At 59.6% G+C, this 115,017-nt stretch carries 97 protein-coding genes and 1 pseudogene (2 of these 98 running past the window's edge); 48 read left to right on the plus strand and 50 right to left on the minus strand.

Translation table 11 applies throughout. The annotated features are described in order from the left end of the window. The 3 genes in view from AC1RME_RS24935 to mfd are tightly spaced (at most 11 nt apart) and all read right to left on the minus strand, a layout consistent with a single transcriptional unit that may run on beyond the window. A protein-coding gene (locus AC1RME_RS24935; protein ID WP_096822087.1) for a DEAD/DEAH box helicase crosses the window boundary here: on the minus strand, window positions 1–854 show its 5' end (the start). The gene continues 1,837 nt to the left of window position 1, outside the view; the window shows 854 of its 2,691 coding nt (coding positions 1–854); its start codon is at window positions 852–854; its stop codon lies beyond the left edge, outside the window. A gap of 11 nt (window positions 855–865) precedes the next feature. Further along, on the minus strand, window positions 866–1,432 hold the full coding sequence (locus tag AC1RME_RS24940; RefSeq protein ID WP_096822086.1) for a CsiV family protein: 567 nt from the start codon (window positions 1,430–1,432) through the stop codon (window positions 866–868). 10 nt (window positions 1,433–1,442) lie between these two features. Next, window positions 1,443–4,892, minus strand: a complete 3,450-nt coding sequence (mfd, locus tag AC1RME_RS24945; RefSeq protein ID WP_096822085.1) for a transcription-repair coupling factor — start codon at window positions 4,890–4,892, stop codon at window positions 1,443–1,445. Between the two features lie 354 nt (window positions 4,893–5,246). Here mfd and AC1RME_RS24950 point away from each other — a divergent pair, with 354 nt between their 5' ends. Then, complete coding sequence (locus AC1RME_RS24950; protein WP_096822084.1) at window positions 5,247–6,710, plus strand: glyceraldehyde-3-phosphate dehydrogenase; 1,464 nt, start codon at window positions 5,247–5,249, stop codon at window positions 6,708–6,710. Between the two features lie 65 nt (window positions 6,711–6,775). Here AC1RME_RS24950 and AC1RME_RS24955 read toward each other — a convergent pair whose 3' ends face one another. Further along, window positions 6,776–8,068 (minus strand): MFS transporter, encoded by a 1,293-nt coding sequence (locus AC1RME_RS24955; RefSeq protein WP_096822083.1) that lies wholly within the window; start codon window positions 8,066–8,068, stop codon window positions 6,776–6,778. A gap of 75 nt (window positions 8,069–8,143) precedes the next feature. Between AC1RME_RS24955 and AC1RME_RS24960 the strand changes: the two genes are divergently transcribed. Continuing rightward, a complete protein-coding gene (locus AC1RME_RS24960) occupies window positions 8,144–9,193 on the plus strand; it encodes an FAD:protein FMN transferase (RefSeq protein WP_096822082.1) in 1,050 nt (349 codons plus the stop codon). A 197-nt stretch (window positions 9,194–9,390) separates the two neighbouring features. Then, window positions 9,391–10,785, plus strand: coding sequence for a Si-specific NAD(P)(+) transhydrogenase (sthA, locus tag AC1RME_RS24965; protein ID WP_007984277.1), 1,395 nt, complete (start codon window positions 9,391–9,393; stop codon window positions 10,783–10,785). A 42-nt stretch (window positions 10,786–10,827) separates the two neighbouring features. On the opposite strand, the gene AC1RME_RS24970 is transcribed toward sthA, so the two are convergent. Then, entirely contained in the window at window positions 10,828–11,550 is a 723-nt protein-coding gene (locus AC1RME_RS24970; RefSeq protein WP_096822081.1) for a glycerophosphodiester phosphodiesterase, read from the minus strand. 13 nt (window positions 11,551–11,563) lie between these two features. After that, window positions 11,564–12,145 carry a PilZ domain-containing protein gene (locus AC1RME_RS24975; protein WP_096822080.1) on the minus strand — a complete coding sequence of 194 codons (582 nt, stop codon included), beginning with the start codon at window positions 12,143–12,145 and terminating at the stop codon, window positions 11,564–11,566. A 94-nt stretch (window positions 12,146–12,239) separates the two neighbouring features. On the opposite strand from AC1RME_RS24975, the gene AC1RME_RS24980 reads away from it, so the two are divergent. The 3 genes from AC1RME_RS24980 to AC1RME_RS24990 all read left to right on the plus strand — a co-directional run bounded on the left by AC1RME_RS24980 (window position 12,240) and on the right by AC1RME_RS24990 (window position 15,489). Further along, a complete protein-coding gene (locus AC1RME_RS24980; protein ID WP_096822079.1) occupies window positions 12,240–13,490 on the plus strand; it encodes a lipoprotein-releasing ABC transporter permease subunit in 1,251 nt (416 codons plus the stop codon). 7 nt (window positions 13,491–13,497) lie between these two features. Further along, complete coding sequence (gene lolD, locus AC1RME_RS24985; protein ID WP_169844077.1) at window positions 13,498–14,181, plus strand: lipoprotein-releasing ABC transporter ATP-binding protein LolD; 684 nt, start codon at window positions 13,498–13,500, stop codon at window positions 14,179–14,181. A gap of 63 nt (window positions 14,182–14,244) precedes the next feature. Further along, window positions 14,245–15,489, plus strand: coding sequence for a lipoprotein-releasing ABC transporter permease subunit (locus AC1RME_RS24990; protein ID WP_096822078.1), 1,245 nt, complete (start codon window positions 14,245–14,247; stop codon window positions 15,487–15,489). A gap of 30 nt (window positions 15,490–15,519) precedes the next feature. Here AC1RME_RS24990 and AC1RME_RS24995 read toward each other — a convergent pair whose 3' ends face one another. Both AC1RME_RS24995 and AC1RME_RS25000 read right to left on the minus strand, forming a co-directional pair. Beyond that, window positions 15,520–16,860: a heavy metal sensor histidine kinase gene (locus tag AC1RME_RS24995; protein WP_493091881.1), complete on the minus strand. Its 1,341-nt coding sequence runs from the start codon at window positions 16,858–16,860 to the stop codon at window positions 15,520–15,522. After that, entirely contained in the window at window positions 16,860–17,540 is a 681-nt protein-coding gene (locus AC1RME_RS25000) for a heavy metal response regulator transcription factor (protein ID WP_096822076.1), read from the minus strand. The genes AC1RME_RS24995 and AC1RME_RS25000 overlap by 1 nt, the downstream gene beginning before the upstream one ends. Before the next feature lie 159 nt (window positions 17,541–17,699). Between AC1RME_RS25000 and copI the strand changes: the two genes are divergently transcribed. Next, window positions 17,700–18,233, plus strand: a complete 534-nt coding sequence (copI, locus tag AC1RME_RS25005; RefSeq protein ID WP_096822075.1) for a copper-resistant cuproprotein CopI — start codon at window positions 17,700–17,702, stop codon at window positions 18,231–18,233. A gap of 61 nt (window positions 18,234–18,294) precedes the next feature. Further along, window positions 18,295–19,125: an NADPH-dependent 7-cyano-7-deazaguanine reductase QueF gene (queF, locus tag AC1RME_RS25010; protein ID WP_096822074.1), complete on the plus strand. Its 831-nt coding sequence runs from the start codon at window positions 18,295–18,297 to the stop codon at window positions 19,123–19,125. A 68-nt stretch (window positions 19,126–19,193) separates the two neighbouring features. Here queF and AC1RME_RS25015 read toward each other — a convergent pair whose 3' ends face one another. After that, entirely contained in the window at window positions 19,194–19,457 is a 264-nt protein-coding gene (locus tag AC1RME_RS25015) for a DUF4404 family protein (RefSeq protein ID WP_096822073.1), read from the minus strand. A gap of 108 nt (window positions 19,458–19,565) precedes the next feature. Next, on the minus strand, window positions 19,566–20,186 hold the full coding sequence (pcrP, locus tag AC1RME_RS25020) for an HAD superfamily inactivated hydrolase PcrP (protein WP_096822072.1): 621 nt from the start codon (window positions 20,184–20,186) through the stop codon (window positions 19,566–19,568). Between the two features lie 184 nt (window positions 20,187–20,370). Here pcrP and AC1RME_RS25025 point away from each other — a divergent pair, with 184 nt between their 5' ends. From AC1RME_RS25025 to rssC, 3 genes are all read left to right on the plus strand, one after another. Beyond that, window positions 20,371–21,060: an MlaA family lipoprotein gene (locus AC1RME_RS25025; protein ID WP_096822071.1), complete on the plus strand. Its 690-nt coding sequence runs from the start codon at window positions 20,371–20,373 to the stop codon at window positions 21,058–21,060. 322 nt (window positions 21,061–21,382) lie between these two features. After that, on the plus strand, window positions 21,383–22,564 hold the full coding sequence (gene rssB / locus AC1RME_RS25030; RefSeq protein ID WP_096822070.1) for a two-component system response regulator RssB: 1,182 nt from the start codon (window positions 21,383–21,385) through the stop codon (window positions 22,562–22,564). Then, on the plus strand, window positions 22,564–23,046 hold the full coding sequence (rssC, locus tag AC1RME_RS25035; protein ID WP_042560140.1) for an anti-sigma factor antagonist RssC: 483 nt from the start codon (window positions 22,564–22,566) through the stop codon (window positions 23,044–23,046). Before rssB ends, rssC begins: the two co-directional genes overlap by 1 nt. A gap of 72 nt (window positions 23,047–23,118) precedes the next feature. On the opposite strand, the gene tal is transcribed toward rssC, so the two are convergent. Then, on the minus strand, window positions 23,119–24,045 hold the full coding sequence (gene tal / locus AC1RME_RS25040) for a transaldolase (RefSeq protein WP_096822069.1): 927 nt from the start codon (window positions 24,043–24,045) through the stop codon (window positions 23,119–23,121). Window positions 24,046–24,247: 202 nt separating this feature from the next. Next, a complete protein-coding gene (locus AC1RME_RS25045) occupies window positions 24,248–25,213 on the minus strand; it encodes a cellulase family glycosylhydrolase (RefSeq protein WP_096822068.1) in 966 nt (321 codons plus the stop codon). Between the two features lie 303 nt (window positions 25,214–25,516). Here AC1RME_RS25045 and AC1RME_RS25050 point away from each other — a divergent pair, with 303 nt between their 5' ends. From AC1RME_RS25050 to AC1RME_RS25085, 8 genes are read left to right on the plus strand one after another with little or no spacing between them, the layout of a single operon-like run. Beyond that, window positions 25,517–25,957 carry a low molecular weight protein-tyrosine-phosphatase gene (locus AC1RME_RS25050; protein WP_096822067.1) on the plus strand — a complete coding sequence of 147 codons (441 nt, stop codon included), beginning with the start codon at window positions 25,517–25,519 and terminating at the stop codon, window positions 25,955–25,957. Between the two features lie 38 nt (window positions 25,958–25,995). Then, entirely contained in the window at window positions 25,996–28,224 is a 2,229-nt protein-coding gene (locus tag AC1RME_RS25055) for a polysaccharide biosynthesis tyrosine autokinase (protein WP_493091882.1), read from the plus strand. Window positions 28,225–28,265: 41 nt separating this feature from the next. Next, window positions 28,266–29,348, plus strand: a complete 1,083-nt coding sequence (locus AC1RME_RS25060) for a glycosyltransferase (RefSeq protein ID WP_493091884.1) — start codon at window positions 28,266–28,268, stop codon at window positions 29,346–29,348. A 14-nt stretch (window positions 29,349–29,362) separates the two neighbouring features. Next, on the plus strand, window positions 29,363–30,475 hold the full coding sequence (locus AC1RME_RS25065; protein ID WP_096822064.1) for a polysaccharide pyruvyl transferase family protein: 1,113 nt from the start codon (window positions 29,363–29,365) through the stop codon (window positions 30,473–30,475). Beyond that, on the plus strand, window positions 30,472–31,704 hold the full coding sequence (locus tag AC1RME_RS25070; RefSeq protein WP_493091885.1) for an MATE family efflux transporter: 1,233 nt from the start codon (window positions 30,472–30,474) through the stop codon (window positions 31,702–31,704). The genes AC1RME_RS25065 and AC1RME_RS25070 overlap by 4 nt, the downstream gene beginning before the upstream one ends. Next, window positions 31,695–32,798, plus strand: a complete 1,104-nt coding sequence (locus AC1RME_RS25075; RefSeq protein WP_102621831.1) for a hypothetical protein — start codon at window positions 31,695–31,697, stop codon at window positions 32,796–32,798. Before AC1RME_RS25070 ends, AC1RME_RS25075 begins: the two co-directional genes overlap by 10 nt. Window positions 32,799–32,810: 12 nt before the next feature. After that, on the plus strand, window positions 32,811–33,863 hold the full coding sequence (locus AC1RME_RS25080) for an acyltransferase family protein (RefSeq protein WP_493091886.1): 1,053 nt from the start codon (window positions 32,811–32,813) through the stop codon (window positions 33,861–33,863). Beyond that, window positions 33,863–34,999 carry an SGNH/GDSL hydrolase family protein gene (locus AC1RME_RS25085; protein WP_493091888.1) on the plus strand — a complete coding sequence of 379 codons (1,137 nt, stop codon included), beginning with the start codon at window positions 33,863–33,865 and terminating at the stop codon, window positions 34,997–34,999. Before AC1RME_RS25080 ends, AC1RME_RS25085 begins: the two co-directional genes overlap by 1 nt. A 4-nt stretch (window positions 35,000–35,003) precedes the next feature. On the opposite strand, the gene AC1RME_RS25090 is transcribed toward AC1RME_RS25085, so the two are convergent. Both AC1RME_RS25090 and galU read right to left on the minus strand, forming a co-directional pair. Further along, window positions 35,004–35,414 (minus strand): phosphohexomutase domain-containing protein, encoded by a 411-nt coding sequence (locus tag AC1RME_RS25090; RefSeq protein ID WP_273539485.1) that lies wholly within the window; start codon window positions 35,412–35,414, stop codon window positions 35,004–35,006. A 31-nt stretch (window positions 35,415–35,445) separates the two neighbouring features. Beyond that, a complete protein-coding gene (gene galU, locus AC1RME_RS25095) occupies window positions 35,446–36,279 on the minus strand; it encodes a UTP--glucose-1-phosphate uridylyltransferase GalU (RefSeq protein WP_085733509.1) in 834 nt (277 codons plus the stop codon). 381 nt (window positions 36,280–36,660) lie between these two features. Here galU and galE point away from each other — a divergent pair, with 381 nt between their 5' ends. From galE to AC1RME_RS25125, 6 genes are all read left to right on the plus strand, one after another. Then, entirely contained in the window at window positions 36,661–37,677 is a 1,017-nt protein-coding gene (gene galE, locus AC1RME_RS25100; protein WP_493091889.1) for a UDP-glucose 4-epimerase GalE, read from the plus strand. Window positions 37,678–37,903: 226 nt separating this feature from the next. Next, entirely contained in the window at window positions 37,904–38,140 is a 237-nt protein-coding gene (locus AC1RME_RS25105) for a hypothetical protein (protein WP_003226528.1), read from the plus strand. A gap of 89 nt (window positions 38,141–38,229) precedes the next feature. Then, the gene (locus AC1RME_RS25110; RefSeq protein ID WP_141401799.1) at window positions 38,230–39,345 is read left to right on the plus strand and encodes a polysaccharide export protein; all 1,116 of its coding nucleotides are present in this window, start codon (window positions 38,230–38,232) and stop codon (window positions 39,343–39,345) included. 12 nt (window positions 39,346–39,357) lie between these two features. Then, window positions 39,358–40,023 carry a YjbF family lipoprotein gene (locus AC1RME_RS25115; RefSeq protein ID WP_493073300.1) on the plus strand — a complete coding sequence of 222 codons (666 nt, stop codon included), beginning with the start codon at window positions 39,358–39,360 and terminating at the stop codon, window positions 40,021–40,023. Next, a complete protein-coding gene (locus AC1RME_RS25120; RefSeq protein ID WP_493073299.1) occupies window positions 40,020–40,784 on the plus strand; it encodes a capsule biosynthesis GfcC family protein in 765 nt (254 codons plus the stop codon). The genes AC1RME_RS25115 and AC1RME_RS25120 overlap by 4 nt, the downstream gene beginning before the upstream one ends. Beyond that, window positions 40,781–42,859 carry a YjbH domain-containing protein gene (locus tag AC1RME_RS25125; protein WP_096822055.1) on the plus strand — a complete coding sequence of 693 codons (2,079 nt, stop codon included), beginning with the start codon at window positions 40,781–40,783 and terminating at the stop codon, window positions 42,857–42,859. Before AC1RME_RS25120 ends, AC1RME_RS25125 begins: the two co-directional genes overlap by 4 nt. Before the next feature lie 289 nt (window positions 42,860–43,148). On the opposite strand, the gene AC1RME_RS25130 is transcribed toward AC1RME_RS25125, so the two are convergent. The 3 genes from AC1RME_RS25130 to AC1RME_RS25140 all read right to left on the minus strand — a co-directional run bounded on the left by AC1RME_RS25130 (window position 43,149) and on the right by AC1RME_RS25140 (window position 46,600). Continuing rightward, on the minus strand, window positions 43,149–44,543 hold the full coding sequence (locus tag AC1RME_RS25130) for an undecaprenyl-phosphate glucose phosphotransferase (RefSeq protein WP_096822054.1): 1,395 nt from the start codon (window positions 44,541–44,543) through the stop codon (window positions 43,149–43,151). A gap of 383 nt (window positions 44,544–44,926) precedes the next feature. Continuing rightward, on the minus strand, window positions 44,927–45,568 hold the full coding sequence (locus AC1RME_RS25135; protein WP_096822053.1) for a winged helix-turn-helix domain-containing protein: 642 nt from the start codon (window positions 45,566–45,568) through the stop codon (window positions 44,927–44,929). Between the two features lie 291 nt (window positions 45,569–45,859). Beyond that, entirely contained in the window at window positions 45,860–46,600 is a 741-nt protein-coding gene (locus tag AC1RME_RS25140; RefSeq protein WP_096822052.1) for a winged helix-turn-helix domain-containing protein, read from the minus strand. A 505-nt stretch (window positions 46,601–47,105) separates the two neighbouring features. Here AC1RME_RS25140 and AC1RME_RS25145 point away from each other — a divergent pair. Beyond that, complete coding sequence (locus AC1RME_RS25145) at window positions 47,106–47,936, plus strand: undecaprenyl-diphosphate phosphatase (RefSeq protein WP_493073296.1); 831 nt, start codon at window positions 47,106–47,108, stop codon at window positions 47,934–47,936. Here AC1RME_RS25145 and AC1RME_RS25150 read toward each other — a convergent pair whose 3' ends face one another. Next, entirely contained in the window at window positions 47,937–48,365 is a 429-nt protein-coding gene (locus AC1RME_RS25150; protein WP_255261959.1) for a DUF2388 domain-containing protein, read from the minus strand. It lies immediately after the preceding gene. Between the two features lie 27 nt (window positions 48,366–48,392). Further along, a complete protein-coding gene (gene dusA, locus AC1RME_RS25155) occupies window positions 48,393–49,412 on the minus strand; it encodes a tRNA dihydrouridine(20/20a) synthase DusA (protein ID WP_096822049.1) in 1,020 nt (339 codons plus the stop codon). Between the two features lie 102 nt (window positions 49,413–49,514). Between dusA and AC1RME_RS25160 the strand changes: the two genes are divergently transcribed. After that, window positions 49,515–50,678 carry a tyrosine-type recombinase/integrase gene (locus AC1RME_RS25160; RefSeq protein ID WP_493091890.1) on the plus strand — a complete coding sequence of 388 codons (1,164 nt, stop codon included), beginning with the start codon at window positions 49,515–49,517 and terminating at the stop codon, window positions 50,676–50,678. A 73-nt stretch (window positions 50,679–50,751) separates the two neighbouring features. Here AC1RME_RS25160 and AC1RME_RS25165 read toward each other — a convergent pair whose 3' ends face one another. Together AC1RME_RS25165 and AC1RME_RS25170 are read right to left on the minus strand one after the other, a co-directional pair. Further along, complete coding sequence (locus AC1RME_RS25165; protein ID WP_096822047.1) at window positions 50,752–52,842, minus strand: Z1 domain-containing protein; 2,091 nt, start codon at window positions 52,840–52,842, stop codon at window positions 50,752–50,754. A gap of 150 nt (window positions 52,843–52,992) precedes the next feature. Beyond that, a complete protein-coding gene (locus tag AC1RME_RS25170; protein ID WP_096822046.1) occupies window positions 52,993–53,280 on the minus strand; it encodes a pyocin activator PrtN family protein in 288 nt (95 codons plus the stop codon). Window positions 53,281–54,330: 1,050 nt separating this feature from the next. On the opposite strand from AC1RME_RS25170, the pseudogene AC1RME_RS25175 reads away from it, so the two are divergent. After that, window positions 54,331–54,930: pseudogene (locus AC1RME_RS25175) on the plus strand (phage late control D family protein); the annotation flags it as partial. Between the two features lie 39 nt (window positions 54,931–54,969). Continuing rightward, window positions 54,970–55,533 (plus strand): glycoside hydrolase family 19 protein, encoded by a 564-nt coding sequence (locus AC1RME_RS25180; RefSeq protein ID WP_096822045.1) that lies wholly within the window; start codon window positions 54,970–54,972, stop codon window positions 55,531–55,533. A gap of 195 nt (window positions 55,534–55,728) precedes the next feature. Here AC1RME_RS25180 and AC1RME_RS25185 read toward each other — a convergent pair whose 3' ends face one another. Genes AC1RME_RS25185 through AC1RME_RS25200 form a run of 4 tightly spaced genes read right to left on the minus strand, consistent with a single transcriptional unit; the run spans window position 55,729 to window position 60,770 of the window. After that, window positions 55,729–57,462 carry a DUF2357 domain-containing protein gene (locus AC1RME_RS25185; RefSeq protein WP_096822044.1) on the minus strand — a complete coding sequence of 578 codons (1,734 nt, stop codon included), beginning with the start codon at window positions 57,460–57,462 and terminating at the stop codon, window positions 55,729–55,731. Continuing rightward, entirely contained in the window at window positions 57,462–58,904 is a 1,443-nt protein-coding gene (locus AC1RME_RS25190) for an McrB family protein (protein WP_096822043.1), read from the minus strand. The genes AC1RME_RS25185 and AC1RME_RS25190 overlap by 1 nt, the downstream gene beginning before the upstream one ends. Window positions 58,905–58,921: 17 nt before the next feature. After that, on the minus strand, window positions 58,922–60,301 hold the full coding sequence (locus AC1RME_RS25195; protein WP_096822042.1) for a DNA cytosine methyltransferase: 1,380 nt from the start codon (window positions 60,299–60,301) through the stop codon (window positions 58,922–58,924). Between the two features lie 37 nt (window positions 60,302–60,338). Next, window positions 60,339–60,770 carry a very short patch repair endonuclease gene (locus AC1RME_RS25200; protein WP_493091892.1) on the minus strand — a complete coding sequence of 144 codons (432 nt, stop codon included), beginning with the start codon at window positions 60,768–60,770 and terminating at the stop codon, window positions 60,339–60,341. Between the two features lie 837 nt (window positions 60,771–61,607). On the opposite strand from AC1RME_RS25200, the gene AC1RME_RS25205 reads away from it, so the two are divergent. Beyond that, complete coding sequence (locus tag AC1RME_RS25205) at window positions 61,608–61,970, plus strand: DUF6124 family protein (protein ID WP_096822040.1); 363 nt, start codon at window positions 61,608–61,610, stop codon at window positions 61,968–61,970. A 211-nt stretch (window positions 61,971–62,181) separates the two neighbouring features. Beyond that, window positions 62,182–62,397: a hypothetical protein gene (locus AC1RME_RS25210; protein WP_096822039.1), complete on the plus strand. Its 216-nt coding sequence runs from the start codon at window positions 62,182–62,184 to the stop codon at window positions 62,395–62,397. Window positions 62,398–62,439: 42 nt separating this feature from the next. Here the strand turns inward: AC1RME_RS25210 and pseH are convergent, their stop codons facing one another. From pseH to AC1RME_RS25245, 7 genes are all read right to left on the minus strand, one after another. Further along, a complete protein-coding gene (gene pseH, locus AC1RME_RS25215) occupies window positions 62,440–62,991 on the minus strand; it encodes a UDP-4-amino-4,6-dideoxy-N-acetyl-beta-L-altrosamine N-acetyltransferase (RefSeq protein ID WP_096822038.1) in 552 nt (183 codons plus the stop codon). A 245-nt stretch (window positions 62,992–63,236) separates the two neighbouring features. After that, on the minus strand, window positions 63,237–64,022 hold the full coding sequence (locus AC1RME_RS25220; RefSeq protein ID WP_493066525.1) for a transporter substrate-binding domain-containing protein: 786 nt from the start codon (window positions 64,020–64,022) through the stop codon (window positions 63,237–63,239). Window positions 64,023–64,081: 59 nt separating this feature from the next. Further along, window positions 64,082–64,945, minus strand: a complete 864-nt coding sequence (gene copD / locus AC1RME_RS25225; protein ID WP_493091893.1) for a copper homeostasis membrane protein CopD — start codon at window positions 64,943–64,945, stop codon at window positions 64,082–64,084. Window positions 64,946–64,948: 3 nt separating this feature from the next. Then, window positions 64,949–65,323, minus strand: coding sequence for a copper homeostasis periplasmic binding protein CopC (gene copC / locus AC1RME_RS25230; RefSeq protein WP_493073231.1), 375 nt, complete (start codon window positions 65,321–65,323; stop codon window positions 64,949–64,951). A 54-nt stretch (window positions 65,324–65,377) separates the two neighbouring features. Then, on the minus strand, window positions 65,378–66,235 hold the full coding sequence (locus tag AC1RME_RS25235) for a copper resistance protein B (RefSeq protein WP_493091894.1): 858 nt from the start codon (window positions 66,233–66,235) through the stop codon (window positions 65,378–65,380). 11 nt (window positions 66,236–66,246) lie between these two features. After that, entirely contained in the window at window positions 66,247–67,950 is a 1,704-nt protein-coding gene (locus AC1RME_RS25240; protein WP_493091895.1) for a copper resistance system multicopper oxidase, read from the minus strand. A gap of 84 nt (window positions 67,951–68,034) precedes the next feature. Beyond that, complete coding sequence (locus AC1RME_RS25245) at window positions 68,035–68,682, minus strand: FMN-dependent NADH-azoreductase (protein WP_493091896.1); 648 nt, start codon at window positions 68,680–68,682, stop codon at window positions 68,035–68,037. 101 nt (window positions 68,683–68,783) lie between these two features. Here AC1RME_RS25245 and AC1RME_RS25250 point away from each other — a divergent pair, with 101 nt between their 5' ends. Next, window positions 68,784–69,638: a LysR substrate-binding domain-containing protein gene (locus AC1RME_RS25250; protein ID WP_493091897.1), complete on the plus strand. Its 855-nt coding sequence runs from the start codon at window positions 68,784–68,786 to the stop codon at window positions 69,636–69,638. Window positions 69,639–69,644: 6 nt separating this feature from the next. Here AC1RME_RS25250 and AC1RME_RS25255 read toward each other — a convergent pair whose 3' ends face one another. Continuing rightward, window positions 69,645–70,127, minus strand: coding sequence for a hypothetical protein (locus tag AC1RME_RS25255; RefSeq protein ID WP_096822030.1), 483 nt, complete (start codon window positions 70,125–70,127; stop codon window positions 69,645–69,647). A gap of 169 nt (window positions 70,128–70,296) precedes the next feature. Here AC1RME_RS25255 and AC1RME_RS25260 point away from each other — a divergent pair, with 169 nt between their 5' ends. The 3 genes from AC1RME_RS25260 to AC1RME_RS25270 all read left to right on the plus strand — a co-directional run bounded on the left by AC1RME_RS25260 (window position 70,297) and on the right by AC1RME_RS25270 (window position 73,332). Beyond that, complete coding sequence (locus AC1RME_RS25260; protein ID WP_096822029.1) at window positions 70,297–70,962, plus strand: ribonuclease T2; 666 nt, start codon at window positions 70,297–70,299, stop codon at window positions 70,960–70,962. A 152-nt stretch (window positions 70,963–71,114) separates the two neighbouring features. Further along, window positions 71,115–71,576, plus strand: a complete 462-nt coding sequence (locus tag AC1RME_RS25265; RefSeq protein ID WP_192558536.1) for a hypothetical protein — start codon at window positions 71,115–71,117, stop codon at window positions 71,574–71,576. A gap of 184 nt (window positions 71,577–71,760) precedes the next feature. After that, a complete protein-coding gene (locus tag AC1RME_RS25270; protein ID WP_096822027.1) occupies window positions 71,761–73,332 on the plus strand; it encodes a sensor domain-containing diguanylate cyclase in 1,572 nt (523 codons plus the stop codon). Between the two features lie 70 nt (window positions 73,333–73,402). On the opposite strand, the gene AC1RME_RS25275 is transcribed toward AC1RME_RS25270, so the two are convergent. From AC1RME_RS25275 to AC1RME_RS25285, 3 genes are all read right to left on the minus strand, one after another. Next, window positions 73,403–75,832, minus strand: coding sequence for a TonB-dependent siderophore receptor (locus AC1RME_RS25275; protein WP_493091899.1), 2,430 nt, complete (start codon window positions 75,830–75,832; stop codon window positions 73,403–73,405). A gap of 99 nt (window positions 75,833–75,931) precedes the next feature. Then, window positions 75,932–76,891 (minus strand): FecR domain-containing protein, encoded by a 960-nt coding sequence (locus AC1RME_RS25280; RefSeq protein ID WP_493091900.1) that lies wholly within the window; start codon window positions 76,889–76,891, stop codon window positions 75,932–75,934. Continuing rightward, on the minus strand, window positions 76,891–77,397 hold the full coding sequence (locus AC1RME_RS25285; protein WP_192558533.1) for a sigma-70 family RNA polymerase sigma factor: 507 nt from the start codon (window positions 77,395–77,397) through the stop codon (window positions 76,891–76,893). The genes AC1RME_RS25280 and AC1RME_RS25285 overlap by 1 nt, the downstream gene beginning before the upstream one ends. A 252-nt stretch (window positions 77,398–77,649) precedes the next feature. Here AC1RME_RS25285 and AC1RME_RS25290 point away from each other — a divergent pair, with 252 nt between their 5' ends. After that, window positions 77,650–78,090 (plus strand): carboxymuconolactone decarboxylase family protein, encoded by a 441-nt coding sequence (locus tag AC1RME_RS25290; RefSeq protein ID WP_096822023.1) that lies wholly within the window; start codon window positions 77,650–77,652, stop codon window positions 78,088–78,090. Window positions 78,091–78,094: 4 nt separating this feature from the next. Here the strand turns inward: AC1RME_RS25290 and AC1RME_RS25295 are convergent, their stop codons facing one another. The 3 genes from AC1RME_RS25295 to AC1RME_RS25305 form a co-directional block, all read right to left on the minus strand. Further along, complete coding sequence (locus AC1RME_RS25295; RefSeq protein ID WP_096822022.1) at window positions 78,095–79,687, minus strand: DHA2 family efflux MFS transporter permease subunit; 1,593 nt, start codon at window positions 79,685–79,687, stop codon at window positions 78,095–78,097. After that, window positions 79,684–80,805, minus strand: a complete 1,122-nt coding sequence (locus tag AC1RME_RS25300) for an HlyD family secretion protein (protein ID WP_493091901.1) — start codon at window positions 80,803–80,805, stop codon at window positions 79,684–79,686. The genes AC1RME_RS25295 and AC1RME_RS25300 overlap by 4 nt, the downstream gene beginning before the upstream one ends. A 109-nt stretch (window positions 80,806–80,914) precedes the next feature. Next, window positions 80,915–81,679: an AraC family transcriptional regulator gene (locus AC1RME_RS25305; RefSeq protein ID WP_493091902.1), complete on the minus strand. Its 765-nt coding sequence runs from the start codon at window positions 81,677–81,679 to the stop codon at window positions 80,915–80,917. 97 nt (window positions 81,680–81,776) lie between these two features. Between AC1RME_RS25305 and AC1RME_RS25310 the strand changes: the two genes are divergently transcribed. From AC1RME_RS25310 to AC1RME_RS25320, 3 genes are all read left to right on the plus strand, one after another. Next, window positions 81,777–82,910: an MFS transporter gene (locus AC1RME_RS25310; protein WP_493091903.1), complete on the plus strand. Its 1,134-nt coding sequence runs from the start codon at window positions 81,777–81,779 to the stop codon at window positions 82,908–82,910. A 105-nt stretch (window positions 82,911–83,015) separates the two neighbouring features. Beyond that, the gene (locus AC1RME_RS25315; RefSeq protein WP_493091905.1) at window positions 83,016–84,743 is read left to right on the plus strand and encodes a ShlB/FhaC/HecB family hemolysin secretion/activation protein; all 1,728 of its coding nucleotides are present in this window, start codon (window positions 83,016–83,018) and stop codon (window positions 84,741–84,743) included. Window positions 84,744–84,837: 94 nt separating this feature from the next. Beyond that, window positions 84,838–89,307 (plus strand): hemagglutinin repeat-containing protein, encoded by a 4,470-nt coding sequence (locus AC1RME_RS25320; protein WP_493091906.1) that lies wholly within the window; start codon window positions 84,838–84,840, stop codon window positions 89,305–89,307. 60 nt (window positions 89,308–89,367) lie between these two features. Here the strand turns inward: AC1RME_RS25320 and AC1RME_RS25325 are convergent, their stop codons facing one another. Beyond that, complete coding sequence (locus tag AC1RME_RS25325) at window positions 89,368–93,246, minus strand: amino acid adenylation domain-containing protein (RefSeq protein WP_493091907.1); 3,879 nt, start codon at window positions 93,244–93,246, stop codon at window positions 89,368–89,370. Between the two features lie 377 nt (window positions 93,247–93,623). Between AC1RME_RS25325 and AC1RME_RS25330 the strand changes: the two genes are divergently transcribed. Further along, on the plus strand, window positions 93,624–94,352 hold the full coding sequence (locus AC1RME_RS25330) for a class II aldolase and adducin N-terminal domain-containing protein (protein WP_493091908.1): 729 nt from the start codon (window positions 93,624–93,626) through the stop codon (window positions 94,350–94,352). A gap of 1 nt (window position 94,353) precedes the next feature. Here the strand turns inward: AC1RME_RS25330 and AC1RME_RS25335 are convergent, their stop codons facing one another. The 3 genes from AC1RME_RS25335 to AC1RME_RS25345 are packed head-to-tail and all read right to left on the minus strand — an operon-like array spanning window position 94,354 to window position 98,272. Beyond that, window positions 94,354–95,388, minus strand: a complete 1,035-nt coding sequence (locus tag AC1RME_RS25335) for a GlxA family transcriptional regulator (RefSeq protein WP_493091909.1) — start codon at window positions 95,386–95,388, stop codon at window positions 94,354–94,356. A gap of 13 nt (window positions 95,389–95,401) precedes the next feature. Continuing rightward, window positions 95,402–97,063, minus strand: coding sequence for a choline dehydrogenase (locus AC1RME_RS25340; protein ID WP_493091910.1), 1,662 nt, complete (start codon window positions 97,061–97,063; stop codon window positions 95,402–95,404). A 39-nt stretch (window positions 97,064–97,102) separates the two neighbouring features. Beyond that, the gene (locus AC1RME_RS25345) at window positions 97,103–98,272 is read right to left on the minus strand and encodes an aromatic ring-hydroxylating oxygenase subunit alpha (protein WP_493091912.1); all 1,170 of its coding nucleotides are present in this window, start codon (window positions 98,270–98,272) and stop codon (window positions 97,103–97,105) included. A 200-nt stretch (window positions 98,273–98,472) separates the two neighbouring features. On the opposite strand from AC1RME_RS25345, the gene AC1RME_RS25350 reads away from it, so the two are divergent. Continuing rightward, window positions 98,473–99,228, plus strand: a complete 756-nt coding sequence (locus tag AC1RME_RS25350; protein ID WP_493091914.1) for a class I SAM-dependent methyltransferase — start codon at window positions 98,473–98,475, stop codon at window positions 99,226–99,228. On the opposite strand, the gene AC1RME_RS25355 is transcribed toward AC1RME_RS25350, so the two are convergent. After that, complete coding sequence (locus AC1RME_RS25355; protein ID WP_493091915.1) at window positions 99,183–101,975, minus strand: EAL domain-containing protein; 2,793 nt, start codon at window positions 101,973–101,975, stop codon at window positions 99,183–99,185. The two genes, AC1RME_RS25350 and AC1RME_RS25355, sit on opposite strands and share 46 nt — an antisense overlap. A gap of 610 nt (window positions 101,976–102,585) precedes the next feature. Between AC1RME_RS25355 and AC1RME_RS25360 the strand changes: the two genes are divergently transcribed. From AC1RME_RS25360 to AC1RME_RS25370, 3 genes are all read left to right on the plus strand, one after another. Further along, window positions 102,586–103,086, plus strand: coding sequence for a sigma-70 family RNA polymerase sigma factor (locus tag AC1RME_RS25360; protein WP_045121794.1), 501 nt, complete (start codon window positions 102,586–102,588; stop codon window positions 103,084–103,086). Window positions 103,087–103,126: 40 nt separating this feature from the next. Continuing rightward, entirely contained in the window at window positions 103,127–104,110 is a 984-nt protein-coding gene (locus AC1RME_RS25365) for a FecR family protein (protein ID WP_493091916.1), read from the plus strand. Window positions 104,111–104,208: 98 nt separating this feature from the next. After that, window positions 104,209–106,632, plus strand: a complete 2,424-nt coding sequence (locus AC1RME_RS25370) for a TonB-dependent siderophore receptor (protein ID WP_493091917.1) — start codon at window positions 104,209–104,211, stop codon at window positions 106,630–106,632. 42 nt (window positions 106,633–106,674) lie between these two features. Here AC1RME_RS25370 and AC1RME_RS25375 read toward each other — a convergent pair whose 3' ends face one another. Beyond that, window positions 106,675–107,826, minus strand: coding sequence for an MFS transporter (locus tag AC1RME_RS25375; RefSeq protein WP_493091918.1), 1,152 nt, complete (start codon window positions 107,824–107,826; stop codon window positions 106,675–106,677). 136 nt (window positions 107,827–107,962) lie between these two features. Between AC1RME_RS25375 and AC1RME_RS25380 the strand changes: the two genes are divergently transcribed. Next, window positions 107,963–108,955: a diaminopimelate epimerase gene (locus tag AC1RME_RS25380; RefSeq protein ID WP_493091920.1), complete on the plus strand. Its 993-nt coding sequence runs from the start codon at window positions 107,963–107,965 to the stop codon at window positions 108,953–108,955. 143 nt (window positions 108,956–109,098) lie between these two features. On the opposite strand, the gene codA is transcribed toward AC1RME_RS25380, so the two are convergent. From codA to AC1RME_RS25405, 5 genes are all read right to left on the minus strand, one after another. Next, on the minus strand, window positions 109,099–110,340 hold the full coding sequence (gene codA / locus AC1RME_RS25385) for a cytosine deaminase (RefSeq protein WP_102622360.1): 1,242 nt from the start codon (window positions 110,338–110,340) through the stop codon (window positions 109,099–109,101). A 13-nt stretch (window positions 110,341–110,353) separates the two neighbouring features. Beyond that, window positions 110,354–111,625 (minus strand): cytosine permease, encoded by a 1,272-nt coding sequence (codB, locus tag AC1RME_RS25390; RefSeq protein WP_493073187.1) that lies wholly within the window; start codon window positions 111,623–111,625, stop codon window positions 110,354–110,356. Between the two features lie 175 nt (window positions 111,626–111,800). Beyond that, the gene (locus AC1RME_RS25395; RefSeq protein WP_493091921.1) at window positions 111,801–112,613 is read right to left on the minus strand and encodes an alpha/beta fold hydrolase; all 813 of its coding nucleotides are present in this window, start codon (window positions 112,611–112,613) and stop codon (window positions 111,801–111,803) included. Window positions 112,614–112,697: 84 nt separating this feature from the next. Beyond that, the gene (gene queD / locus AC1RME_RS25400) at window positions 112,698–113,054 is read right to left on the minus strand and encodes a 6-carboxytetrahydropterin synthase QueD (protein WP_007955941.1); all 357 of its coding nucleotides are present in this window, start codon (window positions 113,052–113,054) and stop codon (window positions 112,698–112,700) included. 86 nt (window positions 113,055–113,140) lie between these two features. Then, window positions 113,141–114,220: a hypothetical protein gene (locus AC1RME_RS25405; RefSeq protein WP_096822003.1), complete on the minus strand. Its 1,080-nt coding sequence runs from the start codon at window positions 114,218–114,220 to the stop codon at window positions 113,141–113,143. A 149-nt stretch (window positions 114,221–114,369) separates the two neighbouring features. On the opposite strand from AC1RME_RS25405, the gene AC1RME_RS25410 reads away from it, so the two are divergent. The 3 genes in view from AC1RME_RS25410 to AC1RME_RS25420 are tightly spaced (at most 3 nt apart) and all read left to right on the plus strand, a layout consistent with a single transcriptional unit that may run on beyond the window. Then, a complete protein-coding gene (locus AC1RME_RS25410; RefSeq protein WP_096822002.1) occupies window positions 114,370–114,681 on the plus strand; it encodes a PepSY domain-containing protein in 312 nt (103 codons plus the stop codon). Continuing rightward, window positions 114,681–115,007, plus strand: coding sequence for a PepSY domain-containing protein (locus tag AC1RME_RS25415; RefSeq protein WP_096822001.1), 327 nt, complete (start codon window positions 114,681–114,683; stop codon window positions 115,005–115,007). The genes AC1RME_RS25410 and AC1RME_RS25415 overlap by 1 nt, the downstream gene beginning before the upstream one ends. 3 nt (window positions 115,008–115,010) lie before the next feature. After that, on the plus strand, window positions 115,011–115,017 hold the 5' portion of the coding sequence (locus tag AC1RME_RS25420) for a response regulator transcription factor (protein ID WP_096822000.1). Its footprint extends 662 nt past the window's final position; only the first 7 of its 669 coding nucleotides appear in the window; the start codon lies at window positions 115,011–115,013; the stop codon falls past the right edge of the window.

A 115,017-nucleotide genomic window follows, 5' to 3' on the forward strand; every position in this document is an offset into this window, starting at 1 on the left:
TCGCGTTCCGGGGTCTGCTCGACCGTGGCATACCAGTCATCGACGGCTGTCAGGTCGAAGCCGAATTCATCATCGACCAGCAATTCCCAGCCTTGGGTGCGCAGCTTCGGCAGGTCGTTCAGGGTAAACGTCAGCCAGGCGCTGTCATTGACCATTTCATAGAGTTCGCCCGCGCTTTCCGGCAGGGCTTTGCTCTGCCGGGTGGCGATGCGAAAGCCGAGAATTCGCAGTTGCTCGCGGTAGCTTTGCTCGACGTCAGGATGGCGTTTGACCCGCAGGGTCTGTGCTTCCTGGCGAATCAGGATGTCGCTGTTTTTCTGGCCGCTGACGTATTCGTCGAGGTAGCTGAAAGACAGCGCGGCACGATGCTGGATGTAGCGCTGCATCTTGCCGTTGCGCGGCTCGAACGCGCTGAACTCGACACTGGCCAGCCACAGGCGCGGCACCGGTTGCACGTTGTCCACCAGTACTTGCGGCGGCGCCTTGGGGCTGCGGTTTTCCAGCACGGCCTGGAGTTTTTCCAGCAGTTCGGCGTCTTTGGCGGCGGCGGGGTATTCGAGGGTTTCCTGCACTTGTAGCAAGACCGCCGCACAGTGCTTGCAGTTGCTGTGAACCGGGCAGGTGCACGTGGCGTCGACCATCAGCAGTGTGCCTTTGGCCGACTCGCGCAGATGAATCGTCTGACGATAAATGTTGCCGCCAGAGCCTTCGCAACTGGCGGTAATGGTCGCATCGCCGACCTGCACGATCCGCACCCGGTTTTCCAGCGCGTAGCGGCGGCCACGCTCCAGGCTTTGTTCCTTGAATCGGCTGACCCAGGAGGAGGCCAGCGGTTTACTCAGAGGCGGGGACATAAGGACTTCAATCAGTCCGGTACGACTTCAGGCGCTTCCCGAGGCGCAGGCGCCGTCAGTGAAGTGATCTTGATCAGCAGGGCCAGGTGGCCGTTGTCCAGGTAGTTGAGCTGGCCGTTTTTGGTGTGGCTTTCCTGTTTCAGGCGTTCGCTGGCGGTGACCATGCCGTTGGCGTCGATCTGGTTGACCCAGAAGTCGGCGTTCACGTCGGTGAAGCGCCCGAGCTTCATTTCGATCGTGCCCTCGATGGGGAACTGGCCGAACTGCTCCTGACCTTCGCTGACCGCGACCTTCGCCGGCGTCTCGCCCAGTGTCTGCTGCCAGGCTTTGTGCATCAGCACGCTGTACTCGCCGCTGGCGGTGAGTTTGGTGGCGACGTCGTTCAGCGCTGTGGTGCGCTTGCTGTCATCACCCAGGCGTTGGGCGCCTGCGGCCCAGTCTTCGGGGGCGGCACGGCTGACGATGGCCGGCACGGCGTTCTGGCGCACCAGAATCATTTCGACCTGATACAGGTCATCGGCAAACACCGAGGGTGCTACCAGAGTCAGTAGCAAAGTCAGAGAGCGAAACAGGCGCATGCGGCGTCCTTCAAGCAGTTTTCGGGATGAGGCGCTCGAACAGCGCCTCCACAGTATTAAAGCGCTCTTCCGGGCGCTCCATCGGCACCTGGAACTTGAACATGGTGGCGCCTTCGAATTTGTAGCGTTTTGGCTGACTCTGGATCAGTTTGATCAGGGTCATCGGATCGACCGGCGTCTGTGCCGCGAACTCGATGCGTCCGCCTTGCGGGCCACCATCGACTTTCTTGATGCCCAACTGTTCGGCCTGCAATTTCAGCGCCGTGATGCGCACCAGGTTCTTGGTCGGTTCCGGCAGCAGGCCGAAGCGGTCGATCATCTCCACTTGCAGATCCTTCAGGCCTTCCTCATCGGTGGCCGAAGCGATGCGTTTGTAGAGGATCAAGCGTGCATGCACGTCCGGCAGGTAATCTTCCGGGATCAGCGCCGGCACCCGCAGGTTGACTTCCGGGCCGCCGCCGAGCGGTTGATCGAGGTTCGGCTGTTCGCCCTTGCGGATCGACTTCACCGCGCGCTCGAGCATTTCCATGTACAGCGTGAAGCCGACCGCCTGAATCTGCCCGCTCTGTCCGTCGCCCAGCAGTTCGCCGGCGCCACGGATTTCCAGGTCGTTGGTGGCCAGTACGAAGCCCGCGCCCAGATCCTGAGTATTGGCAATCGCCTCCAGACGTTTTTCCGCATCACCGGTGATCTGCTGGCGTGGCGGTGTCAGCAGGTAGGCGTAAGCCTGGTGGTGACTGCGGCCAACACGGCCGCGCAACTGGTGCAGCTGCGCCAGGCCGAACTTGTCGGCGCGCTCGATGATGATGGTGTTGGCGCTCGGCACGTCGATGCCGGTCTCGATGATGGTCGAGGCGATCAGCACGTTGAAGCGCTTGTGGTAGAAGTCGCTCATCACCTGCTCGAGTTCGCGTTCACGCATCTGTCCGTGGCCGATGCCGATTCGCGCTTCCGGCACCAGTTCGGCCAGTTCGGCGGCGCATTTCTCGATGGTCTTCACGTCGTTGTGCAGGTAATAGACCTGACCACCGCGCAGCAGCTCACGCAGCAAGGCCTCTTTGACCGTGCTCTTGTTCTGCTCCATGACGAAAGTGCGCACCGACAGGCGTCGCGCCGGCGGCGTGGCGATGATCGACAGATCGCGCATGCCCGACACCGCCATGTTCAGCGTGCGCGGAATCGGCGTGGCGGTCAGCGTGAGGATATCGACTTCGCTGCGCAGGGCCTTGAGCTGTTCCTTCTGACGGACACCGAAGCGGTGTTCTTCGTCGATGATCACCAGCCCGAGGTTTTTGATCTTGACGTCATCCTGCAGCAGCTTGTGGGTGCCGATGACGATGTCGATGTTGCCTTCGGCCAGTTCGGCCACCGCGGCGTTCACTTCCTTGGCCGATTTGAAGCGGCTCATCACTTCCACGGTCACCGGCCAGTCGGCGAAGCGGTCGCGGAAGCTGTTGTAGTGCTGCTGGGCGAGCAGGGTGGTCGGCACCAGGATCGCCACTTGCTTGCCGCCGTGCACGGCGATGAACGCGGCGCGCATGGCCACTTCGGTCTTGCCGAAACCGACGTCGCCGCAGACAAGTCGATCCATCGGTTTCGGCGCGAGCATGTCTTCGCGCACGGCTTCGATGGTGGATTGTTGGTCCGGGGTTTCCTCAAATGGGAAGCCGGCGCTGAAGGTCGCGTAATCGGCTTTCGGATCGGCAAACGCGTAACCCTCGCGGGCAGCACGACGGGCATAGATGTCGAGCAGTTCGGCAGCCACGTCGCGGACTTGCTCGGCAGCCTTGCGCTTGGCCTTCTGCCAGGTCTCGGAGCCGAGGCGGTGCAGCGGCGCCAGTGCATCATCGCTGCCGGTGTAACGGGCGATCAAATGCAGGTTGGCCACCGGCACGTAAAGCTTGGCGTTCTCGGCGTATTCGAGGGTCAGGAATTCCGCGGCCTGATTGTCGATTTCCAGAATCGTCAGGCCCAGGTAGCGACCGACACCGTGGTCGATGTGCACCACCGGCGCACCTTCGCGCAGCTCGGTGAGGTTCTTGATCACCGCGTCGTTGTTGGCGTCGGCTCGTTTTTCGCGACGACGACGCTGCATCACGCGTTGGCCGAACAGCGGGCTTTCCGCGACCAGTGCCAGCGCCGGGTCGTCCAGCATCAGTCCTTCGTCGAGCGGGGCAATGGTGATCGCCAGGCGATCCTTGCTCGCGACAAAGTCCGGCCAGCTGTCGACGGTTTTCGGTCGCAGCTTCAAGCGTTCCAGCAATTCCAGCAGCACTTCGCGACGGCCGGCGGATTCGGCGGTGAACAGCACGCGCCCCGGGAATTCGTCGAGGAAGGCGGAAAGCGCGGCCAGCGGTTGCGTGGCCTTGGCTTCGATCGCCAGATTCGGCAAGGCCTGCGCCGGGAAGCGCTCACGGCCGGCACCGGTTTCCACGTCCTGCTGACTGGCGACCACTCGCGGCCAGTTCTTCAGGCGGGCGAAACAGTCTTCCACCGGCAGGAACAGTTCGGCCGGCGGCAATAAAGGACGCGATGGATCGACGCGGCGTTCTTCATACCGATTGCGCACGTCGTTCCAGAAGTTTTCCGCCGCTTGCTCGATGCCCGGCAGCGAGAACACCTGGGTGTCCTGGGGCAGGTAGTCGAACAGGGTCGAGGTCTCTTCGAAGAACAACGGCAGGTAGTACTCGATACCGGCCGGCGTAATGCCGCTGCTCAGATCCTGGAAGATCGGGCAGCGTCGGAAATCGACGTCGAAGCGCTCGCGAAAGCGCGCCTTGAAGCGGGTGACCGCGTCCTTCTGCAGCGGGAATTCCTTGGCCGGCAGCAGCTTGACCGAATCGACCTTGTCGATGGAGCGCTGGTTTTCCGGGTCGAAGGTGCGCAAGGTTTCGATTTCGTCGTCGAACAGATCGATGCGATACGGCAGTTTGCTGCCCATCGGGAACAGGTCGATCAGTGCACCGCGTACGGTGAATTCGCCGTGTTCGTAAACCGTGTCGACGTAGCGATAGCCGCTGGCTTCGAGCCGCGAGCGCATTTGTTCGACGTCGAGCTTCTGTCCGACATCCAGCACCAGGCTGCTGCCCAGCAGGAACTTGGTCGGTGCCAGGCGATGCAGGGCCGTGGTGATCGGCACCACCAGCACGCCATGTTCCAGTTCCGGCAGTCTATAAAGGCTGGCGATGCGCTGGGAGATGATGTCCTGGTGCGGCGAGAACAGGTCGTAGGGCAGGGTTTCCCAGTCGGGAAAATGCAGAACGGGCAAATCCGGGGCGAAGAAGCTCAGCTCCTGCTCCAGCCGTTCGGCACTCTGGCTGTCGGCGGTCAGTAGCAACGTGAAGCGCTTGGCAGCGCTGGCAGCCTCGGCAATGGCCAGGCTCAGGGCGGCACCGGGCAGATTGCCCCAATGCTGTTTACCTGCCGCGGCAGGGAGAAGCGGTAGACGCAGAACAGGCACGGAAGGTTGAGCTCCAGGCGTTGCGACAAAGTCGGTAATTGTAGCGGCGTCCGGTGCCGCCTGTCAGTTGCAGACTGCGTCTATCTGCGCTGTTTCAGCGAAATGTAGTGGTAACCATAAAAACGAGCACTTTTTTGACGATTATGTAGTGCCGAAAGTGGGCGGTGTTACGGAGGGTTACAGACATCGTCTAACAGTCGTCGAAAAACTGACTGCGCTGAAAGCCCCGGTTTTACTGGGCTGGCGGAGAGCGTTATTTTTTTGGACGGAATTTTGTTACCGTTTGCGCGACAAGCGCGCATTGCTACGAGAGCTTCTCGGCGGCATAATGTAGCCCCTTTTTTCTGCCCCTACATGTGGAAGGTTCCCGTGACTCAGAAGCCCGACCAGTGTCTTGGTGAATGGATCGACCGTGAAGCACTCGCAGAAGCGATGATTCCGCTTATCGGTCAGCTCTACCGCAATAACAACGTGGTGAGCTCGATCTATGGCCGCAGCCTGATCAACCAGTCTGTCATCGCGATTCTCAAAGCTCACCGCTTTGCTCGCCATCGTTCTTCCGACGATAGCGAACTCTCCGTCCACGAAACATTCCCTCTGCTGAAGGCCATGAGCGAGCTCAAGCTCGGCGCGGCTTCGGTAGACCTGGGCAAGTTGGCGTTCAAATTCCGCAACGAAGGCAACGGCCGTACCGCCGAGCAATTCGTTCGTGAAGAAATGGCTGACGTGGTTGGCCAGCAGAACGCTTCGGCCCGCAAAGGCACTGACGTTGTGCTTTACGGCTTCGGTCGTATCGGCCGTCTGCTGGCGCGCATCCTGATCGAAAAAACCGGTGGCGGCGACGGCCTGCGTCTGCGTGCCATCGTGGTGCGCAAAGGCGCCGAAAACGACCTGACCAAACGCGCCAGCCTGCTGCGTCGCGATTCGGTACACGGTTCGTTCAACGGCACCATCACCATCGACGAAGAAAACAACACCATCACCGCCAACGGCAACCTGATCCAGGTTATCTACGCGAAAAACCCTACCGAAGTGGACTACACCCAGTACGGCATCAAAGATGCTCTGCTGGTGGACAACACCGGTGTATGGCGTGATGCCGATGGCCTGGGTCAGCACTTGCAGTGCCCGGGTATCGACCGCGTTGTTCTGACCGCGCCTGGCAAAGGCAAGCTGAAGAACATCGTTCACGGTATCAACCACAGCGAAATCACTGCTGACGACAAGATCGTGTCCGCTGCTTCCTGCACCACCAATGCCATCGTGCCGGTGCTGAAGGCTGTGAATGACAAGTTCGGCATCGTCAACGGCCACGTCGAAACCGTTCACTCGTACACCAACGACCAGAACCTGATCGACAACTTCCACAAGGGCGATCGCCGTGGTCGTAGCGCCGCGCTGAACATGGTAATCACCGAGACCGGTGCTGCCACCGCTGCTGCCAAGGCCCTGCCTGAGCTGGCCGGCAAGCTGACCGGCAACGCGATCCGTGTTCCGACGCCAAACGTGTCGATGGCCATTCTCAACCTGAACCTTGAGAAAGCTGCTACCCGTGAAGAGATGAACGAGTACCTGCGCTACATGGCGCTGCACTCCGATCTGCACAAGCAAATTGACTTCGTCAATTCCCAGGAAGTGGTTTCGACCGACTTCGTTGGTTCGCGCCACGCCGGTGTTGTCGACGCTGAAGCGACCATCACCCAGGATAACCGCGTTGTTCTGTACGTCTGGTACGACAACGAGTTCGGTTACAGCTGCCAGGTGATCCGCGTGATGGAAGACATGGCCGGTGTAAACCCGCCAGCCTTCCCGCGCTAAGCCTTAGCTGCAAATGAAAACGCCCCGACTTTGGTCGGGGCGTTTTTGTTTGTGCGCGACTCAGGTCAGTTAGGGATGGCGGCTTGTGCCGTGCGCAGTTCGTGCTTGTTGCCATGGAACAGCACCAGCGTCGCGATCAATCCCAGCACCGCTGCACCGCTGAGCCAGATCCCCGGTGCCGCCTTGTTGTCCAGCACATGAATCAGGTAAGTGCAGGCGGCTGGCGTGAATCCACCGAAGGTTGCGGTCGCCAGGCTGTAGGCCAGTGAGAAGCCGGTCGTACGAACTTCTACCGGCATGATTTCGGTCAGCGCTACCACCATCGCGCCGTTGTACGAGCCGTACAGGAACGACAGCCACAATTCGACGATCAGCAAATGGCTGAAGCTCGGGTTCGCCACCAGCCACGACAGCGCCGGGTAGGCGGTCAGGATTGCCAGAATCGTCGCCGCCAGCAGCAGGGGTTTGCGACCGATCTTGTCAGAAAGCGCGCCCATCACCGGCAGCCAGAAGAAGTTCGACAGTCCGATGCACACCGTCACCAGCAACGCATCGAAGTCCGACAGGTGCAGTTCCGCCTTGCCGAAGGTCGGGGTGTAGGCGGTGATCAGGTAGAACGACACGGTGGTCATCACCACCAGCGCCATGCCGGCGATGACAATGCCGAAGTTCTGACCGATCGAACGAACGATTTCCTGCAGGGTAGGGCGATGTTTACGTGCCTGGAATTCCGGCGTTTCCTCTAGGGAACGACGAATGACGAAGATCACCGGAACAATCATGCAGCCGATCAGGAACGGCACACGCCAGCCCCAGTCGCCCATCTGTTCCGGGCTCAGCCAGTGGTTGAGGCCGACGCCGAGCAGACCGGCGAATACCACCGCCGCTTGCTGGCTGGCGGACTGCCAACTGACGAAGAAACCCTTGCGGCCAGGCGTGGCGATCTCTGACAGGTACACCGACACACCGCCCAGTTCCACGCCGGCCGAGAAGCCCTGGAGTAATCGGCCGAACAGCACGATCAGCGGCGCGGCAACGCCAAGGGTGGCGTAGCCCGGCACGCAGGCGATCAGCACCGTACCGGCCGCCATCAGCGCGAGGGTGATGATCAGGCCTTTGCGACGGCCGTGACGGTCAATGTAGGCACCGAGGAAAATCGCCCCCAATGGACGCATCAGGAAGCCTGCGCCGAACGTTGCCAGTGCGAGCATCAGGGAGGCGAAGGCGCTGTCGGTGGGGAAGAAGGTCTTGGAGATGGCCACGGCGTAGAAGCCATAGACCATGAAGTCGAACATTTCGAGAAAATTGCCGCTGACAACGCGAAAAATCGCTTTGCCTTTGCCCGTGGTGGAGGACATGTTCAGGTACTCACTTTTTTGATTTTGTATGAAAGCGTTGCATCCGTTTGGGAGCTAGCGGGCTCTGTGGTCATAATGGCGGGCTCGGTTTTGCTCGGAGATGAAGAATTGTTAACTGGACGATGGGTAGTTTTCGTGATTCTTCTCGGTGTTTTGTCTGGCTGCGGCTCCGGCGACTCGATGGAGAGCTTCGGCGGCCCGACCATGGGCAGCACTTATTCGATCAAGTACGTGCGCCGCGCCAATCTGCCTGCCCCTCAGGATGTCCGCGTCGAAGTCGAGAAGATCCTCGCCGACGTCGACCAGCAGATGTCTACCTACCGCGCGGACTCTGACATTTCGCGCTTCAACGCATTGCCCGCCGATCGCTGTCAGACCATGCCGGCGCCGATCCTCGAATTGGTCAGGGTTGGTGAGCAGCTGTCGCAACAAAGCGAAGGTTCCTACGACCTGACGGTGGAGCCACTGCTCAATCTCTGGGGATTCGGTCCGCAGGGGCGTGAGGAAAAAGTCCCGAGCGAGGCGGCGCTAGCTGAAGTGCAGAAACGGGTGGGCTACCGGCATCTGCGTGTCGATGGCGACCAGTTATGCAAGGACGCGGCGGTCGAAGTCGATTTCAACAGCATCGCTGCCGGGTATGCGGTCGACACCATTGCCGCGCGGCTCGATGCCATGGGCATTCATGATTACCTCGCCGAAGCCACGGGCGAGCTCAAGGCGTCCGGCAAGAAACTCGATGGCTCGCCATGGCGCATCGCATTGGAAGAACCCCGTGACGATCAGCAGGTGGCGGAGCGCGTCATCAACGTCGATGGCTATGGCCTCTCCACGTCCGGCGACTACCGCAACTATTTTCAGCAGGATGGCCGGCGCTATTCCCACACCTTCGATGCCCGCACCGGGGCGCCGGTCCTACACGATCTGGCGTCGGTCACGGTAATTCATCCTTCAGCGTTGATGGCCGATGGACTATCGACACTGTTGCTGATTCTCGGGCCGGAAAGGGCCTGGGACTATGCCGAAAAACACGACATTGGTGCATTCTTTGTGATTCGTGCCGATACAGGTTTCGTCACCCGCACCAGTCAGGCTTTCGAGCGGCTCAGTGGCGCAAAAGTTGACTGAAGACAGTACGAAAACTGGCGTTGTAGTGCAGGCAAAAGTAGCCTACGACGCGACCAAGGGTTAATGTGCGCGGCGTTGACGCTTCTATAGACTGTGTCCGGGTTTTCTACTGGCCCCCAATTGTTCCTTCGCGCCGCCGTTCGGCGTGATTTAGCCGCCGGTGCTGCTGGCACCGCGGCCTGTTCTGAGGAGTACGCATGGCTGTCTACAACTACGACGTGGTGGTATTGGGTTCCGGCCCGGCGGGAGAAGGCGCGGCAATGAACGCCGCCAAAGCAGGGCGCAAGGTGGCGATGGTCGACAGCCGTCGTCAGGTCGGCGGTAACTGCACCCACCTGGGCACCATCCCGTCCAAGGCCTTGCGTCACTCGGTGCGGCAGATCATGCAGTTCAACACCAACCCGATGTTCCGTGCGATCGGTGAGCCGCGCTGGTTCTCCTTCCCGGACGTGTTGAAAAGCGCCGAGAAAGTCATCTCCAAACAAGTCGCTTCGCGTACCGGCTACTATGCCCGTAACCGCGTCGACGTGTTCTTCGGCACCGGCAGCTTCGCCGACGAGCAGACCATCGAAGTGGTCTGCGCCAACGGCGTGGTCGAGAAACTGGTGGCCAAGCACATCATCATCGCCACTGGCTCGCGCCCTTATCGCCCGGCGGACATCGATTTCCACCACCCGCGTATCTACGATAGCGACACCATCCTCAGCCTCGGCCACACCCCGCGCAAACTGATCGTTTACGGCGCCGGCGTGATCGGTTGCGAATACGCGTCGATCTTCAGCGGTCTGGGTGTACTGGTCGAGCTGGTGGACAACCGTGGTCAGTTGCTGAGCTTCCTCGACTCGGAAATTTCCCAGGCGTTGAGCTACCACTTCAGCAACAACAACATCACCGTGCGCCACAACGAAGACTACGACCGCGTCGAAGGCGTGGACAACGGCGTGATCCTGCACCTGAAGTCCGGCAAGAAGATCAAGGCCGATGCCTTGCTCTGGTGCAACGGCCGGACCGGCAACACCGATCAGTTGGGTCTGGAAAACATCGGCGTCAAGGTCAACAGTCGTGGCCAGATCGAAGTGGATGAGGCCTACCGCACCTGTGTGCCGAACATCTACGGTGCCGGTGACGTGATCGGCTGGCCGAGCCTGGCCAGTGCCGCCCACGACCAGGGTCGCTCGGCGGCCGGCAGCATCGTCGACAATGGCAGCTGGCGCTTCGTGAATGACGTGCCGACCGGCATCTACACCATTCCGGAGATCAGCTCGATCGGCAAGAACGAGCAGGAACTGACCCAGGCCAAAGTGCCGTACGAAGTGGGCAAGGCGTTCTTCAAGAGCATGGCGCGTGCGCAGATCGCCGGCGAGCCGCAAGGCATGCTGAAGATCCTGTTCCACCGTGAAACCCTGGAAGTGCTGGGCGTTCACTGCTTCGGTTATCAGGCATCGGAGATCGTGCACATCGGTCAGGCGATCATGAACCAGCCGGGTGAGCTGAATACCCTGAAGTACTTCGTCAACACCACGTTCAACTACCCGACCATGGCCGAAGCCTATCGGGTAGCGGCGTACGACGGCCTCAACCGGCTTTTTTGACGGGCTCCGGCCGGTGGCCTGAGCCGGCCGGGGAGACCGATTTCAGCTATTCCCAAGGGTGGCAGTGGCCAAACCGGGAAAGTCTGTAATCAGGCTGTCAACGCCGAAGTCGGCGAGTCTGCGCATCAGCGCAGGCTCGTTGACGGTCCACACCGACACGTGCAGCCCCTGACGCTGCGCCTTCTGCAGGCGTTCCGGCGTACACAGCGTCCAGTTCAACGCGAGAATCTCGCAGCCATAACTCTGAGCGACCTTCAACGGGTCGAGCCAGGCGTATTCGGCCACCAGGCCGCGCGATACGTCGGGCACCAGATCCAGTGCAGCTTTCAATACTTCCCTTGAACTCGAGGTGATCGTCACCTTGTCGAGCAGCCCGTGCCTGACCGCCATTTCACGGATGGCCAGCACGGTGGTCGCGGCGCGGGTGCGCGAAGCGCTTTTGACTTCGAGCTGCCAGTGATCGAAATCACATTGCTCGAACAGTGCTTCCAGCGTCGGAATCGGACACGGCTTGATCCAGCCCGGGCCACCCTTGCGGGCGTCGTAGGTCACCAGATCGGCAGCAGAGTGCTCGACCACCTTGCCACGGCGCTCGGTGGTGCGCTTGAGGGTCGGGTCGTGGATGACCATCAGCTCACCGTCCTTGGACAGGTGCAGGTCCAGTTCGCAACGGCGTACGCCGTGCTTGAGACATTCCTGAAAACTGGTCAGGGTGTTTTCCGGTGCTTCGCCCTTGGCGCCGCGGTGGCCGTAGATAAGGGTCACGGTTCTTCCTTAATTAAATGCCTGATTCGTTCTGTTCGCGGGCCAGACGTCGTTCCTGTGCCTGCTTTTGCAAGATATAGCGGGCGAGCAACTGGCGCTGGGCATCGGTCAAGTGTTCGAACTCGGTGCCGATGTCGTAGCCGTCGCCCTTGCGGTCGCAATGGGTCACCCGGGCGCGCAGCAACAGGCCAAGCGCCTGGGGCATCAGCACCAGTTTGACCGACAGGTGGGCGCCGGTGGCGATCGGGGTCGGGTACTGAAAGTCGATGCCGCCCTCGGAGATGATCACTGGCTGCGGCTCGCCGATGTGGCCGAGCACGGTCAGGGCGACCACCTGGCTGAGCAGGTCAATGCGTTTGTTCTGGGATTTCAGGAACGCGGCGATGGCGCGGTCACGTTCACTGATCTGGCGCAGCAGGTGCTGCGACTCGAATTCGCTCAGGTGCAGTTCGCTGAGCAGATTGAACAGCGGGGAAGCATCCTGCAACACTTCCTGGCCTGCGGCTTCGGGAGCGGACAGGGGCCTAATTTCCAGTGCGATCGTGTCCTCGATACGGTAGTATTCGCGGCGATCTTCTTCATCTAATGTCGACATGGCGAACCCATGGTAGCGGCGGTGGTCTGAGTGTAAAGCTGGTTATCGACCCCCGCCACAAGGACGTTCCTTTTCCCTCCGAACAAGCCCCGACATGTTCAGACCTCTCTTCGTATTTATCGGCACGCGTTATACCCGTGCAAAGCGTCGCAATCATTTTGTGTCATTCATTTCCCTGACTTCGATGATCGGGCTCGCCCTTGGCGTGGTCGTGATGATCGTGGTGTTGTCGGTGATGAACGGCTTCGATCATGAGATGCGCACCCGCGTGCTGGGCATGGTGCCCCACGCGACCATCGAGTCCGGTGAAGCCATCAGCGACTGGCCGAGCCTGGCCGCCAAGGTCAAGCAGAACCCGCAGGTGGCGGCCGTCGCGCCGTTCACCCAGATGCAGGGGCTGCTGACCAACAACGGCCAGGTGTCCAAGGTGTTGCTCAATGCCATCGATCCGGCGCTGGAGCGCAACGTCTCGATCATCGACAACTTCATGAAGCAGGGCAAACTCGACGACCTGACGCCGGGCAGCTTCGGCATCGTGATCGGCGACAAGGCCGCGACCAAGCTCGGCGTGGGCATCGGTGACAAGATCACCTTCGTCGCACCGGAGGTCAGCGTGACGCCGGCCGGGATGTTCCCGCGCATGAAGCGCTTCACCGTGGTCGGCATCTTCCATGTCGGCGCCGGTGAACTGGACGGTTACCTGGGCGTGACCAACCTGCAGGATCTGGCGAAGATGCACCGCTGGAAGCCTGATCAGGTGCAGGGCCTGCGTCTGAAGTTCGACGACTTGTTCCAGGCACCGCGTGAAGCGTGGAACATCGCCCAACGCCTCGGCGAAGACCATTACTACGCCCGCGACTGGACCCGCACCCACGGCAATCTGTATCAGGCGATCCGCATGGAAAAAGCCATGATCGGCCTGCTGTTGCTGCTGATCGTCGCGGTTGCCGCGTTCAACATCATTTCCACGCTGGTGATGGTGGTGAACGACAAGAAGGGCGACATCGCCATTCTGCGCACACTGGGCGCCACGCCGGGCACAATCATGCGCACGTTCATGGTGCAAGGCACGGTGATCGGTGTGGTCGGTACGGCCATCGGCGCCGTGGTCGGGATCTTTGCCGCGCTCAACGTCAGCGCAGCGATTTCGGCCCTCGAAGGCGTGATCGGGCATAAATTCCTCAACGCCGACGTGTATTTCATTGATTACCTGCCGTCGCAGGTGCAGAGCCAGGATGTGATCATGGTCTGCGCCGCTGCGTTGGTCCTGAGTTTCCTCGCCACCCTGTATCCAGCCTGGCGTGCCGCGCGCACCCAGCCGGCGGAGGCGCTACGTTATGAGTGAGTCGGGCATGAGTGAAAAAGCAATCTTGAGCTGCCGCAACCTGGGCAAATCCTACGAGGAAGGCCCGGAATCGGTAGAAGTACTGGCCGGTCTGCAACTGGAGTTGCATCCGGGTGAGCGTGTAGCGATTGTCGGTACCTCGGGTTCGGGCAAAAGTACCTTGCTCAACCTGCTGGGTGGCCTCGACACGCCGACCAAGGGCAGCGTCTGGCTCGACGGCGAAGAACTCTCGGCTCTCAGCGAGAAGAAGCGCGGCCTGCTGCGTAACCGCTCGCTGGGCTTCGTTTATCAGTTTCACCACTTGCTGCCGGAATTCACCGCGCTGGAAAACGTCTGCATGCCGCTGCTGATCGGCAAGACGCCGATCCCGGAAGCGCGTCAGCGCGCCACCGCGTTGCTGGAGCGAGTCGGTCTGGGCCATCGTCTGGAGCACAAACCGGCCGAACTGTCCGGCGGTGAGCGTCAGCGTGTGGCGATTGCCCGTGCACTGGTCAACAAACCTGGCCTGGTGATGCTCGACGAGCCAACCGGCAACCTCGACTCCCACACCGCCCAAGGCATCCAGGATCTGATGCTGGAACTCAGCACGTCGATGCGCACGGCGTTCCTGGTGGTGACTCACGACATGAACCTGGCTCGCCAGATGGACCGCGTCCTGCATTTGCAGGAAGGTTGCCTGACCCCCATCTGACGGCTTGAAACCCGATGCCTGAAAAGGCCTCGGGTCTTTTATTTTTATACGGTGCCCCAGCGAATGTTCAGACCGTTATCGATCTTTATCGGCACGCGCTATACCCGCGCCAAGCGCCGCAATCGCTTTGTTTCGTTCATTTCGATGACCTCGATGATCGGCCTCGCCCTCGGCGTGCTGGCGATGATTGTGGTGTTGTCGGTGATGAACGGCTTCCAGCGCGAAATGAGCTCGCGCATCCTCGGCATGGTGCCCCACGCGACCATCGTTGGCGTCAAGCCGATCGATGACTGGCAACCGGTGGCTGCCGCTGCCCTGAAGAATCCCGAAGTGACCGCCGCCGTGCCGTTCACTGAAATGGAAGGCATGCTGTCCTACAAGGGCATGATGCAGCCGATCCAGATCAGCGGTGTCGACCCGGCCCAGGAAGGCAAGGTGTCGATCGTTGCGCAGCACATCGTGCAGGGCCGTCTCGACGCCTTGAAACCGGGCGAATTCGGCGTAGTGCTGGGGGAGATCACCGCCCGCCGCTTCCGCCTGAACGTCGGCGACAAGATCACCCTGATCGTGCCGGAAGTCAGTACCGCGCCGGGCGGCATTACCCCGCGCATGCAGCGTTTGAACGTGGTCGGTGTGTTCAAGGTCGGCGCCGAGCTGGACGGTTCCATGGGCCTGATCCACGTCGCCGATGCCGCGCAGATGCAGCACTGGGAACCGAATCAGGTGCAGAGCGTGCGCCTGGCGGTGAAAGACCTGTACGCCGCGCCGAAGGTCTCGTCGGACATCGCCACCGGCCTTGGCACTGACTTCAAGGCTGACGACTGGACCCACACCCAGGGCAGCCTGTTCAGTGCGATGAAGATGGAAAAAACCATGATCGGCCTGTTGCTGCTGATGATCGTCGCGGTGGCGGCGTTCAATATCATCGCGACCCTGATCATGGTGGTGAACGACAAGGGCGCGGACATCGCGATCCTGCGCACCATCGGCGCCACGCCACGGCAGATCATGGCGATCTTCATGGTGCAGGGCACGGTGATCGGGATTGTCGGCACCATCATTGGTGGTGTGCTCGGCGTGATTGCGGCGCTGAACGTCTCTGAATTGGTGGGCTGGATCGAGCGAGTCTCCGGTCAGCACATCTTCAGTTCCGACGTTTACTTCGTCAGCAACCTGCCATCGGAATTGCAGGGTGGCGACGTGCTGCTGATCTGCTCGGCGGGCTTCATCCTCAGCTTCCTGGCCACCGTTTACCCGGCCTGGCGAGCGGCGAAGATCGAGCCGGCGCACGCGTTGCGCTATTCGTAAGTTCCCCCGTTGAGGCCGGCATTGCCGGCCTCAATCGTCTTTCGGCAACTCAATCACAAACCGCGTCCACCCCAAAGCTGATTCGCAATGAATCTGCCCGCCATGGGCCCGGATGATCGACTGAGTAATCGCCAGCCCCAGCCCCGCATGCTCCGAGCTGCCGTCCTGGCGCGCCGGGTCCGCCCGGTAGAAACGGTCAAACAAGCGCGGCAACAAATCCGAAGAAATGCCTTCGCCACTGTTTTCCACAGTCACCCTCAAGGACTTCGCCTGCTCGGCCACCCGCACGCGTACTTCGCCGGCCGCCGGTGTGAAGCGCAACGCGTTATCCAGCAGATTCGACAGGGCTCGGCGCAACATCGCGCGATCACCCTCGAACCGCCCCTGACCATCACGACTCAGGTTGACCTGAGCGTCCTCGGCCAACGGTGCGAAAAACTCCAGTAACGCATCGGCTTCTTCTGCCAGTTCCAGCGGTTCGCGCTTGGGAACCAGCAATCCGTGGTCAGCCTTGGCCAGATAAAGCATGTCGTTGACCAGTTGTGCCATCCATTGCAGCTCTTCGAGGTTGCTGTGCAGGGCCTCGCGATAATCCTCGAGTGGGCGAGGGCGGGTGAGGGTGACCTGCGTGTGGGTCAGCAGGTTCGACAATGGGGTGCGCAGTTCATGGGCGATGTCGGCGGAGAACGCCGAGAGACGCTGAAAGGAGTCGTCGAGGCGTCCGAGCATGGCGTTGAAGCTGTGGGCCAATTCCGTGAGTTCCGCAGGCATCTGCGCTTCCGGCAGTCGGGCATTGAGCGATTGCGCCGAAATCCCGCGCGCGACGGCACTCATGCGTCGCAGTGGGCGCAATCCGCTGCGCGCTGCCCAGGCGCCGAGCAGTGCGGTCGCCAGTGCCGAAAGACCGACGGTCAGCCAGATCAGATGCTGCATGCGTTGCAGGAAGTGCTGGTGGTGGGTGATGTCCAGCAGCAGGGTCAACTGTGGCGAATCGGTTTGTTCCGGGTAGAGCGGAGCGTTGAGCAGGCGATAATCCGTGCCGTTGTCGTTGATGGTGGCCAGGCCGGACTGCTTCGGCAGGTTCGCCGGCATTTGCAGGGAGCGGCCGAACCAGCGTTGCCCCTCAGGGCTGCTGATGCGCAGGGTAACATCGCCCTGTTGGCTCAATTCAGCAGTGATATGCGCGGCGTCACCATCACCCAGCAGTGTCTGACGCACATTGATCAGCTTGCCTTCGAGCAGTTGCTGATCGAGCTCGATGAAATGCGCCTCACTGGCCCGATTGAAAACCACGCCCGCCACCAGCGACACCGTCGCGGTACAGGCGGCGAAGAGCAACGCCAGCCGACTGCCGAGTGACAGGCGGCGCATCAGTCGGCACGCTCTTCAAGGACATAACCCATGCCACGCACGGTGTGAATCAGCTTGTCGGGGAAGTCGTCATCGATCTTCAGGCGCAGCCGACGAATCGCCACTTCGATCACGTTGGTGTCGCTGTCGAAATTCATGTCCCAGACCTGGGAGGCGATCAGGGATTTAGGCAGCACTTCACCCTGGCGGCGCAGAAGCATTTCCAGCAGCGCGAACTCTTTTGCGGTGAGATCGATGCGTTGACCGCTGCGCTCGACGCGGCGGCGAATCAGGTCAAGACGCAGGTCGGCCAGTTGCAGGCAGGTTTCCTGCGGAATGGCGCTGCCGCGTCGCAACAGGCTGCGCACCCGGGCCAGCAGTTCGGAGAAGGCGAACGGCTTGACCAGATAATCGTCGGCGCCGAGTTCCAGGCCATGAACCCGGTCTTCCACGGTGTCTTTGGCGGTCAGAAACAGGATCGGGGTTTCGAGCCCGGCACCGCGCACCGCTTGCAGAATCTGCCAGCCGTTGCGACCGGGCAGCATCACATCGAGGATCAACAAGGCATAGTCACCGCTCAAGGCCAGTTGCTGTCCGGTGGTGCCGTCGGCCACCAACTCGGTGTTGAAGCCGGCCTCGGTCAGGCCCTGGCGCAGGTAGTGGCCGGTTTTCGGTTGGTCTTCGACGATCAGCAGTTTCATGGGGTGTGGAGCTCAAATAGACAGAACAAGGGCGTTATACCGTGGGCGGTGGTTATGCAGACCAACCTGACAAAGTTGTAATCTGGCTGTCAGGTAGCTGCCAGCGCGGGCGGGCTAAAGTTTCCCACAGGCTGAACCTTATCTAGTTGGAGTATGACTATGTTTTTGCGCAACCCTCTGGCCGTCGCCGCCTGTCTGCTGGCGTTGAGCTCATCCGTCTGGGCCGACCCTGCGCACACCTATGACTTCGGCCAACCCGCCCCGGCCGCCAAGGCCAGCCGCAGCATTGAAGTGGTGATGGGCGACATGACGTTCGATCCGAAGGCCATCGAGATCAAGGCCGGTGAGACCATTCGCTTTGTCTTGGTGAATAAAGGCCAGTTACTGCATGAATTCAACCTCGGCGACGCGGCGATGCATGCCAAGCATCAGCAGGAAATGCTGCAGATGCAGCAAAGCGGCATGCTGACGCCGACCGGCATGAAAGAAATGTCCCACGACATGGCGGGCATGGATCATGCCTCGATGGGGCACGTCATGAAGCATGACGACCCTAACAGCGTACTGGTCGAACCGGGTAAGACCGCCGAGCTGACCTGGACCTTCAGCAAAGCCGTGAACCTGGAGTTTGCCTGCAACATTCCCGGGCATTACCAGGCCGGAATGGTCGGCAAACTGACTGTCAGTCAGTAAGCACTCAAAGGCGGGAGCAAAGGCTGATAGAATCCGCTGATTCTTCAGTCAGGTTTCCGCCATGCATCCCGCAGCCGAACATTCGCCGCTGGGCAAGTCCAGCGAATACATCGCCACTTACACACCGTCCCTGCTGTTTCCGATCCCGCGCACCGCGAAGTGGGCCGAGCTGGGCCTGACCGCCGAGACCCTGCCGTATAAAGGCGTGGATTTCTGGAACTGCTTCGAACTGTCGTGGTTGCTGCCGTCGGGCAAACCGGTGGTGGCGATCGGCGAATTCAGCATTCCGGCGGACTCGCCGAACATCATCGAATCCAAGTCGTTCAAGCTGTACCTGAACTCGTTGAACCAGACGCCGTTCGCCGACGTCGCGAGCCTGGAAGCGACGCTGGTCAAGGACTTGTCCGCCGCTGCCGGCAAGCCCGTGGGCGTGCGGGTTCGCAGCCTGAAAGACGTTGAAGCCGAAGGCGTCGTCGCGCTGCCGGGCGTGTGCATCGACGATCTGGATATCAGTGTCAGCAACTACGAACATCCGCGTCCTGAACTGCTGCGTTGCGATGATTCGCGGGTGGTGGAGGAGAGCGTGCACAGCCATCTGCTCAAGTCCAATTGCCCGGTGACCAGCCAGCCGGACTGGGGCAGTGTAGTCGTGGAGTACCGGGGGGCGGCGCTGGATCACGCCAGCCTGCTGGAATACATCGTCAGCTTCCGCCAGCATTCGGACTTCCACGAGCAATGCGTTGAGCGGATTTTCCTCGACCTGCAGCGTTTGCTGAAGCCGGAAAAACTGACGGTGTTCGCACGTTACGTGCGCCGGGGCGGGCTGGATATCAATCCGTACCGCAGCACTGAAAGCGTGCAGTTGCCGAACCATCGTCTGGTTCGTCAGTAACCTGCAAAGCGGACATGAAAAAGCCCTGCCATTGCTGGCAGGGCTTTTTGCATTTCAGGGGAGGGCGATCAGATGCCCATGCTGCCCAGCGCATTGACGATATTGCGCAGGGTGCCCGCAATAGCAGGGTGTTCGAGCTCGAAGCGATCAACTGCCAGATTCACGCCATCGGCGATGCTGGCGTCCTGCGTCGCGCTCTCCAGTTTGATTTGGGATTCGATCTGCGCCATAAGCTCACGAAGATGTTCGCGCTCTTCTTCTGTAAGCGGCGGATTCTGATCCAGTTGCTCGCGCAGGGTGTTGAGCTGTTCTTGCAGTTCGCGGGCGGGCATGGTGTTTTCCTTTTATCGAGAGGCACTGGCATAGACCGCAGCCGTGCGCCAAAGGTCTATGGCTCTCCTTAAGACTAATCCACTCTCGATGAACCTGCATGATCCCGGTCAGGGCTTTTCGCCTTTGAGGCGGCGCAGGCTGATGTCTGCCAGGCAGGTATCGAGATCGCCCAGGTGATCGATCACCGAGTGCACGCCCAGGCCGAACAATTGCACAGTGGCCTTGCCGCGCAGTTGTTCGCGTTCTTTCTGACTGAGGGCTTGCCATTCGCTCGGGGCCAGGCCGCAGAGTGAGCCACAGGAGGCCAGGCCAATGGTCCACAGCCCGGCATTCAAGCCCGATTGCAGCAAGCGCGGTTCACCGCTGACCAGCACGCAGCCGTCCAGGCGATCGACATTCAACGCCATCAAGGCTTGCCAGCAGGCATTCGGCGCCGGCCATGGATTGTTTGTTGCGGGATGTTGCGAGGGTTTGATCCAGCCCGGCAATCCGGATGCCAGCACCTGGGTGAGGGCAGGGGGCAAGTCATCGAGCCAGGCGCAGGGGATCAGTTGGCGCTGCAGGCTGCGCAGGCTGTCGAGCGCGCCTGGCGTGGCGTCGGCATGCTCTGTGCCGGGGCTGGCGTGATGACGGGCGCGGGCGCCGAAGTCCACCAGGCAACCGCTGAGCCCGAACAGCACGGCCGTCAGGTTGGGGGCGGACAGGGGCAAGGCTTCGGCTTGAGGCATGGAAAACGTCCCTGAAATAGAAGTCAGGCTAAGCATCGCCGGTGACAGTTGGATGACAAGCGCATGACGCACCGTCCTACAGAGGTGTTCATGCTGGAATGCCTAAAACCTTGTTTCCGTCTTATACTGCACCTCTTATAACCGTGGCCCGCTTGCCGCGTATGTACAATCCAAGGAGTTTTCTATGCGCTGGAGCAACCCTCTCGCTCAGCTTTGTGTATGTGCCAGCGTGATGCTGGTGCCGTTCGCCGCTAACGCTGCAACGGAAGAAGACCCTTGGGAAAGCGTCAACCGTCCGATCTTCCAGTTCAACGATTTCGTCGACACCTACGCGCTGAAACCTCTGGCGCAGGGCTATGAATATGTAACGCCGCAATTCCTGGAAGACGGCATCCACAACATGTTCCGCAACGTCGGTGACATCACCAACCTGGCGAACAACATTCTGCAGGCCAAACCGGCCGCTGCCGGTGTCGACACCGCGCGCCTGATCTTCAACACCACCTTCGGCCTGCTCGGCTTCTTCGACGTCGGCACCAAGATGGGCCTGCATCGCAGCGACGAAGACTTCGGCCAGACTCTCGGCTACTGGGGCGTCAGCAGCGGTCCGTACGTGATGCTGCCGTTGCTGGGCCCGAGCACTCTGCGTGACGCGCCGTCCAAGTACGTCGACACCTACACCGCACCGTACCGCTATATGAACGACATCCCGGCGCGTAACACCATCTACGGCCTGAACATCGTCGACACCCGCGCCAGCCTGCTGTCCAGCGAGAAGCTGATCAGCGGCGACAAGTACACCTTCATCCGCAATGCCTACCTGCAGAACCGCGAGTTCAAGGTCAAGGACGGTCACGTCGAAGACGATTTTTGATCTCGATTGATCGACATGAAGGGGCGACCGCAAGGTCGCCTTTTTTGTGGGCGCGTCCAATGATTGGGTTACGGTTGAAGCCGTTCTTATAACTGCGAGTGATTTGACAAACAAAGTCTCCAAGCGACCATCGGCGCATGCTTGAAACGCCTCTCGGATGGGAGTACCGTCTGCGCCTTAGAAGGGCACCTCTGGTGCAACCGTGTACAGGGCGAACGCTCTGAAACGGTGCAGCAGAGAGGCTAGAAAGCGAATCCAGTAGTCTGCGCCGGGCCGTTGCCCCGCCTGCTACGCCAACCTAATTCTGGCGCCGTTTGCCCACATGCCAAAAACCAGTGCCACGCTGCTGATAATCGATGATGACGAAGTAGTGCGCGCGAGCCTCGCGGCCTATTTGGAAGACAGTGGTTTCAGCGTCTTGCAGGCCAGTAACGGTCAGCAGGGTCTTCAGGTATTCGAGCAAGACAAGCCCGACTTGGTCATCTGCGATCTGCGCATGCCGCAGATGGGCGGTCTCGAACTCATCCGTCAGGTCACCGAGCGGTCACCACAGACTCCTGTGATCGTGGTTTCGGGTGCCGGCGTGATGAACGACGCGGTCGAGGCCCTGCGCCTGGGTGCGGCGGATTACCTGATCAAGCCTCTCGAAGATCTGGCCGTGCTCGAGCACTCCGTGCGCCGGGCCCTGGATCGTGCGCGCCTGCTGCTGGAAAACCAGCGCTACCGCGAGAAGCTGGAAAAGGCCAACCGTGAGCTCGAAGCCAGCCTGAACCTGCTCCAGGAAGACCAGAACGCCGGTCGCCAGGTGCAGATGAACATGCTGCCGGTCAGCCCGTGGACCATCGACGAATTCAAGTTCGCCCACCAGATCATTCCGTCGCTGTACCTGTCGGGTGATTTTGTCGACTATTTCCGGGTGGACGAGCGTCGGGTCGCGTTCTACCTGGCGGACGTCTCGGGCCATGGCGCCTCTTCGGCCTTCGTCACCGTCCTGCTGAAGTTCATGACCACGCGCCTGCTGTTCGAGTCCAAGCGCAACGGCACCTTGCCGGAATTCAAGCCTTCGGAAGTCCTTGGTCATATCAACCGGGGGCTGATCAGTTGTAAGCTGGGTAAACACGTCACAATGGTCGGTGGAGTCATCGACGAGGAGACCGGTTTGTTGACCTATAGCATCGGCGGCCATCTGCCGTTGCCTGTGTTGTACACGCCTGACAGTGTTCGCTACCTCGAGGGGCGCGGTCTGCCCGTGGGGCTTTTCAATGAAGCCACCTACGAAGATCACGTGCTCGAGCTGCCACCGACGTTCAGCCTGACGCTGATGTCTGATGGCATTCTGGATCTTTTGCCAGAACCCACACTCAAAGAGAAAGAAGCTGCCTTGCCCCAACGGGTCAAGTCGGCGGGCGGCAGCCTGGATGGCCTGCGGCAGGTTTTTGGATTGGCCACGCTAGGGGAGATGCCGGATGATATCGCCTTGTTGGTGTTGAGCAGGAATCTTTAATGAGTACCGGTAGAATCCAGTTCGCCGAACAGGACGGCACCTTCGTCCTGAAGTTCGTCGGTGAAGTTCGCCTGACCCTGTGTTCGGCGTTGGATGCGACTATTGAGAAGATCTTCACCGCGCTGAATTTCAACGCGATCGTGATCGATCTGACCGAAACCCGCAGCATCGACAGCACCACGCTGGGCCTGCTGGCCAAGCTGTCGATCCTGTCGCGGCAGAAGGTCGGCCTGCTGCCGACCGTGGTCACCACCCACGACGACATCACCCGTCTGCTGCAATCGATGGGTTTCGAGCAGGTGTTCAATATCGTCAACCATCCCGTGCCTTGCCCGGAATGTCTCGATGACCTGCCGGATCAGGATCAGTCGGAGGAAGTCGTGCGGATCAAGGTGCTTGAAGCGCACAAGATCCTCATGGGCCTGAACGACTCCAATCGCGAAGCCTTCCATGATCTGGTGAATGCCCTCGAAAGGCATTGATTCACCCGCCATCAGGCACAAAAAAGGGCGAACCTGTGAGGGTTCGCCCTTTTTGCGTTTGCCGTCAGCCCATTACAGCTTGGCTTGCAGCAGCGCCTCGAGTTTTTCCTGGTCGCGGGCAAACTGACGAATGCCTTCGGCCAGCTTCTCGGTGGCCATCGCGTCTTCGTTGGACAACCAGCGGAATTGCGATTCATTGAGGCTCAGGCGTGCTTCGCCAGCGTGACCTGGAGCCAGTTTGCGCTCCAGTTTGCCGGTGTCTGCCGCCAGTTTGTCGATCAGGTCCGGGCTGATGGTCAGGCGGTCGCAGCCAGCCAGTTGCTCGATCTGATTGAGGTTGCGGAAGCTCGCGCCCATGACCACGGTCTTGTAGTCATTGGCCTTGTAGTAGTTGTAGATGCGCGTGACGGACTGCACGCCCGGATCATCGGCGCCGGTGTAGTCGTTGCCGTTGGCCTTCTTGTACCAGTCGTAGATGCGGCCCACGAACGGCGAAATCAGGAACACGCCGGCATCGGCGCATGCAGCGGCCTGAGCGAAGGAGAACAGCAGGGTCAGGTTGGTCTGGATGCCTTCCTTCTCCAGCACTTCGGCGGCGCGGATGCCTTCCCAGGTCGAGGCGATCTTGATCAGCACGCGGTCACGGCCGATGCCGGCCTTGTCGTACAGCTCGATCAGACGGTGCGCACGCTTGAGCATCGCGTCCTTGTCGAACGACAGACGTGCATCCACTTCAGTGGAAATGCGGCCCGGAATCACTTTGAGGATTTCCTGACCCACCGCGACGCCAAAGCGGTCGCTGGCCAGGCCGACATCGCCCTTGCAGTCGCGAACAGCGGCGTTCAGCAGCTCGGCATAGGCCGGAATGGCCGCGGCCTTGAGGAGCAGGGAAGGGTTGGTGGTGGCGTCGACCGGTTTGACCCGGGCAATCGCTTCGAAGTCGCCGGTGTCGGCAACCACGGTGGTGAATTGTTTGAGTTGTTCCAGCTTGGAAGTCATGAGCGTGCTCTGTCCTATGGGTCTGACGACATTACCCGAGCGCTGACGGCCACTCAAGGGCATGTGGATGTATCGATTGCCCCGTGGGCAACAACCTGAAAACGGCTGTTTGAATGATCGGGGCGCGATGTCGATAAATACGATGCCAAAACCGGCCACAGGTTCAAGGCATCTGACCGTCAGTACTCTGTGGGCCAGCTGATTACATAGGATTGAGCTCGGCTTTAACCGTGACTTCCGCAGGTTTTGGCTGGCCGTCGGCGTTCAGCATGCCGAAGTTCCTTTCCCGGTCATTGCTGCCCGACGCGGTGTCTTTCCATTCGTAAATCGACGTCAGCGGGATGTTGAGCCTTTTCATATCGGTGACGAACGCGCCGATTTTGCTGGCCTGCCCTGCATTCCCGCCATTGGAGGCGAGTGACGACACGCCCCATTCACTGATGACGCCCGGTAGATGGAATTTCTGCTGGATGAACGTCTGTGCGTTGCTGATCTGCGTCGTGGTCATGCCGTACGGGTGATAGGAAATCGCACTCAGGCATTTGGGGTAGGCACTGACGATGCTGTTCAGTGCCGCCGTTGATGCAGAGCTGTCACTCGGTGGGCGGGCGAAGCCGAAGCCGATCAGGGGTGTCGACGGTGGATTTCCCTGCAGCGTTTTACACACAGCGGTCATGAAGGGCGCGAACGTGGTGCTGAAATTGCCGGTTGGCCAGTAGGTGTCCAGATCCGGCTCATTCCATATCTCGATGGCGACCAGTTGCGGGCCATATTCTTTCTCCAGGGTCGTCACCGCGCGGGCGAACGTCTCACCGGCCGAGGTGAAATCGCGGTTGTTGCCGGGTGCAGAGGTCAGCGCCTGGGTCGAACGTACGGTCAGCAGCACCGGCAGGCCGGCTGCCCGGGCGGTCGCAAAGGCATCGTTGACCTGTTTTTGATAGCCGGGGTCACCCAGGCTGTCCGTCCAGACACCAAAACGCACGAAACCCAGGCCGGCCGCTTTGATCTTTGCAGCGTCGGTGGGGGAAAAGGTCTGGATCTTCACCTGCACGCCAATGGTCTTGTTGGCGGGCAGTTCAGGGAACAGTTCAGTGGCGTGAACCTGGCTGGTGACACCGAGCACCGACAGGGTCAGGGCGGCAAGCCGTTTGAGGTGTGTTGATTTCATTTCTGTGTTCCTTGTTAGAAATGACACTGGCCATTGGTTATCACATCGCACGTTTTTAGAGCGTCGCAACGGTACAAAGTGCACCGATGTTATTTTTTGTCGGAAAACTTCGGTCGGGAAAATACCCTGAAAATCACAGTTATTTTTAGTCCGGTAATTCTGGTTGGGTGACTTTTAGACCCCGTGGTACTTAATGCACCGGTACTAACAGGCGAATCTATTTCCGAATGCAGGAAAGTCCGGTGGGTTTATTTCAATCCACACGGCATGTTGGCCGATTGACATTACACGGGAATGTAAACCTTGTTCAGAAAGATCCTTGTCGTCTGCGTGGGCAATATTTGCCGAAGTCCGACAGCTGAACTGTTGCTGCGTAACGCGCTGGCGCCCTCGACGATCACGGTCACCTCCGCAGGCCTGTCTGCACGGGTTGGCGAGTCCATGGAGAGAACGGCCCGTCAGGTGCTGGAAGACCGTGGACAGAGCGCCGAAGGGTTCAAGGCGCGGCAACTGACAGCAGACATCGTCAATGAATCAGACCTGATTCTGGTCATGGAAAAAGAACATGTAAAACAAGTACTGAAGATTGCCTCTCACGCCAGAGGCAAAGTGTTTCTTCTCGGCAAGTGGCAGAACGAGCGAGAAATACAGGATCCGTATCGTCAAGGGCAGGCCGCTTTTATTCATGCCCATGCATTGATTGAAGATGCTGTTGGCTCATGGGCACAACGCCTCGGGCATTGATGAATATTCTTCAGAACAGTGAATGGTAAGAAAGACTTATGCAGTTACCGTCAGTAGTCGGCACCCGTGACAACGATCAAGACAGTATTGATCTTCTCGGCATATTTGGCAGTTTGATCGATCAGAAATGGTTGATCGGCGCCTTCACCGGCGCGTTCATGATGACTGGCGTTGCCTACGCGATTCTGGCCACGCCGGTGTATCTGGCCAACGCGCTGGTACAGGTCGAACCGAAGAAGAACGACATGCTCGGTTTTTCCGATCTCAACAGCATGCTGGGCGGGCAATCGCCGTCCGTGACCGAGATCGGGATCATCAAATCCCGTGCAGTGATCGGCAAGACGGTCGACGATCTGCGCCTGGACATCGATGTCACCCCGAATACTTTTCCGGTGATCGGCGGCTTTCTCTCCCGTCGTTATCGCGGTGAGACCGAATTCAGCGTCGCACCGCCGCGTTTCGGCCTGAACAGCTACGCCTGGGGCGGTGAGCGCCTGGAGTTTTCCCGGCTCGATCTGCCCAAGGAGCTGCTGGGCAAGAAACTCAGCCTGATCGCCGGCGAGCAGCATCGCTTCCAGCTATTCGATGACAACGACAACCTGTTGGCAGAAGGCGTTGCCGGCGAAGCCTTCGCGCAGGACGGCGTAGAAGGGCAGATCACACAACTGTTGGCCAACCCCGGTACCCGTTTCGAAGTGGTGCGCTACCCACGAATCGTGACCATCCAGGGTTATCAGGACGCGCTGGATATTTCCGAGCAGGGCAAGGAGTCGGGGATCATCCGTCTGGCCCTGGCCAGCAGCGACGCCGCTGAAGCGGTGAAGATCCTCAACAAGATCGCGTCGCTGTACGTCGATCAGAACGTACGCCGCACCTCGGCCGAAGCGGCGCAGAGCCTGGCCTTCCTGCAAAGTCAGTTGCCGCAGGTCAAACGCGATCTGGCCAAGGCCAGCGATGCGCTCAACGCCTACCAGACTCGCGGCAAGACCGTGAATATCTCCCTGGAAACCCAATCGGTGCTCGGCCAGTCCGTCGCCCTCGAAACGCGGATTTCCGAGCTGAAACTGCAACAGGCGGAGATGGATCGCAAGTTCACCAAACAGCATCCGGCCTATCGTGCGTTGATGACCCAGATTGGTGAGTTGACCCAGCAACAGCGGTCGCTGGAAGGCAAGGTCCAGGACCTGCCAGCCACACAACAGGAACTGCTCAACCTGACCCGCGATGTCGAAGTCGCTTCGCAGATCTACACCCAGTTGCTGAACAAATCCCAGGAGCTGGACATCATCCGCGCCGGCGCCGTGGGTAACGTGCGTCTGGTGGATACGGCAGACGTCGACCTGACCAGCCCGGTCAAACCGAAGAAAGCCCTGATCGTGTTGATCGCGACCTTCCTCGGCGCTTTCGTCGGCGTGGCCCTGGTGCTGTTGCGCAAGTCGCTGAGCAAGGGCCTGGAAGGGCCGGAAGCCATCGAGCAGCTCGGTCTGCCGGTCTACGCGTCGATTCCCTACAGCGCCCTGCAACAGGAAGAGGACACCAAGAAAGTCCGCGCCAAGGTCACGGTGGATACACCGGCGTATCTGTTGGCCCTGCGCAATCCGACGGACCTGTCCATCGAGTCGATCCGCAGCCTGCGCACCTGCCTGCATTTCGCGGCGCTGGATTCGACCAACAACCGCATCATGATTTCCGGCCCGAGCCCGCAGGTCGGCAAGACCTTTGTGTCTTCCAACCTTGCGGCAGTCATGGCGCAGAGCGGACAGCGGGTGGTGCTGATCGATGCCGACATGCGCAAGGGGCATCTGCACAAGTCGCTGAACACGCCGATCACCAACGGCTTGTCGGACCTGCTGGTCAAACGCTGCACCCTCGAGCAGGCAATCAACAAGGTCGAAGTCGACAACCTGCACTTCATCAGCCGTGGTCAGGTGCCGCCCAATCCATCCGAGCTGTTGATGCACGCCAATTTCCGCGAACTGTTGGCGCAACTCAGCGAGCGTTATGACGTGGTGATCATCGACACACCGCCGCTGCTGGCGGTGACGGATGCGGCGATTGTCGGTCGTGAGGCAGGCATCAGCCTGATCGTCGCGCGCTTCGGGGTGAACCCGGCCAAAGAGATCGAACTGACGATTCGCCGCTTCGCCCAGAACGGCATCGAGTTGAAAGGCGCGGTGTTCAACGGCGTCGAGAAGCGTGCGGCCAGTTACTACGGCAACGGCAGCTACGGCTATTACAACTACGAATACGCGTCCGACAAGTCCTGAAAATCAGTGATTGTCCTTACCGGCAAGAAAGTGGGTGGGTTGTGAAAAAAATACTGCACGTGGCTGAAACGATAAAAGGTGGCGTCGCGACGGTGATCCGCACGATTTCCGCGTCTCCGGAAGAGGAGAGCGCCAACTACGAGCTGGTGTATCTGGTGCCGCAGGATCAGGAAAAGGAACTGCACGGCATCGCGCCGCAGCAGATCCGTACTTTCGATCGAACCGGGCGCAATGTGCCTTCGCTGCTGCGTTTTGCCTGGCGCCTGACGCAAGTGATGCTCAAGGAAAAACCCGATGTCGTGCATCTGCACAGTACGTTTTCCGGGGTGATCGGCCGTTGCGTGTGCGTGCTTTTGCGGCCGTGGCGCAAACCGAAAATCGTCTATTGCCCGCATGCCTTTTCGTTCCTGATGGAAAGCTCGCCGATCAAGCAGAAAGTCTATGCGTGGATCGAGCGGGTGTTGCAGAAGGTCACCGACACGATCATCTGCGTCAGCCAGTACGAGATGGACAAAGCCGCAGCGTTCGGCATCGAGCGCAAGCGCATGCGGCTGATCTACAACGGCATTCATCCCAAGGATGACGCGCGCAAAACCGAGGATCCGCAGCCGATTCATCTGCTCTTCGTCGGTCGGCTCGACTATCAGAAAGGCTTCGACGTGCTGCTCAAGGCCTATGCCAAGGCCGGGCGCAACGATCTGAAACTGACGGTGGTCGGCAGTGCGGTCAACGAGGCAACGGTCGAGTGCCCGCCAATGGACGGCGTTCAATACCTGCCGTGGGTCACGCCGGCCGAAGTCAACGCGCTGTATCAGCAGGCCGATGCGCTGATCGTCCCGAGTCGCTGGGAAGGCTTTGCCATGGTGCCGCTGGAAGGCATGGCGCTGGGCCTGCCGGTGATCGCCAGCGACTGCACCTCGCTGCCGGAACTGGTCACTCACGGGGTGTCCGGCTACGTGTTCCCCACCGGTGATCACCACGCGTTGGCCGATCGCCTGAAGCAGATCCAGAAACCCGCGTTGTCGGTCCTTGGCCTCGAAGGTCGACGCATCGTCCGCGAGCGCTTCAGCGCCGCGTTGATGATCCGCCAGACCTACGACGTGTATTCCGCTCCCTCTTATTAAGTAGAACTACGCTCATGAACGTAACGATTTTGCATGGCTACAGTGCCTCCAATTCCGGCGATGGTCTGCTGGTCGATCTGGCCATCGCGCTGGTGCAGCGCAATTTTGGCGAGGACACCGCGATCAGTGTCGTGGCCTCCGATCCGGACTCTTTCAAATACCTGCCGCACCCGCGCTTCGATGCGCCGGTCATGGCGGCCAAGGGCCTGGGCCGGGTCAAGCAAGCGGTTTTCCTCAATCAGTCCTATGCCGGGCTCGCGGATCTGTTGAAGAAAACCGATCTGATCGTCGGCGTCGGTGGCGGCTACATGCGTTCCAAAAGCGCCTTCGAACACATCAAGCTGAAACTGGGCCACGCCAAGCAACTGGAAACCGCGATCCTCAGCAAAGTGCCGTCGGTGTACCTGCCGCAAAGCATCGGGCCGTTCCACGGTGAGAGCGACAAGATCGTCGGCCACTACGCCAGCGCCGATGCGGTGTTCGTGCGCGATAACCGTTCCTCGGCGCTGTTCGATGCCTGCGAAAATGTGTACCGCGCACCGGATCTCGCGGTGCAGGCCCTGGCCGGCAAAATCCTTCAGCAACCCAAGTTCACCCGCTGCGCCTCCACGCCGGCCACAGTGTGCGTAGTGCTGCGCAAACCACCGGCATGGAGCAAGGAAAAGAAGCTCGCCTACGTAGCCAATCTGAAGGTGCTTCTGCAGCGTTTGAAGAACAAAAGCAAAGTGGTCTGCGCGGTGCAGAGCGCTGTGCGCGGTAATGATGACGGCGCGTTCTATCGCGAACTGGGCATCACCGAAGACCTGCTGCCATTGAAGGCCACGCTGGCCAAATACCAACCGGACCTGGTGATTTCCGTACGCCTGCACGGCGCCATCGAATCGCTGCTCTCGGGCGTGCCGGCGTATCACATCAGCTACGAGCGCAAAGGCTTCGGCGCCTATCAGGACATGGGCGTCGAGGACTGGGTGATCAACGGCGGCGACATCAATGTCGACACCATCATCGACACGGTTTTTGCGCCGAACGCGCTGTCGAACTTCGGCAAACGCCTGACCGACACCTGCCGTGAAATCGAGGCGAAAACCGTGGCCATGGACGACATCATCAAGGGCGTCATTCGATGATATTCCGCTTGTTGCTGCGCGGCGGAGCACTGGGCGCGAAGTTCTTGCTGGTGCTCGCCATCACCCATTACCTCGGTTACGAGGCGCTGGGTTTCTACGGCGTGGTGGTCGCGGCGTCGTTGATCGCGTCGAAGTTCTACAGCGTCGGTTTCAGCTCCGAGATCAATCGGTTGATCAGTGTCGGCGGCAGCTCGAAGCGGGTCGTCGACAAGGTTCTGCTGCTGTACCTGGCCGTGGGGTTGCTGTTGTCGGTGGTGACCGTGCTGATCTATTCGCTGTTCCAGCAGGTTGAGGCGACGACGGCATTGATCGCCTGTGTGACGCTGGTGCTGCTGACCGAGCACCTGTCGTTCGAGATCAACTCGTTTGTGTTTTCTGCGCAGAAGGCTACGGCGGGTGCGCTGCTGTTTTTCATCAAAACGGGTCTTTGGGCACTGCTGGCCGTGGGCGGAATGATGCTCGGCTGGGTGTCCGGGATCGCCAGCGTGTTGTGGCTGTGGGTCATCGCCAACGTGTTGGTGATCTTCACCGGTTATCTGATCGTGGTGAACGTCCATCGTGGGCGCGAAGAAGGGACGCTGGCGACGGCGACCGTTTGGAAAGCCGGGTTGCCGTTTTACCTGGGCACCGGTCTGATCGCGTTGAGTCAGTATGCCGAGCGCTTTCTGATCATCGACCTGGAACCCTACGCCAGCCTCGGTAAATACGTGTACGCCTGGTCGGCGGCCAACACCTTGCAGGCGTTGTCCTACGCGGTGGTGGCGGTGGTTGGCATTCCGGTGCTCGCCAAGCGTTATCAGGCGGATCAACAACCGTTCACGGTCACCCAGCTGTTCGTGAACAAGTGGGTCATGCGCTCGCTGGTGGTGTCGGCCGGGGTGGCGGTGTTGATTTACCTGTTCTTCAACATCGTGCTCGATTACGTCGCAACGGCGGTGCCGCGTCCGGACAACGGGATCCTCGGCGTACTGATCTTTTCCTTCGCCCTGCGCGCCATTGGCGACATCGTCTGGGGTGGCTTGATCGCGTCGAAAAACAGCCGGGTATCCCTCGCCAGTTCGGCCATTTGCCTGCTGATTTCGGTGCCGGTCAGCTACCTGCTGATCAAGCATTATTCGATCTACGGCGCGGCCTGGGGCAACGTCTTCGGGATCATCGTGCAACTCGGCGTGATTGCGCTGCTGACCCGTGCCACGCGCGCGAAAAAGGCTGTCGTGTCATGGGCCTGAAACTGCCGTGCATCGAGTTTCGCGGCAAGAAACTCGACTCGTCGCTGTCGTTCCTGATCCTGTTCACCGGCCTGTTTCTGTCGGTGGCCATGCCGTTGCTGATCCCCCGCGATCCCGGCCCGGATGCGATGACTTTGTGGTCGTCTTATGCCCGGGCCGACAACTGCAATTTCTGGAACCCGTTCTCGCCGGATCGCTCGTCCTACGAGTGTTCGGCGTTCCTGTTGCGGCCCACCGGGATCAACCTGACCAACGCCTGGGCCTACGGGATGTTCTGCAATTTCTTCCTTACGGCGATTCCCGTGGTGGTGTTCCGGCGCATGCCGCTGGCGATCTTCGGCACGCTATGCCTGTGGGGCATCGTCCGCTCGTTTTTCCTGGAAAACCTGACCAAGGAAATCATCGTGTCGGTGGCGGTGCTGAGCATTCTGTTCAGCTCGCTGACGCGCAAATACCGCGGCGGATTTTTCCTGTCGGCGGTGATCTACGGCGTGCTGATCCGGCCCTACTGGATTCTGTTTTCGCTGTCCTGGGTCGGCGTCTGCATGATGAAGAAGTACGTGTCGCGCATGACCTTCTTCCTGATGCTGTTCCTGTTCTATCTGGCGGTGGCCATGGCGATTCAGTTGGCGCTGGGCTTTCCGGTGTCGTCGATTCGCGCCAGCAACAACGAACTGCGCACGGCGGGCGAGGAGGGTTCCAAGTCGCTGATCGTCTCGTGGCTCAGTGGTAGCGACTTCGTCTCGCAGGCCCTGGATTCGATGATCATCTTCTTCCGGTTGTCGTTCCCCGTGGAGCTGATCCTGCTGTCCGGGCCGGGTCAGGTGATCTTCGTGGCGTTGATGATCATGACCGCTTTGCTGCTGTTCAAAGTCATCACCTCGACCGATTACAAAGGCGCGCCGATCCAGACCAAGCCCAAGGAACTGATCGCGATTCCTCTGGCGTTTCTGCTGGTTCAAGGCTTGTTCGAACCGGACTTCGGCTCGTTCGCCCGACACTTTTCGATGGTGGTGCCGGTGCTGTTCGTGGGCCTGGGGTTGATGTTGCGGGCGAACAAACCGGTGCAGGTCGAGTCAAGAATTCTGAATTGAGGCGGGTGTTTTATGTCGAGCAAGAAAAAGTCGCTGGAGATCGAAACCCTGCGCGGCCTCGCGTGCCTGTTGCTGGTGCTCTATCACGTGATCGGCCCGTTGGGCGGCGGTTTGAAGATCGATATCGGCTCGCCGTTCCGGGTGATCGCCGATTCGATGGTGTACGTGCGCATGCCGCTGTTCACCTTTATCTCGGGTTACATCTATTCCATCTACAAGATTCGCGGCAATGACTTTTCGGCGTTCTTCACCGGCAAGGTGCGGCGGCTGATCGTGCCGCTGTTTTGCGTGGGTGTGCCGTTTTCCGTGTTGCAGGCGGTGGGACCGGGCGTGAACAAGGACGTCGGCGTGATCGATGCGTTGTTGTCGTTCTTTGTGCCGATCAACCACTTCTGGTTCTTGCAGGCGGTGTTCATCATCTTCATGTTTGTCGGCCTGCTGGAATGGCGTGGCTTGCTGCGTTCGGCGACGCGTTTGTACCTGCTGTTCGCATTCTCCGCCGCCGTGTTTCTGCTGCCGCCGTTCAAGTTCGATGCGTTCGGCATCAATGGGGCGACTTATCTGTTGCCGTTCTTCGTGGCGGGGATGATCGGGCAGGAGAACGTCAGCGCGCTGAAGCAGCGATTCAAAGTGCTCGGCCCGTTGGTGTTCGTGCTGATTTCCCTGACGCTGTTGTACATCGCGGCGCTGGATCGCGAGCTGATCATCGACCGTCGCAGCCTGATCGGCCTGACGGTGGGTTGCGTGTCTTGCTTTGCGTTGCTGTCGAGTGACATGCGCTCGAAGGCGCTGACCTGGCTCGGTGGTTACTCTTACGCGATTTTCCTGTTTCATGTGCTGTTCGCCGCGACATCGCGTTCGGTGCTCGGACGCCTGGGCATCAAGGACGAAAGCGTTCTAGTGTTCTGCGGTGTGGTTTGCGGGTTGCTCGGGCCGGTGTTGCTGTCGACGATCTTCAGTCGGTTCAACTTCACTTCGGTGCTGTTTCTGGGCGAGCGTGCGGCGGCGAAAATACCGGCGGGGAACGTCTCCCCGGCGCAAGTCTCGGCTAAAGGAAGTGTTTGATGGTTGCAGTGGATGATGCCGCGCCGGTCGCGGCATCGGTGGTCGAAGTCGGCGACGCTCGCCAGCGGTTTGCCCAGTGGCGCGAAGGCAAGGCCGGGAAGGTTCTGTCGGTCTCGGTGATCGGTGACAGCTACAGCGCCGGGCAGGATTTCTATCTGAACAAACTGGTGCAGCGGCTGGTCGGGGAAGTCGGTTTTGCCGGCCCCGGTTATGTCGGTTTCAACCATGGCGCGGCGCTGGGCGGCAGCCACTTCAAATACACCCGCAGCAGCGAAAAGTACTTCGGCGGTGACTGGCAGGTGTCGAGCCTCGGCCAGGCCAGCCCCGACAGCCGCACCGTAACCGGAAGGCCCGGTGCATGGCTGCAAGTCGATGCTCACCCGAGTGAAACGATAAACACCGCCGTCACCCAGGCAAAACTGCTCTATCTCGGCAACGGCGAACCCAATGAAATCCGCTATCGTTGGGCGCCCTCGCAATCCTGGCAGCCGTTGAAACTGACCGGTGCCGGTGTTCAGGAAGTCCCGTTGTCAGGCATCTCCGCCGCGACGGATTGGGCGTTCAGGCTGGAAGTGGTGAAGGGCGCGCCAACGCTGTTCGGTCTGTGGATGAGCAACGATCAGGCCGGTTTGCGGGTGTCGAAACTGGCGGCGTCGGGTGCGGCCTCTGCCGACTTTTATCATGGCGACGGTCAATGGCAGGCGCAGTGGAAGGCGGTGGTCTCGAAGATCCCCGCGGACATCTACCTGATCATGCTCGGTGGTAACGATCAGGGTTTCGGGGTGAAACCGGAGCAGTACCTGAAAAACGTTCAGGGCCTGGTCGGGATGGTCCGCGAGATTCAGCCAACAGCGAGCGTCAACCTGATCATGCGCCAGGACACCACGCGCTCCAGTGCCTATCCGATGTCGGCGTATGCGCAGGTGTTGGAGCCCTGGGCTCGTGAGCAGCATCTGGGCTACGCCAATCTGCAATGCGCGTTCGGTACGGACGTCAAACGTTACGCGGCGGCGATGATCGGCCCGGACAAGATACATCCGGTGCCGGCCACGGGCGGGAAGGTGATTGCCGATTACTTCTATCGGATGATCGTCGGCGGCAACCACGGGGCTTCCTGCGGCGCCGCCTCGGAATAAGGGCTCAGCCCTTGTCGAAGTTGTCCACGTGACCCAGAAGCTCTGCGGTCTTTTGCGGCATCAACTGCGTCACGCAGCGGGTTTCCACAGTGATGATGATCGCCGGGTCGTTGCAGCAGATGCGCACCCGGAATCGCCAGTCGCTGAAAATCACTTTCAGGCCGTCGCGGTCATCGACCTCCAGCGCCTGTTCACCGTAGATCCGTTTCAGATGGGCGAGCAGGGGATAGGGATCGCGCAGCGGCCGGCGAATGTCCCCGGATGAAGGAAACATGCCGATCCGCTCCACCAGCAGGATGGTCCCGAGCCAGGATTCGTTGGCGCTGGGCAACGGCTGATGACGAGACAACCAGCTCATCACCCCGAGGTTGTCCACCTCCCGTTCAATGTCTGTCGAATGTTGTGCGATGTTCATGATTGCCTCGTCGGATGTGCGCGGGGGCGGTTTAACGGCCCTTGAGGTAGACGTTCTCGTAGCAGAAGTTGGTCGCCTGCAGGTAACCCTCGGCGTCGCCGCAGTCAAAGCGCAGGCCCTTGAATTTGTAGGCCAGCACGCAACCGTTCTGCGCCTGTTTCATCAGGGCATCGGTGATCTGGATTTCCCCGCCCTTGCCCGGCTCGGTGTCGGCGATCAGGTCGAAGATGTCGGGCGTCAGGATGTAGCGGCCGATGATCGCCAGGTTCGATGGGGCGTCCTGTGGCGCGGGTTTTTCCACCATGTGATTGACCCGGTAGATACCGTCGGAAATCGCCTCGCCGGCGATCACGCCGTACTTGTGAGTCTGATCGCGCGGGACTTCCTGGATGGCCACGATCGAGCAGCGGAATTTCTTGTAGAGCTGGATCATCTGCGTGAGCACGCCGTCACCTTCGAGGTTCAGGCACAGGTCGTCGGCCAGGACCACGGCGAAGGGTTCGTCACCGATCAACGGACGACCGCTGAGAATCGCGTGACCCAGGCCTTTCATTTCCACCTGGCGGGTGTAGGAGAAGGTGCAGGTGTCGATCAACTCGCGAGTGCCGGCCAGAAACTTCTCTTTCTCGGTGCCGCGAATCTGGTGTTCGAGTTCGTAGCTGATGTCGAAGTGGTCTTCCAGCGCGCGCTTGCCCCGTCCGGTGACGATTGCCATGTGCTGCAGGCCGGCGTCCCGTGCTTCTTCAACGGCGTATTCGATCAACGGCTTGTTGACGATCGGCAGCATCTCTTTGGGCATGGCTTTGGTGGCCGGCAAGAAACGCGTGCCATAGCCGGCAGCGGGGAACAAACATTTACGAATCATAGAAGTTTCCTGGACATTCATGGCATACAGCCATCGGTTACATTGCAATAAAGAAAAGTTGCAAGTTGATGAAGCTGTACTTTAATACCTGAGTCAGGTTGTAAGTGGCAATGTTAGCTTAGTGTAAAGCGGGGTAATGTTATTAGATGTCGGCTTGATAAATAACAGTTATTTTTAGTCGGTATCTGTCGATAGTGGTGAAAGTGCGAGAGTGCTAATAAGTACCGGGCAATACAGTTTGGCCTTTAAGAATATTTTTGGTCAGCGATGGAACTGTTTTTGTTTTGGATTGTTGTCGCCTTGTTTGTGTGAAGCAAGACACACATTAAACAAATGGGGCTTGACACGCTAGTTGACACTTTCCCCACTATGGACCGCGCTATGAAGATTCTGGTAACGGGTGGCGCCGGGTATATCGGCTCGCACACCACACTTGCATTGCTTGAAGCAGGTTATGAAGTTGTTGTTCTGGATAATCTTTGCAACAGCAGCGATGCGGCACTGCATGCAGTGGAAGGCATTTGCGGCAAAAGTGCAGTGATGGTCCGCGGCGATGTGTGCGACCGGGCGTTGCTGGACCGGATATTCCAGCAGCATTCGATCGACGCCGTCCTGCATTTCGCCGGCCTCAAGGCGGTCGGCGAGAGCGTGCGCAAGCCGCTCGAGTATTACGAAACCAACGTCAGCGGCAGCATTACGCTGTGCCAGGCGATGGCAGCGGCAGGGGTGTTCCGGCTGGTGTTCAGCTCCTCGGCCACGGTGTACGGCGAGCCTGAGCAGATGCCGATCCGCGAGGATTTCCCTACGGGCATCCCGACCAATCCCTACGGCCAATCCAAGCTGATTGTCGAAAATGTGCTGCGCGACCTGAGCCTGGCCGAGCCGCGCTGGAGTATCGCGCTGCTGCGTTACTTCAACCCGATCGGCGCCCACGACAGTGGCCACATGGGCGAAGACCCGAGCGGCATCCCCAATAACCTGCTGCCTTACATCAGCCAGGTCGCGGTCGGAAGCCTGCAGGAGTTGTCGGTCTTCGGTGACGATTACCCCACGGCAGACGGCACCGGCGTGCGCGATTACATCCACGTCGTCGACCTGGCGGACGGTCACCTGAAGGCCTTGCAGGCCATCGACGGGCGCACCGGCATTCATACCTGGAACCTCGGCACCGGCGATGGTTACAGCGTGATGCAAGTGCTGCGAGCCTTCGAACAGGCGTGCGGCAAGCCGGTGCCATTTCGGGTGATGCCACGGCGTTCGGGCGATATTGCCGAGAGTTGGGCTGACGCTTCCAAAGCGGAAAAGGAACTGGGCTGGAAAGCCACACGCAACTTGCAGGACATGGTTACCGACACTTGGCGCTGGCAGTCGAATCATCCCAAGGGTTACCTGGAATGATGGCCATTTAGTCCAATGTTATTTTCGGTCAGGTTGTTAGATATCGTCGGGAAATTACACTGGCAATGCCTTTTGCAAGTCCGTAGATATAACCTGCCGTTCGACTTTATCAGTTGAGTCTGACTGTGAAAGAACAGCGGATCTTGTTCGCGCTTTTTGCGACTTGAACTCTACCACCTCTAACGAAACACCCGGTGTAACGGTGCAATGTTAGAAAGGAGTTGATATGAAAAAAGTGATGGCGATTGCCTTGTTGACGATGTTGAGCAACTGGGCATCCGCAGCTGAAGCGCCGCTTACTGCGGTGACCAATGTATCGGGCAGTGTCGCGGCTTCTACAGCGCCTGCTGCCAGTACTGCAATGGTCGCCAGTGCCGTAGCGGCGTCCAACAGTGGTGGAAGTGCCAACGGCGGTACAACGGGTACCACCGGTACCACCGGTACAACCGGCACGCACAACTAACTGAAGTAACTGTTGGTGCAGTACAAGGTCGCCCGACGAAAGTCGGGTGACTTTGTTTTGGATTCGCCCTTGAATAGCGTAGTGCCATTATGACTCGTAGTTTTTCTCTTTTAATGCTGGCAAGTCTCGCTCTGCAAGGTTGCATGTTTTCCCCCGGTCAACACTTGAGCACCTTTGGCATCACCCGCCAGGGCGCCAGTGAAAGCAGCCGGGTCGAGTTGATTCCGATCACGCCCAAGCTGATCTCCATGAACCGGGCCACGCAGAAGCGTGAGTCAGTGCCCACGGAGTTGCTGGCGACGCCTGCCGAATACCGCATCGGCAACAACGACGTGCTGTACATCACGGTCTGGGATCATCCCGAGCTGACCGCGCCGTCGGGCGCGCAGCAGCAGATCGACGCCAACGGTCGCCTGGTGCGCTCCGACGGTACGCTGTATTACCCGTATATCAAGGAAGTCCAGGCCGCCGGCCGGACCATCCAGCAACTGCGCGACGACATCGAACAACGGCTGTCGGCATTCATCGCCGAGCCGCAAGTGGATGTTGCCGTGCTGCGCTTCGCCAGTCAGAAGGTCGTGGTCACCGGCGCCGTCGCCAAGGCCGGCCCGCAAGCGATTTCCACCAACCCGCTGAGTGTGGTCGAAGCCCTCGGTTCGGCGGGCATCGACACCAACAATGCCGACTTGTCCGGGCTGTTGCTGACGCGCAACGGACGGGTCTATCCGCTGAATCTGGATAACCTCAACCAGCAGGATTCCGAGTTGCAGAACGTCTACCTTCAGGGTGGCGACAAACTGTATCTGCCGTACAACGACAACAAGCGCATCTACGTGATGGGTGAGGTCAACCAGCCGCGCGCCCTGAGCTTCAAGACCGCGACCATGAACCTGTCCGACGTGCTCGGCTCGGTCGGTGGCCTGAGCCAGACCACCGCCAACGGCAACGCCGTGTACGTCATTCGCGGGGTGGAAAACCTCGATGTCGAGCCGGCGAAAATCTATCAACTGGAAGCCGAATCTCCCACCGCCATGGTCCTCGCCACACACTTCGAAGTGCGCCCGCAGGACGTCGTTTATGTAGGGCCTGCCAACGTGACTCGCTGGAACCGTCTGATCAGCCAGTTGGTGCCGTCGGCATCGATTGTCGGAACGGGTGCTTCCGCTGCGAAGAACTGGAGCGAATTCACCAACAACAGCAAATAAGGCCGGCCGACTGTGAATACGTTGAAAGTTGGCGTCTGCCTGATGGCGGCCTTGTTGCTGTGTGGCTGCAACCCGTTGATGGTCGCGTCGGTGACCAACCTCAAGTCGGCGGTAGTCGGCCCGGATGATATCGACGTGACGCCGGCCCAGGTGGCCGAGGTCAACTACCCGCAACTCAAACTGACCACGCCTTCCGGCTCCGGGGTATTGGCACTGGTGCGCGAGCGTGAAGACCTGCAGTTCTGGGTCGCCTCCGGCAAACAGGTTCTGCTGCTGCGCGACGGTCTCGCCGTGCGCACCATCGGCCTCGGTGCGGAAGGCGATCTGGACGGCACGCGGCTGTCCGATGCGTCGCCGTTCAAGCGCGGTCTGCACAACGTTGCCGATGGCGACACCAGTCAGCGCTGGATCGATCTTTACAAGGGCCAGGAAGTCGGGCTGATCGTCAACAGCCGCTTCACCCGAAAATCCATGGAAACCCTGAAGATTCTCAACAAGGAATACGCCGTGCTGCGTGTCGATGAGCGTATCGACGTCCCGGCCATCGGCCTGCGGGCGACCAACCGTTACTGGGTCGATCCGGTTGACGGTTTCATTGTGCAGAGTGAGCAGCAACTGACCTCGCAACTGCGAGTGAAGATCGTGCAGCTGACCCCTGATCGCAGGCACGTGCCATGAAGTGCTTGAGGGTTCTGTCGGCGAGTTTGATGTTGCTCGCCGGCGCAAGCCAGGCAGCGGTGACCGTCAGCGGCGACGTCGCCAACCCGGGGCCGGTCGAGTTGCCGGCAGGTGGACGATTGACCGATGTGATCAGCGTCGCCGTACCGAATGCCGAAGGTTATTGGCTGGCGGGGGAGTTGCTGCGTCAGTCCCTGCTGGAGCAGCAGACCCGGCTCAAGGTCGGCGTGCTGTTCGACCTGGACGTGTTGCAACGCATGGCCGATTTGTTCGATCGACCGAGCCGCAAAGCCCTGGCGGTGCGCATGGCCGAGGACGTGCGGCAGATGCCGGTCACCGGGCGCCAGATCGCGGATCTGGACCCGGTGGCGCTGGAAGTCGGGTTCGCCCGCAACATCCGTCTGGACGACGGCGATCGGCTGATCTACCCGCAGCGGGTCGATGAAGTGCAAGTACTCGGCGCCGTCGCCGGAACCTGCCGGCTGCCTTATCAGCCGTTGCTCGAGGCCCGTGAATACCTCAGCAGCTGCGTGCTGCTGGAGGACGATGCCGACGCCGATTACCTGTGGCTGATCCAGCCCAACGGCGTTTCGCGGCGCGTCGGCATTGCCCATTGGAATCGTGAGAGCGGGCAGTTTCCCGTTGCCGGCAGCAAGATTCTGGTGCCCTTGAAAAACGATGATCTTGATCCGCCTATCCCTGAACTGAATCAGCAGTTGGCCGAATTTATTGCCACGCAGTTGGCTGAGGTGGTTCGTTGAATTTGCGTTTTGCAGCTGTGTTGTTATTGCCGTGCGGCCTGGCCCATGCCGAGCCGCGCATTACCCAGGGCGATTTTGGTGGCACCGGTCTGTTGCAGACGCCCACCGCGCGCATGGCCCCGGCCGGCGAGTTGAGCGTCAACGCCAACCGCACCGAGCCTTACAGCCGCTACAGCGTTTCGTTGCAGCCGCTGGACTGGCTCGAAGGCTCGTTTCGCTACACCGCCATCACCAACCGCCCTTACGGCCCGGAGTCGATGAGCGGCAACCAGAGCTATAAGGACAAGGCGGTCGACGTCAAAGTCCGGCTCTGGGAAGAAACCCATTGGGCGCCCGATATCGCATTGGGCTTCCGAGACGTCGGCGGTACGGGTTTGTTCGCCAGTGAATTCCTGGTGGCCAACAAGCGCTTCGACAACCTGGATTTCAGCGCCGGCATTGCCTGGGGTTACATCGGCAATCGCGGAGATGTCGACAACCCGTTGGGCTATCTCGACGATCGCTTCAAGACCCGGCCGGCGATGGAAGGCACCGGTGACGTCAATGCCGGCTCGTATTTTCGCGGCCAGCCATCGTTCTTCGGCGGTGTGAGTTACCAGACGCCATGGGATCGCCTGAGCCTGAAACTCGAATACGAAGGCAACGACTACAAGCACGAACCGAAGGACAACGTGATCAAGCAGGACTCGCCGATCAACCTTGGCGCGGTGTTCAAAGTGACCGACTCCCTCGACGTGAGCGCGGCGTGGGAACGCGGTAATACGGCCATGTTCGGCGTCACGTTCCACACCAATTTCGTCAGCCGCAAAGCCCCGGCGAAGACCTTCGATCCGCCGCCGGAACCGTTGCCAGTGAAAGCACCGACCACGGCGCCGGATCAGGTCGACTGGGCCAACGTATCGCAACGCTTGCAGCAGAACGCGGGCTATCAGGTCGAGCGCATCACTCAGCGAGACTCCGAGCTGATCGTGTACGGCGAGCAGCAGCGTTATTTTCATTCGGCCAAGGCTGTCGGCCGTGCGAGCCGGATTCTGGACAACAGCGTCAACGACGACATCAACTGGTTCACCGTGGTCAACAAGCGCTATGACCTGCCGCTGGAAGAAACCAGCGTGCCGCGCCAGACCTTCCGCGAAGTGATCAACAACGAGGAGCCGCTGCAAACGTTGCACCGCACCACCGAGGTCAACCCGGCGATGCCGCACAACGAGAAGACGCTCTACACCCAGGCGCCGCAGCACTTCAGTTATGGCGCCGGTCTGGGCTTCAAGCAGAACGTCGGCGGCCCGGATGGTTTGCTCTATCAATTCAGTGCCGACCTCGACGCCGAGTTCCGCTTCAACCGCAACACCTGGTGGAGCGGCATGCTCAGCCAGAACCTGGCGAACAACTTCGACAAGTTCAAATACGACGCACCCAGCGGTCTGCCGCGTGTGCGTACGGATTTGCGCCAGTACCTGACGACCTCCGAAACCACCATGCCGTTATTTCAGGTCAGCCACGCCGAGCAACTGGACAAAGATCTGTATGGCATGGTCTACGGCGGTTATCTGGAATCGATGTTCGCGGGTGTCGGCGGCGAGGTGCTGTTCCGTCCGACCGGGGAGCGCTGGGCGATCGGTGCGGACCTGAACTACGTGCGTCAGCGCGAATTCGACCAGGGTTTCGACCTGCGTGATTATTCGGTGCTGACCGGCCATATCACCGGTTACACCGACTTGCCTTACGAAACGCTCGCGGCGGTCAGCGTCGGGCGCTATCTGGCGGGCGACTTTGGCGGCACGCTGGATATCTCGCGAGAGTTTTCCAACGGTGTGCGCTTCGGTGCCTGGGCGACCATCACCACCGCCGGCAGTACGGAATACGGCGAAGGTAGTTTCGACAAGGGCATTTACCTGTCCATTCCGTTCGACGAGATGATGAGCATGTCGACCATGCGCCGGGCCAACCTGGTCTGGGCGCCGCTGACCCGTGACGGTGGTGCGAGGCTCAATCGCAGCTTCCAGCTGCACTCGATGACCGATAGCCGTGAGGACGACATGTTCTATCGCAACTTTGGGAAGATTACTGAGTAAGTCCGGGAGACCGGAAAGCCAAAATGGGAGCCCTTCGGCTCCCGTTTTTGTTTGTGGTGGATGCCTTTGTTGATCCTTCCACCGTTGCCACAGGTTATTGGGTAATGCCTGATCTTCAGCATTGCCCGGAACCTTGTGGGAGCGAGCCTGCTCGCGATTGGCGTCAGTCCGGTCGGCATCAATTCAACTGCCCCAGCGTGCTCGCAAGCTGCCCGCCAACCCCCAAGTCCCGCCCACAAAAAAGGGGACTTTCGTCCCCTTGCGGTGTTGCTTTCTGCAGCTCTGCGTCTCAGTAAATATCCTTCGACAACAGGGTAAACGGCGTCTTCACCAGGATCTTCACGTCCAGCCACAGCGACCAGTTGTTGATGTACTTGAGGTCGATCTCGACACGCTTTTCCATTTTGTCGAGGGTGTCGGTCTCACCCCGGCAGCCGCTGATCTGCGCCAGGCCAGTGATGCCCGGTTTGATTCGATGGCGCGCCATGTAGGCGAGGATTTTCCCCGAGTAGTAGTTGTTGTGCGCCACGGCGTGCGGGCGAGGGCCAACCAGTGCCATGTGGCCTTGCAGCACGTTGAACAGTTGCGGCAGTTCGTCCAGCGAAGTGCGGCGGATGAAGCGCCCGACGGCGGTGATGCGCGAATCGTTGCGGCTGGCCTGTTTGACGTCGCGGTCATCGTGGACGCGCATCGAGCGGAACTTCCAGACCTGAATCACCTTGCCGTTCCAGCCATGGCGATCCTGCTTGAAGAACACCGGGCCCGGCGAGCTGAGCTTCACCGCCAGCGAGATAAGCAGCAGCACCGGGCTCAACAGGATGATCGCCAGCAGCGCGACGCTTTTCTCCATCAGGCTCTTGCTCAGGGCAGCGGTAGGGCGGCTGGTCAGCGGGCTTTCATTGAGGTAAATCGCCGGCAGGCCGTCCACGACTTTTACCGAGTGATTGAGCAGCGTCAGGCTGTTCAGATCCGGCACCCAGACCACGTCCACGTTGGCATCCAGCAGATCGACATACATCGCTTCGATCTTCGCCGCTTCGGACAGCGACAGCGTGATGTACAGGCGACGGATGTCGTGACGTTTGATCAGTTCCAGCAGGTTTTCCTGATCGCCGACGATGCGCGGAGCGTCTGCGTCCAGAGCGGGCAGGGTGCCGTTGCTGACCAGGCCTACCAACGGCAGGTTTTCGTGTTCGCTGAGCTTTTTCGCCAGGCCCAGGGCCAGTTCGCCCGTCCCTACAATCAGGGTCTTGTGCTCGCTTTTGCGCGAGCGCTGGTAGTACTTGGAGAACGCATGCAGCGGTGCATACAGCAACGCTTGTCCGAGGAAGCCGTACACCGCCCAGTCAAGGATCACCTGGCGCGAAAACAGCTCATCGGCCTTGCAGATGAACGCGATGAACGTCAGCCCGGCCATCGTCATCGACCAGCCCATGAACAGCCGTCCCAGACCGGTCAGGTAGTTGTCTCGCTTTCGGTAAGCGCCGCTGAAGGTATAAGCCGGAACCGAGGCCAACACCGCCAGCATGGTGCACATCCGGTAATAGAACTCGACCGTTCCCGTGTGCTGCTCAGCCAATATAAATAACAGTGAAACAATAAAGCACTGTGCCAGTGCCCATTGGCCCCAGAAGGTAAGTCCCTTGAGGCCCGTGTTTCGGTTGATACGTAGAGTGAGATCCATATGCGATATCCCCAAAAGACTTCCATTCAGGTTTCGACAGTTGAAATCCGAGTTGTTAAGCAGATTTGTTTTTGTTTTAGGTGCCCATGTTCTGAGGTAACAACATCGGTATGCCGAACTGTCGTCAATCAATAGACTAAGTTATTGGGGAAGAAGCTGTCTGACGAGTTCTAACAAGATGGCAATGTGCCAATCATTTGAATTGAAGAATATCAAACGTTAGAAAAGGTCGAAGGGCGGAGGGTTAATAATCCCTGTTGTGTTTGCTATCGTAGGAAGGGTGAGGAGGGAGGCATTACTGACAAAGGAGGGTTAAACCAAGCAAAGTGCTTTTTTATTTTTGTAATTGCACTTGCTTCTGTTCATTGATGGGAAGGCTGTGCTTAGGCAATAACTTCCTGGATCAGGCAATAACCGCGATTACGGACAGCGCGAAACAGTCGCTCACCGTTACTGGCACTTTTGAATTTGTCTTGAAGACGGCTCAGGCACATCTCCAGACCGCGATATTGTTCCGGTTCCCGACCGATGCTGAGAATCAGATCGTCGCGACTGACAACGCGTTCTTCATGGTGCAGCATTTTCCTGACCAGTGCGGTTTCGAGGCCGGTGAGACTGATCTCTATATCCTCCCGGACGAGTACGCCTTGATCGTTATCAAGATGCCAGGCTTCTGTGACCGGCCGGGAAGTGTCATTGACGTCCGACGTTATGGCCTGGGTGTTCTGGAATGAATGAGTAGATTGTGCAGCCAGCCATTCGGACTCGAGGGTGGCCAATATTCGCTGGGTATCATGTTCAATACTGCGAGCGACGCTTTTCCTTGTGCCGCGTGGGTAAGTGAACTCCATCAGCGTGGGAGTGGAAGAGGGCGAAGCAACACCTTCAACAAACATCTGTGCCTGAGACGTACCAAACGAATTGAAACGCTCACTGGAGAGAATGCTCTCGAGTTCGCGCTGCGACGCGGAATTGTTCGTCACGACAACAAAATATTTTCTTGGGAGGGTTGTACTGGTTTCCATGTCTCTCTCCTGAAATAACGCACCAAATATGGCTAAAAGGTATTCGGCAGACGAGTAATAACGCGCTCGGAAATAATCGACAGGCAGGGTCTGGGCCCAATTATGGCCGCGATAAGTTCCACTTGGTCTGCTTTTAGAGTAATGATTTATTGTTATGTTTAAGTGTTGCAGCGCTCATTCAATTGACAGCTTTTTATTGGATAGATATTGCGGATAAAGCGGTGAGACGTTGGATTTTCATAGCGTTGCATCAGACGTTCCCTCGTATGCTGCAAATGATGATTTCCTGACTCAGGCGGTCGAGATCAACCCCCTCATCAGGCGGTAGCCATACCCGCGAATGCTCTGTATGGCGTTCGTACCGTACACGTCCTTGATTTTCCCACGCAAGCGGCTGATGGATTTTTCCAGTGCCCGGGGATCGTAGAAATTGCTGTTGAGCCCCATGATGCTGGCGATTTCATCATGGCTGAGTATGTGATTACTGGTCTGCGCAAACGCTTCCAGAATCTTCATTTCGGCAAAGGAAATGTCCAGTTTCTTGCTGGTGTCCGACAGGCAAATACGGGTCGGGTCCAGCACCAGGTCTATATCCCTGAGCCATTCTTCACTGCTGAAGAACTCACCGAACAACTCGGCGCCTTCGTCGGCAAGCGTATTGAGCTTGATACAGAAGTCCGCCCCCGCAAGATGGTATTTGATCTTGCTGTAGGCGCCTCGCCCTGTAATGACCGCGCAAATGATCGGCTTCAAGTTGTCGGCACGCAGGTTTTCCACCCGCGCCAGATTGTCTTCGAGTGCCTGGGGAGTGTCGATGATGATGAAGATGGCTCGATATGAGCCGTGATATTCATTTTGCTGATATGAACTAGTGAAGGAGTTGGCCTCTAGAACCAGATCGGTCTGCACATGCTGCGCGATCAACGCTCTAAAATGTTCAGCCACAGCACGGGTACGGGCCAGAGTGAGAACGCCTGGCTCGTTGTTTGTCCGGTGTGGGCTGCTAGTCGCCAAGTTCCCTGTAAGCATGATGCGTTGACTCGAAAAAGTGCTGACATCGGGATGTTAAAGCACCGGTTCTCATCTGTGACTGACAATTGGTAACATTTACGCGGTTTTTAGACGTGGCTCCCGAGTTTTCTAACAATAGTTAAGCATTTCAAGCTTTTAGTTGATTTTCTCGGGGCTGTGAACTAACGAAGCGAAGGCCGTTAGATGGTGGCGATGTGCAATGGTGCCACTATTTTGTAACTATGGCGACCTGTTTTATGTCCTATGGCCACTATTGATCGTGACTTGAAACTGGAGAATGTGAGGTGGGTCACATTTTAGGGCGTGAGGGCTTTTTTTGCTACTAAGAGAACAAGTTCACAGACGGACGATTATTAACATGGCTTGAGTGTGTCTTTTGATAAGACATATTCTCCGTCACCGAGTCGGGCAATGGGTCTGGATCTACCAATTGTTTAACTTCAGATACCCAATGCCTGAATGCAGTTGACCGGGCGCTCTTTACGAGCGTTCTGACGGAGGATTAATGGATTTACTGACCTTGTTCAAGGTGTTGATTTTAGGTGCGGTAGAAGGTCTCACCGAGTTCTTGCCCATCTCCAGTACGGGCCACCAGATTATCGTTGCCGACTTGCTCGATTTTGGTGGCGAACGCGCCATGGCGTTCAACATCATTATTCAACTGGGTGCCATTCTTGCCGTCGTCTGGGAGTTTCGCCCGAAGATCTTCGAAATCGTCAAAGGCCTGCCGACCCAGCGCAATGCGCAACGATTCACGCTTAATTTGATGATCGCATTCTTCCCGGCGGTCGTCCTGGGCGTGTTATTCGCCGATGCCATTCATCATTACTTGTTTAACCCGATCACCGTCGCTGTCGCACTGGTGGTGGGCGGTATCGTGATGTTGTGGGCCGAACGTCGGGATCATGTGGTGAGCGTCGAGCACGTCGACGACATGGCCTGGTCCGACGCGTTGAAGATCGGTTTCGTACAGTGCCTGGCGATGATTCCGGGTACTTCGCGCTCCGGCTCCACCATCATCGGCGGCTTGCTGTTCGGCCTGTCGCGTAAGGCCGCCACGGAGTTCTCGTTCTTCCTGGCGATGCCAACCATGGTCGGCGCGGCGGTGTACTCAGGCTACAAGTACCGGGAACTGTTCCAGGCGGGCGACTTGCCTGTGTTCGCCCTGGGCTTCGTCACCGCGTTCGTGTTCGCGATGATCGCTGTACGCGGCTTGCTCAAGTTCATTGCGAACCACAGCTACGCCGCGTTTGCCTGGTACCGGATCGCGTTTGGCTTGCTGATCCTGGCGACGTGGGTGTTTGGCTGGGTGAACTGGACGGAAGCGACTGCCTGATCACTGACTGCTGATCAGCGCCGCGACGGCGAGGTCGCTCAACTCCGTATCAGGCGATTCCTGACGAAAACGCTGCAAGGCTGACGTGAAATACGCAGCCTTCAGCATGCCGTCGCTGGCGAGGTAGAGTCGCGCGTCTTCCAGCTCCTCGGCGGAGTAAACGCGTTTATGGCTTTCGGTGGTTTCTTGCGAGGCCGTAAAGGGCGTGAGCAGCAAAGAGACAAGCGTGAAACCAGACAGCTTGGTCACCTCCCATGGCGTATCGGTGTTACCCAGACACAGCCCGTCGCAGTGGGCCTGAACATTGGAAGTGATGCAAAACAAGGCAAGGAGGGTGCAGCGCTTGAAGCCAGGGAAATTCAATGTGGGCATAAACAAAAGACATCCTGTCAGTACATCAAAAGAATTACAGCCGCGGGCAACGGTCATTCGTTGCCCGCACATTCAACGCCTCGATCAACGACCCGCCAGCAACTCCGCCGCCTGATCCAGCAACGCCAACGGATCCTTGGCCTTGTGGATATCCACCGACAACAACTGCCGAAACTTGCGCGCCCCCGGGAAACCGGTGCCCAGGCCCAGCACATGGCGCGTGATGTGATGCATCGCCCCGCCGGTCGCCAGATGCTCGGCAATATAAGGCCGCAGCTGCGCCAACGCCTCGGCGCGAGTGATCACCGGCGCTGAACTGCCGAACAACTGCTGATCCACCTCGGCCAGCAGATACGGATTGTGATAAGCCTCACGGCCCAGCATCACACCGTCAAAGGTCTGCAAATGCTCATGGCAGGCCTCCATCGTCTTGATCCCGCCGTTCAGAATGAACTCAAGCTCCGGAAAATCCGCCTTCAACCGCGCCGCCACGTCATAACGCAGCGGCGGAATGTCACGGTTCTCCTTCGGCGACAACCCCTCCAGAATCGCGATCCGCGCATGCACCGTAAAACTCGTGCACCCGGCATCCCGCACCGTACCGACGAAATCACACAGCTCCTCATAACTGTCCCGCCCGTTGATCCCGATCCGATGCTTCACCGTCACCGGAATCGACACCGCATCACGCATCGCCTTCACACAATCCGCCACCAACTGCGGATGCCCCATCAGGCACGCACCGATCATATTGTTCTGCACCCGATCACTCGGGCAGCCAACGTTCAGATTCACCTCGTCATAACCGTGCTCCTGCGCCATACGTGCGCAGGCGGCCAGGTCCAGCGGAACACTACCGCCCAGTTGCAGAGCCAACGGATGCTCGGCTTCGTTGTGACGAAGGAAGCGTTCGTGATCGCCGTTGAGCAGAGCGCCGGTGGTGACCATCTCGGTGTAGAGCAGGGCGTTTTTCGACAGCAGGCGTAGGAAGTACCGGCAATGGCGGTCAGTCCAATCCATCATCGGCGCGACGCTGAAGCGGCGCGAAGGCTCTTGGCGGGCTGGGCTAGCGTTTACGGGCGTTTTGGGTTTTTCAAAATTCATTGATACTGATCTTTTATACAGCGGTTTTTACCCATTTTCCCTTGTTTTTCGAAGTCGGTTGCTAAAATGTAGCAAGCGAGATCAGCAATGTAGCAACTGGAAATGGGCACGATTACATCACGCAAGCGCAAGGACAACTCGACGGCCTACACGGCGCAGATACGGATCAATCGGGACGGGAAGACAGTTTATCAGGAAAGCCAGACCTTCGACCGCAAGCAGGTCGCCCAGGCTTGGATTAAGCGCCGCGAGACGGAGCTGGCCGAGCCGGGTGGTATCGAGCGTGCGAACCGCAAGGGCGTGACGATCAAGAAGATGATCGAGCAGTACCTGGACGAGTACGAAAAGATCCGCCCGCTGGGCAAAACCAAAAGTGCGACCCTGAAGGCGATCAAGGACACCTGGTTGGGCGAGCTCGACGACTCGGCACTGACCAGCCAGAAGCTGGTGGAGTTCGCGCAATGGCGAATGAGCAAGGCGGGCGGTGGAGTCCAGGCGCAGACGGTGGGCAACGATCTGTCGCACCTGGGCGCGGTGCTGTCGGTAGCGCGGCCGGCCTGGGGCTATGAGGTCGATCCGCTGGCGATGCCGGACGCACGCAAAGTGTTGCGTAAGCTCGGTATGGTGAGCAAGAGCAAGGAGCGCAACCGTCGGCCTACGCTGGAAGAGCTGGACAAGCTGATGGTGCATTTCTTCGAGATTCAGACTCGCCGCAAAGCCCAGATCGACATGCCGAAGATCATCGCCTTCGCGATCTTCTCGACGCGCCGGCAAGAGGAGATCACGCGGATTCGTTGGGAGGACCTGGATGAGTCCCGGCAGGTGGTCCTGGTGCGGGTCATGAAAAACCCCGGGCAAAAGATCGGCAACAACGTGTGGTGCCATCTACCGGATGAGGCCTGGGCAATCATCCAGACCATGCCGAAAAAGGAAAAGGAAAAGGAAAAGGAAAAGGAAAAGGAAAAGGAAAAGGAAAAGGAAAAGGAAAAGGAAATCTTCCCCTATAACGGCAGGTCAGCGTCCTTTACGCGGGCCTGCCCGCTACTGGTCATTGAGGATCTGCATTTCCATGACTTGCGGCATGAAGGGGTGAGTCGGTTGTTCGAGATGGACTGGGACATTCCCCGAGTGTCTAGCGTTTCAGGGCACAGGGATTGGAATTCTCTGCGCAGATACACACATCTCCGAGGGAGGGGAGAGATTTACAGCGATTGGAGGTGGCTCAATCGTGTGAAGGGCGGCCTCTTAGCTTCGAGCGATAATTGATAATTGGATATTTAATCCAATCGCTTTCGGTTTGTATTGAAGGGGTAGCGGGTAAACCCGCTACCCCTGGTCGTCATGAGGCGTAGAGACAAGTACTAGTATCGGTCGGTGCCACCAGAACTGGCCACCAAAATGGCATGTTTCCCTTCCAGTCAGGACCTTCCTGTCTCAAAAATACTAATGCTGGTTCTGTTCTGGTTTTTGCCAGCAAGTCCCTGAACGGACCAGCACCAACTATAGATTCGCCGGTTTTGTCTTTCGATTTAAAGCTAATCTTCCGTTTTGTAGCAACCAGGATTTTTACTTTGCCACCCGAATTTTTACTGTAATACCTTGCCAGGCCGCTCATTGCATCCCACTGAAATTTGCTTGCTGGATCAAGGGTAATCGCTTTTTGAGCCGTCGAGATAAGGGCTAACGCGTCTTCAACGGATATCTCAGAAAAAGCGGCTATATCTTTATATTGATCAAGTGCGTGATCTAGTTTGGCTAAAGCTGCAGTTGCAGTAGTACCGTTTTTTGTATCAAAACCTTGAGGGAGCAAATAACCGGCGGGCCGAACCGAAATCACTTCGCTCATCGCAACCTTGCTTGGAGAGCAAGGGGTGATTCCAGATTTAGAATTGTTTTCGATAAAAATGACAGACGAATGCTCACCTTTTTCATCAAACGCATCGCGTAGCGCGGTGTCGGAGTGATGAATCATTTTCAATCGCGTAAAGACCGATAGCGATGTGTAGAATCTAGTGACTGCTAGATCTTTTTCAGGTCGGGCTCCGTACATTCGTGAATGCTGAAGTACAGTGTCTGCCTGCATTCTCTTTGGATTTCTTCCGTAAAAAAAAGAAATAAGAGAAGGGATGGTAATTCCTCGATCCAGCAAGCTTCCGCCGATAAAAATGTTCGCATGAACTCGAAGGTGTAATTCCGCGGTAGCTGGATCCAGTAATGAGGCTACCTGTGAGTCTGAGTTAACAACTTGCACTAAATGATGGCCGTCCGCGAGCAATTTCTTTAGTTCGTTATACGTTGTTGCGCTGTCGATCGTCTCGCCGCTTTGCCACTGAACGGACTCAGCTAGATCCTCTAAGCACAGCTTATATAATTCTTTGAATTCCACAGTGTCAGACACGGCAGCGGATTCGAAGGCTGTGATTATATTGTTTACGTTTTTCTCTTGTAAGTCGTGAGCGGTACGCTGGGTGTCGTTGTGAATGATCATCGAGTACTTGGACTGTTTTTCATTTTTTTTCTTTTGCTGCTGGCGTCGAATGGTTGTTCCCAGCAAGAAGGAAAGAACGGCGCGTCTTAATGTACTGATGCTTTCGGTGGTCCAGATGTCCTTAACTTCTACAGATTTCGCGTGTTTCGGTCGTAGGGCATTTTGTTCGGATTCAGGAACTTCAATAAATAATTTGCTCCTGTAGTCATTGATGCCGTGATCGCCAAAATAATGGTCGCCTCCCACGTAAGCTGAGTGAATTGGGAGTAATTCGGTGAATTGCGGCTTTTTGGCGAGATACACAAACGGGTCATATGACTCTGGTTGAAGATACAGGGCGTAAGGTGTGGCGGTAACTTGAAGGAACGAAATTTTTGGGACCAGTCGCCTCAGATTATCTAACTGCAACGCAATTGCGCCCTGCTCTAGGTCCGGTTGTCCTTTCTTTTTTGCAAAGCGCACACTTGCCATGTCCGCTTCATCATCAACAAGTAATACTTTCTCATCCAGTAGTGTTGAGTGTTTGTTGAAAAATGTTATTACGCGTTCAAGGTTTTTTATTTCTTTTTTTGCAACAATAATTATTTTTTTCTTAAGGTCTGGCCTGGTTAATTTGGAGAAATTCATGATGTCAAATATGATGATTTGTTCATCATCAATGAAGGCTTTGAAGTCGCTGCTGATTCGGCTTACTGTCTGTTGCGCAAGCGTTTTTGTGCCCTTTGTAAGCACCAGTGCAATTTGATAGTCATGATCGAATGCTCTGGCAATGATTCCAAGAAATCCACCAGTCTTACCGGATTGGATCTTACCTAGGAGCATCCCTGGCTGATCCATAGACGTTCCGCTCGCGGCGAGTTTTGTGACTACATTATGAATGCAATCAGTGAGAGGCTTGCTATCCTTGCGTTCTGCGCTTAGGCGACCGTAAAAACTTTGCATTGATACTCCATCCCTATATTGGAATCAGGAAGCTCGATTGCTTCGTGTCCTTGATTAGTCGAGGGGTGAATCGATCCTAAGGGATCCAATCACCCCAATACAACCCAGGGATGGCATATTGCCCATGCGAGCGGGTACGCCTTGCGTGTGTCACACGGTCGACGCGAAATTCTGCCTCCTGTTCCTCAACTGATCGTTTTCCTTTGTTGCTTTGGCACGCTGCCGATCAATGTAGTCGGCAAGGTCTTTCAGATGGATCCCTAGTGACGTTTTTTGGCTTTCAGCTCCCATTCGGATGATGGGAATGTCAATTTCGCCTGATAGGCACTTATGTTTGAACTTCTCTACGGTTAGGTGCATGTAGTCTGCGCAGACACGCTGCAAAGGAATGACCGCCTGCCCTTCATACTGAGCCATCAATAAATAAACAGTGTTCATGCTTCGTTTTCCTTGATGCCTTCGGCTGGACCATCGACCAACCCAGCTCGGTAGCCCGTCCGATAGGGAAGGTAGCAGCAAATGATGAAGCCGGTCAGTGCGCAGATCTGAGTTGAAATCATGTGGTGTGCTCCAGGTTGTTATTGTTAGCCGGTGGTGGCGGCCGTTTAGGGTTGCTGGTTCTGCTGGGTTGAATCGGTCTATTTCCTTGCCTGCTCCTCGTCCGCCGAGTAGGCCCTGATGTCGATCCATGACGCCAGGTGGCGGATGCGCACCGGCGATCTGTTTGCCGACATGCAGGTCAACGCAGCACTCTCGGCCTACCTGCAGAACAAGGCGCTGTACAGCCAGTTGAAAAACGACTCGCGTGAAGCGTCGGGCATCCTCGACAAAAACCTTGCCGAGCGGCGGGAGTCGTCGCAGAAATGGGCGGAAACGACGCAGGCGATGAACGATGCCCTGCGCAGTGCCGGCGATGTCCTGCGGCCGGTGACGGAGACGGTGGCCGAGGGACTGACCAAAGTCACTAAGGGCATCACCGCGTTGTCGGACAGTTCACCCGGTGTGGTCGCCGGTGGGCTTCTGGCGCTGAAGACGTTGGTCAGCACGTACAAGATTGGCAAAGGGCTGTTCAACCTGGCACGCGGGACGCTGGGCAAGGGCAAGGGCAAGGGCAAGGGCAAGGGCAAGGGCAAGGGCAAGGGCAAGGGCAAGGCCGATGAGGTGCAGAAAGTCTTCATCACCAACTCGACAGCAGGTGATCGTGTCGCTCCAGAGGCAGAGCTCAAGGGCAAGGTCGGGAAGGCCCTGTCCCTGGTTGAAACCGGACTGAAGGCCGTGGCAGCGGTCAAGGGCGTGTCGGAAGGTGGCGACACAACGGATGGGCAGGCAGATAAAAAAGTCGGCGTTTTGGACCTGCTGGCGACGGGCCTCAAGGTGGCATCGCTCGCCAAAGAGGCCGCCGTCGATGGTGATCTGCAAGCCGGTCTGGAAGACGGGAGCGTCAGGAAAGTGTACGTGGTGAACGCGGCCGCCATGGGCGGCGGTCCCTTCGACACCCGTCTGGCCAAGCAATACGACTGCACCGCGAAGGTGGCCGAAGGCAAGCTGCTGCTAATGCCTCGCCAAGGCGGGCAGAGCGCAAGCGGCAAGTCTTTCGGTGCGATTACCGTCTCGCGCAATGATGTCAGTCGTTGGCAGTTTCACTTGGGGGATCGCAACGCGCACAAGGCCGTGGCGACCAAGCATCAGGACAAGAAGAACGGCAAGCTGGTGGTGGTCTCGTTGGATAACGACGACGTGCCCGACGGTCTGCCGGCGGTGCACACCGACCGGCACATCTATCCCAACAAAACCGCCGCCCAAGCCGCGGCTAAAGCTCGCTTGGCGGCGTTCAACCGCTCGGGTGCCGGTGTGCGTCTGGAAATGTCCGGGCGCACGGACATCTTCGCCGAGCGACCGATCAACGCCCAAGGCTTCAAGGACGGGCTTGACGGTGAGTACCTGACCGATTCGGTCGAACAGGTGTACACCCAGTCGGGCTGGTCGACCACGGTCGAGTGCAACGGCGGCAAGTAGGGTAAAGCCAAGGTCAAAGGCAAGCAGATCAAGCAAACAAAGAGTTTGAAGGTGGTGCAGCTCAATCAATAGGTGGCCAACGACAACACTGAAAAAACAGGAGCAATGCGAATGCCGATAACCGAGCAGCAACTTCAACGCATCATGCCGAACGCCCGCTGCCAAGCGGGCGTTTTTGTTTCTGCTTTAAACGCCGCCATGGCCCACCGGCAGATCATCACACCGAAACGCCAGACGGCGTTCCTCGCGCAGGTAGGCCACGAATCCGGCCAGCTGCAGTACGTGCGTGAGCTGGGCGGCGCGCAGTACCTGGCCAAATACGACACCGGTAATCTGGCGGTAAAACTGGGCAACACCCCGGAAGCCGATGGTGATGGCCAGCGCTATCGCGGTCGCGGCCTGATCCAGATCGCCGGTCACAGCAATTACCTACGGTGCAGCTTGGCGTTGTTCGGCGACGAACGTTTGCTGAACACGCCGGAACTGCTGGAACTACCGCAATGGGCAGCCGAGTCGGCCGCATGGTTCTGGTGGGTGCGCGACCTAAATGCGCTCGCGGATCGGGACGAATTTGAAGCGATCACCCGCAAGATCAATGGCGGCCTGAATGGTCTGGCAGATCGATTGCAGCTGTGGGAGCGGGCGAGGGCGGTGTTATGCGTTTCGTCGACCTGATACCTGCGCCGCTAAGGCTTTTCGCCGTGGGAGCGGGGTTGGTCATCGTCGCCTGTGGTTTTGCCGCAGTGGCTTGGCAAGCCCAATTCATGAACTGGGAGCCGTTTGCTTTAGGCGGCTTGTTCTGAGAGTGCCCCTTAATACTTCCGTCAACATCGTGCGAATTTTTATTTTTTACTGCAGTGTGGGCCAATGTTATCGATCTCCTAATAGAAGCTCAGAATCAATAATTGCCGAAAGCTTGGCTTTCATCAGGGAGGTCGATTGTGGCAAAAATGGAAGTCCGCCAATTTCTACTTGAGGAATGCTTTTGTAGAATTTATGCGATTGGTAGCTTTCTTCATCTGGCAGTGGAAACAGCACAATAGCGCCTTGTACGACACCAGTTATGTAGTCGTTGGGGCGCATCGGATGCGGGATAGCAATGGCATCCCGATATCGGTGCATGGTGTTAATGTCATCGACAGTAGGGCCGGGGCCACCGTATTGGTTGACGTACTCTTTATCGAATTGCATTCGGTATTTTGCATCAAATATATAAAAACGTTTATCACTGGTGATTTGAATTACATTGTCAGGTTTTTGCGCGATTGTAGGCAATCTACCAAACAGTCTGTTGTAGACGATATAGATTTTCTGATTTGTCGGGCGATGTAAAAATCGCATTGCAGTGGTGACACCCTTCGCCAACGTGATTGTGGTTCTGAAACGATTCACTTTGACGACGGTTTGTTCCTCTAAATCAAATCGCTCGCACAGCAGTTCGACAATTTTCAAAAAGCACCAGTATTCATAAAGCAATGCGGTGTCTTTTACTCCGATTGGAACTATGTTTCCGGTAAATGAGAGCCCGCTATTTAATAGTCTGGCTATCTTATCGATGCGCGAATACACCGGATGCTTGTGGAGGACCATTGAGCTTGGCTGTAACAATGTCGCCTCGCCGACGGCCGCAAGGAATGGTGCCTTCAATGCTGCCTCTAAACGGCGCTCCATGGCCTTCAGTTCGGCGCGAATTGAATCAAAAAAGCGCATCTCAGAATCTTTTTCGCCATCCTCGTCGTCAGTTTGACGTATGCGAGAAAGGGCTCGGACATTTCGATAAGTCGCTTTCAACAACCCTTTGTAATAGCGATTTTCAGGGGTATCGAAGGTAGTCGCACTCACCTCTTCATCAATTTTCCGCGGCAGCGCGACATTCAGCCCAGGAATTGCGGCTCCCCCATTATCTCGTCGTAATGCCCGGGAGATCGTTTGACGAGAAAGCTTGCGCGCTTGCTCCGTTTTTTTCTTAACCGATTTTCGGGTCAAGCCGCTATGTGGCTTTCTAGCCACCGCATTAGTCAACTTAATGAACTCTTCAAAATGCCCTTTAAGCAAGGCAAACCATTCCACCAGCGTGGGTCTGTGGCTTCGATCTGGGGCCGCTAGGCTGTAACTCTTGGCGTTGGCCGTCATAGCTAGGTTGCGAAGGGTCTTGGATACGTCGTCACGCATCAAGAGGTAGTCTGTTCGGTAGTCAATCTTCCGAGAAAAAACTTCCAGGCGCAGGGTTACAGCACCGTCTGGAGTGTCTACGCGGATGTCTGCAAAACCGACATTATTTCGGAAATTGATAACGTGATGCTCAGAGCTCGGGCGGATACGTCGAGCCTCTGCGCCAGAAGGTAGCACAACACTTACATCCGACGACTTTTCTAGATGGATGTCGTAGGCGACTTGCTCGAAGAACAGCGGCTCGATTAATTGACTTGAAGTTGTGGGCACCAACTGCTGCGACGTGCGCTCCAGTGTTCGCAAACAGGAGAACGGGCCAGTTATTGCGATAGAAAATTGTGGCACCACAGCAATGAAAGGCGGCAGCTCAGGAAGCTTGCCAACAATTTCCAGCTTCCATCCCAAGCCCTCTGCTTCTAGGAGTAGTGGCATCAAGTACCCCAGTAATGAGTCGCACCGTCAACGTCGAGCAGGCTAGCCATGCGCTCCGATTTTTCTTGGCTCCGAGTGAATGGCCCAACGAAGGTGAGCGGTTGCCCGTCGCCATCACTCGTCCGCTGATTCTTGAGCCAATCTGTAAGGGCCGACAGCGCATCTGCCAATTGCTCGCCACTGCCAGAAATTTTTGGCAGGACTTTCTGAAGTAGGCAGAAGTCCAGCGCGGCATCGGCGCTCACAATATCCTCTAAGCCGAGCTGCTTCCAAAAATGCAAGTACAGCAGCACGGCGTCGCGAGTGCGATAGCCGAACTTAATGCCGGCCGGAGAGAGAATGTTCTGAATTTCCTGAAGCAAACCGGCCACTTCATCAAACAGCGCTTGACTGTTTTGATAGGCTTCCTGAATCGAGAGAGGGTTTCTGGCGTCAACGATCAGATCAGCAAGCTTCGAAAAATCCTCCTCGCCAGTTGCAGTGTAATTTGCGAAGGAAGTTAAGTCGGGATCGTCGAATTCAATTGTGAACGCGCGGTCAAGCACCTTGGGGCTGAACGAGTGGGTCGTTTCGTCCATGTTGGCAGTCCCGATGACGCGTAGGTTATGGGGTAAGCCGAGATTTGCTAGGTGACTGAATTTGTTTGGCGGTTCTGTCGGGACCTTTGGCAGTTCTATCGGCAATAAGTCTGTAACGATTGATGCGCCTTCCCGCCGCCGGGTTTCCGCAATGCTGAGGAAATCGCTGAAGTAGTGCTCAACCGGCGCGAGGTTCATCTCGTCAAGCAAGGCGATGGTAAGGGTTGATGGGTTTTCTTTGGCTTTTACCAAGCTGGGAATGAGGGCTCCCTCAATGAACTCGGTGGGAGAAAGGGTTGGCACATATCCGAATAAATCGCTGTTATCGGACCATTGCGGCTGAACTGGGACTAGTTTGAACTCGGATCCTGCGTGTTTTGCGAATTGTCGTGGCAGCAAACTCTTGCCTGTGCCGGAGATGCCGGACAGGATCACCAACGGGCTCACCATCATCGCCAGGTAAAAGTTGGCGAGTTCCGCAACCGAAAATGCATAGCCTTCCGACTCGATCTTTGATTGGAGACGAATCAGTAAATCACTGGCCCGAGTCAAATTGGCGAGCGGAAGCGGTGTCTCTGGCGGCATACGGCTTACAAGGCTGGGACCAAATCGATACTCCGCTGTCGAGCTACCGTTACGCGCTTCAGACAGGGCTTTAGCCATAGCGCCAGTTTTTTCCAATAGCCCTTCCTTCATCAGTCGCTTCGGCTGATGTGGGCGAGCAGTGCTTGGGATTTGAACGCCTGCAGGCGTATTTTGCCAAATCACATCAGCGGGAAATTTAAAGTCGGGACCATGGTCGGCGAACATTTTTCTTACGGCTTCGCGCGCCAGCTCTGTAACTTGGTCATTGGTAAGAGACATTTAGGACCCTTTTGTTTTTAGGCGTTGACGATTTTTTCTTGTGCTTGCTTTCGAAGTCCCGCACGGTGTGCGTCGAGCTGAGTTGCCAAGTGTTTTGCAATGGCTTGTGCCAAGCCCGGCGGGACAGCCTCGCCGATCATGTCCATGCCGACTCCCATGCGAGCGCTGTCCAAGTGCTCATTGTCGGAAGTGATGAAGCGGAAATCGTCATCGAAGGATTGAAGCCGAGCAGCTTCGCGCATGGTGATGCCACGGAGCGCTTCCGGATGAGAAAAGCGGCCGGAGCCAAGGAAGTTTGCGTTGGCCGTAATGGTTAGCGCCGGCGCATCCCACGCCAATCGAGTGTATGCGCTCCAGTAATAATCCTTGTAGAAGACAGGATTAAGCTGGCCGGACTTTTCTAGCAGATCGCGAGCAACCTCGCTGGCAACCCCTTGTTCACTCGCGAGTTTCGCAATGGCGATTTCATAGTCAGCGCGCATGCGTTTGCTCTCGGCGTCCCATGTCTGCCCAGGGCGCATTTCCCTGATGATATCCAGTATCGCCTGCTTGTAGGAGCGGGTGACGTGGTTATAGGGAAAGGTGGACGACGTACGCATGGCCGCGGCATATGCGCTCGGAGGGCCAGCATAAAGATCCAGCCCCATGCCACCGATCTCATCCGCTTTGTCAGACGGTGATGGTAGGTCGCGGATAGCATCGCCGACAGTTACCCACGGCAAGCGGCCCTGTGCCAGCAAATGCGGTTTGGAAGGGTCGGCGTGTGTCGCGGGGGGCAGAGATGCGGCGCCAATGGAGCTGGCGATGAAAATGGCGCGCTCGCGCAATTGGGGAACGCCATAATCGGCAGCATTCAGTACTGCGACTTCCACCTTGTAGCCAAGGTCTTTTTCCAGCATTTCAATGACAATTTCGGAGAGCTTGCCCAGTCTGCCTTCAAAGCCGTGGTTTAGCATCTGCGGAACGTTTTCAATGACCAGAAACTTTGGGCGCAGCGCTTCGGCAACTTCCAGGTAACGCAAGACGAGGTCGTTGCGCGGGTCATGGGCCAGTTTACTGTAACCGCTGAATTTAACGATTTTTCCCTTTTCTCGGTGCTCGACTCGCCGCATTTGGGAGAAACCTTGGCAAGGCGGGCCGCCAATCATGCAGTCTAAATCACCCGGTTGAACACCTCGCTCCTTCATGGCCTTATGGATTTGCGAAATCTCTAGCGTGCGAATGTCTTCGCGAATGGTGACGGGGGGAACGTCATCGTTTCGGTGATTGTAGGCGAAGGTTCTAAGCGCCTCAGCCTTCACGTCGTTGCCAAGCACAACATTGAATCGACCCGAGCGGGTAAAGCCGCGAGACGTGCCCCCGCAACCACAAAAGAACTCGGCAAGCGTGTATTTCATTTAATGCAGTCTCATCCCAAGAAGGCTTCGGGCCTTTTCAATCATTCAGAAACGCTCTTAGCCTAGCGGTAAGAACGTCCATATTTTTCAGCTCGCACTCCCACACGACGAGGGCTTGCCAACCCATCGTATAAAGCCTTTCCACGTTCTCCTGGTCGCGCTCCAGGGTCCTAGCAAACTTCGGCAACCAGTATTCGGTTCTGCTCGATGGCGTCGTCGCTTTGCTGCAGCCGGCGTGTCGATGCCAAAAGCAGCCATGGACGAAAATCGCTTTTTTCTGCGAACGGAACACCAAATCAGGTCTGCCGGGAAGGTCCTTAGCATGAAGCCGATAGCGAAACTTCAAGGAAAACAATAGTTTCCGTACGAATAGCTCTGGTTTGGTGTCCTTGGAGCGAACGAGCGACATTTGTCTGCTCCGCTCTTCTATGGAAATGCGGTCCATGCGACATTCTAACAGGCGGTCCATTTCGGTGCTGGTGCAAAGGGCGGACGGCTGTTCGCGTCACAGATCGCGCTTGAGCGTCTTCGGTGAGAGCAATTTAGCTCAGCTACCGCCAGTGGGCTACAGCGGTCACATCCGGCAAATTTCTTTGTAAAGGATTTTTAGTCAAGTGCCTGGCGAGTTGAGTGTGCCGTGCTGGGCAGTCGATGTTGCCACTTCAATCGCACTCTCGGACTGAGCATGCAATGGAGCAATGCTCGGTTCCCTACCAGAGTGCCATTCTGGTATGTCCCGTATTGGACGGACTCTGTCGCTAAACGAGAAACGGGGAAAACCTGCTCTATTGTCTTTGCTAAAAAATTGCTATAGCAAGGAATATTTATTTCCTATCGATATGAAAATAACGATAGTTTACGATAATCGATTCGATCCATCATTGGTCAGTATGAAACGCCGACGTAGAGACGGTGCCTTGCAAGCCAAAAAACTAGGACTGTTTAAACCTAAATTCTCACTAGTTTAAATTATTCATTCTTTCGTCATCCAAACCCTACACATCCTTGCGCCACCCCCTACACCTAAGACAGAATCCGCCGGCTTGTGCGTCTAGGACGCGGGTCTTATCGTTTCTGGGTCACTGAAATCCAGTGATCGGGTTTGGTAGCCCGGATTCCGTCAGATGCACAGGACTACTGTCTTGCGGGGGCTTTCATCGTCTCCGTTCTATGGTGGTCATGCGCAGGGCGTCTTCGGATGCGCCGGTGTTCCTGACGGCCGGTCTACCAACCTGCGTATGGCCTCCGCCTTTCGTTTGGTAGCGAAGGTGATGGCTCCTAACTTTTAACTGTCGGGAGTTTCACTATGTTCAAACCAACACCCAACCCACCAGAAACCGATCCAGTCTCCCCCTACAAATTCCCAGATTCCAGAACCCTCAACGAAGCCGCCGAACGCGCCCTCGACCATTACCTCACTCCGCAGCAACGCATCATGGGCAGTCACCACAAGCACGACCCCATGTTCCTGGCCAACTCGGCTTACGACAGTGAATCGCTATTGGCCAACGCCAGCGAGTCCCTCAGCTCCATCGCCGAAATGCTCAACAACTTTGCCGCCATCCTGGAACCCGGCCACCGCAAAACCGCGCTGGGTATCGCGCAAGTGGTGATGGTCGCGGGGCTCGCTGTGAATCAGGCGTTGGATAACGTCGAAATCAAGACGTAATCGACAGCCCTTCCGTGGCGAAAACGTTGGTTGTTGCCACGGAAGGGCAGTCAGAGTTCCCGGGTAAGGGGCCGGTCTGGGCATCCCATGGACGGCCCGCCTGAACCCAAGCTGTCAAACACGAAAGTTTCATCTTCCCACCCCAAGCAAGCGCCTACGATGCAGGCATAAGGTCGTGCTATTTCGCGTTTGATCCCAAGGGAGCCCCACCATGCGTGCCAATGTCGTCAAAGTGCTGTTGATCGCTGCAGCTGTCTCGGTATTGAGTGCCTGTTCGGGCTCCGGTGGGTTGACCACCACCAGTTGTTTTTCTTCGGATTGCCAGTCGCCGGAAGGGCGCGCCAGCGCCAATACGCTGAAGTTCGGCGGCACCGGTATTGGTGCCAGTCTCAACCAGTACAGCTCCGGCATGTTGCATGACGACTGAATAGAAAAGGGCGCCCATCGAGGGCGCCCTTTTTTGTATGGCCTAGATCGCGCCGATGCGCTCGATAACTTTCTGCAATGCAGGCCGCTTGGCCAGCCACTCAGCCTTGGTAATCCCCAGCAGCACCACATCAATACGCTCGCCGTCCTTGAGGATGTTCTGCCGTCTGACGCCCTCCAGCTCAAATCCGAACTTCTGATGCATTTTCACCACCGCCGGATTGCTCGCCAGCACTTCGCAATTGAGCTTTTCCAGCCCCGCTTCGGCAAATGCGTAATCCAGCATCCAGAACTCGACCACGCTGCCCAGGCCTTTGCCTTGTAGTTGAACGTCGAGGTAAAACGCCCAATCAGCCGTCTTCTGTACGGTGTTGATTGCATTGAGTGAAACAACGCCAACCGCGCGCTCTTCCTTGAGCACGACAAACACTTGCTGGCGCGAATTGCCTTTGAGGGAGGTCAGCCAGTTCGCATGTTCCTGGTCGCTGATTTCATGGGAGGTGTACATGTATTTGCGCACGTCTTCCTGGTTTCGAAGGGTGCGGACGTGGGCCTGGATGGCGGGGTTGGCCTCGGTGAGGGGGACAAACTGCATGGTGCTTTCCTTGTCGCGCGGGTGCTTGAAGCTGAACCCGCGGGGTCGATCGTTGATGTTTCATGTTGTGTTTCCAGGCAGGCGCCTGGGAGGGTGGGATTTGGGCGTTTTGTTTTTTCGAGAGCAATCGCGAAATAAACACCAAATGTTTCAAGGCGTTATTGAACGGCGTCAGTGTTTTGCTCATAAAAAAGGGCGCCTATGGAGGCGCCCTTTTTCGTTTTACGTATTTCGTCCTGAAAGACTCACTGCGGCCCTGCCAGCCACTCGCCAATGACCTTCTGATACTTCCCGGTCACCTTGCTCAGGTGCAGCCACTGATCGACATACAGCTTCCAGCTCATGTCATCACGTGGCAGCAAATAGGCCTTTTCCCCGTACTGCATGAATTGCTCCGGGTTGACCGCGCAGAGACCGGGTTTCTGTTTCTGTTGATACCGCGCTTCGGATGCGTCGGTGATCATCACATCAGCCTTGTTGTCGAGCAGTTGTTCGAAGATCGTCACGTTGTCGTGCAAGGCCAGTTGCGCCTTGGGCAGGAAGGCGTGGACGAAGGCTTCGTTGGTGCCGCCGGCGGGTTCGACCAGGCGCACATTTGGCTGGTTGATCTGGTCGATGGTCTGGTACTTGGACTGGTCGGCGCAACGTACCAGCGGGATCTTGCCGTCGACGTCGAGGGTGTTGCTGAAGTAGGCCTTTTTCTGCCGCTCCAGCGTTACCGAAATGCCGCCCATGCCGATGTCGCACTTGCCGGCCTGCATGTCCGGCATCAGGGTTTTCCAGGTGGTCTGCACCCACTCGATCTTCACGCCGAGGCTGTCGGCCAGGGACTGCGCCATGGCGATGTCGATGCCTTCGAAACCGCCGTCCGCGCGTTTGAAGGTGTAGGGTTTGTAGTCGCCGGTGGTGCAGACGCGCAACTGGCCTTGTTGCTGGATGGTGTCCAGGTGTGAGACTGGCTCTTGCGCATGGGCGGTGCTGGCCAGCGCCAGCAAACCGCAGAGGATCATCGTGTTTTTTCGAATTGTCATGGAGATCGGGCTTGTGCAGTGGGAGTGCGGGCCAGTGTAGTGAAAGGGTTTGCCGGGTGTCATCCCGCGTCCGGCCCGAGCGTTCCCAGCCACGCCACCAACCCTACAATCAACAGCGCAATAACCAGCTCAAATAACACGCTGCGGCGTAGAGCATTGGCCGCCACCTGATGTTGCCCCGCGCGCAACGATTGCTCCAGCAACGGCCCGAGGTGAAAGCGGTTCAGCGCCGCTAAAACCAGCATGCCGGCAAACAGCACAACCTTGATCGCCAGCAGCATCCCGTAGGTGCGGAGCAAGACATCGTCCAGTGTCGGGCCGACGATGAACAGGTAATTCAGTACGCCGCTCACGGAAAGGATGAGCACAATCGCCGCGCCCACGCCTTCGAAACGTTTGACGGCATCGGCCAGCGAACGAATTCGCGCTTCGCTGAACAGAGCGTCGAGCCGCGACATCAAGATCAACGCCAGCATGGCGCCCATCCACGCACCCGCCGCGAGCAGGTGCAGGATGTCGCTGAGCAGATGCCAGGCGTTATCCATCGCGCCGTGCCCGCTCCAGGCCAGAGAGGCGAGGGCGAGTGCACCGGCTATCGACGCCAGCCACACACCCGGCCAGATCATCACGACGATCAGCGCAATCATCCGCACCGCCCACGCCAGCCCGACATCGGTTTCGAACAGCATCATTTGCAGATGCGGCCACAGTGCCGCGAATTCCGTTTCGCCGCTCATGGCGCGGGTCATCAGCACCAGGCCCGCCACTGACAGCAGTGCCCCGATCAACGCCATCCCGCGCAGCATCGGCCGACACCGCAGCGTCGCGTCAACGTTGTACAACCCAAACAACGCCACCCCGAACAACAGCAGCAAATCCACGTACAACGCCATCCGCAGGAGGATGTTGATCAGGTCGGCCATCGGTCACTTCACTTTGAACGTGACGTTGCCGGTGATCGGGTGAGTGTCCGACGACACCGCGCGCCATTCGACCTTGTAGGTGCCGGCGGGCAAGGGCGAGAGCGGGGTGATGAACATGGTTTTCGGGTCGCTGCCGGCGCTGACTTTGGCCTTCATCGGCATCGGCGAGTGGGCCATGCCGGGCATTTCGGTCATCACCAGTTTGGCGCCGGAGAACTGGGTCATCAGGTTCTCGGAAAAACGCAGTTCGATTTTCTCCGGTGGCGCGCCGTCCGCGCCTTCGGCCGGGGTCGACGACAGCAGTTTCGGGTGGGCCTGGGCCAGGGTGCTCAAGAGCAATCCCGTGGCGAGGATGAAGGTTGTCTTGATCATGCGCATGCGAGGCCTCTTACCGCTCTTCGGCGGTGGTTTTCAGGGGTGGATGAAACGGATTCAGAACCACAGCCGCACGCCGAGGACGAGTCGCGCTTCGCTGCGATCCTCGCCTTCTTCCCGTGCGTAATCGGCGGTGTTGCCGTAGGTGCGGTTCCAGGTCACGCCGATGTACGGCGCAAACTCGCGGCGGATTTCATAGCGCAAGCGCAAGCCGGCTTCGGTGTTCGAGAGACCGGAGCCGAGGCCGCGTTGCGGGTCGTTTTTGCCATAGACGTTGAGTTCGGCGGTCGGCTGCAGGATCAGGCGATTGGTCAGCAGGATGTCGTAGTCGCCCTCCAGCCGTACGGCGCTCTGGCCGTTTTCGCCGATGAATGCCGTGGCTTCGGCTTCGAAGTTGTACAGCGCCATGCCTTGCAGACCGAACGCGGCCCAGGTTTGCGGGGCGCCGGGTTTGAAGTCCTGGCGCACGCCGCTGACCACGTTCCACCATGGCGAAATCGCGTGGCCCCACAGCGCCTGGATCTCCGCGTTTTCGGTCTTGCCGTTGCTGCGTTCACCCTCGGAACGCAGCCAGAGGCGATCGATGTCGCCGCCGATCCAGCCGGACAGGTCCCAGGCCTGGGTGCTGGCGTCGTCGGCGTCCTGCCATTCGAGTTTGTCGGCGAGGAAGTAAGTGTTGAGGGTGCTGTCGTGCACCTGGTGGCCACCGTGACTGGTGAACACGGCGGCGCGGTCGGCGTCGGTCAGCTTCGGGATCGGCGTGCGGCTTTCAGTTGGCGCGGCGGGCTGCATCATGCCGTCGTCCATGCTTTGCATATCGCCCATCTGGCTGTGGTCCATGCCCTGCATGTCGCTGGCGGCGAACGCCGAAGACAGCGTCAGGAGTGACAACGAAAACACGGCAAATCGAGTCATGGTCGGCGTCCTCATTCTTCCACCCGCACTTCACGGAACATGCCCATTTCCATGTGATAAAGCAGATGACAGTGAAAGGCCCAGCGGCCCAGTGTATCGGCAGTCACGCGATAGCTGCGGCGGGTGCCGGGGGGCATGTCGATGGTGTGTTTGCGCACCTGGAAGTCGCCGTTTTCGTCTTCCAGATCGCTCCACATGCCGTGCAGGTGAATGGGGTGGGTCATCATCGTGTCGTTGACCAGCACCAGGCGGATGCGCTCGCCGTACTTCAAACGCAGGGGCTCGGCGTCGGAGAACTTGATGCCGTTGAACGACCAGGCGAATTTCTCCATGTGGCCGGTGAGGTGCAGTTCGATGGTGCGGCTCGGGTCGCGGCCGTCGGGGTCTTCGAAGGTGCTGCGCAGGTCGGCGTAGGTCAGCACGCGGCGCCCGTTGTTGCGCAGGCCGAGGCCGGGGTCGTCGAGTTTCGGGGCGGTGGTCATGGCTTGCATGTCCACCAATGGATTGTCCTTTTCGCTGTCGGGGTGCGACTGCATCGGGCCCATGTTCATGCTGGCGTGGTCCATGCCGCTCATGTCCATCGAACCATGATCCATGCCGCCCATGCCCATGTCGTCCATGGTCACCAGCGGGCGCGGGTCCAGCGCCGGCACCGGGGCCGACAACCCGGCGCGGGCGGCGAGGGTGCCACGGGCGTAGCCGGTGCGGTCCATGGCCTGGGCGAACAGGGTGTAGGCGTCGGCAGCGGGCTCGACGATCACGTCATAGGTTTCCGCCACGGCGATGCGCAACTCATCGACGGCCACCGGTTTGACGTGCAGGCCATCGGCGGCGACCACGGTCATTTTCAAGCCGGGAATACGCACGTCGAAGTAAGTCATGGCCGAACCGTTGATCAGCCGCAGACGCAGCTTTTCACCGGGCCGGAACAGCCCCGTCCAGTTGGAATCCGGTGCGTGGCCGTTCATCAGGAAGGTGTACGTGGCGCCGCTGACATCGGCGATGTCGGTGGGATTCATCTTCATCTGCGCCCACATCGTGCGATCAGCGACGGTGGCGCCCCAGCCTTTTTCGCCGACGTCATGGATGAAATCGCCGACGGTGCGCTTGTGGAAGTTGTAGTAGTCGGACTGCTTTTTCAGGGTTTTCATCAGGCCGGCCGGGTCTTCGTCGGTCCAGTCGCTGAGCATCACCACGTGTTCGCGGTCGTAGTGGAACGGCTCTGGCTCCCGGGCGTCGATCACCAGCGGCCCGTAGACGCCGGCCTGCTCCTGCAACCCGGAATGGCTGTGATACCAGTAGGTGCCGTGCTGGCGCACCGTGAATTGATAGACGTATACGCCACCCGGTTCGATACCGTGAAAACTCAGGCCCGGCACGCCGTCCATGTTGGCCGGCAGCAGAATGCCGTGCCAATGGATCGAGGTGTCGGCCTTGAGCCGGTTGCGCACCCGCAGGGTCACGGTGTCGCCTTCGCGCCAGCGCAGCAGCGGGCCGGGCACGCCGCCGTTGATGGTCATCGCGGTGCGCGGCTGGCCGGTGAAGTTGACCGGGGTTTCGCCGATGAACAGCTCGAAGTCGGTGCCGCTGAGCTCATTTACCTGATCGGGGCTGTTCAAAGCCCAGACTGGCGTGCGCCACAGACCGAGGCCGCCGAGCAGACCGCCGGCGGCCAGGCCTTTGACAAAGGTGCGTCTTGAGGTGGTGGAAGGCATGCGCTGGAAGTCCCCGTTTGACCAATGACGGGGAGGCTAACCAGCGCCGGCTTTCAGTTGGCTGAGGCGCGGATTACAGTTGTGTCAGGTTCGGCGGCTGAGGTTGTCCGCAAGATCCCGAGCTTGTTGCGATGCGGCGAACCGCGAATCGCGATCGACCTCTTCACCGAAGATCGTTTTCTCGACAATCAACGCGTGCACATCGCTGACGCCGATGAATTCCAGCCACGCTTCCATGTACGGTTTCTGAAAATCGAAACGCTCGGCCGGCGTGATCGACTGCGCGGAAAAATCCATCCCCCGCGCATAGGCCACGACGGCTTTCTTGCCTTGCAGCAAACCTCGCAACCCGCGCTCCGGATCGAAGCTGAAGAGGATGTCTTTCTGCGACACCAGGTCGATGAAATGCTTGAGCTTGTAGGGAATGCTGAAATTCCACAGCGGCACCGAGAACACCAGCACATCGGCCCCGCGCAGGTGGGCGGCGAGGTCTTCGAGGGTCTGCCAGGCCGATTGTTGCGACGGCGTCAGCGGCGTTCCACTCAGGCCTGCGTATTTGGCGTTCATCGCGTCCTCGTCGAACTCCGGCAGGTGCAGGCTCCATAAATCGAGCGTGCGAACCTGGGTCTGCGAATCATTTTGCTGATAGCGCTCAATGAAACGGTGCGCCACTTCAATGGACGCGGAGCGCTGTTTGCGGGGTGAGCATTCGATGTGCAGGAGGGTGGTCACGGTGAGCCTCGACATTCGGTTAGGGAAGGCGAGGCATTGCAACATAGCTGGCTTCTCACTATAAATCGTAAATAAATCGGCCATTGATCACGTATTCAACTATGTTCGACGCCCTGTTGTTGAAGACCTTTGTCACCGTTGTCGACGAGGACGGCTTCAGCCGTGCCGCCGAAAAACTGCACCTGACCCAATCGGCGGTCAGCGGTCATCTGCGACGGCTGGAAGAGCAGATCGGCAAACCGTTGCTCAAACGCACGACCCGCTCCCAGCATTTGACGGCGGATGGCGAGCGCTTGATCGCCTATGCGCGCACGATTCTGGCGCTGAATCGCGACGCCTGGGCACAGCTCACGCGCACGCCGTTTCAGGGACGGGTGCGGATTGGCGTGTCGGAGGATTTTGTCGAACCAAGGTTGTTGCGGGCACTGCAGGACTGCGCGGCGCAGCATCCGGGCATGGAGATCGATGTGCAGGTCAACATTCCCGGTACGTTGTTGAACCAGATGAAGCAGGGCAATCTGGAGTTGGTCATCGGGTCGCTGTGCGAGACCCGAGAGCCGGGGTTGTTGCTGTGGCAGGAACCGCTGGTGTGGGCGTGGTCGGCGCAACCGGTCGCCCAATTGCCGACGCCGTTGCCGCTGGCGCTGTTCCCCGAACCCTGTCCGTATCGCGAAGCCGCGTTGACCCGCTTGGCCCAGGCCGGCATTGCCCAGCGCACCGCGATGCTCTGCACCAGCACCGCTGGCTTGCGTGCTGCGGCGTTGGCCGGGTTCGCGGTGGCACCGATGGCCGCCAGCCAGTTGGGGCAGGGTCTGGCGGCGCTCGGTGTGGAGCTGGGTTTGCCGACGCTGCCGGACGCGGAGTTTCGTCTGTTCACGGCGAGTCATGCCGATCCACAGATGATCGAAGCGGTTTCCCGGGTGATCGTCGACTATTGCTCGGCGCGACGGGAGTGAAGCGTCCTACAACCCGAGACCTTCCTGAACCACCAGCAGCAGGTTGTTTTCCGTCAGGGCAATCGCATCCAGTTGTTGCCCGGTCTCGATCGTCTGCAACCACCAATGACTCTCGCCGTGTTCGTCGACGGTCCGCAGCAGGGAAGTGTCCCGGCCCGGCAGGACGATCTGCACGCGACCGGCCCCGTCCTCGGTGAACCGCGCGATGGGATCAAAGGTCAGGCTGTGATGGTTGGCCTCGATGATCAATTGGTCGATGGCGTAGTCGTGCGTCTCGCCTTCCGGCGAACTTTCGCAAACATGGGTAGGATTTCGCCGAATCTTCAGTCCCACCTCGGTGACCGGTTGCAACCAGCCCTCGATGCGGTGATACAGGTCGTAGACCACCGCCGGCCAGCAATCGATTTCCAGTTCGGCGCAGGTGATGTCGTCCGCGTGGGTGTGCCGGGTTTGCTTGAGCTTCGCGGCGAGTTCGTCTGCTTTACTCATTTCGGGATCCCTGTTTTTGGTGTCTGCTTATTAATCGTAGACCTTTCAACGTAGTACAGCTTTGCCTTGCGTCATGCGCTTGCAACACTGGCATGACTCAATCAGCCCCTGACCACTTGACGGTCAGATCACAAAAACCATGGACGCCAGCGTCCCAAGGAACGGGAAGATGAAAAAGCTTTTTACAATTATGGCGCTGATTGCGCTGACGGTCGGTAGCATCGGCCTGAGTTCGGCGCGTCAGTCGCATGCCAACAAGGCACCCACGGAATCAGTGGCGGGGGTGTTCGATTACTACCTGCTGACGCTGTCCTGGTCGCCGACGTTCTGCCTGACTCACAAGGACGATCCTCAGTGCACCGGCAAGGGCTACGGTTTTGTCCTGCATGGCCTGTGGCCGCAATACGCCAAGGGCGGCTGGCCGGAATCCTGCCCGCCGCTGACCAACCTGTCGGCCGCCGAAACCGCCAAGGGCCTGACGCTGTTCCCGACGAAGAAACTCCTCGATCACGAATGGAGCAAGCACGGTACCTGCAGCGGTCTCGGGGCAATGGGCTATTTCGACGAAGCGGATAAAGCCGTGGCGGCGGTGACAATCCCGCAAGAGCTGCAACCGTTCAGCAACTCTTATTACTTCGAAGCGCAAGAAATCGCCGACCTGTTCCGCAAGAGCAATCCGGGCATCCCGGCAGACGGCATTGCCGTGATCTGCAGCGGCCCGGAACTCTCGGAAGTACGGGTGTGCATGGGCAAGGACCTGCAATTCGGCGCCTGCGGCAAGGGCGTGAAAACCCAGTGCCGGGCGGGGGATATCCGGGTTCCGCCGTCGCGCTGACCTGAGCGGTAACCGACTACAAAAACAGGCGCCTTTTCAGGCGCCTGTTTTTTTATGTTTACACGACAGGGCTTATGTCATCCGAGGATACGCCGATACCGTACAGCGGCACGGAAGCACCACCGACTCCATAGAAGGCAAGAAACTGAACAATGTTTGAATATATCTGGCGCAGCATCAATTCCCCAGGCTACTTCCCCGACGTACTGGATTGGATGATCCATATTCTCCTCAACCCGTTCATGGTGATGATGTGCCTGATGGCCGGAGCACTGACCGGTAAATGGTGGAGAGCCATCCCCTACGGCAGCCTCACGTGTTATGTGGTGTTCCTGAGCCGGTCGTCATTTTATCGGTGGGGAAGCATTTTCCCCTCAGCCGGCCTGCCTGCGCTGTTCATTGATGGCGCACTGTTGGCCCTTCTCGGCTTTTATTTGAACGGTGTACTCAGAACTCGCTCGGAAGCTAAACCCGAAGGCCATTGGTTGCGCTGGCTTTATAAAAACCTGAAGGTCGTCATGCAGATACTTGTGGTGATGTTCTGGGTGCTCGTCGTGCTGTTTGTCGTGGCCTTTACCGTCTCGGTTGCTACCCAACCGTCATTGGTGGATTAAGAGCATGGCGAGTTCTGAAAAATAAATCGCCGCGCAGGTCATCCATTTCCGCTGCGCGCCGATATCAACGGGGTCGGGATTGTCTCGGTGGCACTTGGTTGCCCCGCACTATCCGGTGGGCTACGCTCACAAAAAACAAGGGTTTCGGGCCTTTGCCCCTGTCGTACCTGCCCAGGACACGCTTTTGCCTATCCCCATTCACGATCCGCATCAGGCCCCCGGCGGCACACTCAAGCGTTTGCCGCTGCGCAAGGCGGCGGTGCTGTTCATCGTTGCGGTGTGTCTGTGCCTGTCCGGTCTGCTGTATTTGCAGATCGAGCAGTCGCGCCGGCAGGACCTGGCGAATGCGCAGATGTCCTCGGCCAACCTGACCCGGGCGATGGCGCAGCAGGCCGAAGACACCTTTCTGGCCGCTGATCTGGTGATGACCAGCCTGGTCGACTGGATTCAGGAAGACGGCTATGGCGCGGCGCAGAAGCCGCGTTTGCAGAGAACCTTCGCGCGCCGGGTGCAGCAACTGGAGCAGTTGCACGGCATGTTCCTGTTCGATCGCGAAGGGCAGTGGGTGATCACCTCATTCCCTGATCTGCCGCGAGGCAACGGCGTGGCGGATCGCGAGTACTTCAAGTTTCACCAACAGAACGTGTCGGCCGTGGCGCACATCGGCCCGGCGATCCGCAGCCGTGAAAACGGTGATTGGATTATCCCGATCTCCAAACGGGTCAACGACCGCGCCGGCAATTTCCAGGGCGTGTTGCTGGCCGGCATCAAGATGTCGTACTTCGACCGGTTCTTCAAAAGCTTCAGCCTGGATGACAACGGCACCATGTTCCTCGGACTGACCGACGGCACTTTGCTTGCGCGCCGGCCGTTCGACGATGCGTTGATCGGTACCTCGCTGGCCAAGGGCGAGATCTATCAGACGCTGCTCCCCAATGCCTCCGCCGGTACGGCGATGATCGATTCTGTGGTCGATGGGGTCACACGACTTTACGGTTATCGGCAGCTCGAAAGTTATCCGCTGGTGGTGTCTGCCTCTTCCTCGCGGGACACGATTCTCAAGGGCTGGCATGACCGCGCTTTCCAGTCCAGCGTCATCGTGGCGCTGGTGATGCTTGGGGTTGGGCTGTTTGGCTGGGTGTTCATCCATCAGGTGCGTGACGGCGAGCGGATCGAGAAAAACCTGCTCAAGGCCCAGCGGGCGCTGGAGCTGATTGCCACTCACGACAGTCTGACCGGGCTGGCCAACCGGCGCCTGTTTGAGCAATCGCTGGAGATTGAGTTCGCCCGGGGCGCCCGGCAGTCGAGTCCGGTCAGCCTGATCATGCTCGATATCGATTTCTTCAAGCGCTACAACGATGCCTACGGCCATGTGGCCGGCGATCATTGCCTGACCCAGGTCGCTCTGGTGGTGAAAAACTGCTGCCAGCGCAAATCCGATCTGGCGGTGCGCTACGGCGGCGAAGAGTTTGCGGTGCTGTTGCCGGACACCGACATCAACGGCGCGCTGGCGATTGCCGGGCAGATCCGCCGCAGCGTCATGGACAAACACATCACCCACAGCGGCTCGCCCACCGGTTATCTCACCGTGAGCCTGGGCTGCTATTCGTTCATTCCGCTGGGCAACGACAGCCCGGAATTGTTCATCCAGCGTGCCGATGCGGCGCTGTATCAAGCCAAGAACGCTGGTCGCAATCGCGCTGCGGTGTTGTCGATGGACGGCGGCATTGGTGAGTTGATGCGTTCGGACCGCTGATCGCCAACATAAAAAAGAGCAGGCCACGGCCTGCTCTTTTTCGTTGGGGCGGCAGATGAAGTGCCGCGACTCAGAAGTCCACAGTCGCCGAGACTTTCAGCGTACGCGGCGTGCCCTGGGTCAGGTAGCCGCCGTTGGCCGAGGCCCAGTAGGCTTCGTTGGCGACGTTTTCCAGATTGGCTCGCAGGGTGATCTGTTTTTCGTCCAGTTTGAAGGCGTAGCGCGAGCCGAGGTCGAAGCGGGTCCACGCCGGAATGCTCTGGGTGTTGGCCGCATTCAGGTACTGACCGCCGGTGCGCAACATGCGGGCGCTGAGGGCGGCGCCTTCGAGGCCCGGAATGTCCCAGTCGGCGCCGAGGTTGAACTGGAAGCGCGGCACCCCGACGGCGCGGTTGCCGTCATTCACGCCGTTGGCGCTGCCTTCGAGTTCCGTCTTCATCAATGTCGCGCCACTGAGCAGGCGCAGGCCGTCGAGCGGTTCGCCGTAGACGTTGAGTTCCACGCCTTTGTTGGTCTGCTGGCCGTCGACCCGGAAGATCCCGTCCTGGGTGTAGCTCGACGGCTGTTCGATGCGGTAGACGCCGAGGCTGGCGCCGTAGCTGCCCATGTCCAGGCGCACGCCGGCCTCGACCTGTTTGCTGCGCACCGGGGCGAAGGTTTCGTCGCGGTTGATCGCGGTGGTCGGCGGCGTCGGGCCCTTGGCCAGGCCTTCGATGCGGTTGGCGTAGAACGACACGTGTTCCCACGGCTTGATCACCAGGCCGTAGACCGGGGTGGTGATCGATTCGTCATAACTCGACGTGCGTGCCCCGGTGACGGTGCTCCAGCCGTCGACTTTCAGTGTCTGACGGCGCACGCCGAGGGTCAGCAGGATGCGGTCATCGACGAAGCCGAGCGTGTCGGAAATCGCCTCGCTGCGCAGGGTGTTCTTGCCGCTGATGCGCGGGTCGTTGATATCGCTGGCAAACGAGGTGGCGGGCGGGCGCGGCTTGTCGGTGACGTTGTACAGGTTGGTGCTGTAACGCCCGGCGCTGCCGATGGTTTCGTAGGCCGAGCGCTGTTCACCCCAGATGCCGGCCCAACCGAGGTTCAACTGATGGCTAACGGGACCGGTGTCGAAGCGACCGTTGAGCCCGGCCATTGCACTCTGGTTGTCCTCGTCGTGGGGCGAGTAGAGCATACCGCCGCGGGCACTGCCGTTGAGATCGGTGACGGTCAGCGACGAGTAAACACCGTTCTCGCGGGTGTGCTTGGCACCACCGGACACGTAGGCGGTCCAGTTGTCGTTCAGGTCATATTCGGCGCGGGCCATGCCGAAGGTGTCTTCGAGTTGCGAATAGCTCCAGCGCTGGGCGTAGCTGGCGTTGGCGTCCGGCACCTTGGGGGCTTTTGTCAGGCTCGAATCGACATAGATCACCGAGCGCCCCTGATTGATCACCTGCTTCTGATAACCGAAGTCGGTCGAGACCCGCAGGCGTTCACCGCGATAGTCCAGGCCGACGCTGAACAGCGACGAGCGCTGGTCTTCGTCATCGACGGCGGTGTCACCTTCGCGCTGCATCAGGTTGACCCGCGCACCGAAGCGGTTGTCTTCGCCGAAGCGCTGGCCCAGATCCAGATGCCCGCCGACCCGACCGTCGGCGCTGTAGTCGAGTGTGACGCTGCGGGTCGGCGTGTCCATGGCGCGTTTGGGTTGCAGGTTGATCCCGCCACCGATGCCGCTGCCGCTCGGGGTCACGCCGTTGACGAACGCGTTCGGGCCCTTGAACAGTTCCACCCGATCCAGCGCTTCGACGGCGATGATCTGCCGGGGCAGCACGCCGTACAGGCCGTTATAGGAAATGTCATCGGAGGCCAGCGGCAGACCGCGGATAATGAACATCTGCGAGAAGTTGCCGAAGCCGTTGGACTGGCGCACCGAGGCATCGTTGAGCAGCACGTCGCCGACGGTTTGTGCCTGTTGATCGGCCATGGTCTTGGCGGTGTAACTGGTGACGCTGAACGGCAGGTCGTTGACCTCCTGGTTGCCGAGCATGCCGACCTGCGCGCGGCGGGCGACCTGTTCGCCGCCGTAGGTGTCGCCGCTGTCGTCGCGCAAGGCGCTGACGTTGGTGGCGCCCAGTTCCAGTGCACCGTCCGCCGCGACTTTCGGGGCTACGGTGTAACCGTTGTGGCCTGTGCTGATCAGCTCGAAACCGCTGCCTTCCAGCAAGCGGGCAAAACCGCTCTGCGCGGTGTAACTGCCTTGCAGGCCGGGGCTCTGGCGATTGCCCAGTTGCGCCGGATCGAACGACAACGGCACGCCGACGCTGACCGCAAATTGCGCCAGCACATGGCTGAGCAGGCCGGGGCCGATGTTGACACTTTGGCTGGCGCTTTCGCGGGTGCTGTCGGCGGCGTGGCCGAGGGTCGGCAGCAGCGCGCCGAAGGCCAGGGCAAGGCTCAGGTTCAGGGCCTTGAGCGGGAAAGTGGCGGGGCGGGACGTGGGCAATGCGGTCATTCGGCGATCCTGTCGAGCGCGTGGAATTGAAAGGTCTATCCACTCACCGAACGAGACGCGAAAAGGTATCAGTGAACATCGAAAATAATTTCACCGGGTTCAGACACGGGGTTCGACCGACAGCCAATAGCGGGTCAGGCTGTTGATGTTCAGCGGCAGGGTGTCGCTGAGCAGACGCAGACTGGCGTCGGTGTCGCGCAGGGAAAACGCCCCGGACACGCGCATCGCCGCGACGTCCGGATGACAGCGCAAGACGCCCCGACGATAGCGGCTCAGTTCGCCGAGCAATTCGTCCAGGCGCATGTTGCTGGCCAGCAGCATGCCTTTGTCCCAGGCCAGGCTCGCGGTGTCGAAGGTTTCGGCGCTGTCGAAGCCGTTCAGTTTGAAGCGCTGGCGCTCGCCGGCCTTGAGCATTGCATTTTGCTTGAGCAGTTCCGGGGTGATTTGTACTTGCCCCTCCAGCACCGACACCAGGCTGCGCGAACCCTCGGTGCGCACGCAGAACCGCGTGCCGAACGCACGGGCCACGCCTTGTGGGGTTTCGACCATGAACGGGCGGGCGGCGGCATCGCTGGCGGTGTTGATCAGCACCTCGCCGTTGAGCAGCAAGACCCGGCGTTCGACCGGGCTGAAAGCGATGTTCACGGCGCTGTCAGTGTTGAGCAGCAACTGAGTGCCGTCCGGCAGTTGCAGCGTTTTTTGCTCGCCGACTGCGGTGCGCTGATCGGCGGTCCATTGCTGCCAGGGCACATGTTGCGAGGCGATCCCCAGTGGTCCCGCCATCAACAGCAGGCCGAGGCGGGTGAGCGTCTGACGACGGCTGAGGCCTTCTTTGCGCGAAGCCCGTTGCAAGGTCTGGATCGCCACATTGGCCGGCACACTGCGTAAATCCCCCAGCAACGCTTCGGCCCGTTGCCAGGCGATGGCGTGCTCGGCGCTGCGGTTGCGCCACTGGGCGATGGCCTGATGATCGGACGGCGAGGCGCTGCCCGAATGCAACTGCACCAGCCAGTCGGCGGCTTCACCGAGAATCTGCGGATTGATCATCGACGAACTCATCAGGCGACACTCAGGCAGGCAATGAACGCGGCGCGCATGTGGCGTTTGACGGTGATCAGCGAAACACTCAGGCGCGTGGCGATCTGCGCGTAGGTCAGGCCTTCGATCTGCGACAGCAGGAAAGTGTCGCGGGTCTGCGCCGGCAACTCGCGCAGCAACGCTTCGATGCGCCACAGGGTTTCGAGAATCAGATAGCGGGTCTCCGGCGACGGCACCTCGTCGGCGGGGAGGCTGGCGATGGTTTCCAGGTAGGCGCGCTCGATGTCCTGACGGCGCCAGCGGTCGATCACCAGACCTTTGGCAATGTGCGTCAACAGCGCCCGGGGTTCGCTGCCCAGCGGTTTGATCACCTGGCGGGTGAGCAGGCGCAGGAACGTATCGTGCGCCAGGTCGGCCGCATCGCAGCGATTGCCCAGCTTGCGCTGCAACCAGCCCTGCAGCCACCCGTGGTGTTCGCTGTAGAGCGTCTGGACTTGCTGATTCAAGGGCTGATCGAGGGACGACATGAAGGGCAGATACTCGTTTCGGGCGTCCGTTGCCTGGTTGCAATGTAGAGGTGCAATCGAGAGTGCGAAAAGTGTGCAATTAAGAATTGATCGCATTCTAGTGGCACGGAACGAGCGCTGGCAATTGCCCCCCGACACTTTCTTTTCTGACGCCAACCAAGTGGCCTACTCGTCTTCCGGGAGATTGGCTATTTGCCTGACCCGCCCCCGGGACTAACGTAGCCACACATTCACTCGCCCCGGAGAACCACCATGAAACCTCGTGCCGATTTCTACACCGCTTCCCCAGACGCCCTGAAAGCGATGATCGCCCTGGAAACCGCCGTTTCGAAACTGCCGCTGGAAAAGACCCTGATCGAACTGGTCAAGCTGCGCGCCTCGCAAATCAATGGCTGTGCGTTCTGCATCGACATGCACACCACTGACGCGATCAAGGGCGGCGAAACCCCACGTCGATTGTTCGCCGTGACGGCCTGGCGCGAGGCCCCGTTCTTCACCGACCGTGAACGCGCCGCGCTGCTGTGGACCGAATCCCTGACCCAACTGAGCCTGACCCACGCCCCGGACGAAGATTACGAAGCGGTCGCTGCCCAGTTTTCGCCGAAAGAAATGGTCGACCTGACCGTGGCGATCAGCACCATCAACAGCTGGAACCGTCTGGCCGTGGGCTTTCGCAAAACCCCACAAGCCTGATCGGTCAATGTGCATCGGCACTCGGCGCGGCCGGTGGTTGTACCTTGCGCATCAAGGGCACCATCGCCGTGGCGATCACGAAGCACACCATGATCATCAGGAACGTGTCGCCATAGGTTTGGGTCTGCGCCTCGCGGTAGGTCAGCAGCCATAACTGATGCAGGCCGGCGGTGATGCCGACGTCACCGCTCTGACCCAGTGCGGCGAAGTTGCCGCCGACCTGGGCCAGCCACTGATTCAACGCTTCGTTGCTGCTGTTCAGATGCTCCGCCAACCGCGTGAAGTGCAGGTTGGTGCGGTCGTTGAGAATGGTCGCGCACGCCGCAATCCCGATCGCACCGCCCAGGTTGCGCATCAGGTTGAACAGGCCCGAAGCGTGTTTCAACCGCGCCGGCGCCAGCCCGCCAAGCGTCAGCGTTACGGCCGGCGGCACCGCCAGTTGCTGGGCAATCCCGCGCAGGGCTTGCGGCAGCATCAATTGCCCGGCACCCCAATCGTGGGTGATCGGACTGAATTCCCACATCGACAACGCAAACAACGCCAGGCCCGCCATCATGATCCAGCGCAGATCGATGCGATTGGCCAGAAAGGCGTACAGCGGAATCGCCATGATCTGGAACACCCCGGTGGAAAAAACCGCCAGACCAATGTCCAGCGCACCGTAGCCACGCACCCGGCCGAGAAACAGCGGCGTCAGGTAAATCGTCGCGAACAGGCCGATCCCGGTGACGAAGGAAAAGAAGCAGCCGAGGGCGAAGTTGCGATCCTTGAGCGCGCGCAGGTCGACGATCGGATTGGCCACGTGCAGCGTGCGGCCAACGAACGCCACGCCGGCCAGGGCGCTGATCCACGCGGTGGTCAGGATGGTCTGGTCGCTGAACCAGTTCCAGCGCGGGCCTTCTTCGAGGGTGTATTCCAGGCAGCCGAGAAACAGCGCCAGAAACACCATGCTCAGATAGTCCGCGCCCTTGAGCAGCGACAGTTCCGGCTGATCGATCTTGACCAGCATCGGCACCGCCACGGCGACGAAAATCCCCGGCACCAGGTTGATGTAGAACAGCCAGTGCCAGGACGAGATGTCGGTGATCCAGCCACCGATCACCGGCCCCAGCGTCGGCGCCAGCGAGGCCACTGCACCGATGGTCGCAGCGGCGATCACCCGTTGTTTGCCAGTGAAGAAAAAGAATGCGGTGGTGAACACCAGCGGAATCATCGAGCCGCCGAGAAACCCTTGCAGCGCCCGAAAGGCGATCATGCTCTGGATGTTCCAGGCCGCGCCGCACAACAGGCTGGCGAGGGTAAAACCGACTGCCGAGGCGCAGAACAGCCAGCGGGTCGAGAACACCCGCGACAGCCAACCCGACAGCGGGATCACGATGATCTCGGCGATCAGGTAACTGGTCTGCACCCACGCCGTTTCATCGGTGCCGGCGGACAACCCGCCGCCGATATCCCGCAGCGAGGCCGAGACGATCTGAATGTCCAACAGCGCGATGAACATGCCGATGCACATGGTGGCGAAGGCGAACACTTTAGTTGCCGTCGCCATCTCGGCGGCATTGAACGGCTGCGCAGGGACAGCGAGGGCGCGGCTCATGGCGCGCTGGCCACGGCGGTGGTTTCAGGCTGGGCACGGGTGTCGACTTCAGCCGTCACCGACAGGCCCGGACGCAGATGACCGAGCACGCCGTCGGCGGGGTCGAGCAGGATCCGCACCGGCACACGCTGGACGATCTTGGTGAAGTTGCCCGTGGCGTTTTCCGGCGGCAGCACGCTGAACTGCGAACCGGTGGCGGGGGCGAGGCTGTCGAGGCGGCCGTGGAATTCCTGACCGGACAACACGTCGGCGCGGATGCTCACGCGCTGGCCCGGTTTCATCCGCGCCAGTTGGTCTTCCTTGAAGTTGGCATCGACCCACAGACCGCTGGCCGGCACCACCGACAATTGTTGCGAACCGGCCTGAGCGTAGGCGCCGACCCGTGCGCGGCGGTTGCCGATCACGCCGTCGACCGGGGCGCGCAATTCGGTGTAGCCGAGGTTGAGTTGCGCCAGATCACGTTCGGCCCGGGCTTGCTGGAGGGCGGCGCGGGCTTGTTGTTTCTGGGTTTCGATCACGGTGAGTTGGCGTTGCGCAGCCAGCAGTTCGGCCTGGGCCTTGGCGCTCAAGGCTTGCGCGGTCTTGAAGGTGGCGTCGGCCCGTTGCGCACTTTCCACCGAGACTGCATTGGTGGTCACCAGGCGTTTGTAGCGTGCGTTGTCGTCCCGGGAACGGGCGGTTTCGGCACCGGCAGCATCGATGCCGGCGCGGGCCTGACCGATCACCGCTTGTTGCAGTTGTTCGGTGGCGTCGAGGTTGGCCAGCAGCGCTTCTTCGGCGGCGACGGCGCCTTCGGCCTTGGCCAGATTGGCGCGATAGTCGCGGGCGTCGAGGCGGATCAGCACGTCGCCGGCCTTCACCGGCTGGTTGTCGCTGACCAACACTTCTTCGATGTAACCGGCGACTTTCGGCCCGATCACCGTGACGTCACCGCCAATGTAGGCATCGTCGGTCTCTTCGAGAAATCGACCGGCACCCCACCAATGCGCGGCGTACACCCCGGCGAACACCAGCGCGGCCAGACCCGCAGTGGGCAACAGCAGGCGTTTGAGCAGGGGAGGTTTGGAAGCGCTGACCGGAACGGCGAGATCGGGTTCAACGGTGGGCATGCTGGTCATGGCGTAATACCTGCGGCTGATACCGGCAAAAACGGGTTGTTATTACGGCTGTAATATGACGCAGGTAATATTTTGTGGCAAATGATTTTTGCTGCCGGTCGTCGTTTGCTTATCGCAGCCAGGTGCCGGGCGTCGTGCCGGTCATGGTCTTGAAGAACGCAATGAATGCGCTGTCGCTGGCGAAACCCAGTTCAAACGCGCAATAGCCGAGGTTACGGCCGGTAGCGAGCAATTCCATGGCGCGCATCAATCGCCATTGCTGGCGCCATTGTTGATAGCTCATGCCGGTTTCCTTCTGGAAGATCCGGCCGATGGTGCGGCTGCTGGCGCCGATCTGTTGCTCCAGCACTTGCAGCTCCGGTGGCAGTTGTTCGGGGCGTGCAAGCAGAGGCGCCAGGCGTTTGTCTTGCGGCAGCGGCAGCAGCATCGGTTGCTGCGCCGCGTCACGGATTTCACTCAGGCACAGCCCCAGCAGATGGACGAATTTGCCCTGCTGCCAATCGGTGGCGAAATCGGCAAGCGCCATCGGTTCCAGCACGGCGCGCAGCAGCGGGCTGACCTCGATCACGCAGACCTGTTGCGGCAGCTCGCGACACAACTCGGGTGTCAGGTAGATGGAGCGGTAATCGACGCTTTGCTGCATCACCGCCCGATGCGTGACGCCACCGGGAATCCACGCCGCCCGCGACGGCGGCAGCAGACACAGCTGCTGCGCCAGCGTGATGCGCGTGCAGCCCTGTCGGGTGTAGAGCAGTTGCCCGCGCTGATGCCGATGCAGGCCGGAGTCGTGATCGCCGAGGGTAGAGGCGATGCCGATTACCGGCGCAGGGAAGCGATCCGGGTCAAAACGGTCGTGGGCTTCGAGCCAGGCCATGGGTTGTCCGATTTCAACGATAAATTGTCAGGGTTTGGATAATACGTCAGTTGCCTCTTTTTAAACTCCTCGGCGTTTTTGTTGAGGAGTCATGGTGATGAGCCATAGAAAGTTTTTGATGTTGGCGATTGCGCTGCTGATGTTTCCGCAAATCGCCCAGACCCTGTTCAGCCCGGCGCTGGGGGATATCGGCCGTGCATTTGATGTTGGACCGCAAGCAGCGGCGCAAACCCTGTCGGTGTACTTCCTGGCTTTCGCGTTTGGTGTGGTGACGTGGGGCCGGGTGTGCGACCGGATTGGCCGGCGGCCCTCGATGCTCGCCGGTCTGGCGATTTATGCGGTTGCCTGCGTACTCGGCTTGAGCGTGCGCAGTTTCAACGGCTTGTTGATGGCCCAGGCGCTGGCGGCATTTGGCGCCGCCGTCGGCTCGGTGGTGACCCAGACGTTATTGCGTGACCGCTATCGCGGGAGCGAACTGGCCCAGGTGTTTTCTCTGGTGGGCATGGCACTCGCGGCCAGCCCGGCCATCGGTCTGTTCAGCGGCGCGAGCCTGGTTCAGGGCTTCGGTTATCGCGGCGTGCTCGGTGCGCTGCTGTTGCTGGCATCGGCCTTGTGGATTTGGAGTTGGCGCAACCTGCCGGAAACCCGTCCGTCGCTACTCACCTCCGTTGGCCTGTTCGCAACCATGGGCGACATGTTGCGCGATCCCCGTATCTGGCGTTCGGCGCTGTGGATTGCATCGTTCAACGTCGCATTGTTCAGTTACTACAGCATCGGGCCATTTCTGTTCGAGCGGCTTGGGCTGAGCAGTTCAGAGTTCGGCTACAGCGGCGTGATGCTCGCATTGGCCTCAGGGTTTGGAGCATGGCTCAACAAACGCTTGCTGCACATCGGTTGCAGGCCGCTGCAGTTGATTCGCCTGGCAGCGCTCACTGGTTTACTCGGTGGCATCGGCGTGTGGCTGTTGCAGACGCATGTCTGGTTCGTGCTGCCGATGTTGCTGGTGGTACTGGCGTTCGGCATGGCGATCCCGAACATTCTGGGCGCAGCGCTGAGCAATTACACCGATCGTTTGGGCACCGCCGGTGCATTGCTGGGGCTGTTTTATTACCTGCTGATCGGTGCGGGATTGATGTTGGCAGCGTGGTCTCAGGCCCTCGGGGAAACCCTGATGATCTGCAACTTGCTCGCGTTATTGCTGGCGATCCGCGCTAAAAAGGCATTTGTTTAAGAAATGTAAGCAACGTAGGAAGCGTCTTGCAATTGTGTAGGAAGGCTCTGACTATCACTGCAATTGATGGGATGGCATTAAGCCATTTGATTGCAAGGATGTTGAGTGCCGTATTCGATTCGCGCTGTTACCCGTTGTAGTTTCCTGCCTCGCCCGCTGTTGTCGGCCTTGTTGTTGAGTGTGTGTGCGCCCAGCGTTCTCGCCGCCGAAGCTCCAGCCCCGGGCCAGGAAGTGCTGCGCCAGCAACAACTGCAACAGCGCGATCTGCAACAACTGCAACTCGAACAGCGCAAGCGGCAACTGGAGCGCGGCGCGTTCGGCCCGGCGCCTGCCACCCCGGCCATTGCTGAATCGATCAAACCCGACGAACGCTGCTGGCCCCTGAGCGGCACGCGCATCGGCGGCGTCACGCTGATCGATAAGGACAAACTCAACGCCCGGATCAAACCGCTGCTGGCGCCGTGCATGGGCGTGGGCCAGATCAACCATTTGCTGGCGACCATCACCGCGCTGTACGTGGAGAAGGGCTACATCGCCAGCCGGCCGTACCTGAGCAGTGCGCCGGCAGCGGGCCAGTCGCTGGATATCCTGATCGACGAAGGCTACATCGAATCCATCGAACTGGCCGACCAGAGCCTGCCGGTGTCCCTCGGTGGCGCGTTTCCCGGCATGCTCGGCAAGCCGCTGAACCTGCGGGATCTGGAGCAGGGGCTGGATCAGTTGAATCGTCTGCGCTCGCTCGATCTGACCGCCGACGTTGCTCCCGGCAGCCAGCCCGGCGCGTCAAAAATCATCTTGCGTTCGCGGACCTCGGGGCAGTCGCGCTGGGCACTCGGCGCCGGTTTCGACAACCTCGGCAGCGTCAGCACCGGCCGCGATCGCGACACGCTCAGCCTGACGCTCGACAGTCCGCTCGAACTCAACGACCTGTTGAGCCTCAGTGCCAGCGACACGCTCAATCAGGGCGACCGCTACAGCCGCAACGCCAGCCTCTATTACGCGATTCCCTACGGTTACTGGACGTTCAGCACCTTTGCCAGCCACGCCGAATATCGCGCGCCGTTCAAGCTCAGCGCGGCGACCCTGCACAGCACCGGTATCACCGATCAGCTCAGCCTGCGCGCCGACCGCGTGTTGTGGCGCGACCAGAGCCATCAGCTCAGCGCCAACCTGCAACTGGCGCACAAGGACGTCGATAGCTACCTGGAAAACGTCCGCCTCGGCATCCAGAGCCCGACCCTGACCGTGGCCGAGGCCGGGCTCAATCTGTTCTGGCTCGATCGCGCGGTGTGGAACCTGGATTTCAACTACGCCCAGGGCCTGCGCTGGCTGGGTGCCGACGACGATGCCGATCATCAGGTTAAGAACCTGCCCAAAGCACAGTTTCGCAAGTACCGCGCCGGCCTCAGCCAGTGGCGCAACGGCCAGCTCGGCGCGCAAGCCTGGCAATGGCAGAGCCAACTGAACGTACAGTACAGCCCGGATCCGTTGCCAGCGATCGAACAACTGCTCGGCACCGACGATTCCGCCGTGCGCGGTTATCGGGTCAGCAGCGCGTCCGGCGCCAGCGGTGCGATCTGGCGCAATACCTTGCGCCTGCCGCTGCGCAGTGATTTTCCCGTGCAGCTCACCCCGCGAATCGGACTCGACCACGGCTGGATCAAGGCCGACCACGGCGCCTCGGTTCAACGCCTGAGCGGCGCCAGCATCGGCCTCAACCTGGGCTGGAAAAACCTGCAAGTGGATGTCGATTACCAACGCAGCCTCAACACCCCGACCGGTCTGCACAGCGAGCCTGAAACCTGGCTGATGCGGGTCGGATTACAGATATGAACGTCAGTGAACAACAGCCATCGGACCTGAGCGCGACAGCCGTGGCCTTCTACTCAACGCGCAACGTGATGCCGCACTACATGGAGAGTTTTTTATGCCAATGAATACCTTTGCGTTTCATCTTTCCCCACGGGGCAAACTGCGCTGGGCCATCGCCAGCCTGTTCCTGGTCGCTCATCTGCCGGGCGCCATGGCCGGTGGTGTGGTGGTCACACCCGGCCCTGGCGGCACCGCGCAATTGCAGAACCAGGGCGGCGTGCCCATCATCAATATCGTGGCGCCCAACGGCTCGGGCCTGTCGCACAACCAGTTCCTCGACTACAACGTCGACCGTCAGGGCCTGGTGCTGAACAACGCCTTGCAGGCCGGGCAATCGCAGCTCGCTGGACAACTGGCGGCCAACCCGCAATTGCAGGGTCAGGCCGCGAGCGTGATCCTCAACGAAGTGATCAGCCGCAACCCGTCGGCCATCAACGGCGCCCAGGAAATCTTCGGTCGCTCCGCCGACTACGTGCTCGCCAACCCGAACGGCATTTCGGTGAACGGCGGCAGTTTCATCAACACGCCGAACGCCAATCTGGTGGTCGGCCGTCCCGAGCTGAACGACGGCAAGCTGCAAGCCCTGAGCACCCGCGATGCCAGCGGCCAGCTGCAGATTCAGGGCGGCGGGCTGCGCAATGGCGAAGGCTCGATCAACCTGATCGCACCGCGCATCGACAGCCAGGGTGCGATCACTGCACGTGATCAACTGAACCTCACTGTCGGACGCAATCAGATCGACTACGCCAGCGGCCAGGTGAAAGCCGTGGACCCGGCGGGCAACACCACCGATCAGCGGATCGACGCCAGCCTGTTCGGCGCGATGCAGGCCGGGCGCATCAACATCGTCAGCACCGCCGAAGGCGCAGGCGTGAAGGTCGGGGCTGTGCAAGTCGCCGGGCGTGACGGCGTGCAGATTCGTTCGGCTGGCGACTTGAGCGTCAGCGGCCAGGCGATCCCGGACAGCCTCGACGTGACCCGCGCCGGCATCCGCAGCAGCCAGGGCGACGTCGGCCTGCACAGCGGCAAGGATCTGACGCTGGCCGCCACCGACGTCAGCGGTCGTGATGTGAAGGTCGATGCCAAACGCAATCTGACCTTGACCACCGTCGAGAGCCGCAAGCTCCAGGAACAGCGCGAGAACTGGAACAACAGCACCATCGGCATCACCTGGGAAACCTACGAGCGCACCAAGACTGACAGCGATTCGCGCCAGCACGGCAGCCAGATCGTCGCCAGCCGCGACGCGCAACTGTCGTCCGGCAAAGACACCGAACTGAAAGCGGCCAAGGTCGAAGCGAAGAACAACCTCAGCGTGCAAAGCGGTGGCGATCTGCGCCTGACCGCCGCCACTGAAAGCCACACCCAGACCGATCAGGGCAAGCACCGCAAGCACCTGTGGAAAGCCGATTGGGACAGCAGCAGCGAAGAGCAGCGCAGCGTCACCAGCCAGTTGAAAGGCGGCAACATCGCCCTGCAAACCGCTGCACTGTTGCGCTCCGAAGGCGCCGAGCTGAACAGCGCCGGCGATCTGCAACTGGCCGGCAAACAAGTGGAAATCACCACCGCGACCCGCACCAACCGCAGCAGCGACAACCGCTATTCCGGTGATCTGGTCGGCGGCGGTTTCTTCGGCAAGACCGGCGACGCCGACAAGGGCCAGACCCAGCATCAGGGCAGCAAGATCAACGCGGCCGGCAAACTGGTGGTCAAGGCAGACGACGTGCGCATCAGCGGCAGCCAGGTGCGTGGCGGCCAGGACGCCAGCGTGATCAGCGACAACGGTTCGCTGACCATCGACGGCGTGCAGAACACCTCGCACAGCAACAACCACGACAAGGACAGCAAGTTCTTCGGCATCACCAAGGACGAGTCCCGGCAGAACAGCAAGGACAGCACCACGGTGCGCAGCGAGCTGGTGTCGGACAGCAACCTCAAGCTGAAAAGCGCCAAGGACATCGAAGTCGCCGGCTCCACGGTCAAGGCCGGCGGTTCGCTGACGGCGGATGCGGCGGGTGATGTGAATGTGCATTCGACGCAGAACACCCACGACAGCAGCAACAGCACACAGACCCGTGGCTTCGACGCTTACGCCAAGGAGCAGACGGCGGAGCAATATCGCGCCGGCGTGCATTACGAAGACAAGGCGCAAACCGTCACCGCCAACGACGTCACGCAGCAGGGTTCCAGCCTCAGCGGCGGCACTGTGCAAGTGAAGGCGGGCGGCGATGTGACGCTCAAGGGCGCTGAGGTGAAATCCACCGCCGGCGACACCACCCTGAGTGGCAAGAACGTTTCGTTGCTGGCCGAGCAGGACAGCCACAATACTTCGACCGAGACCCGCAGCACCGGCGGCGGTTTCTACTACACCGGCGGCCTCGACCGCGCGGGCAGCGGCGTGGATTTCTCGCACAGCACTTCGCAAGACACCACCGGCAAAACCACTGCGCAAACTACCGGTGTGCAGAGCAGCGGCAGCCTGAACATCAACGCTGACAAACTCGTCACCGAGGGTGCGCAACTGAAGTCCGGCAACGGTCTGAACGTCGCCGCCAACGAAGTGGACAACCGTGCTGCCAGCAACACCGAGAGCAGCACTCACAAGGAGAGCAACTGGTCGGCAGACATCGGCGCCAACGTCGAGTACAAAGACATCGCCCGGCCGATTGCCGGCGCGGTGAAAGACGTGCTCGACGGCAAAGTGCCGGACAAGGACGCACTGGCCAATCTCGGTCAGCCGAACGTCGGTATCGACGTGGCGGTCGGTCATGCCAGCGCGGATAAAACCGAGCAGAGCAGCAACGCCGTGGTCAGCCAGTTCGACGGCAAGACCGTGGACGTGAAGGTCGGCGGCACGCTGCACGACCAGGGCACCCAGTACAACGCCAGCGCCGGCAAAGTGAACATCAGCGCTGACAAACTGGTGGCCGATGCCGCGAACAACACCCGCAGCAGCACCGAAAATTCGGTGGATGCCAAGGTCGATGTGCGTGTCTACACCAAGACCGGTGAAGACGTGAACGTGGCCGGCAGCGGCGCGGGCGGCAGCAGCCAGTCGAGCAAGAACAGCGCCACGGCGGTGGTCGGTGGTTACGCTGGCAATCAGGGCGTGAACATTAATGTCGCCCGCGACGCACAGTTCGAAGGCAGCCGTTTCGACGGCGGCCAGGGCGGTGTCAGCGTCAAGACCGGCGGTGATCTGGCCCTGAATCAGGCCAACGACCGTCAGAGCAGCGACAGCTCCAGCCTGCGTGGCAACGGCTCGCTGACCGTCGGCACCTTGCCGGGCACCGACGGCACCAATGTCGATCTCGGCGCCGGGTTCCAGCTCGATCACAAAGGCAACCAGACCACCGACACCCAGGCGCATGTCGCCAGCATCAGCGGCAACGGCCCGGTGCAATTGAGCAGCGGCGGTAATCAGGTTCAACAAGGCACGAAGATCGACAGCGTCGGCAACATCGACCTGAAGGCCGACGGCAAGCTCGACCTGCAAGCGGCCACCGACACGCACGTCGCCACCGGCAGCAATCTCGGTGGTGGCCTGAAGGCGGGCGGCAGCAAAACCAGCAGCGAGAAGAGCCGTGATCAGGGCGGCAACCTCAGCGGCAACTTCAACATCGGTCGGGTCAACGAGAACACGCAGACCCTCACCGGTGGTCAGCTCAACAGCCAGAACGGCATTGCGCTGAGCGGCGACTCGGTGCGCCTGCAAGGCACTCAGGTCAGCGCGCCAAACGTCAACATCGACGCGCAGAAGGGCGGCTTCGTTCAGGAGTCCGCACAGTCCAGCGACAACCGCAACAACTGGAACGTTGCGCTGAACGCCGGCGGCAATCTGAGCAAAAGTACGCCTACCGCCGCCGATGAAAAAGTCAGCAGCGATCACGGCTTCAATGCCGGGGCCAAAGTCGGCGTGGACTACCTGCAAGGCACCACCCAGCAGAACAGTCAGATCAAGGCTGACACTGTGGTGCTGAACAGCGCGGGCGATGCGAGCCTGAGCGGTGCGCGGATCGATGCGCGCAATGTCAGCGGCAAAGTGGCCGGTGATCTGACGGTCGAAAGCCGTCAGGACACCAGCACTCATGCCAAGGTCGATGTGGATCTGGGCCTGACCGCCAAGAAGACGCCCGCAGATGACAAAGGCAAGCTGGCTGGCACCGACTACAAGCCAACGCTGAAAGTCGACGGCGAATACGCGCACAAGGACAGCGTGAAACAGGCTTCCGGTATCAGCGGCAGCCAGGGTGTGAACCTCACTGTCGGCGGCGCTACGCAACTGACTGGCGCGCGGATTTCCGCCACCGGGGGCAACGTCGATCTGGATGGTTCGAAGGTCAGCAGCAGCGACCTGAGCAACCGCGACTACGGCGTGAAAGCCGGGTTGGATCTGCCGCACAAAACCGAAGAAAACGCACCGAAGGTTTCCCTTGAAAACGGTAACCTGAAAGTCGGCCCGGTGACCTTGAGCGGTCACCTGGACAGCCAGTCCCTGCAAGCGGGGATCGACGAAAGAGGTTGATTCGTCGGCAATAAAAAAGGTGGGAGCCCGGTAACGGGCTCCCACCTTTTTTTGTAGCGGTTAAACCGCGGTCAGCGTGTGAACGGTCTGCCGCTTGAGCAGTTCCTCCACAAAGCGTTTGCCGAATTGCTCCAGGTACTGACGCTGCAACAGGCACTCGTGGGGGGCTTCGACGTCATGCCGGATCAGCTCGCCGCTGATGTACGGCGACCACAGCGACGGCTGCTGTTCATCCTGACGCAGGATGTCTGCGGTGGCACGGATGAACAACATATCGCCCCGGTACTGTTCGTACTGCGTCCTGCCCAACAACTCCAGCATCCGCTTCGAATCGTCGACCAGACGGCTCAGGAACTCGTCGCCGATCTGCCGGCTGCCGAGCACTTCTTCCATCGCACTTTTCAGACCCTTGAGACCGGCCCGTGGCGTGCCGACGATGGCGCGGGTCATGCGGCTGATGATCATCGCATCGTCGAGTTTCAGTGAGGCCGGGCCACCTTGCAGCGGGTAGCTGTCGAACATGCAGAGGAAGCTCACCTCACGTCCCCGGGCCTGCAACATCGCTGCCATGCGCAACGCCAGGTTGCCGCCCACCGACCAGCCGGCCAGTTGATACGGCCCCTCGGGATACAGCTCGATGATGCGTTGCAGGTATTCCTCGGCCAGTTCATCCAGCGACTCGATCACCCGCGTCGGATCGCGCAGGATCGGCGATTGCAGCGCGTACAGCGGTTGATCCTCGGGCAGGTACGGCAACAGTCCTGCGTAGGGCCAGGCAATCCCGCCGCCGGGGTGGATGCAGAACAGCGGCGGCCGCTTGCCTTCGGTGCGCAGCGCCAGCACGGCGTCGAACGGATCGCTGGCACCGGTGTTGTGTTGCAGGCGTCGGGCCAGTTGTCGCGGGGTCGGTCCTGCGAGGAAATCGGCGATGCCCAGCGCGATGCCGAACTGTTCCTTGATCCGGCTGACCAGTTGCAACCCGAGCAACGAATGCCCGCCGAGGTCGAAGAAACTCTGGTTGGCAAACACTTCGCTGCAACCCAGGGCTTCGGCGAACAGGTTGCACATCGTGGCTTCTTCCGGGGTCTGCGCAGGCGACAGTTCGGCTGCGTCCTGCCGCGTCGGCGCGGGCAGGCGATCGACGGCCAGTTTGCCGTTGGGGGTCAACGGGAACTCGGCCACGCGCATGATCACGCTCGGCACCATGTGTTGCGGCAGGTGCCGGCCGAGCGTCTGTTTCAGTTGCTGGCTGTCGAGGCTTTCATCCTTGCTCGCCACGTAGCCGACGATGGCCGGACCGTGGGCCAGTTCACGCAGCATGACCGTGGCGTCATCGACGCCGGCGCAACCGAGCAGGACGTTCTTGATCTCGTCCAGCTCGATGCGCAGACCGCGCAGCTTGATCTGGTTGTCCTGCCGGCCAAGGTAGTGAATGCGCCCGGCATGATCGAAAAACACCCGGTCGCCCGCGCGGTACATGGTGTCTTGCGCGTCGAGCAGGTCGGCGACAAAGCCCTTGGCCGTGAGGTCGGGACGATTGCGATAGCCCCGCGCAACGCCCGGCCCACCAATGAACAGATCGCCCCAGGCCCCCGGCGGCAACAAGCGCTGGCGGTTGTCGACCACGTACAGACGGGTGTTGGCGGTGGCCGGTCCGATGGACAGATCACCGGCACCGTAATGCGCGTTGATCGAAGTGGCGAAGGAGGTTTCCGTCGGGCCGTAAACGTTGAGCAGGCGGCAATGGGAGAAACGCGCCAGCAGCGCCGGGGTGCACGGCTCGCCGCCAAGCATGAGTACGGTGTCCTGAGGGAAGTCCTCGGTTTGATGACAGGCCAGCAGGCTCGGAGTCATCACCAGCAAATCGATGGCTTCACGCTTGACCAGTTGCGCCAGGGCCCGGCCGGGAGCGCTGGTGACTTTGTCGGTGATCACCAGTTCGGCACCGGCCAACAGGGTCATCATGATTTCCAGCACCGACATGTCGAAACCGGCGGCGATGAATTGCAGCACCCGCGCGCCGGGCTGCAACTGCGCGGCGTCGATGGCGGTGCGAGCGATCGGCACCAGATTGCGCTGGGTGACTTCCACGCCTTTGGGCTTGCCGGTGGAGCCGGAGGTGTAGATCAGATAACCCGGCAGCCCCGCCTCGAACGGCGCCAACGGCTCGTTGGCCGGCGGCAGTTGCGCCAGGAACTCGGTGTTCAGCCACAGCTGTTTGTCGGCGGCGATCTCGACTTTGAGCTGACTGCCGGGGGCGACGATCACCACCGCCGGATCGGCATCGCTGAAGATGTGTTCGATCCGTGCCTCGGGCAGGTCCGGGTCCACCGGTACATAGCAGGCACCGAGTTTGAACAGGGCCACGGCGGCCACCGCCCATTCGAGGCTGCGGGAGAACATCACCACCACGCAGTCACCGGCCTGCACACCGCGTTCGCGCAAATGCGCGGCCAGTCGGGTGGCCTCGTCATCGAGGCGTGCATAGCTCAGGTGTCGCCCACCCTGGCTCAGCGCCGGGCGCTGGGCATGTTCGCGGACGGACTCGGCGAAGGCCTCGGCGAATACCGGCAACGGCGCATCGCTTTGCGGGTACGAGTAGAAGCGCTGCTGTTCGTCGGGCAGAAACAGATCGTAGTCGGCCGCCAGGGTTTCGGGCGCTGTGGCGAAACGTTCGAACAGCGCGGTCAGGCGTTGGTAATGCAGCTCCAGCGCTTCAGGGGAGTACAGGTCGGCGTTGGCATTGAAGCCGATCTCCAACCGGCCATCGGCGTGACGGTCGAAGATGTCGATGCCCAAATGATCCGCCGGTCCGTTGGCGACGTTCTGCAGGGTGGTTTCGCAGCCGGCAAACCCCGGCCCCTGATCGTAGGCGACGATGTTCAGCAGCGTGTTGAACAGCGGCTTGTTGCCGCGCTCGGCGTGCAGGTCGCGGATCATGCTTTCGCTGCGGTAGCTCTGGTGCAACAAGTGATGGCGCAGTTGCCGCTGAAGGTTGGCCGCCACCGTCAGCACCGTGCTCTCGGCGTTGAACGACAGGTGCAGCGGCAGGATGTTGGCGACCATCGACGGCACGTTGCGCAGGGCCTTGAGCTGACGTGCCGCCACTGGCATGCCGAGCGCCAGTTCGTCTTGCCCGGTCATACGCTGCAAGTAAGTCGCGCACAGTGCCAGCAGGATGCTCGACAGCCGCAGTTGGTGTTCGCTGGCGGCGGCGCGCAGGCGTTGCAGGGGTTTGCCGCCGAACACTTTGCGCAGGCGATTGAGCCGGATCAGCGGCGCATCGCCCGGCACCAGTTGGGTCGGTTCGGGCATCTTCAGGCAGTACTGGCGCCAGTAGGTGCGATCCTTGTTGTGCATCTCGCTGAGGCGATATTCCTCCTGCGCCTCGAACACGCTCGACAACGGCGCCAGCGTCAACGGCTCGACCCCTTCGCCGCGACTGAGGGCGTTGTAGTGGGCAGTGATGTTGCCGAACAGAATCCCGTGGCCGAACCCGTCCACCACCAGGTGCGAGGCCAGTTCAATCATGCGGTGGTGGTGGGGTGCGAGGCGGATCAGCACGTAACGGATCAACGGGCCGTGTTGCAGGTCCATGTCGGTTTGCAACAGGTGGTCGAGCACCTGGCGCCAGGCGGCTTCGGGGTCAGGCTGGTCGCTGACGTCCAGATGCTCGAAGGCCTTGGCTGGCAGGGTATCGATGGGCTGGATGTACTGGGCGAAGGTGCCGGTCTGCGGGTCGGTCCTGAAGGTGGCGCGCAGGGTGTCGGTTTGGCGGAACTGCGCGCCGATGGCGGCTTCGAGCCAGGTCAGGTTCAGCTCGCCGCGCAGCTCGATGACATCGCACAGATGGTAGTTGAGGTTGCTGTGGTTCTGGCTGATGGCCAGGCAGACTTCCTGCTGTGCCGTGGAAAGCGGGCACGAGTGTACGTCACGCATAAGAGTCATCCTTTCTTCCGTTGCGTCGGGTTTTCGGCAGGCAATACCGTGCCCATTCCGGTTGGCGCGAAAGCGACAGGTCCGGAATCGACGGCAAGCGCCGTTCTCAGTTTTTCAGGGGGGCGCCAAGTGTGTCAGGCGGGGCTGGAACCGTTGCATGACGCCAATCCTTGGCGGTGTTTCTTGTTGTGGGGTTGAAGCATTTGGTAACACTTCGCCGGGTAACGTAGGCGCATAAAACAGCCCTGTCAATTAACTGATTTGTGACTTTTGCCAGGTCTGCAAAAAACGGCAGCCATTGTCGCTTACCGTCAAGCACGGGCTTTTCAGGCGTCTACAGTGGACGAAAACCCCTGCCTGCCGGGAGCGCCCGAGCCATGAACGACAGTATCCCGACCCTGAGAATCCAACTGGCCTGCGCCCTGCGCTGGGCCGCGCGACTGGACCTGCACGAGTCCATCGCCAATCATTTCAGCGTGGCGACGTCACCGGACGGCCGCGAGTTTCTGATCAACCCTTACGGCAAACACTTCTCGCGGATTCGCGCCAGTGATCTGCTGCTGCTCGATGCCGACGATCCGGCCAGTCTCGACCGCCCGGACGCACCGGACATCACCGCCTGGGCCTTGCACAGCGCCTTGCACCGCAACCAGCCCCAGGCCCGCTGCATCCTCCACACCCACAGCAAATACGCGACGACGCTGGCCTGTCTGAAGGACTCGCGGCTGCCACCGATCGAGCAGAACAGCATGCGGTTTTTCGAGCGGGTGGCGATCGATGACGGCTTTGACGGCATGGGCCTCGGGGAAGAGTCGGAGCGGGTGAGCAGGCTGCTCGGCGACAAGCCGATCCTGCTGATGGGCAATCATGGATTGCTGGTCGCGGCGCCGAGCGTGGCTCAGGCGTTCGATGATCTGTATTACTTCGAACGTGCCTGCGAGGTGTACATCAGTGCGTTGGCAACCGGGCGTGAGTTGCGGGTGGCCAGCGATGAAGTGGCGCGCAAGACGTGTCGGCAGTGGCTGGATTATCCGGGGTTTGCCGATAAGCATTTTGCGGCGTTGATGAACATCCTCGATGAGGAAGAGCCGGCTTACCGGCAGTGACTCACTCCTGCGGCAAGTGCGCCTTGCTCAGTGGCTGGCGCATCACCGGCGCGCTCCACGCTTGGCGCCGATCTTCGCTCGGCGGGCAACCAAACCGCGCACGGTAAGTGCGGGAAAAATGCTCCAGCGATCCAAACCCCGAGCACGCTGCCACCTGGGCCACGCTCATCTGCGTCTGTTGCAGCAGGTTGTGCGCCCGGGCCAGACGCAGGGTGATGTAGTACTTGAGCGGCGAGAGCCCGGTCTGATGCTTGAACTGGCGCTCCAGTTGCCGCCGAGACAGGCCGACTTCGCTGGCAATTGCTTCGCAGTCCAGCGGTTCCTCCAGAGCCTTTTCCATCAACTGCACGGCGCGGCGGATCTTGCTGCCGTACATCCCGCTGTTACCCAGGCCACCGTCGAGCTGATTGTCCGCCGGGGCGCGCATCTGGCCCATCAACAGGTGCAGGCCGATTTCCCGGGCCAGGTCCGTATCCAAGCGCTGGCCGATCCAGCCCAGCAGCATGTCGAGAATGGTGGTGGCGCCCGCGCAGGTCAGGCGCTGGCGTTCGAGGGTGTAGAGCTGCGGTCGGGCGCGGACCTTGGGGTAACTCTCCTGAAAACCCTGCAGGTTGTCCCAATGCACCGCCGCTTCGTAGCCGTCGAGCACGCCGGCAGCGGCCAGCAGTTCGGTGCCGGTTTCCACGCCGATCAACACCGAACCGAACAGCGCCTGCTTGCGCAACCAGCTCTTGAGCGCCGGGTTGCGGCTGTGTTGATGCACCTCGAAACTGGCCAGCACTACGCAGGCGTCGAAGGCCTGTTCAGTGTTCAAGCCAGCTTCGGCGATGCTCACCAGACCGTTGCTGGCGGTTACCGGGCCGGGCTGCAAGGACAACAGCGTCCACTCGAACAGCGTGCGCTGGCTCAGCCAGTTGGCGATGGCCAGCGGTTCCAGCACCGCCGCCAGCCCGAAGTTGGAAAACGCCGGCAACAACAGCACCGCCACTCGCAGCGGTGCGCCGTTTTGCAGTACAGCTTCAGCGGATCGGGTCATCGCCATCTCTGCTTCATCGTTGTTCGGTCTGCCAGTGCGGGTTGATCCACACCGGTACATCGAGGGCCGGCAACGGCGCGAGGTTGCGGATCAGGTCGCTGGCCTTTTCCGCGATCATCACTGTCGGAGCGTTGGTGTTGCCGCTGACGATCACCGGCATGATCGACGCGTCCACCACCCGCAAACCGTCGAGGCCATGCACCCGCAATTGTGGATCGACCACCGCTTCAGGGTCGCCCGCCGGCCCCATCTTGCAGGTGCCGCTGGCATGGTAGCCGGTTTCCGTGACCTGCCGCGCCCAGGCGTCGAGCTCGGCGTCGGTCTGCACCGAACGGCCCGGCACCAGTTCTTCGCCCTTGAACGGGGCCATCGCCGGTTGGTCGAGGATTTCGCGCACCAGTCGTGCGCCGGCGCGCATGTCGGCACGGTCCTGTGCGGTCTTCAGGTAGTTGAACAAGATCCTCGGCGGCCGCCGCGGTTCGGCGCTGTGCAACGTCACGCTGCCCAGGCTGGTGGGGCGCATCAGGTCGATGTGGATCTGGAACGCGTGGGTCGGCACCAGCTCGACGCTGCCCGGTTGCACCGCCAGCGGCATGAAGGTCAGTTGCAGATCCGGGTGCTCGACGCCGGCCCGGGAACGCAGGAACGCGCCGGCCTCGAAATGATTGCTTGCCGCCAGGCCATCGTGACGGACGAACCAGCGCGCACCGATCCACCATTTGCCCGGCGCGGTGGTCCAGCGATACAGCGACACTGGTTGCTTGCAGCGAAATTGCACCACGGCATCCGGGTGATCGTTGAGGCGTTTACCGACGCCGGGCAGGTCGTGAATCACGCTAATTCCGAGGTCGCGCAATTCTGCCGCCGGGCCTACGCCCGAGAGCAACAGCAACTGCGGCGAGTTGATCGCCCCGGCGGTCAGCAGCACTTCACGACGGGCGCGAACGGTGCAGGTTTCGCCGCTCTGTTCGTAATCGATGCCGACGGCCCGCCGACCCTCGAACAGAATGCGCAACACCAGCGCATCGGTGATCACCCGCACATTGCCCCGTGCCAAGGCTTCGCTGAGATAACCGCGCGAAGTGCTCCAGCGCCGACCGTGGCGCGTGGTGCGATCGACCGGGCCGAAGGCTTCCTGACGATAGCCGTTCAAGTCCTCGCTGACGCCATAACCGGCCTCGGCACCGGCCGCGATGAACGCCGCGCACAACGGTGTGCCGACATCGCCGGGGGTGACGTGCAAATGGCCGCTGGCGCCGCGATAGTCATCACCGCCGTCGGCGTGAGTCTGTGCACGCTTGAAGTACGGCAGCACTTCGCGATAACTCCAGCCGGTGCAGCCCTGTTCGGCCCAGCCGTCGTAATCCCGGGCATGGCCACGGATGTAGACCATGCCGTTGATCGACGATGAACCGCCGAGCGTGCGGCCTCTTGGCGTGCCGATCCGCCGGCCGTCGAGGTACGGCTCCGGCTCCGACTGATAGCGCCAGTTGTAGCGCGACCCGCCCACCACAAGGCCCACGGCGGACGGCATGTCGATCGTCCAGCTCTTGTCCTCGGGGCCGGCTTCCAGCAGCAGGATGCGTACGTTCGGGTCTTCGCTCAGGCGATTGGCCAACACGCAACCGGCCGAGCCGGCGCCCACGATCAGGTAATCAAACCCGGTTTCGTCCATGGTTTGCTCCTTTTTAACGAATGGCGAGGGAAGGGCGGATCAGTCCACGGTGTGGCTGTGAATGCCGTTGAACACCAGGCGATGAAAGTGATGCACCAGATGCTCGCTTTCGTTGCTGCGCTGGGCGTCGATCATGTAGCGGCCCTGGTCGTAGCCGAGCGAGCGCAGGCCTTTTTGCACCGAGATGTTCAGGGCGATGTCTTCGGGACCGAGGTCTTCGTTCATCCACTTCATGCACGCGGTGCTGACCGCAGCGGTCTCGGGGTTGCTGGAGTAGTAACCGAAGCGCAGCAGCGAGCGTTCGGCATCCAGCGGAATCATGATGAACGAGCCGAGAAACTCGGAGAACGGGAAGGTGTAGAAGGTGTTGTTCGGCCACATGCCGATGTTGAAAAAGCATTCCTGCGGATTCAGCTCGCTTTTCAGCGGCACACCATAGGCCTCGGTCGCCGACAGATTGGCCGGTGCGGCATAGGTCCACCAGTTGTCGCGTTTGATCAACTGGTAACCCTTGAAGTCGATCAGTCGGGCGAGGTCGATGTGGCACGGACCGGACAGTTTGAAGTGATAGCCCTCGATGGAATTGTCCATGATCACCTTCCAGTTGGCCGGCACGATCACGTCCTGTTCCTCGATCAGGCGCATGTCGGTCAGGTCTGGAAACACCCGGCGCATTTCTTCGTCCGCGCCGGGGAACAGGTCCCGCAGCGACGGCGCATTCGGGTCGAGGTTGAAGTAGATGAAACCTCCGAGTTCTTCGGTGCGCACCTGGGGAATGTTGAACTGCGCCAGCTCGAAATTCTTCATCCGCTCGCAACGCGGCGCACCGCGCAGGCTGCCGTCCATCTCGTAGCACCACGAGTGATAGGCGCAGCGCACCACGCCGCCGGTGGTACCACGCCGTTCTTCCAGCAAGCGATTGCCGCGATGCTGGCAGACGTTGTGAAAACCGTGGATCTGCCCCTGCCGATTCTTCGCCACCACCACGCTCTGGTCGAACAGGTCGGTGACCACGAACTGCCCCGGCTCGGCGAACTCACTGACATGCCCGGCGACATGCCAGGCCTTCATGAAAATGTTGTCGCGCTCGGCACGAAACAGGCTGTCGTCGTAGAAATAGCGCGAGGGCAGGGTGAAGGCCTGCTCCGGATCCTGCTGATCCCAGGCGTCGACCGGGCTGTGCTGCTTGCGGGTCTGGAAACTGTGCATGAGGCGATCTCCACGGTAGCGGGCCGCTCGGGGCGGCGTGTTGTTGTGGGATCTAATCTAGGGTGCAGGGCGGGGGTGGGGTTGATGGATTGCGACCAGTTGATGGGTGGAATGATCAATCCCATGCTGTACCGGGGAGGCCTTGACAGCCCTGCGATAATCAAACTTCACCGCGATCATGATGCAGAGGAGGGTTTTCCATGGACAATCAAGCACTCAAGGCCTTGTTCGACCAGCAGTCCGCTGTCTATGACAAACAGTGGAGCGGGATGGCACCCATTCGTGATGCGCTGTACCTGCTGCTGGATTCGGTGTTCGCGGGCCTGCCGGAAAATGCCCGGATACTCTGTGTTGGCGTGGGTACCGGTGTGGAAGTGGCGCACCTGGCCCAGCGGTTTCCCGGCTGGCAATTCACGGCAGTCGACCCTTCTGGCGCCATGCTCGATGTCTGCCGCCAAAGAGCGACGGAGGGCGGTTTCCTTGCCCGTTGCCGTTTTCACGAGGGCTATCTCGATACGCTGACGGATGAATCGGGTTACGACGGCGCGACCTGTTTTCTGGTGTCGCAGTTTTTGCTCGAACCACAGGTTCGTATCGACTTTTTCCATGAGATCGCCCGTCGTCTGGTGCCGGGCGGGGTCCTGGCGAATGCGGACCTCGCCTCTGACACCGCGTCACCGGCCTACGAAGCATTGCTGCGTCACTGGATGACGCTGATGGCATCGGCCCAGGTGCCCGCACAAATGCTCGAACGAGCACGTGCCGCGTATGCCAGCGATGTGGCGATTCTGCCAGCGCCGCAAGTCGCCGGTCTGATCGAGTCGGCGGGGTTCGAGGCGCCGGTCCAGTTCTTTCAGGCTGGCTTGATGCATGGGTGGTTCTGCCCGCGCAAGGCCTGGATCGATGCGAGTCAGAGCGTTGGAGGTCTCTCACGGACCCATTTCGCCAAATCCTGAGGGGGCAAAGGACGAGCGATGCAATAGCCTTGTGCGATCTGGTACCCCAGGCCGCGAAGAATTTCCAGCTGCGCATCGTTTTCAACACCTTCGGCGACGATGTTCAAATGCAGGCTCTTGCAGATCCCGGCAATCGACTGGGCCAATGTCCGGGCACTGGCGCTGTCTTCGATATCGTCGATGAAGCTCTTGTCCAGCTTGATGGTGTTGACGGGCAGGCGCAGCAGGTAGCTCAAGCTGGAATAACCGGTGCCAAAGTCGTCGATGGACAAGCTGACACCGGATTGCCGGACTTCGGTAATGACCGATATGACAGTGTCGGTGGCGTCCAGTATGAAGTCTTCAGTGACCTCCAGTGTCAGGCAGGAGGGCAGGAGCCGATACTTTTCCAGCAGCGTTTCAATGAGTTCAACAATGGCTCTGTCGCGAAAGGCGACGGGGAAGATATTGACCGACATATGAGGCACTTCGAGCCCGGAATCGCGCCATTGCGCCATTTGCCGACAGGCTTCGGTAAGTACCCATTGATTGAGTCCGGGCATCATTCCCGCGTCGCGCACCAACGGGATGAATCGACCGGGAGGAATATCGCCAAGCTCGGGATGACACCAGCGGGCCAGCGCCTCGACACCAAAGAGCTGGTTGTTATCGAGGATTATCTGGGGTTGGTAATGCAGCGCCAGCTGGTTGGACTCCAGGGCACTCTTGAGTGCCATGCTGAGTGTCAGTTCGTCATCGGCTGAATCGCTGATCACTGGATCGAATACTTCAATGGCCTGGCGGCCTGCGGACTTGGCTTTGTACATCGCCTGATCGGCATGCAAAAGCAAGGAATGAATGTCGTTACCGTGGTCTGGATAAATGCCAATCCCAATACTGGCGGACGGTGTGATTTTTACATCGTCCAGCATCACGGGTTCCGACAGTTTGTTGATCATTCTTTCTGAAAAGGCAATGGCTTGTTCAGTATTGGAGGGGGACAGAATAACGACGAATTCATCTCCCGAAAGACGGCTGACAAAATCATTTCCCCGCACAGAGCTCTGAAGCCTGTTGGCAATTTCGGACAGAAGCGAATCCCCGGCGGCATGCCCGAGGGAATCGTTGATCTGCTTGAACTTATTGATGTCGATGAACAGAACTGCCATGGATGATTGTGACCGCTGTGCATTCGCGATCATCGTGTTTGCTTTCATCATCAACAGTCGTCGATTGGGCAACGTCGTCAGGCTGTCATAGTAGGCCAGTCGTTCGATATCGTTGATGAAGCTGTCCCTCTCGAGGGCGAGGGCGCAAAGCTTCAGGCTGGTTTCAAGCAGTCTGTGGTGCTGGACAGCCGGGAGGTGGTTCTCGCGGTAATAAAGCGTGAATGTGCCTAAAGTACGTCCGTTGTTGGAGCGAATGGTGTTAACCCAGCCAGCCGTGAAACCGAATGATTGCGAGAGCTGATGATCGACGCATTCGCCATTGTCCGACGCAGGGTCAGTGAAGTTCAGCATGATGCTTTTTTTCACGTCCATCTTTTTCAGGATGGATCTTTCAGCGAGGCTTTCCAGCGACTGAATCAATCCCGCCGGCAGGTTGAACTCCGCTACCAGTGGAAGGCAACCCTGCTCGTCGAACTGCCTTATTGAAATACCGATTTCAGGTGCAATTCGGCCAATCTCCTGGCAAATCAATTTCATGACGTCGGGAAGCGATTCTTCACGGGCCATGGCACTGAGTACCTTGAACTGCAACTCATCATTCATCTTGGCCTCGGTGATGTCAGTCACGATTGCCACTACGTCCTGTTGAACACCTTGTGGATCGAGCACCGGATTGGCGATCACGCGTACCCACAGAGGATTCTTCGATTTGTTGTAAACCAGTAATTCAGTGGTATGGCTTTTTCCGCTCTGGATACTGTTCCTGAAAGACAGGACCGCTTCCGGATCAGTATGCCGGCCATAAAAAACTTCATCCGGCCTCTTGCCCACCAGGTCGTCTGTTTCATAACCCAGCATGCGCACGAATCCCTCGTTTACATAAGTAATCATCCTGTTCGGATCGGTGACGATAATTGCACTGTCAGTTCGGTTTACGGCAATTTTCAGAAGTCGGCTTTTCTCAACTTTTTTTATGATGTAGAGCAGGAAGAATGTAGTTGCCAATACCAGTAGAAGTATCATTGCGGCGGCAGATATATATATCTTGAAACGATCACCCATGGACTGAAGTGAAGTCTGGCTGATGCTGTTTCCGTACTTGATGAAGTTTTTCTGTTCCACCAGGAACTGCTCTTGGATGTCCTGTACCGGCTGGGCAAGAGCCCATTGCACATCGCCAGCCCCGGTGTACCGGACCAATCGATTGAGCACGTCCACATAACGTGAATACACGTCTTTTAATGCCTGTACACGGATGTGATTTTCTTCATCAACCCTTGTACTTGTCAGAAAACGGTCGAAAGATTCATTCGCCAGTGTCAACTCCGTGCGGGCGTGTTGCACCATTTCATGTGGAATTGTGTTGAACAGTACGATGCGGGTGTTGGCGCGCGACAGCGAGAGTCGCGCTTCCATCAAGTGTTGAACGGTTTCTGCTACAGCATCGACTTGATCGACGGCAACACTGGAAAGATTGCCGATGCTCGACTGGTTGCTGGTCACCAACCAAAAGCTGAGGACTAAAGTTGCACATTGGAATACCAGTGCAGTGGTCAGGATCGTTCTCAAGCCATGAGGCGGTGCAAACTTGCGCAGCAAATAATCCTCCTCTGTCGCAGACAGATAGGGAAAGGTTGGAAAAAACGAGCAGTCGGGCAGAAAGTGTCTGGCCGGTCGTTCAGGGTTGTGGCGAAGGAAGTTGTTTTTCGGGGTTGTGCCGGATGACGTCAAGACGAGAAGCAGCAGGATGTGGCATGTTTTTCAGATTCAAGAGTTCGTCAAGCTGTCAGGGTTGGTGGCTACGAGCCATTAAGGTGGCGTAGCTTATAAGAAATGCGGGTTGGAATGAAATGGAGGAAGCGTTGCAACGAGGAGAATTTTTTCTTCTGTTATTGGCTGAGTGGTCAGGAAAGTTAATAAAAAAGCTTTAGCGTTAGATGCTTATAAAAGTCTGTCAGACAATCAGTCATTAAGGCTTTCAAGCGGCTGTTATTGTCGACCATTATTCATGGAAGTGATTATCTGTCGGGCTCTGTTGTGAACGCTGATGCCGGATCGAGCGCGATCACCCAGGCCTATGAAAACCCGTGGTGCCAAATCGGGCGCGTGTTTACATTTCTTGAGTGCCTGCGGTCGGTATCCCGAGTAATGCATTGCTTCGGCTTAATACGAAGCATTACTATTCACGCCCTTTCCTCAGCACGCCGCAATGATCCCCATGCTGCCCCGCAGACCCGGCTTTCTCGAGCATTACGAAGAGTTGATCGGCACCTGGACCCGCCGCCTGCGCAATCGCTCGCAGGCCGAGGATCTGGCGCACGACACCTTTGTGCGGGTGCTCGAGTCCGATTCGTCGGCGGTGCAGCAACCCCGGGCGTATTTGCACCAGACGGCGCGCAACATCGCGGTGGACGGCTATCGGCGCGAGGACCGGCGGGGCGCCATGGAGTCGGAGGCGATCGATCTCAGTGAGTCGCCGACCGGTGACCCGGAGCATTACATGCATGCGATCCAGCTGGCCGATTCCATCGAGCGGGCGCTCACCGAATTGCCGGTCAACTGTCGGCGGATTTTCGTCTGGCAGAAGATCGAAGGCCTGACTCAGGCGGAAATCGCCGAACGCCTGGGCCTGTCCAAGAACATGGTGGAAAAGTATATGATCCGCACCCTGCGGCATCTGCGTGATCGCCTGGACGGGGCGCAATCATGAGCCGCGGCGTCTTTTCATCCCCAGCCAAACAGGACATTCCATGATGGATACTCGTGATTGCGCGTGCGGGCAAACAACGGTGCGCGATGACGCGGCACGCTGGTTTGTGCGTTTGCAGGAACCAGCCGTCGATGCCGAACAATACCGGCGCTTCGACGCCTGGCTGAACGAACATCCGCAGCACCGTGACGAATTCCAGTTGCTGCAAGGCCTGTGGACGGCGGCGGATCTGCTGCCGGCGCCACGGCTCAAGGCCCTGTGTGAAACCCCGCCTGCACGTCGCGAACGCCGTCCTTTGTTGCGTTATGCCGTGGCGGCCAGCGTGGTCGCGGTGGCGCTTGGGCTCGGTCTGTTCAGTGGCTTGAATCACCCGGCGGGTTACCGCGCCGAATTCGCCACGGCGCTGGGCGAGCGTCGCCATGTGGCATTGCCGGACGGCTCGGTGATCGATCTCAACAGCCGTAGCCGTTTGCAGGTGCGTTTCGAGAAGGATCGGCGGCTCATCGAGTTGACCGAAGGCGAAGCGATGTTCAGCGTCGAGCACGATACCTCGCGCCCGTTCGTGGTCGAGGCTGGCAGCGGCAAGGTCACGGTCACCGGCACCCGCTTCGATGTGCGCCGCGACGTGACGCAAACCCGGGTCGCGGTGGAGCAGGGCACCGTCAAGGTGCAGGGGCGGAATGCGCCGGACAACGAGTTCATCAACCTGACCGCCGGCCTCGGCACCCATGTCGATGCCCACGGTGTGGTGGCCCAGGCCTATGCGGTCAACCCGGCGGAACTGACGGCGTGGCGCAGCGGCAAACTCGTGTTCAACAACGCCAGCCTCAGCGAAGTCGTCGAGGAAGTGTCCCGTTATCGCGACAAGCCGCTGACCGTCGCCAACCCGACCGTGGCCAGTCTGCGCCTGACCAGTGTGTTCAAATCCGACAACACTGACGCCTTGCTCAAGGCCTTGCCGAATATCCTTCCGGTGGCCGTGCGCACCCACGCCGACGGCAGCCAGGAAATAATTTCAAAATAAAATTCAGGTTTTTTTCGAGTTCGTCGTCTTCCTGTTCAACTGCAACTGGTTTGCATTAACAGCCGCACACTCTTGCGATCCACAGGACTACGTACGACGTGAAAAACACCACTGCCAACAACAAAAAATCCCCTTGGTTGCCGCTGGCGCTCGCGCTGGCGGTCAACGCTGCGATGCCGATGGCATTTGCGGCCGACACCATTCATATCCGCGCGCAGCCATTGGGCCAGGCGCTGAGCGAACTGGGTCAGCAAACCTCGCTGCAGGTGTTTTTCAGCCCGGATCTGGTGGCCGGCAAGCAGGCCCCGGCCGTCGATGGCAACCTCTCGCCGGAGGACGCACTGCGCCAGTTGCTGCAAGGCAGCGGCCTGAACTATCAGATCAATGAAGGCTCGGTGACCCTGTCGCCGGCACCGACCGCAGCCGCCAATGGCCCGCTGGAACTGGGCGTGACCGACATCAAAGTGGTCGGTGACTGGCTCGGCGACGCCGATGCCGCCGTGGTGCAGAACCACCCGGGCGCGCGGACGGTGATCCGTCGCGAAGCGATGGTCGAGCAGGGCGCGATGAACGTCAGCGACGTTCTCAAGCGTGTGCCGGGCGTGCAGGTGCAGGACTCCAACGGCACCGGCGGCAGCGATATTTCGCTGAACGTCGGCGTGCGTGGCCTGACTTCGCGTCTGTCGCCGCGCTCCACCGTGCTGATCGACGGCGTACCGGCGGCGTTCGCGCCGTACGGTCAACCACAACTGTCGATGGCGCCGATTTCCTCCGGCAACCTCGACAGCATCGACGTCGTGCGCGGCGCCGGTTCTGTGCGTTATGGGCCACAGAACGTCGGCGGGGTGATCAACTTCGTGACCCGTGCCATCCCGGAAAAAGCCACCGGTGAAATCGGCACCACGCTGGAAACCACCCGCTACGGCGGCTGGAAACACATCGACACCGCATTCCTCGGCGGCACGGCCGACAACGGCATGGGCGTGGCGCTGTTGTACTCCGGGGTCAACGGCAACGGTTACCGCGAGCGCAACAACGGCAACGACATCGACGACGTGCTGCTCAAGACCCACTGGGCGCCGACCGATCAGGACGATTTCAGCCTCAATTTCCACTACTACGACGCCAGTGCCGACATGCCCGGCGGCCTGACGCAGAAGCAGTACGACGACAAACCGTATGACTCGGTGCGCGACTACGACAACTTCAGCGGCCGCCGCAAGGACGTGTCGTTCAAGTGGATCCGCCAGATCGACGAGCGCACCCAGGCTGAAGTGCTGACCTATTACACCGACAGCTTCCGTGGCAGCACCATCGCCGCCCGCGACCAGAAAACCCTGAGTTCGTATCCGCGCTCCTACTACACGCTGGGCATCGAGCCACGCGTCTCGCGGGTATTCGATGTCGGCCCGACCACTCAGGAAGTCAGCGTCGGTTATCGCTACCTGAAAGAGGCGATGCACGAGCAGTCGAGCCGTCTGGCGCTGGTCAACAATGTGCCTGTGGTCACCCCGTCGTCCGACGGCCATGTGTTCCAGGACCGTACCGGTGGCACCGAGGCCAACTCGGTCTACCTCGACAACAAAATCGACGTCGGCAACTGGACCATCACCCCGGGCATTCGCTTCGAGCACATCAGCACCGACTGGCACGACCGCGCCGTGCTCGACACCGCCGGCAAGCGCGTGCCGGAGAAAAACCGCAGCATCGAGAGCAACGAACCGCTGCCGGCACTGAGCGTGATGTATCACCTGTCGGATGCGTGGAAGCTGTTTGCCAACTACGAAACCTCGTTCGGCAGCCTGCAGTATTTCCAGCTCGGTCAGGGCGGCTCGGGTGACCAGACGGCCAACGGTCTGGAGCCTGAGAAAGCCAAGACCTACGAGATCGGCACCCGCTACAACGATGACGTGTGGGGCGGTGAAGTGACGCTGTTCTACATCGACTTCGATGACGAACTGCAATACATCAGCAACGACGTGGGCTGGACCAACCTCGGCGCCACCAAGCACCAGGGTATCGAGGCTTCGGTGCACTACGACATGGCTGCGCTGGATCCGCGTCTCGATGGCCTGACCGCCAACGCCGGTTTCACTTACACCCGCGCGACCTACGAAGGCGAGATCCCGGGCTTCAAGGGCCGCGACCTGCCGTTCTATTCGCGTCAGGTGGCAACCGTCGGCCTGCGTTACGACATCAACCGCTGGACCTACAACATCGACGGTTTCGCCCAGTCCAAACAGCGCTCGCCGGGCACCGGCGTGAATGCCGACGGCAGTTTCAGCAACAACTACATCACCGAAGGCACGGCGGACGGGCAGTACGGCGACATTCCGGGTTACGTGACCTGGAACGTGCGTGGCGGCTATGACTTCGGTGCGCAGCTGTCGAACCTGAAGCTCGGCGCCGGGGTGAAAAACATCTTCGACAAGCAGTACTTCACCCGCTCCAGCGACAACAACTCCGGGATGTATGTCGGCGCGCCGCGTACGTTCTTCGTGCAGGCCAGCGTCGGATTCTGACGCTGTATGGCTCGTTCCCACGCTGAGTGGGAACGAGCTGGCTCAGACCTTCAGCGCTTTCCCGCCAATCGCCACCGCCACCAGCAGCGCTGCCATCAACCCGAAGGCAAAACTCAGGCTGCTGGCATGGGCGACAAACCCGATCACCGCCGGCCCCGCCAGAATGCCTGCATAACCCAGCGTGGTGATCGCCGGCACCGCGATGCTTTCCGGCATCACCGTCTGCTTGCCGACCGCCGTGTACAGCACCGGCACTATGTTCGAGCAGCCGGCGCCGACCAGTGCATAACCGACCAGTGCGGCTTCCCAGCTCGGCGCGAACGTCGCCAGAAACAACCCCGCCGCTGCCAGCAGACCGCCGAACAGAATGACCCGCGTTGCGCCCAGTGTGCGAACGATCCGGTCACCGGTCAAACGGCCCGCCGTCATCGTCAGCGCAAACGCTGCGTAACCCAGGCCTGCATATGCCGTATCGATCCCGCGTTCCTGCGCCAGAAACACCGCGCTCCAGTCCAGCGCTGCGCCTTCGGTGAGGAACACGATGAAGCACATGCCGCCGATGAACAGCACGATCCCGTGGGGCACTGCGAATGCCGGGCCCGAGCTTTCACTGCCGTAAGGCAGCATGTGCGGAACAGCCTTGAACAGCGCCGCGATCAGCACCACGACCACCACCAGCATCGCCGCCAATGGCGACAACCCAAGGCCGAGCAGGGCGCTGACGCCTGCCGCGCCGACGATCCCGCCGAGGCTGAACAGACCGTGAAAACCCGACATCATGTTCTTGCCGCTGGCCCGTTCGACGATCACCGCTTGCAGGTTCACCGTCGAATCCACCGTGCCGAGCCCGGCGCCGAACATGAACAGCGTGGCAATCAACGCCGGAATCGACGACACCGTTGCCAGCAACGGCAATGCCGCGCAGATCAATAAAGTGCCGCCGGTGGCTACACGCCGACAGCCGAACCGCGTGGCCAGAATCCCCGCCAGCGGCATCGCCAGAATCGAGCCCACGCCCAGGCACAGCAGCAAGAGTCCCAGCGTCCCTTCATCGAGCCCGGCCCGCGCCTTGGCATACGGCACCAGCGGCGCCCACGCGGCGATGCCGAGCCCGGCGATGAAGAAGGCGATGCGCGTGGAGATCTGTTGCAGGCGTCCGGGGACGAAAGTGTCTTTGGGCGTGAGGCTGGTCATGGGAATCCTTGGCAAAAAACGTTTCAGCAGTGGACATCCTTGCACAGTGAGGCAGTGGGAGCGAGCCGGCTCGCCCCAGGCAAGGATTACGTTTTACAGTGGCATCTTTGGGCGACGAAAATTCAAGGGCCTGTTCATGACGCAGTTATACGATGCACGGGGCAATATCTACGGCGTGGTTTCTCCGAGGCAGATGCGTGAGGCGGGTATCGATCTGCCAGCCAGCGCGCAAGAGGCGGCGTTATCCAGAGCCCTCTGGAGCGGGCAGGCCATAGAGACTTTTTGCCAATGGCCTGATGCGATTCGTCCCGCTGGCGCCAAACATCATCGCAGCGATGGTTTGCTGATCGGCCCGTTTCAATCCTCGCCGCCCTTCGATCTGTTGATCGTCAACACCGACGGCACGCTGGCCGAGCGCAGCGGTAACGGCTTGACGATTTTCTCCCAGGCGCTGCTTGAACAAGCGCTGATGCCGAAAGAGGGCGCATCACTACAGGTGCACCACGACAAACAGGATGCGCCATCGCCCGTGCCGACATCGGTCAAGCCGGCTGAGGTGGAGGGCGTGCAGGGCTTCTGGCTGGATCTCGGGCAACCCGGATTCGGTCCGGCAGCCGTCGGTGCGCTCGGCGTTGAACCCGTGTCTTTCAATGGTGTTGAGGTCAATCGCATCGAGCCACTGGCAAAACTCGATCCCGCCTGGGCGCACAGCCAGTTCGTGCGCATCGGCAATCCCCACTGCGTGACGCTGGTGTCGGAGGAAGCCGCATTACCGAGCAACGAGCAGATGCTTGAATCGCCACTGACGGACAATCTGACCGCAATCGCCTACGCCACACCCGTCGGCGCCGGCCAGCCGTGTCCGGCCGGGGTCAATCTGCAATGGGCGATGCGCGCAGGCGATCAACGCATCGTTGCGCGGGTGTTCGAGCGTGGTGAAGGGCCAACGGCGTCCTCCGGCACCAGCGCCAGTGCGGTGGCGTCTGCGGCGTGGCGGGCAGGCTGGGTGTCGGCGGGAGAAGTGAAGGTGGTGATGCCGGGCGGGACTGCGCCGATTTTACTGGAGTCGCAGGACGGCGAACTGACCGGCGTGCGTCTGTTCGGCACTGCGCATCAGACAAAAAGGTGAAGTCCCTTTCATGATCGTCCCCCCGGGAACGATGGATCCCTTGGACTTCACTGTGAGCCGGTTCGCTGCGGTTGTCGCCTGTCAGATCTGACAGGCCGGCTCTATCGTTTTGCGATAAGGCCGGCCCGGTTCATAACCACGTCTCAACCCTCGACGAACTCCACCACCGGCATCTGCCGCTTCATCAACACCTTGCCGCCACGGATCGAATACAGCGGCAAACCCTGGCTGCGGATCACTTCGTAATCGCTGTCTGCCGACAGGATCAGCAGGTTCGCCGGGCGGCCCTGTTCAAGACCATAGCGTTCACCAAGGTGCATGGCCTTGGCGCTGTTGTCGGTGACCAGATCCAGTGCGCTTTGCAGGTTGCGGTAACCGAGCATGTGGCAGATGTGCAGCCCGGCTTCGAGTACCCGCAGGATGTTGCCGTTGCCCAGCGGATACCACGGGTCGACGATCGAATCCTGACCGAAGCAGACGTTCATGCCTGCTTCAAGCAGCTCGTTGACGCGGGTCACGCCACGGCGTTTCGGGAAGGTGTCGAAGCGGCCTTGCAGGTGAATGCTTTCGGTCGGGCAGGAAACAAAACTGATCCCCGAATGACCGAGCAGGCGGAACAGTTTGGCGCAGTAGGCGTTGTCGTAGGAACCCATCGCCGTGGTGTGGCTGGCCGTCACGAGCGCGCCCATGTCGCGGCTGCGGGCCTCTTCGGCCAGCACTTCGAGGAAGCGCGAATGCGGGTCGTCGGTTTCGTCGCAGTGCACGTCCACCAGGCAACCGGTGCGCTCGGCCAGGTCCATCAGAAACTTCACCGAGCTGACGCCCTGATCGCGGGTGTATTCGAAATGCGGAATCCCGCCGACCACGTCTGCGCCCATGCGGATCGCTTCTTCCATCAGTTCGCGGCCATTGCGAAACGACTCGATGCCTTCCTGAGGGAACGCGACGATTTGCAGGTCGATCAGGTGACGGCTTTCTTCGCGCACTTCGAGCATCGCTTTGAGCGCGGTGAGTTGCGGGTCGGTGACGTCGACGTGGGTGCGCACGTGCTGGATGCCATGGGCGGCCAGGGACTGAATGGTTTTTTTCGCCCGGGCCTTGGTGTCTTCCTGGGTGATGGTGACCTTGCGCTCACCCCAGCATTCGATGCCTTCGAACAACGTGCCGCTCATGTTCCAGCGTGGCTCGCCGGCGGTCAGGGTGGCGTCGAGGTGAATGTGCGGCTCGACGAAGGGCGGCACCACCAGATTACCGCCGGCGTCGAGGTCGTCGGGGCCCAGGGTCGGCGCTTCGGTCTGGCGCGCGATGCTGCGGATCAGGCCATCTTCGAGGTGCAATTCGTGCAGACCTTCCTGGTTGCGCAGTCGAGCGTTGATGATGTGCATCGGGCGAATCCTTTTATAGATCTTGTAGAGGGGCGGCCGCGTTGCGGGCGCCGAGCAGGCCGGTCACTGCGATATACGTTAACGCGGCAACGGCGATCCCGACCAGCGGCGCGACCCACGGCGAGCCGAAGGCAGCGACGGTTCCGGCCGCGTAGGCCGCCAGTCCCGGCCAGTTGAACGCTGGCAGGCGCGCATCGGCAAGACGTGGATATTGACCGCGCCAGCGGAAGAAAAAGTCCGCCATGATCACGCCGCCAATCGGCGGAATCACCGTGCCGAGCAGGATCAGATAAGGCACCAGCATGTCGTACATGCCCAGCAGCGCGAGCGCCGTGCCGATCACGGCACCGACCAGGGTCACGGTCTTGCGGCGCCCGGTGCGCAGCAGGTTGCAACCTGCGACTGCGAAGTTGTAGATGGTGTTGTCCTGGGTGCTCCAGATGTTCAGCAAGAGCATCGCCATCGCCGCCATGGCGAAGCCCTGCAACAGCAACACTTCGACCACGTCGGGTTGTTGATAGACGATCGCGCCGTAAGCGCCGATCAGCACCATCAGTCCGTTGCCGATGAAAAAGCCAATGAGGCTGGCCAGCACCGCGACCCGTGCCGAACGGGAAAAACGCGTCCAGTTGGTGGCCTGGGTCGCGCCGCTGACGAAGGTGCCGAACACCAGTGTGATAGCGGTCGACCAGTCCAGCGAGCCGCTGGGTACGACGCTGAGCAATCCATCGAGGCCGCCGACTTTCATGGTGGCGACCCACATCGACAGCATCAGCAGCAACATCATCGCCGGCACCGCGATGTACGACAGAATCTCCAGTCCGCGATAACCGACATACGCCGTGGCGCAGAACACCAGGCCGAACAGCACCATCAGCCCCAGCACCGTGCCTTCGTTCAGGTCGAAATACTTGCCGAGCACCACCGCCGCCGTCGCAGTGCCCCAGGCGTACCAGCCGATCTGGGTGAACCCGAGAATCAGGTCGCTGAGTTTGCTGCCGACTTCGCCAAAACAGAAACGTCCCATCAGCACCGAATTCAGGCCGCTCTTGAAGGCGATGTAACCGAGGCCTGCGGCGTACACGCCGAGCAGCAGGTTGCCGATGACGATGACGGCGAGCATTTCGCCGAAGTTGAATGCCACACCGAGCTTGCCGCCGGCAAACATGGTCGCGGTGAAGAAGGTGAATCCCAGCAGCACCATCGCCGTGGAGGCCAGGCCTTTGCGCGCATGCATCGGGACTTCACTGAGGGGGTAATCGTTGCCGGGATCGTTCTGCGTCATGGGGGCGTTCCTTGCTGGAAAGGGGAGGACGCGGGGGATGTTGCAGTGGTCGTGCCAACGCGATGTTGCGGGTATTTATAGACGAGACACGGATGATCGGCGCGAAAGCAGTGCATTTGGCGCCGTGCCGAACCATGGGGGAGCAGGGCGTCCCCCACGAGGTCATGGGATTCGATCAGAGGAACCGCAGCAGTGCGGCAACGATGGCTTCAGGTGCATCTTCTTGCACCAGATGCCCGGCATTCGGGATCGGGTGAAACTGCGATCCGGGGATCAACTGGTGCAAGGCCCGGCCGCGTTCGATGGGAATCCACTGATCCTCCTCACCCCAGAGAATCTGCACCGGGCAGCGAATCGTCGGGTACAGCGGCTGAGTTTCCAGTGTGTAGCGCTGGTCCATCTGCGCGATCTGCCGGTAGAACGCCGCTTGCCCCGGATCACCCAGCCACGGCTGCACGTAGGGCGCCAGTTCATCATCCGGAATGTCACGATGAATCGCCCCGCGAATATAGGTCGGGACGATGGCGCGCTGGATGTAATCGGGCAGGCCGCTGAACGCCGCTTCATGCTGGCGCACGTGCTGCACGAACGGCGAACCCCAGGGTGTCAGCGCCACCGGGTCGATCAGCGTCAGGGTGCGGTAATCCTTGCCATTGAGCAGATGCGCGCGCAGGGCGGTGGCGCCGCCGAAGTCGTGGGCAACCACGTCCGGGCGTTGCAGGCCCCAGTGATCCAGCAGTTGCGCGAGCAATTCGTTTTGCACGCCGAGGGAGACATCGGCGTCCGGTTGCTCGGACCGCCCGTAGCCCAGCAGGTCGAAGTAATGCACCCGATGGCTGGCGAAAAAATGCGGCGCGATGCGGTGCCACACGTAGGAAGAGAAGGGTGTGCCGTGCACGAACACCAGCGGCGGGCCGTCGCCGCGCACCCCGTGGCGAATCTGTCGCCCGTTGAAGTCAAAGACCTGATCCAGCAGCCAGTCCGTCATGGGCCTGTCCTCTTGGCGGGTTCGAGCCAAAAAGCATAGGCGTAAAAAAACCACCGGTCTCGGTGGTTTTTTGTGTCGCGGGATTTACTCGCCGCGATAGATGCAACCGCTGGTGCAGGTCTCGTGGATGCGGATCGCACTGAGTTCCGGCAGCAGGGGCTTCAACTCATTCCAGATGAACTTGGCCAGCACTTCGCTGGTCGGGTTCTCAAGGCCCGGAATATCGTTCAGGTAGTTGTGGTCCAGACGCTCGTACAACGGCTTGAAAATCGCCTTGATCTCGGAGAAATCACGGATCCAGCCGGTGTGCGGGTCGAGGTCGCCGCTCAGGTGAATCGCCACTTTGAACGAGTGACCGTGCAGGCGTCCGCACTTGTGGCCGTCCGGTACGTGGGGCAGGCGGTGGGCGGATTCGAACGTAAATTCCTTGAAGATTTCCACAGTGTTTTCAGCTCTGTTGAGATGGCGTTCGCCGCAGCGAATTCGGGCAGGCGGCGAGTTTACCAGCTTGTCCCCGGCTGTGCTGACTAAAGGGTCAGCAAGCGCTCGGCGAGGCGACCATTGGCAGTCAGTTCAAGGAACTCGTCGCCCAGACGGCGGCTCTCGTCCATCGCCGCGCGCCAGTATTTCTGCCGGCTCGGTGCATCGCCCATGAAGCGTTTGAAGTCGTTACGGTCGGGGAGTTTGCCGTAGGGCAGGCGCGCCAGGTATTCCTTGGACGGCGCGAGCAACAGCACGTCCTGCAAGCGTTCCACCGAGGCTTTGCGCCAGGGCAGGGTCTTGTCGAACCAGCCCGGAATCACCCGGTCGGTGAAGTGCGGATAGAGCACGATGCCGTCGCCGTTGTAGGGCAGGTCGAGGTGATAGTCCAGCAGACCGCCATCGCGGAACGTGCCGGCTCCGGCGCCCGGCAGGTCGCGCACGCCTTCCATGACCATCGGGATCGAACCGGACGCGAGCAGCGCCTGGCGCAGGTTCCCGGCATTGAGGGCGACGAAACGCGACGGGAAGTCATTCAGCGCATGCACCGGCGGCGCCAGGCGCGGGTCGTGGATGATCAGCCGTTCGAAGTGCCGCGACAGCCGCGCCCGGCCCCGCAGGTTGTCGGCGATCACTGAACCCAGCGCCAGCCCGAGCCGGCCGCGATGATCGTCCGCCAGCCGCCCGTGGCTTTTGACCACCATGATGTTCAAGCGGTAATGGGCGTTGTCGAGCAGTACCGCATCGCGACCGTCAAGCAGGTCATCGAGCATGCGCTGCGAACTGCGGCTGACGTCGCCGATGGTCACGCCCTTGTTGAAGTTCTGCTCGGTGTACAGATGACCGAGGCGACGAATGCCTTCGGCGGCATCCGGCAGGCAGGCGCTGGCGAAGCGCCAGGAGCCCACCGACGCACCGATCAGCGAGCGCTCGCGCGGAGCCGCCGGCAGCCACTCGCCGAACAGCGCCAGATCCAGCCCCTGAATCCCCAACGCCTTCGGCCCACCGGCAGCGCCGGGCAGCGTGCCGACGTCGGCGGCGTTCAGGCCCTGGGCGCGGATGCGCGCCATGGCACGTGGGCCAGCCTTGAGGGTGAGGGCAGGGAACTTGATGTGGATGGCTGTCATACCGGTCTCGATCGTTAGCAAGCGAAGAATTATAAACACATGTTGCCGGCCCTGCGGGAGCGGGTTCGATGATGGCAGTTCAGTTTCAATTAAGTTCGAATCGCTAAGGTGTCCGCCAAGGAAGCACTACCAGATATCAGGAGACACTCATGAAAATCCTCGCGACCCTGTTCATCGCGCTCCTGTTCTACGGCCTGACCTCGAACCTCGCCCACACCCGCGACTTGCTTGCCGATGAAGCCCGAAAACTGATCGACGCTGGTACCATTGTGCCGATTGAGACCGTCAAGGCCACGGCCATGGCCCGCCATCCGGATTCGACAGTCATCGATATCGAACTGGAAAAGCGCTACGGCTTTTATCTGTACCAGATCGAGCTGAAAGATCCGCAAGGCGTGGAATGGGAAATGGAACTGGACGCGAGCGACGGGCTGTTGCGCAAGGATCATCAGGACACTTAATGAAATTGTTTTTGCCGTATTCATCGACGCGCGCCACGGGCCTTATGGCCCTGGCGCTCGTTGCGTTCTGCTCGGCGCCGCTCGCTCGCGACCTGAATCAGGACGAAGCCCTGCGCCTGCGTCAGCAGGGGGTGATTCTGCCGCTGGAGCAAGTGCTGCATAACGCGCTGGATCGCTACCCCGGCGCGAAACTGCTGGAAGTCGAGCTGGAAGAAAAACACGACGTCTACATTTACGAAGTCGAGTTGCTGACCGTCGACGGTGTGACACGCGAGCTGCATCTCGAGGCCGCCACCGGCCGCTTACTGAAAGACAAGGAAGATTGACCGATGCGTT

The sequence above is a fragment of the Pseudomonas sp. GW822-FHT03F08 genome (assembly GCF_058801265.1).

What these genes read in the sequence shown, in the direction of transcription:
- AC1RME_RS25255 (WP_096822030.1), bottom strand. Translation starts at nt 70,127, where the DNA reads ATGAGTAAAGCAGACGAACTCGCCGCGAAGCTCAAGCAAACCCGGCAC.
- AC1RME_RS25345 (WP_493091912.1), bottom strand. Translation starts at nt 98,272, where the DNA reads ATGCACAGTTTCCAGACCCGCAAGCAGCACAGCCCGGTCGACGCCTGG.
- AC1RME_RS25000 (WP_096822076.1), bottom strand. Translation starts at nt 17,540, where the DNA reads ATGAAACTGCTGATCGTCGAAGACCAACCGAAAACCGGCCACTACCTG.
- AC1RME_RS25415 (WP_096822001.1), top strand. Translation starts at nt 114,681, where the DNA reads ATGAAATTGTTTTTGCCGTATTCATCGACGCGCGCCACGGGCCTTATG.
- AC1RME_RS25185 (WP_096822044.1), bottom strand. Translation starts at nt 57,462, where the DNA reads ATGCCACTACTCCTAGAAGCAGAGGGCTTGGGATGGAAGCTGGAAATT.
- AC1RME_RS25220 (WP_493066525.1), bottom strand. Translation starts at nt 64,022, where the DNA reads ATGACAATTCGAAAAAACACGATGATCCTCTGCGGTTTGCTGGCGCTG.
- AC1RME_RS25180 (WP_096822045.1), top strand. Translation starts at nt 54,970, where the DNA reads ATGCCGATAACCGAGCAGCAACTTCAACGCATCATGCCGAACGCCCGC.
- AC1RME_RS25395 (WP_493091921.1), bottom strand. Translation starts at nt 112,613, where the DNA reads ATGACGGACTGGCTGCTGGATCAGGTCTTTGACTTCAACGGGCGACAG.
- AC1RME_RS24995 (WP_493091881.1), bottom strand. Translation starts at nt 16,860, where the DNA reads ATGCGCCGCCTGTCACTCGGCAGTCGGCTGGCGTTGCTCTTCGCCGCC.
- AC1RME_RS25260 (WP_096822029.1), top strand. Translation starts at nt 70,297, where the DNA reads ATGAAAAAGCTTTTTACAATTATGGCGCTGATTGCGCTGACGGTCGGT.
- codA (WP_102622360.1), bottom strand. Translation starts at nt 110,340, where the DNA reads ATGCACATCATCAACGCTCGACTGCGCAACCAGGAAGGTCTGCACGAA.
- rssB (WP_096822070.1), top strand. Translation starts at nt 21,383, where the DNA reads ATGCCAAAAACCAGTGCCACGCTGCTGATAATCGATGATGACGAAGTA.
- AC1RME_RS25070 (WP_493091885.1), top strand. Translation starts at nt 30,472, where the DNA reads ATGATATTCCGCTTGTTGCTGCGCGGCGGAGCACTGGGCGCGAAGTTC.
- AC1RME_RS24975 (WP_096822080.1), bottom strand. Translation starts at nt 12,145, where the DNA reads ATGTCGACATTAGATGAAGAAGATCGCCGCGAATACTACCGTATCGAG.
- AC1RME_RS25120 (WP_493073299.1), top strand. Translation starts at nt 40,020, where the DNA reads ATGAAGTGCTTGAGGGTTCTGTCGGCGAGTTTGATGTTGCTCGCCGGC.
- AC1RME_RS25310 (WP_493091903.1), top strand. Translation starts at nt 81,777, where the DNA reads ATGAGCCATAGAAAGTTTTTGATGTTGGCGATTGCGCTGCTGATGTTT.
- AC1RME_RS25250 (WP_493091897.1), top strand. Translation starts at nt 68,784, where the DNA reads ATGTTCGACGCCCTGTTGTTGAAGACCTTTGTCACCGTTGTCGACGAG.
- AC1RME_RS25235 (WP_493091894.1), bottom strand. Translation starts at nt 66,235, where the DNA reads ATGACTCGATTTGCCGTGTTTTCGTTGTCACTCCTGACGCTGTCTTCG.
- copD (WP_493091893.1), bottom strand. Translation starts at nt 64,945, where the DNA reads ATGGCCGACCTGATCAACATCCTCCTGCGGATGGCGTTGTACGTGGAT.
- AC1RME_RS25265 (WP_192558536.1), top strand. Translation starts at nt 71,115, where the DNA reads ATGTTTGAATATATCTGGCGCAGCATCAATTCCCCAGGCTACTTCCCC.
- AC1RME_RS25275 (WP_493091899.1), bottom strand. Translation starts at nt 75,832, where the DNA reads ATGACCGCATTGCCCACGTCCCGCCCCGCCACTTTCCCGCTCAAGGCC.
- AC1RME_RS24955 (WP_096822083.1), bottom strand. Translation starts at nt 8,068, where the DNA reads ATGTCCTCCACCACGGGCAAAGGCAAAGCGATTTTTCGCGTTGTCAGC.
- galE (WP_493091889.1), top strand. Translation starts at nt 36,661, where the DNA reads ATGAAGATTCTGGTAACGGGTGGCGCCGGGTATATCGGCTCGCACACC.
- AC1RME_RS25130 (WP_096822054.1), bottom strand. Translation starts at nt 44,543, where the DNA reads ATGGATCTCACTCTACGTATCAACCGAAACACGGGCCTCAAGGGACTT.
- AC1RME_RS25290 (WP_096822023.1), top strand. Translation starts at nt 77,650, where the DNA reads ATGAAACCTCGTGCCGATTTCTACACCGCTTCCCCAGACGCCCTGAAA.
- AC1RME_RS25165 (WP_096822047.1), bottom strand. Translation starts at nt 52,842, where the DNA reads ATGCAAAGTTTTTACGGTCGCCTAAGCGCAGAACGCAAGGATAGCAAG.
- AC1RME_RS25210 (WP_096822039.1), top strand. Translation starts at nt 62,182, where the DNA reads ATGCGTGCCAATGTCGTCAAAGTGCTGTTGATCGCTGCAGCTGTCTCG.
- AC1RME_RS25375 (WP_493091918.1), bottom strand. Translation starts at nt 107,826, where the DNA reads ATGACCAGCCTCACGCCCAAAGACACTTTCGTCCCCGGACGCCTGCAA.
- AC1RME_RS25025 (WP_096822071.1), top strand. Translation starts at nt 20,371, where the DNA reads ATGCGCTGGAGCAACCCTCTCGCTCAGCTTTGTGTATGTGCCAGCGTG.
- AC1RME_RS25160 (WP_493091890.1), top strand. Translation starts at nt 49,515, where the DNA reads ATGGGCACGATTACATCACGCAAGCGCAAGGACAACTCGACGGCCTAC.
- tal (WP_096822069.1), bottom strand. Translation starts at nt 24,045, where the DNA reads ATGACTTCCAAGCTGGAACAACTCAAACAATTCACCACCGTGGTTGCC.
- AC1RME_RS25305 (WP_493091902.1), bottom strand. Translation starts at nt 81,679, where the DNA reads ATGGCCTGGCTCGAAGCCCACGACCGTTTTGACCCGGATCGCTTCCCT.
- AC1RME_RS25360 (WP_045121794.1), top strand. Translation starts at nt 102,586, where the DNA reads ATGATCCCCATGCTGCCCCGCAGACCCGGCTTTCTCGAGCATTACGAA.
- AC1RME_RS25380 (WP_493091920.1), top strand. Translation starts at nt 107,963, where the DNA reads ATGACGCAGTTATACGATGCACGGGGCAATATCTACGGCGTGGTTTCT.
- AC1RME_RS25085 (WP_493091888.1), top strand. Translation starts at nt 33,863, where the DNA reads ATGGTTGCAGTGGATGATGCCGCGCCGGTCGCGGCATCGGTGGTCGAA.
- galU (WP_085733509.1), bottom strand. Translation starts at nt 36,279, where the DNA reads ATGATTCGTAAATGTTTGTTCCCCGCTGCCGGCTATGGCACGCGTTTC.
- AC1RME_RS25110 (WP_141401799.1), top strand. Translation starts at nt 38,230, where the DNA reads ATGACTCGTAGTTTTTCTCTTTTAATGCTGGCAAGTCTCGCTCTGCAA.
- copC (WP_493073231.1), bottom strand. Translation starts at nt 65,323, where the DNA reads ATGCGCATGATCAAGACAACCTTCATCCTCGCCACGGGATTGCTCTTG.
- AC1RME_RS25105 (WP_003226528.1), top strand. Translation starts at nt 37,904, where the DNA reads ATGAAAAAAGTGATGGCGATTGCCTTGTTGACGATGTTGAGCAACTGG.
- pseH (WP_096822038.1), bottom strand. Translation starts at nt 62,991, where the DNA reads ATGCAGTTTGTCCCCCTCACCGAGGCCAACCCCGCCATCCAGGCCCAC.
- AC1RME_RS25300 (WP_493091901.1), bottom strand. Translation starts at nt 80,805, where the DNA reads ATGACCAGCATGCCCACCGTTGAACCCGATCTCGCCGTTCCGGTCAGC.
- AC1RME_RS25330 (WP_493091908.1), top strand. Translation starts at nt 93,624, where the DNA reads ATGAACGACAGTATCCCGACCCTGAGAATCCAACTGGCCTGCGCCCTG.
- AC1RME_RS25045 (WP_096822068.1), bottom strand. Translation starts at nt 25,213, where the DNA reads ATGAAATCAACACACCTCAAACGGCTTGCCGCCCTGACCCTGTCGGTG.
- dusA (WP_096822049.1), bottom strand. Translation starts at nt 49,412, where the DNA reads ATGAATTTTGAAAAACCCAAAACGCCCGTAAACGCTAGCCCAGCCCGC.
- AC1RME_RS24990 (WP_096822078.1), top strand. Translation starts at nt 14,245, where the DNA reads ATGTTCAGACCGTTATCGATCTTTATCGGCACGCGCTATACCCGCGCC.
- AC1RME_RS25170 (WP_096822046.1), bottom strand. Translation starts at nt 53,280, where the DNA reads ATGAACACTGTTTATTTATTGATGGCTCAGTATGAAGGGCAGGCGGTC.
- AC1RME_RS25135 (WP_096822053.1), bottom strand. Translation starts at nt 45,568, where the DNA reads ATGGAAACCAGTACAACCCTCCCAAGAAAATATTTTGTTGTCGTGACG.
- AC1RME_RS25410 (WP_096822002.1), top strand. Translation starts at nt 114,370, where the DNA reads ATGAAAATCCTCGCGACCCTGTTCATCGCGCTCCTGTTCTACGGCCTG.
- AC1RME_RS25285 (WP_192558533.1), bottom strand. Translation starts at nt 77,397, where the DNA reads ATGTCGTCCCTCGATCAGCCCTTGAATCAGCAAGTCCAGACGCTCTAC.
- AC1RME_RS24960 (WP_096822082.1), top strand. Translation starts at nt 8,144, where the DNA reads ATGGCGGGCTCGGTTTTGCTCGGAGATGAAGAATTGTTAACTGGACGA.
- AC1RME_RS25195 (WP_096822042.1), bottom strand. Translation starts at nt 60,301, where the DNA reads ATGAAATACACGCTTGCCGAGTTCTTTTGTGGTTGCGGGGGCACGTCT.
- AC1RME_RS25055 (WP_493091882.1), top strand. Translation starts at nt 25,996, where the DNA reads ATGCAGTTACCGTCAGTAGTCGGCACCCGTGACAACGATCAAGACAGT.
- AC1RME_RS24950 (WP_096822084.1), top strand. Translation starts at nt 5,247, where the DNA reads ATGTGGAAGGTTCCCGTGACTCAGAAGCCCGACCAGTGTCTTGGTGAA.
- AC1RME_RS24940 (WP_096822086.1), bottom strand. Translation starts at nt 1,432, where the DNA reads ATGCGCCTGTTTCGCTCTCTGACTTTGCTACTGACTCTGGTAGCACCC.
- AC1RME_RS25240 (WP_493091895.1), bottom strand. Translation starts at nt 67,950, where the DNA reads ATGCCTTCCACCACCTCAAGACGCACCTTTGTCAAAGGCCTGGCCGCC.
- AC1RME_RS25065 (WP_096822064.1), top strand. Translation starts at nt 29,363, where the DNA reads ATGAACGTAACGATTTTGCATGGCTACAGTGCCTCCAATTCCGGCGAT.
- pcrP (WP_096822072.1), bottom strand. Translation starts at nt 20,186, where the DNA reads ATGCCTCAAGCCGAAGCCTTGCCCCTGTCCGCCCCCAACCTGACGGCC.
- AC1RME_RS25145 (WP_493073296.1), top strand. Translation starts at nt 47,106, where the DNA reads ATGGATTTACTGACCTTGTTCAAGGTGTTGATTTTAGGTGCGGTAGAA.
- rssC (WP_042560140.1), top strand. Translation starts at nt 22,564, where the DNA reads ATGAGTACCGGTAGAATCCAGTTCGCCGAACAGGACGGCACCTTCGTC.
- AC1RME_RS25015 (WP_096822073.1), bottom strand. Translation starts at nt 19,457, where the DNA reads ATGCCCGCCCGCGAACTGCAAGAACAGCTCAACACCCTGCGCGAGCAA.
- queF (WP_096822074.1), top strand. Translation starts at nt 18,295, where the DNA reads ATGCATCCCGCAGCCGAACATTCGCCGCTGGGCAAGTCCAGCGAATAC.
- copI (WP_096822075.1), top strand. Translation starts at nt 17,700, where the DNA reads ATGTTTTTGCGCAACCCTCTGGCCGTCGCCGCCTGTCTGCTGGCGTTG.
- AC1RME_RS25340 (WP_493091910.1), bottom strand. Translation starts at nt 97,063, where the DNA reads ATGGACGAAACCGGGTTTGATTACCTGATCGTGGGCGCCGGCTCGGCC.
- AC1RME_RS25150 (WP_255261959.1), bottom strand. Translation starts at nt 48,365, where the DNA reads ATGACCGTTGCCCGCGGCTGTAATTCTTTTGATGTACTGACAGGATGT.
- AC1RME_RS24980 (WP_096822079.1), top strand. Translation starts at nt 12,240, where the DNA reads ATGTTCAGACCTCTCTTCGTATTTATCGGCACGCGTTATACCCGTGCA.
- AC1RME_RS25190 (WP_096822043.1), bottom strand. Translation starts at nt 58,904, where the DNA reads ATGTCTCTTACCAATGACCAAGTTACAGAGCTGGCGCGCGAAGCCGTA.
- AC1RME_RS25335 (WP_493091909.1), bottom strand. Translation starts at nt 95,388, where the DNA reads ATGACCCGATCCGCTGAAGCTGTACTGCAAAACGGCGCACCGCTGCGA.
- AC1RME_RS25320 (WP_493091906.1), top strand. Translation starts at nt 84,838, where the DNA reads ATGCCAATGAATACCTTTGCGTTTCATCTTTCCCCACGGGGCAAACTG.
- AC1RME_RS25200 (WP_493091892.1), bottom strand. Translation starts at nt 60,770, where the DNA reads ATGGACCGCCTGTTAGAATGTCGCATGGACCGCATTTCCATAGAAGAG.
- AC1RME_RS25325 (WP_493091907.1), bottom strand. Translation starts at nt 93,246, where the DNA reads ATGCGTGACGTACACTCGTGCCCGCTTTCCACGGCACAGCAGGAAGTC.
- AC1RME_RS25280 (WP_493091900.1), bottom strand. Translation starts at nt 76,891, where the DNA reads ATGAGTTCGTCGATGATCAATCCGCAGATTCTCGGTGAAGCCGCCGAC.
- AC1RME_RS25205 (WP_096822040.1), top strand. Translation starts at nt 61,608, where the DNA reads ATGTTCAAACCAACACCCAACCCACCAGAAACCGATCCAGTCTCCCCC.
- AC1RME_RS25075 (WP_102621831.1), top strand. Translation starts at nt 31,695, where the DNA reads ATGGGCCTGAAACTGCCGTGCATCGAGTTTCGCGGCAAGAAACTCGAC.
- AC1RME_RS25295 (WP_096822022.1), bottom strand. Translation starts at nt 79,687, where the DNA reads ATGAGCCGCGCCCTCGCTGTCCCTGCGCAGCCGTTCAATGCCGCCGAG.
- AC1RME_RS25090 (WP_273539485.1), bottom strand. Translation starts at nt 35,414, where the DNA reads ATGAACATCGCACAACATTCGACAGACATTGAACGGGAGGTGGACAAC.
- AC1RME_RS25350 (WP_493091914.1), top strand. Translation starts at nt 98,473, where the DNA reads ATGGACAATCAAGCACTCAAGGCCTTGTTCGACCAGCAGTCCGCTGTC.
- AC1RME_RS25405 (WP_096822003.1), bottom strand. Translation starts at nt 114,220, where the DNA reads ATGACAGCCATCCACATCAAGTTCCCTGCCCTCACCCTCAAGGCTGGC.
- sthA (WP_007984277.1), top strand. Translation starts at nt 9,391, where the DNA reads ATGGCTGTCTACAACTACGACGTGGTGGTATTGGGTTCCGGCCCGGCG.
- AC1RME_RS25080 (WP_493091886.1), top strand. Translation starts at nt 32,811, where the DNA reads ATGTCGAGCAAGAAAAAGTCGCTGGAGATCGAAACCCTGCGCGGCCTC.
- lolD (WP_169844077.1), top strand. Translation starts at nt 13,498, where the DNA reads ATGAGTGAAAAAGCAATCTTGAGCTGCCGCAACCTGGGCAAATCCTAC.
- AC1RME_RS25365 (WP_493091916.1), top strand. Translation starts at nt 103,127, where the DNA reads ATGATGGATACTCGTGATTGCGCGTGCGGGCAAACAACGGTGCGCGAT.
- codB (WP_493073187.1), bottom strand. Translation starts at nt 111,625, where the DNA reads ATGACGCAGAACGATCCCGGCAACGATTACCCCCTCAGTGAAGTCCCG.